Source organism: Colwellia psychrerythraea (genome assembly GCF_000764185.1).
GTDB lineage: Bacteria > Pseudomonadota > Gammaproteobacteria > Enterobacterales > Alteromonadaceae > Colwellia > Colwellia psychrerythraea_B.
This window is the reverse complement of the sequence record NZ_JQEC01000029.1, coordinates 1-115,343: the sequence shown is the minus strand read 5'-3', so window position 1 is coordinate 115,343 and position 115,343 is coordinate 1. Positions and strand designations below refer to the sequence as shown.

At 37.9% G+C, this 115,343-nt stretch carries 91 protein-coding genes and 6 tRNA genes (1 of these 97 running past the window's edge); 69 read left to right on the top strand and 28 right to left on the bottom strand.

Annotation, left to right across the window (positions count from 1 at the left end):
* Nucleotides 1-149, bottom strand: the beginning of a protein-coding gene (gene metG / locus GAB14E_RS11190; protein WP_052093687.1) for a methionine--tRNA ligase. The gene continues 1,990 nt to the left of window position 1, outside the view; the window shows 149 of its 2,139 coding nt (coding positions 1-149); it begins with the start codon at nucleotides 147-149; its stop codon lies beyond the left edge, outside the window.
* 118 nt (nucleotides 150-267) lie between these two features.
* On the opposite strand from metG, the gene apbC reads away from it, so the two are divergent.
* Complete coding sequence (apbC, locus tag GAB14E_RS11195) at nucleotides 268-1,437, top strand: iron-sulfur cluster carrier protein ApbC (protein ID WP_052093686.1); 1,170 nt, start codon at nucleotides 268-270, stop codon at nucleotides 1,435-1,437.
* A 28-nt stretch (nucleotides 1,438-1,465) separates the two neighbouring features.
* A complete protein-coding gene (dcd, locus tag GAB14E_RS11200; RefSeq protein ID WP_033082434.1) occupies nucleotides 1,466-2,056 on the top strand; it encodes a dCTP deaminase in 591 nt (196 codons plus the stop codon).
* Nucleotides 2,057-2,271: 215 nt separating this feature from the next.
* Here the strand turns inward: dcd and GAB14E_RS11205 are convergent, their stop codons facing one another.
* The 4 genes from GAB14E_RS11205 to GAB14E_RS11220 form a co-directional block, all read right to left on the bottom strand.
* A complete protein-coding gene (locus tag GAB14E_RS11205; RefSeq protein ID WP_156115731.1) occupies nucleotides 2,272-3,501 on the bottom strand; it encodes a sensor histidine kinase in 1,230 nt (409 codons plus the stop codon).
* Between the two features lie 112 nt (nucleotides 3,502-3,613).
* Nucleotides 3,614-4,291 carry a response regulator transcription factor gene (locus GAB14E_RS11210; RefSeq protein WP_033082432.1) on the bottom strand — a complete coding sequence of 226 codons (678 nt, stop codon included), beginning with the start codon at nucleotides 4,289-4,291 and terminating at the stop codon, nucleotides 3,614-3,616.
* 415 nt (nucleotides 4,292-4,706) lie between these two features.
* A complete protein-coding gene (locus tag GAB14E_RS11215; protein WP_052093685.1) occupies nucleotides 4,707-6,872 on the bottom strand; it encodes a cytochrome c peroxidase in 2,166 nt (721 codons plus the stop codon).
* A 442-nt stretch (nucleotides 6,873-7,314) separates the two neighbouring features.
* The gene (locus GAB14E_RS11220) at nucleotides 7,315-8,229 is read right to left on the bottom strand and encodes a gluconeogenesis factor YvcK family protein (protein WP_033082431.1); all 915 of its coding nucleotides are present in this window, start codon (nucleotides 8,227-8,229) and stop codon (nucleotides 7,315-7,317) included.
* Between the two features lie 425 nt (nucleotides 8,230-8,654).
* On the opposite strand from GAB14E_RS11220, the gene GAB14E_RS11225 reads away from it, so the two are divergent.
* The 16 genes from GAB14E_RS11225 to prpF all read left to right on the top strand — a co-directional run bounded on the left by GAB14E_RS11225 (nucleotide 8,655) and on the right by prpF (nucleotide 21,164).
* Nucleotides 8,655-8,730: transfer RNA gene (locus GAB14E_RS11225), tRNA-Ala, on the top strand.
* Nucleotides 8,731-8,831: 101 nt separating this feature from the next.
* Nucleotides 8,832-8,907: transfer RNA gene (locus tag GAB14E_RS11230), tRNA-Glu, on the top strand.
* A gap of 110 nt (nucleotides 8,908-9,017) precedes the next feature.
* Nucleotides 9,018-9,093, top strand: a tRNA-Glu gene (locus GAB14E_RS11235).
* A gap of 130 nt (nucleotides 9,094-9,223) precedes the next feature.
* Nucleotides 9,224-9,299 (top strand) — tRNA-Glu (locus GAB14E_RS11240).
* Nucleotides 9,300-9,429: 130 nt separating this feature from the next.
* Nucleotides 9,430-9,505 (top strand) — tRNA-Glu (locus tag GAB14E_RS11245).
* A 199-nt stretch (nucleotides 9,506-9,704) separates the two neighbouring features.
* Nucleotides 9,705-9,780: transfer RNA gene (locus tag GAB14E_RS11250), tRNA-Glu, on the top strand.
* A gap of 226 nt (nucleotides 9,781-10,006) precedes the next feature.
* Nucleotides 10,007-10,426: a GFA family protein gene (locus GAB14E_RS11255; RefSeq protein WP_033082430.1), complete on the top strand. Its 420-nt coding sequence runs from the start codon at nucleotides 10,007-10,009 to the stop codon at nucleotides 10,424-10,426.
* Between the two features lie 337 nt (nucleotides 10,427-10,763).
* Nucleotides 10,764-11,648 carry a patatin-like phospholipase family protein gene (locus GAB14E_RS11260; RefSeq protein WP_033082429.1) on the top strand — a complete coding sequence of 295 codons (885 nt, stop codon included), beginning with the start codon at nucleotides 10,764-10,766 and terminating at the stop codon, nucleotides 11,646-11,648.
* An 85-nt stretch (nucleotides 11,649-11,733) separates the two neighbouring features.
* The gene (gloA2, locus tag GAB14E_RS11265; protein WP_033082428.1) at nucleotides 11,734-12,135 is read left to right on the top strand and encodes an SMU1112c/YaeR family gloxylase I-like metalloprotein; all 402 of its coding nucleotides are present in this window, start codon (nucleotides 11,734-11,736) and stop codon (nucleotides 12,133-12,135) included.
* 94 nt (nucleotides 12,136-12,229) lie between these two features.
* On the top strand, nucleotides 12,230-12,769 hold the full coding sequence (locus GAB14E_RS11270; protein WP_033082427.1) for a DUF924 family protein: 540 nt from the start codon (nucleotides 12,230-12,232) through the stop codon (nucleotides 12,767-12,769).
* 268 nt (nucleotides 12,770-13,037) lie between these two features.
* On the top strand, nucleotides 13,038-13,676 hold the full coding sequence (locus GAB14E_RS11275; RefSeq protein WP_033082426.1) for a glutathione S-transferase family protein: 639 nt from the start codon (nucleotides 13,038-13,040) through the stop codon (nucleotides 13,674-13,676).
* A gap of 384 nt (nucleotides 13,677-14,060) precedes the next feature.
* Nucleotides 14,061-14,765 carry a GntR family transcriptional regulator gene (locus GAB14E_RS11280; RefSeq protein ID WP_033082425.1) on the top strand — a complete coding sequence of 235 codons (705 nt, stop codon included), beginning with the start codon at nucleotides 14,061-14,063 and terminating at the stop codon, nucleotides 14,763-14,765.
* A gap of 28 nt (nucleotides 14,766-14,793) precedes the next feature.
* Nucleotides 14,794-15,675 carry a methylisocitrate lyase gene (gene prpB / locus GAB14E_RS11285; RefSeq protein ID WP_197061202.1) on the top strand — a complete coding sequence of 294 codons (882 nt, stop codon included), beginning with the start codon at nucleotides 14,794-14,796 and terminating at the stop codon, nucleotides 15,673-15,675.
* Nucleotides 15,676-15,795: 120 nt separating this feature from the next.
* Nucleotides 15,796-16,947 carry a bifunctional 2-methylcitrate synthase/citrate synthase gene (gene prpC, locus GAB14E_RS11290; protein ID WP_052093684.1) on the top strand — a complete coding sequence of 384 codons (1,152 nt, stop codon included), beginning with the start codon at nucleotides 15,796-15,798 and terminating at the stop codon, nucleotides 16,945-16,947.
* Nucleotides 16,948-17,121: 174 nt separating this feature from the next.
* Complete coding sequence (acnD, locus tag GAB14E_RS11295; protein WP_033082423.1) at nucleotides 17,122-19,740, top strand: Fe/S-dependent 2-methylisocitrate dehydratase AcnD; 2,619 nt, start codon at nucleotides 17,122-17,124, stop codon at nucleotides 19,738-19,740.
* 197 nt (nucleotides 19,741-19,937) lie between these two features.
* On the top strand, nucleotides 19,938-21,164 hold the full coding sequence (prpF, locus tag GAB14E_RS11300) for a 2-methylaconitate cis-trans isomerase PrpF (protein ID WP_033082422.1): 1,227 nt from the start codon (nucleotides 19,938-19,940) through the stop codon (nucleotides 21,162-21,164).
* A gap of 115 nt (nucleotides 21,165-21,279) precedes the next feature.
* Here prpF and GAB14E_RS11305 read toward each other — a convergent pair whose 3' ends face one another.
* The 3 genes from GAB14E_RS11305 to GAB14E_RS11315 form a co-directional block, all read right to left on the bottom strand.
* Entirely contained in the window at nucleotides 21,280-24,126 is a 2,847-nt protein-coding gene (locus tag GAB14E_RS11305) for a TonB-dependent receptor plug domain-containing protein (RefSeq protein ID WP_231562043.1), read from the bottom strand.
* A 243-nt stretch (nucleotides 24,127-24,369) separates the two neighbouring features.
* On the bottom strand, nucleotides 24,370-25,482 hold the full coding sequence (locus GAB14E_RS11310; protein WP_033082421.1) for a FecR family protein: 1,113 nt from the start codon (nucleotides 25,480-25,482) through the stop codon (nucleotides 24,370-24,372).
* Complete coding sequence (locus GAB14E_RS11315) at nucleotides 25,475-26,068, bottom strand: RNA polymerase sigma factor (RefSeq protein WP_033082420.1); 594 nt, start codon at nucleotides 26,066-26,068, stop codon at nucleotides 25,475-25,477. Before GAB14E_RS11315 ends, GAB14E_RS11310 begins: the two co-directional genes overlap by 8 nt.
* A 387-nt stretch (nucleotides 26,069-26,455) precedes the next feature.
* Between GAB14E_RS11315 and GAB14E_RS11320 the strand changes: the two genes are divergently transcribed.
* From GAB14E_RS11320 to GAB14E_RS11425, 23 genes are all read left to right on the top strand, one after another.
* Complete coding sequence (locus GAB14E_RS11320; protein WP_231562040.1) at nucleotides 26,456-27,052, top strand: DUF2057 family protein; 597 nt, start codon at nucleotides 26,456-26,458, stop codon at nucleotides 27,050-27,052.
* Between the two features lie 50 nt (nucleotides 27,053-27,102).
* A complete protein-coding gene (locus tag GAB14E_RS11325; protein WP_033082418.1) occupies nucleotides 27,103-27,915 on the top strand; it encodes an SIMPL domain-containing protein in 813 nt (270 codons plus the stop codon).
* Between the two features lie 116 nt (nucleotides 27,916-28,031).
* Nucleotides 28,032-28,502 carry a GAF domain-containing protein gene (locus tag GAB14E_RS11330; protein WP_033082417.1) on the top strand — a complete coding sequence of 157 codons (471 nt, stop codon included), beginning with the start codon at nucleotides 28,032-28,034 and terminating at the stop codon, nucleotides 28,500-28,502.
* Between the two features lie 67 nt (nucleotides 28,503-28,569).
* Nucleotides 28,570-28,845 carry a hypothetical protein gene (locus tag GAB14E_RS11335; protein ID WP_231562039.1) on the top strand — a complete coding sequence of 92 codons (276 nt, stop codon included), beginning with the start codon at nucleotides 28,570-28,572 and terminating at the stop codon, nucleotides 28,843-28,845.
* A 110-nt stretch (nucleotides 28,846-28,955) separates the two neighbouring features.
* Nucleotides 28,956-29,618, top strand: a complete 663-nt coding sequence (gene proQ / locus GAB14E_RS11340; RefSeq protein WP_033082415.1) for an RNA chaperone ProQ — start codon at nucleotides 28,956-28,958, stop codon at nucleotides 29,616-29,618.
* Between the two features lie 89 nt (nucleotides 29,619-29,707).
* Nucleotides 29,708-31,759 (top strand): carboxy terminal-processing peptidase, encoded by a 2,052-nt coding sequence (gene prc, locus GAB14E_RS11345; protein ID WP_033082414.1) that lies wholly within the window; start codon nucleotides 29,708-29,710, stop codon nucleotides 31,757-31,759.
* Nucleotides 31,760-31,872: 113 nt separating this feature from the next.
* Nucleotides 31,873-33,342, top strand: coding sequence for a Na+/H+ antiporter NhaC (gene nhaC / locus GAB14E_RS11350; RefSeq protein WP_033082413.1), 1,470 nt, complete (start codon nucleotides 31,873-31,875; stop codon nucleotides 33,340-33,342).
* Nucleotides 33,343-33,374: 32 nt separating this feature from the next.
* Nucleotides 33,375-36,005, top strand: a complete 2,631-nt coding sequence (gene pepN, locus GAB14E_RS11355; RefSeq protein ID WP_033082412.1) for an aminopeptidase N — start codon at nucleotides 33,375-33,377, stop codon at nucleotides 36,003-36,005.
* Between the two features lie 96 nt (nucleotides 36,006-36,101).
* Nucleotides 36,102-36,317, top strand: a complete 216-nt coding sequence (locus tag GAB14E_RS11360; protein WP_033082411.1) for a DUF2835 domain-containing protein — start codon at nucleotides 36,102-36,104, stop codon at nucleotides 36,315-36,317.
* 377 nt (nucleotides 36,318-36,694) lie between these two features.
* A complete protein-coding gene (locus tag GAB14E_RS11365; protein WP_033082410.1) occupies nucleotides 36,695-38,794 on the top strand; it encodes a DUF1302 domain-containing protein in 2,100 nt (699 codons plus the stop codon).
* Nucleotides 38,795-38,820: 26 nt separating this feature from the next.
* Complete coding sequence (locus GAB14E_RS11370) at nucleotides 38,821-40,182, top strand: DUF1329 domain-containing protein (RefSeq protein ID WP_033082473.1); 1,362 nt, start codon at nucleotides 38,821-38,823, stop codon at nucleotides 40,180-40,182.
* 163 nt (nucleotides 40,183-40,345) lie between these two features.
* Nucleotides 40,346-41,380 carry a WD40/YVTN/BNR-like repeat-containing protein gene (locus tag GAB14E_RS11375; protein WP_033082409.1) on the top strand — a complete coding sequence of 345 codons (1,035 nt, stop codon included), beginning with the start codon at nucleotides 40,346-40,348 and terminating at the stop codon, nucleotides 41,378-41,380.
* Nucleotides 41,381-41,448: 68 nt separating this feature from the next.
* Nucleotides 41,449-43,767, top strand: coding sequence for an efflux RND transporter permease subunit (locus GAB14E_RS11380; RefSeq protein WP_033082408.1), 2,319 nt, complete (start codon nucleotides 41,449-41,451; stop codon nucleotides 43,765-43,767).
* A gap of 504 nt (nucleotides 43,768-44,271) precedes the next feature.
* Complete coding sequence (locus GAB14E_RS11385; protein ID WP_033082407.1) at nucleotides 44,272-49,137, top strand: NAD-glutamate dehydrogenase; 4,866 nt, start codon at nucleotides 44,272-44,274, stop codon at nucleotides 49,135-49,137.
* 134 nt (nucleotides 49,138-49,271) lie between these two features.
* A complete protein-coding gene (gene pyrD, locus GAB14E_RS11390) occupies nucleotides 49,272-50,282 on the top strand; it encodes a quinone-dependent dihydroorotate dehydrogenase (protein WP_033082406.1) in 1,011 nt (336 codons plus the stop codon).
* 171 nt (nucleotides 50,283-50,453) lie between these two features.
* Nucleotides 50,454-51,866 carry a sigma-54-dependent transcriptional regulator gene (locus GAB14E_RS11395; protein ID WP_033082405.1) on the top strand — a complete coding sequence of 471 codons (1,413 nt, stop codon included), beginning with the start codon at nucleotides 50,454-50,456 and terminating at the stop codon, nucleotides 51,864-51,866.
* 10 nt (nucleotides 51,867-51,876) lie between these two features.
* Complete coding sequence (locus tag GAB14E_RS0123005; RefSeq protein ID WP_052093683.1) at nucleotides 51,877-53,292, top strand: sensor histidine kinase; 1,416 nt, start codon at nucleotides 51,877-51,879, stop codon at nucleotides 53,290-53,292.
* 471 nt (nucleotides 53,293-53,763) lie between these two features.
* Complete coding sequence (locus GAB14E_RS11400; protein ID WP_033082404.1) at nucleotides 53,764-55,017, top strand: efflux RND transporter periplasmic adaptor subunit; 1,254 nt, start codon at nucleotides 53,764-53,766, stop codon at nucleotides 55,015-55,017.
* Between the two features lie 86 nt (nucleotides 55,018-55,103).
* On the top strand, nucleotides 55,104-55,823 hold the full coding sequence (locus GAB14E_RS11405; RefSeq protein ID WP_033082403.1) for an ABC transporter ATP-binding protein: 720 nt from the start codon (nucleotides 55,104-55,106) through the stop codon (nucleotides 55,821-55,823).
* 25 nt (nucleotides 55,824-55,848) lie between these two features.
* The gene (locus GAB14E_RS11410) at nucleotides 55,849-58,329 is read left to right on the top strand and encodes an ABC transporter permease (protein ID WP_033082402.1); all 2,481 of its coding nucleotides are present in this window, start codon (nucleotides 55,849-55,851) and stop codon (nucleotides 58,327-58,329) included.
* Nucleotides 58,330-58,541: 212 nt separating this feature from the next.
* Nucleotides 58,542-59,021, top strand: a complete 480-nt coding sequence (locus tag GAB14E_RS11415; RefSeq protein WP_033082401.1) for a c-type cytochrome — start codon at nucleotides 58,542-58,544, stop codon at nucleotides 59,019-59,021.
* A 257-nt stretch (nucleotides 59,022-59,278) separates the two neighbouring features.
* A complete protein-coding gene (locus GAB14E_RS11420) occupies nucleotides 59,279-59,758 on the top strand; it encodes a DUF3015 family protein (RefSeq protein ID WP_033082399.1) in 480 nt (159 codons plus the stop codon).
* 113 nt (nucleotides 59,759-59,871) lie between these two features.
* A complete protein-coding gene (locus GAB14E_RS11425; RefSeq protein WP_033082398.1) occupies nucleotides 59,872-61,734 on the top strand; it encodes an Lnb N-terminal periplasmic domain-containing protein in 1,863 nt (620 codons plus the stop codon).
* Between the two features lie 100 nt (nucleotides 61,735-61,834).
* Here the strand turns inward: GAB14E_RS11425 and GAB14E_RS11430 are convergent, their stop codons facing one another.
* Entirely contained in the window at nucleotides 61,835-62,521 is a 687-nt protein-coding gene (locus GAB14E_RS11430) for a cytochrome b/b6 domain-containing protein (protein WP_033082397.1), read from the bottom strand.
* Nucleotides 62,522-62,799: 278 nt separating this feature from the next.
* Here GAB14E_RS11430 and GAB14E_RS11435 point away from each other — a divergent pair, with 278 nt between their 5' ends.
* On the top strand, nucleotides 62,800-64,473 hold the full coding sequence (locus tag GAB14E_RS11435; RefSeq protein WP_081967813.1) for an amidohydrolase: 1,674 nt from the start codon (nucleotides 62,800-62,802) through the stop codon (nucleotides 64,471-64,473).
* Between the two features lie 126 nt (nucleotides 64,474-64,599).
* Here GAB14E_RS11435 and asnB read toward each other — a convergent pair whose 3' ends face one another.
* From asnB to GAB14E_RS11450, 4 genes are all read right to left on the bottom strand, one after another.
* Nucleotides 64,600-66,264 (bottom strand): asparagine synthase B, encoded by a 1,665-nt coding sequence (asnB, locus tag GAB14E_RS11440; RefSeq protein WP_033082396.1) that lies wholly within the window; start codon nucleotides 66,262-66,264, stop codon nucleotides 64,600-64,602.
* A 281-nt stretch (nucleotides 66,265-66,545) separates the two neighbouring features.
* Nucleotides 66,546-66,719, bottom strand: a complete 174-nt coding sequence (locus GAB14E_RS24855) for a hypothetical protein (protein ID WP_156115730.1) — start codon at nucleotides 66,717-66,719, stop codon at nucleotides 66,546-66,548.
* 202 nt (nucleotides 66,720-66,921) lie between these two features.
* A complete protein-coding gene (locus tag GAB14E_RS11445) occupies nucleotides 66,922-67,254 on the bottom strand; it encodes a 50S ribosome-binding protein YggL (protein ID WP_033082395.1) in 333 nt (110 codons plus the stop codon).
* A 229-nt stretch (nucleotides 67,255-67,483) separates the two neighbouring features.
* On the bottom strand, nucleotides 67,484-67,903 hold the full coding sequence (locus GAB14E_RS11450) for a helix-turn-helix domain-containing protein (RefSeq protein ID WP_033082470.1): 420 nt from the start codon (nucleotides 67,901-67,903) through the stop codon (nucleotides 67,484-67,486).
* A 137-nt stretch (nucleotides 67,904-68,040) separates the two neighbouring features.
* Between GAB14E_RS11450 and GAB14E_RS11455 the strand changes: the two genes are divergently transcribed.
* Complete coding sequence (locus GAB14E_RS11455) at nucleotides 68,041-68,547, top strand: DUF2938 domain-containing protein (RefSeq protein ID WP_033082394.1); 507 nt, start codon at nucleotides 68,041-68,043, stop codon at nucleotides 68,545-68,547.
* Nucleotides 68,548-68,586: 39 nt separating this feature from the next.
* Nucleotides 68,587-69,099 (top strand): cupin domain-containing protein, encoded by a 513-nt coding sequence (locus tag GAB14E_RS0122995; protein ID WP_052093682.1) that lies wholly within the window; start codon nucleotides 68,587-68,589, stop codon nucleotides 69,097-69,099.
* Nucleotides 69,100-69,224: 125 nt separating this feature from the next.
* On the opposite strand, the gene GAB14E_RS11460 is transcribed toward GAB14E_RS0122995, so the two are convergent.
* The 3 genes from GAB14E_RS11460 to nhaD all read right to left on the bottom strand — a co-directional run bounded on the left by GAB14E_RS11460 (nucleotide 69,225) and on the right by nhaD (nucleotide 72,696).
* Nucleotides 69,225-69,659 carry a hypothetical protein gene (locus GAB14E_RS11460; RefSeq protein WP_033082393.1) on the bottom strand — a complete coding sequence of 145 codons (435 nt, stop codon included), beginning with the start codon at nucleotides 69,657-69,659 and terminating at the stop codon, nucleotides 69,225-69,227.
* A gap of 796 nt (nucleotides 69,660-70,455) precedes the next feature.
* Entirely contained in the window at nucleotides 70,456-71,136 is a 681-nt protein-coding gene (locus tag GAB14E_RS11465) for a substrate-binding periplasmic protein (protein WP_052093681.1), read from the bottom strand.
* 315 nt (nucleotides 71,137-71,451) lie between these two features.
* Nucleotides 71,452-72,696, bottom strand: a complete 1,245-nt coding sequence (gene nhaD / locus GAB14E_RS11470) for a sodium:proton antiporter NhaD (RefSeq protein WP_033082392.1) — start codon at nucleotides 72,694-72,696, stop codon at nucleotides 71,452-71,454.
* Nucleotides 72,697-73,441: 745 nt separating this feature from the next.
* On the opposite strand from nhaD, the gene GAB14E_RS11475 reads away from it, so the two are divergent.
* The 3 genes from GAB14E_RS11475 to GAB14E_RS11485 are packed head-to-tail and all read left to right on the top strand — an operon-like array spanning nucleotide 73,442 to nucleotide 75,963.
* On the top strand, nucleotides 73,442-73,627 hold the full coding sequence (locus GAB14E_RS11475; protein WP_052093691.1) for a DUF4266 domain-containing protein: 186 nt from the start codon (nucleotides 73,442-73,444) through the stop codon (nucleotides 73,625-73,627).
* Nucleotides 73,627-75,003, top strand: a complete 1,377-nt coding sequence (locus GAB14E_RS11480; RefSeq protein WP_081967810.1) for a DUF3570 domain-containing protein — start codon at nucleotides 73,627-73,629, stop codon at nucleotides 75,001-75,003. Before GAB14E_RS11475 ends, GAB14E_RS11480 begins: the two co-directional genes overlap by 1 nt.
* Before the next feature lie 42 nt (nucleotides 75,004-75,045).
* A complete protein-coding gene (locus GAB14E_RS11485) occupies nucleotides 75,046-75,963 on the top strand; it encodes an FAD:protein FMN transferase (protein ID WP_033082391.1) in 918 nt (305 codons plus the stop codon).
* Between the two features lie 125 nt (nucleotides 75,964-76,088).
* On the opposite strand, the gene GAB14E_RS11490 is transcribed toward GAB14E_RS11485, so the two are convergent.
* The 3 genes from GAB14E_RS11490 to GAB14E_RS25305 form a co-directional block, all read right to left on the bottom strand.
* Nucleotides 76,089-76,301: an acetyltransferase gene (locus tag GAB14E_RS11490; protein WP_033082390.1), complete on the bottom strand. Its 213-nt coding sequence runs from the start codon at nucleotides 76,299-76,301 to the stop codon at nucleotides 76,089-76,091.
* Nucleotides 76,302-76,442: 141 nt separating this feature from the next.
* Complete coding sequence (locus GAB14E_RS25310; RefSeq protein WP_033082389.1) at nucleotides 76,443-76,745, bottom strand: DUF3083 family protein; 303 nt, start codon at nucleotides 76,743-76,745, stop codon at nucleotides 76,443-76,445.
* Nucleotides 76,738-77,007, bottom strand: a complete 270-nt coding sequence (locus GAB14E_RS25305) for a DUF3083 family protein (protein ID WP_033082388.1) — start codon at nucleotides 77,005-77,007, stop codon at nucleotides 76,738-76,740. The genes GAB14E_RS25310 and GAB14E_RS25305 overlap by 8 nt, the downstream gene beginning before the upstream one ends.
* A 247-nt stretch (nucleotides 77,008-77,254) precedes the next feature.
* Here GAB14E_RS25305 and GAB14E_RS11505 point away from each other — a divergent pair, with 247 nt between their 5' ends.
* The 6 genes from GAB14E_RS11505 (at nucleotide 77,255) to GAB14E_RS11530 (ending at nucleotide 83,803) form a co-directional block, all read left to right on the top strand.
* Nucleotides 77,255-77,515 carry a DUF5062 family protein gene (locus GAB14E_RS11505; protein ID WP_033082387.1) on the top strand — a complete coding sequence of 87 codons (261 nt, stop codon included), beginning with the start codon at nucleotides 77,255-77,257 and terminating at the stop codon, nucleotides 77,513-77,515.
* 269 nt (nucleotides 77,516-77,784) lie between these two features.
* Nucleotides 77,785-78,843, top strand: coding sequence for a 3-deoxy-7-phosphoheptulonate synthase AroG (gene aroG / locus GAB14E_RS11510; RefSeq protein ID WP_033082386.1), 1,059 nt, complete (start codon nucleotides 77,785-77,787; stop codon nucleotides 78,841-78,843).
* Nucleotides 78,844-78,909: 66 nt separating this feature from the next.
* Nucleotides 78,910-79,956 (top strand): AAA family ATPase, encoded by a 1,047-nt coding sequence (locus GAB14E_RS11515; RefSeq protein ID WP_052093680.1) that lies wholly within the window; start codon nucleotides 78,910-78,912, stop codon nucleotides 79,954-79,956.
* 23 nt (nucleotides 79,957-79,979) lie between these two features.
* A complete protein-coding gene (locus tag GAB14E_RS11520; protein ID WP_033082385.1) occupies nucleotides 79,980-81,002 on the top strand; it encodes a DUF58 domain-containing protein in 1,023 nt (340 codons plus the stop codon).
* The gene (locus GAB14E_RS11525) at nucleotides 80,999-83,236 is read left to right on the top strand and encodes a transglutaminase TgpA family protein (RefSeq protein ID WP_033082384.1); all 2,238 of its coding nucleotides are present in this window, start codon (nucleotides 80,999-81,001) and stop codon (nucleotides 83,234-83,236) included. Before GAB14E_RS11520 ends, GAB14E_RS11525 begins: the two co-directional genes overlap by 4 nt.
* A 207-nt stretch (nucleotides 83,237-83,443) precedes the next feature.
* Complete coding sequence (locus GAB14E_RS11530; protein ID WP_033082383.1) at nucleotides 83,444-83,803, top strand: DUF4870 domain-containing protein; 360 nt, start codon at nucleotides 83,444-83,446, stop codon at nucleotides 83,801-83,803.
* A 68-nt stretch (nucleotides 83,804-83,871) separates the two neighbouring features.
* Here the strand turns inward: GAB14E_RS11530 and msbA are convergent, their stop codons facing one another.
* The 4 genes from msbA to GAB14E_RS11550 are packed head-to-tail and all read right to left on the bottom strand — an operon-like array spanning nucleotide 83,872 to nucleotide 88,628.
* Nucleotides 83,872-85,659 carry a lipid A export permease/ATP-binding protein MsbA gene (msbA, locus tag GAB14E_RS11535; RefSeq protein ID WP_052093679.1) on the bottom strand — a complete coding sequence of 596 codons (1,788 nt, stop codon included), beginning with the start codon at nucleotides 85,657-85,659 and terminating at the stop codon, nucleotides 83,872-83,874.
* A gap of 5 nt (nucleotides 85,660-85,664) precedes the next feature.
* Nucleotides 85,665-86,579 carry a lysophospholipid acyltransferase family protein gene (locus GAB14E_RS11540; protein ID WP_033082382.1) on the bottom strand — a complete coding sequence of 305 codons (915 nt, stop codon included), beginning with the start codon at nucleotides 86,577-86,579 and terminating at the stop codon, nucleotides 85,665-85,667.
* A complete protein-coding gene (locus tag GAB14E_RS11545) occupies nucleotides 86,569-86,799 on the bottom strand; it encodes an acyl carrier protein (protein WP_033082381.1) in 231 nt (76 codons plus the stop codon). The genes GAB14E_RS11540 and GAB14E_RS11545 overlap by 11 nt, the downstream gene beginning before the upstream one ends.
* On the bottom strand, nucleotides 86,799-88,628 hold the full coding sequence (locus GAB14E_RS11550; RefSeq protein ID WP_033082380.1) for an AMP-binding protein: 1,830 nt from the start codon (nucleotides 88,626-88,628) through the stop codon (nucleotides 86,799-86,801). The genes GAB14E_RS11545 and GAB14E_RS11550 overlap by 1 nt, the downstream gene beginning before the upstream one ends.
* Nucleotides 88,629-88,915: 287 nt before the next feature.
* On the opposite strand from GAB14E_RS11550, the gene recC reads away from it, so the two are divergent.
* The 5 genes from recC (at nucleotide 88,916) to GAB14E_RS11575 (ending at nucleotide 99,764) form a co-directional block, all read left to right on the top strand.
* A complete protein-coding gene (gene recC / locus GAB14E_RS11555; RefSeq protein ID WP_081967808.1) occupies nucleotides 88,916-92,512 on the top strand; it encodes an exodeoxyribonuclease V subunit gamma in 3,597 nt (1,198 codons plus the stop codon).
* Nucleotides 92,512-96,471 (top strand): UvrD-helicase domain-containing protein, encoded by a 3,960-nt coding sequence (locus tag GAB14E_RS11560; protein WP_033082378.1) that lies wholly within the window; start codon nucleotides 92,512-92,514, stop codon nucleotides 96,469-96,471. Before recC ends, GAB14E_RS11560 begins: the two co-directional genes overlap by 1 nt.
* Nucleotide 96,472: 1 nt before the next feature.
* Nucleotides 96,473-98,494 carry an exodeoxyribonuclease V subunit alpha gene (gene recD / locus GAB14E_RS11565; RefSeq protein WP_033082377.1) on the top strand — a complete coding sequence of 674 codons (2,022 nt, stop codon included), beginning with the start codon at nucleotides 96,473-96,475 and terminating at the stop codon, nucleotides 98,492-98,494.
* Between the two features lie 246 nt (nucleotides 98,495-98,740).
* Complete coding sequence (locus GAB14E_RS11570; RefSeq protein WP_033082376.1) at nucleotides 98,741-99,310, top strand: DUF3087 family protein; 570 nt, start codon at nucleotides 98,741-98,743, stop codon at nucleotides 99,308-99,310.
* 67 nt (nucleotides 99,311-99,377) lie between these two features.
* A complete protein-coding gene (locus tag GAB14E_RS11575; protein ID WP_033082375.1) occupies nucleotides 99,378-99,764 on the top strand; it encodes a VOC family protein in 387 nt (128 codons plus the stop codon).
* A gap of 173 nt (nucleotides 99,765-99,937) precedes the next feature.
* Here the strand turns inward: GAB14E_RS11575 and infA are convergent, their stop codons facing one another.
* From infA to ald, 5 genes are all read right to left on the bottom strand, one after another.
* Nucleotides 99,938-100,156: a translation initiation factor IF-1 gene (infA, locus tag GAB14E_RS11580; RefSeq protein ID WP_011043571.1), complete on the bottom strand. Its 219-nt coding sequence runs from the start codon at nucleotides 100,154-100,156 to the stop codon at nucleotides 99,938-99,940.
* A gap of 131 nt (nucleotides 100,157-100,287) precedes the next feature.
* Nucleotides 100,288-101,049: an arginyltransferase gene (locus GAB14E_RS11585; RefSeq protein WP_033082374.1), complete on the bottom strand. Its 762-nt coding sequence runs from the start codon at nucleotides 101,047-101,049 to the stop codon at nucleotides 100,288-100,290.
* Nucleotides 101,050-101,134: 85 nt separating this feature from the next.
* Entirely contained in the window at nucleotides 101,135-101,860 is a 726-nt protein-coding gene (aat, locus tag GAB14E_RS11590; RefSeq protein WP_052093677.1) for a leucyl/phenylalanyl-tRNA--protein transferase, read from the bottom strand.
* Nucleotides 101,861-101,998: 138 nt separating this feature from the next.
* On the bottom strand, nucleotides 101,999-102,946 hold the full coding sequence (gene trxB / locus GAB14E_RS11595; protein ID WP_033082373.1) for a thioredoxin-disulfide reductase: 948 nt from the start codon (nucleotides 102,944-102,946) through the stop codon (nucleotides 101,999-102,001).
* Nucleotides 102,947-103,227: 281 nt separating this feature from the next.
* Nucleotides 103,228-104,346: an alanine dehydrogenase gene (gene ald, locus GAB14E_RS11600; RefSeq protein ID WP_033082372.1), complete on the bottom strand. Its 1,119-nt coding sequence runs from the start codon at nucleotides 104,344-104,346 to the stop codon at nucleotides 103,228-103,230.
* Between the two features lie 156 nt (nucleotides 104,347-104,502).
* Here ald and lrp point away from each other — a divergent pair, with 156 nt between their 5' ends.
* The 11 genes from lrp to GAB14E_RS11660 all read left to right on the top strand — a co-directional run bounded on the left by lrp (nucleotide 104,503) and on the right by GAB14E_RS11660 (nucleotide 115,309).
* On the top strand, nucleotides 104,503-104,979 hold the full coding sequence (gene lrp, locus GAB14E_RS11605; RefSeq protein ID WP_033082371.1) for a leucine-responsive transcriptional regulator Lrp: 477 nt from the start codon (nucleotides 104,503-104,505) through the stop codon (nucleotides 104,977-104,979).
* Nucleotides 104,980-105,294: 315 nt separating this feature from the next.
* Nucleotides 105,295-107,934 carry a DNA translocase FtsK gene (locus tag GAB14E_RS11610; RefSeq protein WP_081967807.1) on the top strand — a complete coding sequence of 880 codons (2,640 nt, stop codon included), beginning with the start codon at nucleotides 105,295-105,297 and terminating at the stop codon, nucleotides 107,932-107,934.
* Between the two features lie 102 nt (nucleotides 107,935-108,036).
* A complete protein-coding gene (gene lolA / locus GAB14E_RS11615; protein ID WP_052093676.1) occupies nucleotides 108,037-108,765 on the top strand; it encodes an outer membrane lipoprotein periplasmic chaperone LolA in 729 nt (242 codons plus the stop codon).
* A 100-nt stretch (nucleotides 108,766-108,865) separates the two neighbouring features.
* Complete coding sequence (locus tag GAB14E_RS11620) at nucleotides 108,866-110,251, top strand: replication-associated recombination protein A (RefSeq protein WP_033082460.1); 1,386 nt, start codon at nucleotides 108,866-108,868, stop codon at nucleotides 110,249-110,251.
* Complete coding sequence (gene crcB / locus GAB14E_RS11625) at nucleotides 110,235-110,636, top strand: fluoride efflux transporter CrcB (protein WP_033082370.1); 402 nt, start codon at nucleotides 110,235-110,237, stop codon at nucleotides 110,634-110,636. Before GAB14E_RS11620 ends, crcB begins: the two co-directional genes overlap by 17 nt.
* Nucleotides 110,637-110,732: 96 nt before the next feature.
* Complete coding sequence (serS, locus tag GAB14E_RS11630) at nucleotides 110,733-112,013, top strand: serine--tRNA ligase (protein WP_033082369.1); 1,281 nt, start codon at nucleotides 110,733-110,735, stop codon at nucleotides 112,011-112,013.
* A gap of 366 nt (nucleotides 112,014-112,379) precedes the next feature.
* Nucleotides 112,380-112,661 carry a hypothetical protein gene (locus tag GAB14E_RS11635; RefSeq protein WP_033082368.1) on the top strand — a complete coding sequence of 94 codons (282 nt, stop codon included), beginning with the start codon at nucleotides 112,380-112,382 and terminating at the stop codon, nucleotides 112,659-112,661.
* Between the two features lie 112 nt (nucleotides 112,662-112,773).
* Nucleotides 112,774-113,211, top strand: coding sequence for a T6SS immunity protein Tdi1 domain-containing protein (locus GAB14E_RS11640; RefSeq protein WP_033082367.1), 438 nt, complete (start codon nucleotides 112,774-112,776; stop codon nucleotides 113,209-113,211).
* Nucleotides 113,212-113,334: 123 nt separating this feature from the next.
* Nucleotides 113,335-113,679 carry a hypothetical protein gene (locus tag GAB14E_RS11645; RefSeq protein WP_033082366.1) on the top strand — a complete coding sequence of 115 codons (345 nt, stop codon included), beginning with the start codon at nucleotides 113,335-113,337 and terminating at the stop codon, nucleotides 113,677-113,679.
* Between the two features lie 108 nt (nucleotides 113,680-113,787).
* Nucleotides 113,788-114,045 (top strand): DUF7683 domain-containing protein, encoded by a 258-nt coding sequence (locus tag GAB14E_RS11650; RefSeq protein WP_033082365.1) that lies wholly within the window; start codon nucleotides 113,788-113,790, stop codon nucleotides 114,043-114,045.
* 83 nt (nucleotides 114,046-114,128) lie between these two features.
* Nucleotides 114,129-115,309, top strand: a protein-coding gene (locus tag GAB14E_RS11660) for an IS3 family transposase (protein WP_156115705.1) whose coding sequence is annotated in 2 segments (ribosomal slippage) — nucleotides 114,129-114,414 and nucleotides 114,414-115,309 — 1,182 coding nt in all. Because the reading frame shifts where the segments join, the coding sequence is not laid out codon by codon here.
* Nucleotides 115,310-115,343 lie beyond the last annotated feature (34 nt).

Sequence of the window (115,343 nt, the reverse complement as noted above, 5' to 3'; positions counted from 1 at the left end):
ATATCTGTTTGAATATGCTCAAGCATATGGCCTAAATGGATAGAACCATTGGCATAAGGAAGGGCACAAGTAACTAGAATTTTGCGCTTTTCTGGTAATGAATGCGATGCAACGTTTGATGTAGCTTCAGATAAAGTAGTTTCAGACATGAAAAATAGTTGTTTTTGATGGTAATAATGTTGGCAATAGTACAGAATTTAGCGATGATTTTCATTAGTTGAATGCAACTAATTTTGCTATTTTTTTTATAAAGGTCTCCAAGTCATTATGTTTGGTAAAATATTCTCGAAAAAAGCCTCAACACAAGCGGTGAAATCCTTAGGTGAAACACTCTCTACCAATGAAATTGAACCATTTATTAAAGATACCTTATCGCACTATATTTCTGAAAATTTCCCTGAAGGTATTTTAGCGGTTTGCCAGCAGTTTACCATTTCTCAACATAAAACCATCACCGTAAATCTAGTTATGCCCTTTATCTGTCAAGGTGAATTAGATTTAGTTGCGCAAACGTTAAGTGAGAATTTAGCTTGCACAGTCAGTATTAAAGTTGAGTTAGCGATAAAACCAGTACGTCAATTCTCTCTTGGTAAAGCTCAAGAGGGCAGTGGACAAGGTTATTTACCTCAAGGAAAGGTAGCAAATATAATCGCCATTGCATCAGGTAAGGGCGGGGTAGGTAAATCAACCACGACAGTTAACTTGGCTTATGCATTAATGAGCGAGGGCGCTAAAGTTGGTATTTTAGATGCTGATGTCTATGGTCCTTCAATTCCTACCATGCTAGGTCTTAAAAATGAGAAGCCGAGTTCAAGCGATGGTAAGTTGATGACCCCGTTAAATGCTAACGGGCTAAGTGCGATGTCTATTGGTTTTTTAGTTGATGAAGCCGACGCTACAGTTTGGCGTGGCCCTATGGCCAGCACTGCTTTTAATCAATTATTAAATGAAACTGATTGGCCTGAGCTCGATTATTTACTTATTGATATGCCACCGGGTACGGGGGATATTCAATTAACCTTGGCACAAAAAGTACCTGTAGCCGCCGCAGTTATCGTGACAACACCACAAGATATTGCCTTAATTGATGCTGTGAAAGCTATTGCTATGTTTGATAAAGTGAAAGTACCAGTATTAGGTATTGTTGAGAATATGAGTTACCACCTTTGCGAAAACTGTGGTCATCAAAGCCATATCTTTGGTGAAGCAGGTGGTGAGTATATGGCTCATGACCATGAAACTAAGCTATTAGGTCAGCTACCACTTGATATCGCCATTCGCCAAGATGCTGATTTGGGTGAATCAGATATAATTGAAAATAGCGCTGGTGAAATAGCTAAGCATTACCGTAAAATAGCCCGTAATATTTCGGCGCAATTATTTTTACAGTGTGATATTGCTAGCCCATTAACAGCAAAAGTAGTAACAAAAGCTTAAGTGCAAAATAAGGTAAATAAAGGCCATTATGAGATTATGTGATAAAGATATAGAACGAAGCCTTGATGACGGAAAAATAATTATCGAGCCAAAACCTGACATTTCGATGATTTCGGGTGTTAGTGTTGATATACGCTTAGGCAATGAATTTAGAGTGTTTCAAGACCATACTGCGCCATATATTGACTTGAGTGCACCTAAAGGCGAAGTTCAAGAAGCGATGAACTCTATCATGAGTGATGAAATTTATATTGCCGATGGTGATGCGTTCTTTTTACATCCTGGCGAATTGGCCTTGGCGGTAACTTATGAGTCAGTAACCCTACCGGATAATATTGTTGGTTGGCTTGATGGCCGTTCATCATTAGCACGTTTAGGGCTAATGGTGCATGTAACAGCGCATCGTATCGATCCCGGTTGGTCGGGGCAAATAGTATTAGAGTTTTATAACAGTGGTAAGTTGCCGCTAGCGCTACGTCCAAAAATGAAAATAGCCGCATTAAACTTTGAAACAATGTCTTCAAGTGCTGCCCGCCCGTATAACAAACGTGACGATGCAAAATATAAAGATCAAAAAGGTGCTGTGGCTAGCCGTATCAGTGAAGACGATACAGTTTAAAGCGTTTATTGTTGATTATTTCTATTGAATATAAACTGTCCTGAAGTCTTCCCCTTTATGGGTGTACACTTTAGGCTATTTATTGCTAATTAATTTAATCACTTACAAATACACTTAACGCTTACTTTACTTTTAGCTTATTGATCCGCAACAACGTGCCTTCAAGCATCAATCTAGCTACTGAGCAATAAGTGTCATTACGTACAAGGCATTAACTAATTAAAAGAAATTATAATTTCAAAACCATTATTTGTAATATTGTTAAGGCTAAGTTGCCAGTTTTGTTGATCTGCGATTTGCTGAACAATATCTAAACCTAGACCAAAACCTTGTCCCTGAAAAATGCCTCTTTTAGTCAGTTCTTGGCTTTCTTTGTCACTATCTACTAAATCTGAGCAGCTATTTGATACTGAGAGGCTCAACTTGTCCAATTGGATACGTACGCAGCCATCAGTCCAAGAGTGCTCGAATGCGTTTCGAATAATATTACTCAGTGCTATGCGACATAATGGTTCAAATAAGGCTATCGAAGTATTGTCAGTAAAAAGAAGTACAATTTCTACATTTTTGTCTTTAAGTAAATAGATATGCTCATCAATTATTAATTCAACAAGCTGTTTAAGACATACTTTTTTTATCGGCGTACGAAAACTAGTTTTTCGGCTTAAAAATAATAGCGCTTGAGTTATTTCAGCCATATTATTATTGGCTCTTCGAATATTAGCGTGTTGATCTGCTATATTGTTATTCCCTTTACTTGCTCGTAAATGAATAATATCTAATGCAGAAGAAACAACCGTAATTGGCGTACGTAATTCATGACTGGCATTTTGCAAAAATTCTTTTTCTCTTTGATGGTATTGATGTATTCGTCCCATAGTTTGATGCAAAGTATTCGCCACCTGACCTATTTCAGTTTTGTCATTCATCAACTCAAAGGAAAGCTCAGGGTTATTTTCATCTAAAGTATTGGCCATTTTTGTTAATTCATTTAACGGGTTTAATACTCTAATAATTAACAATCTGGCAATCCAATAGACTAAAGCAATCGATAATAACATTAACAAGATGATGGAGATGGGCACGGTCAATATTGGTCTTAATTTTTTAGGATGAATGTTAATACCTTTACCGCGATTATTTATATTGCTAGAAGTACCATCGTTAAAAACTAAATATAATTTTTTATGGCTATTTTTTAATGGTTGTATAAAAAGCAGGAATAAATTTTTGGGTCTCGACGCTAAAGAGGGGGGCTGACCCGATTGAATGATCAATCGGTAATCAGAAAATTTGTTTTGATCAAAAAGTCTTAAGATATCTTTAGGTAGGGCATTAAGTCCAACATAAGCGAGGTATCGACCCGAAACAGGTAGTTGGTATTCGCCATTATTGTCAACTTGTTGAGCATAATGATTGGCCATAGAAGCCATAGAACGGTGCATTGTAGTGTGAATTCCGATAAAAAAAATTCGGTATAATATAAAAATAAAAAACACCAATAATAAACTAATGCTGATTATTAACTGTTTTCTAAATTGATACTTCAGGCTATTTTTACGCTGCACTGTTATCACCTTTTAGGATCAGACCAACTCCACGTACCGTTTGAATAAGCGCTTGCTCAAATGGCTTGTCAACTAATTGTCTTAATTTATAAATATGTGATTTAAGGGCATCAGAGTCAGGCAATTGGTCTTGCCAAATTATTTGCTCAATATCTTGTCGGGTAATAACTTTTGGGCTGGCTTTTAACAAGGCTTCTAATATCTGCCAACTGACTTTATTTAGTTCAATAACGTGACCCGCACGTGATACTGTTCTTAAGTCAATATTCATAGATAAATCAGCAAACGTTAGCGCGACATTGACATTAGCTGTACGTTTTATTAAAACCTCAACTCGAGCAAGAAGCTCAGCTAAAGCAAACGGTTTAATTAAATAATCATCAGCGCCAGCGGTAAATCCTTGTAATTTATCTTCCAAGGTATCTCTGGCCGTTAACATTATAACGGGGGTTTTTACTCCTGCATCTCTTAGTGATTTACAGAGAGTCATACCATCTTTTCCGGGTAACATAATATCTAAGATGATGGCATTGAATGAGTGTTTTTTGGCTAATTGCAAGCCTAAATGACCATTACTGGCATAATCACATTCAAAGTTATGAGATTCTAAATATTCAATTATATTAGCAGCTAAGGTTCGATTATCTTCAATTACTAGGACAAGCATAAAAAAGTACTCTTTGATGAGCAGCAGCAAGTTAAATCAATATTTATCCTCGGTAAAAAATTAAACATTTATTTCCTTAACGTTTACCTGCTACATGATGGTGGTTGAATTAACTGATTGGTCAATATCTCTAATGTTATCAAGTTATAAAACTTTGTGTGTAATAATAAATATATGAGGTTTAACATCTTAAAATTTAAAGAAATGGGCACTCTAAATCCTATGCGCCATGTAAATAACTTGTTAAATCTCAGTAGATTACTGGGTTAGTCAAAGGATCATACTCACGCACTACCTTATTGGTTTTAAAATTTTTAAGTTTCAGCGAAAATAGAGTTAACCTCTATGTTCGTTGAAACTTACACCGACAAGTCATTTGCTGTTATCAGTCAAATGGTCATGATGACAAAATTAATTAATGGCTTGTTTTATCCAGACGAATACTCATACCGTTAGCATTTTCTCCTTCAACCGTAATATATAACCAACCCACTGGCGGGTTGGTGATAATAATAGCTTCACTATTACTATCAGAGTTAGTTGAACGACCTTCGTTGTTGTTAGCATTTGGCCAAGTTCTGCCGGTATACAAACTTAAATTACCGGTACCATGCTCTGTTCTAACGGTGACACTTGCAGTATTTTCATCGATATAAGCAGTAAAGTAGCCGATCCCTTGTCCTACACACACACTTTCACCGGGCTTAAGTTCACCAGATCTTTGCACTGGAAACATCATAGTACAAGCATCAGCAACATCTGGTCCTGGGGGAGGGGTCGGCTCTGCTTCTATACTGACAGTTAAGCCAGTTAATTGATAACCGTTTTCACTGCCGACTGAAATATAACGGTAACCTCGATTTGCTTTAACATAAACAACCTCTTCATTACCGGCTTTTATTGCCATAGCTTGAGCGTTGAAAGGGGTCGCCCAAGTATTCGCATTATAAAATATATCGGCATTACCGCTGCCACCTGTGGTACTAATAACTAAGTTTGTATCATCTTCTTTTACATGAAAATAGAACGACTTGTGATTTCCTGAAATACATTCCATTTGATCCAAAGCTAAAGCGCCACTTTCAAGGCTGACCTGATCACACTCTCTTGTCATACTCAAGGGTAAACCCTTCTTATTTATTGCATGGAGTTGTAAGCCATCAGGATCATTCTGCTGAGGGTTCGGTAACCATTTGCTCATACACACAGCATCTTGAGTACATGGATCCGTTAAGGTATGTAAAAATGCAACTAGATCGGCTTTGCCTTCAGTAGTTAAACCTAACGGTAACATGGCAGGAATGCCTAACGTTCTAAGAAATTGCATCGTGGCAACGCTGCTACTGGCAAAAGTTTCTGCTTCTGGGAACAAACTCTCACAGTTTTCTACGTCAATAAATTGTGGATGTTCACACCAATTTTTATTGGTAACAAAAGCTGGCAGGCTAACATCAAAGTCATTGTAATGGTCAACTACTTGCTCAAGGGTTTGATAAGCTCCGGCATGACCATAAGGCGCGGTTACCCCAACATTTAACAAACTGGAAATTCTGAACGCATTGTTGTCTGCTGGAATTGAACTTTCAGCGCCACGGCCAAAGTCATCGACTCCCGAAGCTCCATGACCTTTACCTGGGCCTATTTGTGGAAAACCAACATTGAAGAATGCCTGGCTAGTAAAGGTATCACCACTATGACAACCCACACAGCCTGCACCTTCTGGTGCTGGGCTATAAAACAATTTTGCTCCTCTTTTTTCTTGTTCAGTTATCGCATCAATATCGCCTTTAATATAGCTAAACCAGCGATTATTGGTTAAGTTTAATGAGCTCTCATAACTTGCGATAGCACGTTTAACATTATCAAAATTAACGACCTCTTCGCCTTCTGGTGTTTCACTACCATAAACACCTTCAAATAGTGTCCGCCATTCATTTTTATCTAGTTCATTCGCACCTATTCCCTCATTAGCCAAGCGCTGACCCAAGTGATGACGAACGGTTTCATTTGATTGACCGGTTTCAAAATTTTCAGTGCGCATCTCTTCAACTGATGTCACTGGAAAACCAGCTTGCGCGATTAATAAACTTTCTCCTGCAGCTGCATCTGCTTCACCAAAGGCACTATCTGGTGTTCTAATACCGCCGCTGGCTAGTTTTTCAACACGTGAATCCAAAAAAAGGCCTTGAGTCCATATCCATGCATTCATAATTGAAGGTGTATTACGTGGATTATTAAAAATTCCGTCTGGATGTTTTCTGCCATCCCCCATAACTAATGGATTTTCTGCGTCAACCCCTACGGCTAAAGCTAAACCATCTCCCCCAGCAAGGTAGGGATGATGACAACTTGCACAGGCGGCGTTTTGTTCACCTCCCAATGCCTGACTGAAAAATAATAATTTACCCAATTCGGCCTCTGGCTCGTCAGGTAATGGTAGATTAAACGCTTGTGCCGGATCACCGGTTAAGCTTTGCGCAGAAATAATGGTTTGTAATTTGTCATCTATCGTTTCTGCTGATAATTGACCTGATATAGCGGTTAATATCAGCATTGATACTAATTTAGTTTTTGCTCTCATAAATCACCTATTGATGCTTTTATTATTATTTAGGCTTGGCTTAACGCTAAACCTTTGAATATATTGTATACAAAGCGGGTGATGTCGATGCTATCAAAAGAAAGGTGAAATTAAGGTGAAATCGAGATGAGGTTAAATTGACATAGAGACTCTATGATAAGTCAAGAGATTGAGCACAGCGCCAAAATTGTTCATTTAGACCATTTAAAGATGATTACTTAACGACAATTTAAAGGCACATATACTAGGTTATTGATTTTGAAAAGTACGCTACATGGACTTAGCTCATGAAATAATTCAGGCGGTGCTGTAAGTACCTTATTAGATAAGGCTGGATAATATTACCCTGAGTTTATTCTCTAGGATAATATCCATTTTAATCAATGCCTTATTTTTTTTCTTTTACCTCGCTGAGTGGGGACAACTTAATTGACTTGTTATATCAACTCGCTATTTCTATTTTAATAGGCTTAGTAATTTGCTGTACACACGTTTCTAAAGCGTGAATAAGTTTTTCATTGTCATGGTGATGCGCTACTTTATTGTGAGCTAAATCTTGGCATATCACCTTCACTTTATTCGATTGAATGTCTTCATCTTGGCAAATGATACTGTCAATTGGTAGACAACCAATATTATCTTCAATCCAGTTAAGCTTTTCGTCTAAGGTTAATTTAGCCGCAGGACTTTTTTCGGCAACAATATTATCAATAAATACACAATGGCCCTTGCGTTTGTCTAGCGCTTTGGCGATATCCCTTACTAACAGCGGTGGCACAACACTGGTTAAGAAACTACCCGGGCCTAAGATAATAAGATCAGCATTGTTGATGGCGTCAATACATGGCTTCACAGACTTAACTAATGGCGCTAGCATTAAATCAGTGGGCATTATTGGCATTTCATCAACAGAGAGTTCACCGAGTCGACAACGACCTTCAGGATAAAATGCCATTAAATCTGTTGGGGTTTCAGACATTGGCAAAACCTGTGTTCTTACTCGTAATAAACGACGCACAAGTTTAATAGAGTCCATCGGGCTTGATTGTACTTTACCTAACCCGTATAGAATTAAGTTACCCAGGTTATGACCGCCGAGTTCATCCTCACCTTCAAAGCGAAAATTAAACAATTGACTACCAATTGAGTTTTCATCGACTAACTGAGTTAAACAGTTACGTAAGTCACCCCAAGCAATAGTACTACTTCTTTTTCTTAATCGGCCAGTTGAACCGCCGTTGTCTGTGGTGGTTACTATTCCTGTAAGCTGATGCCCCATAAAGGAGAGGGTAGATAATACACGACCTAAACCGTGTCCGCCGCCAATGGCGACTATGTTAAGTTTTTTGAGCTGCATACGGTTTACTACTTTCGTTATTGTATGGCTGAATGATATAAACCATACCGTTAAATTGCACAAAGATAAAGTAAGCAACCGTTCTCTATGTAATAAGCACATATCAGATGGTGGAATAGGGCGTTGTAACGAGGACTAAGTAAATTAGGTAATGTTTAACACTATTCAAAGCTTTTATATGTGGTTAATAATTAAACCATTATTACAGCGAGTTAGTTTAAATTAGACAATAAATAGACACCTTGCTCATTATGCGATCAGTTAAAGCATTTCTTAGTAAATAAATGCTTTTTTTTACAAATAAGTGTTGACAGTTTATCGGCTGCTGCTCATAATGCGCCTCGTTTTCAGCAAGTGTTAGGTCCACTGGTTGAGAGCATAGTTTAATAGCTATTAGGCCAGTTATTAAATGACTCGAATATTTCGGGGCTATAGCTCAGCTGGGAGAGCGCTTCGCTGGCAGCGAAGAGGTCTGCGGTTCGATCCCGCATAGCTCCACCATATTAGGTTTTTTGTTAAGGTTAACGCTTGCGTTATCAGAAACGAAAAATAGATAGTTTAATTGGTAGTTAATATTATTTATAATGTAAACGCTAATTTGTGTCCCTATCGTCTAGAGGCCTAGGACACCGCCCTTTCACGGCGGTAACAGGGGTTCGAATCCCCTTAGGGATGCCACTATTTCTTTTGTTCTTGCTTTATATATAAAGTTAGAGTGAAAGCATCAAGTTTGCTTGGACTTGTTAAAATTAAGCACTGTTCTAATTTAGCAATTAGCTAAATATTGTGTCCCTATCGTCTAGAGGCCTAGGACACCGCCCTTTCACGGCGGTAACAGGGGTTCGAATCCCCTTAGGGATGCCACTTTATTCATACCTTAAGGCATGATAAAAGAGAGCATTACTCTGAAAAGAGAACTAAGTTTTGCTTAAACTTATAAAATATTAAGCGCTGTTCTAATTTAGCACTATCTTTAAGATAAGCTAAATATTGTGTCCCTATCGTCTAGAGGCCTAGGACACCGCCCTTTCACGGCGGTAACAGGGGTTCGAATCCCCTTAGGGATGCCACTTTATTTATACCTTTAAGGCATGATAAAAGAGAGCATTACTCTGAAAAGAGAACTAAGTTTGCTTGAACTTATAAAAAATTAAGCGCTGTTCTAATTTAGCACTATCTTTAAGATAAGCTAAATATTGTGTCCCTATCGTCTAGAGGCCTAGGACACCGCCCTTTCACGGCGGTAACAGGGGTTCGAATCCCCTTAGGGATGCCACTTATTCATATCTTTAAGGCATGATAAAAGAGAGCATTACAGTTACCTTATTACTGAAAAATAAGGGTTTAGAGTTTTAGTTTTACCAGCTTGTCTTTTATGACAAACCTTCTATTATTGAAGGCTTGGTCTAATTAAATCAGTAGAGCAATCTACTAGATAGTTTGAACGATTTAGGTGTAATATTAAATCAATCAGTGTCCCTATCGTCTAGAGGCCTAGGACACCGCCCTTTCACGGCGGTAACAGGGGTTCGAATCCCCTTAGGGATGCCACTTTTCTTTAACTTTACTTTAATTAAGTAAATAAAGGAGCGGTGACTACATGAGAAAACCCACGCAATATGTAAATATTGCGTGGGTTTTTTTTTGCCTGGAATTTAGCTAAACTTTTACGAGGTTACTTTCTCGTTGGCAGACTTTACTTTTCACTTTATAGTGTCACCTCAAATAGTAACTTACATTTGGTTAATCCCTATTTAAAATACAATTAGGAAGTAATATGAGTGAAATTAACTATCCGATCCAAGGTGCGTGTCAGTGTGGTCAAGTGACTTATCAATTATTGGCTCCACCACTTATGATTGCAGCCTGTCATTGTCGGCAATGTCAAAAACTATCAACGAGTGCCTTTAGCATTACCGCAGTGGTTAAAGCGACAGATATTGAATTTTCTGGAGAAATGCGAGAGTGGAGTCGCTTGGCTGAGAACGGTAATACTAACGGGGCAAAATTCTGTTCTGGTTGCGGCAATCGAATCTATCATTTTAATCCTGATGACCCCGATAAAATAAAACTAAAACCGAGTACTTTAGCTGATACAAAAGTAATACAGCCAAGTATGCATATTTGGACCAGTGAAAAACAAGCATGGTTTACCTTACCAACAGATTTACCCTGTCATGAAAAGCAGCCTTTTTAATCATTTATACCAATAGGACTAATTAACTGATCACTTAGCGAGAATTAAAAGGCTTAGAGGCAAGGCATTGATTGAAGATAATGGTTATTCCCTTGTCAATATCAATAACGCAGCATATATGCCTTTTAAACTCGCCCTTTGGGAACTCGTTAGTAAATTGATAACCTCACAAAATGGATGAAATATAGAATAACTATGTTTAATCCATTTTGTTTGTTCTAAGCTCACTAGCGTTGTTCTAAGTTGGTCAGTTAGTTAATCCGTTTGGTATTAGTAACTTAATGGCTGAGTGTGACTTGGTGTTTGTTAATTAAAGTTAAAAATTTAAGGGGAATTTATGCCTGAGAATAAAAAAAACTCTATTTCACTGGTGTTAGGAAGTGGTGGCGCTAGAGGTTTAGCTCATATTGGCGTTATACATTGGTTAGAAGAGCAAGGTTATGAAATAGCCTCAATTTCAGGCTGCTCAATGGGGGCGTTGATTGGTGGGGTTTATGCCGCAGGTAAACTTGATGTTTTTGAGCAATGGGTTAGAGATATCAACAGGGTAGATATTTTAACTTTGCTTGATTTATCTTGGCAAAAAAATGGACTCGTTAAAGGTGATAAAATAATTGCCACGCTTACCGAGTTAGTCGGTGATATCGCTATTGAAGATCTGCCAATAAAATATACTGCGGTTGCTGCTGATATAGCGAACGAAAAGGAGGTTTGGTTGAGTTCCGGTAACTTATTTGATGCCATTAGGGCGTCTATTTCATTGCCCTTATTCTTCACGCCGGTTCATCACAACGGCGTAGATCTTATTGATGGTGGCGTGCTTAACCCGGTACCTATTGCGCCGACGTTTAATGATAATACTGATTTAACGATCGCGGTGAACCTAGGTGGTCGTGTTATAGCGTCGAATTCTGTTTCGGAAAGTGACAATGTTGGTCAGCCACCGAGTAAAATTAGTCGTTTTTTAGCCCGATTTAAAAACCAAGTGGTAGCGCACAATGCTAATGAGTGGGGCGCTTATGATATTGCCAATCAAGCTTTTGATGCCATGCAAAGTACCATTGCTCGACAAAAATTAGCGGCATACCCAGCAGATTATTTTGTAGAAATAGCACGTAATGCTTGCGGAACCATAGAATTTCATCGAGCAGATGAAATGATAAAGCTTGGTTATGATACTGCACAAGTCTGCTTAGCGGCACTAGCAAAAGATTCGCTTTAAGTTATAAAAGTAGTGAATCAGGTTAAACAGATGAAGTGATGATTTAATCTGCAGTTATTTATAAGACAATTTTAAGGAATAAAATGTGTTAAATGGTATTCACCATGTGGCGATTATCTGCTCTGATTATCAACAGTCAAAAGACTTCTATACTCGAATTTTGGGGTTAACGGTTCTTGCAGAAAATTATCGCGCAGTACGTGATTCTTATAAACTTGATTTAGCGTTACCTGATGGCAGTCAAATTGAGCTGTTCTCTTTTCCTAGCTCTGCTACTAGACCAAGTTATCCTGAAGCTCAAGGGTTGAGGCATTTAGCTTTTAATGTTGAGAGCGTTGAACAGGTTTGTCAGTATTTAACGAATGCTGGTATTGATGTTGAGCCTATTCGAGTGGATGAATACACAGGTAAAAAATTTACTTTTTTTAGTGATCCGAATGGCTTGCCGTTAGAGTTATATCAACAAGGCGAAGCGCAATATTTGTAAATTACGTATATAAAAAACGCTTTTAAAATTAATTTATAATATTAGTTTTTTAACATTAATCTTTTGTAAATATTTAAAAAGAAAGGATATATAAATGAATTACCAAGCCGTACTCGACTTTTGGTTTAGAGAAATAGACCCCGCTTGTTGGTGGGTTAAAGACATAAAATTTGATCAAGAGATAATGAGTAAGTTCCAAGAAGTGCACCATGCGGCTAGACATGGTGAACTTGCACATTGGCGTGAAACGCTTTCCGGCAGACTTGCTGAAATTATTGTATTAGATCAATTCTCTCGAAACATGTACCGAGATACCCCTCAAGCCTTTGCTAATGACGGTATTGCTTTAGTACTCGCGCAAGAAGCCATTGCCCTTGGCGCAGATAAAACACTTACGTCAATTGAGAATAGCTTTTTGTATATGCCATTTATGCACAGTGAGTCATTGCTCATTCATGAAAAAGCACTAGCGCTTTATCAGGCCAATGGCATCGTCAATAATGTCGAATTTGAACTAAAGCACAAAGAAATCATTGAGCGATTTGGTCGCTACCCACATCGAAATAATATCTTGAATCGACAATCTACAGCTGAAGAACTTGAGTTTTTAAACCAACCAGGTTCTTCATTTTAACTCGATTGATGTGAACAACCAGAACTGTGGATAAGCAGTACTTTCTCAATATTTCCCTTTAGCCAATTATCAGCGATAAAACGTCGATAAATAACCCATGATTGATAAGCGTTTTGCCTTGGTAATTGAATAAATTGAAACATTGATAGAGTATATCGCTATTTAATCCGGTAAATTTTTCTTAAAAAACGAAAGTTTTTGTTGTTTTTACTTAAACACCAAGCACTCATTATCCAGAGTTCAGGTTAAATAATTTAACAGGATTTTTATGTACCAATTATATTATTACCCATTGAATGCCAGCATGGCGCCTCATATGATTCTTGAAGCCCTGCAAGTTGATTACCGTTTGATAAAAGTCGATAGAAAAAACCAAGAGCAAAAGTCGAAAGAGTATTTAGCACTGAACCCTGCAGGTAGGATACCTACTTTAGTTAAAGGGGAGTTGATTCTGTGTGAAAGTGCAGCTATTTGTCTTCATCTTGGTGAAATGCATCCAGAGGTAAAATTAATCCCTGAAATAGGGGATAAAAGTAGGGCGTTACATACTCAATGGCTGATGTATCTTACTAATACCCTGCAAGCTGAGCTAATGGTCTATTTTTATCCTGAAAAACATTGTCAAAGTGAAAAGACTAGAGCTGAGATTGTTACAGCCCAACAAGAGCTTATTCACCAGTCTCTGTCATTACTAGATGAGCAATTAGTAAATAAAGATTACTTAATAGCTAATAAAATAAGCGTATGTGATTATTATTTATTTATGTTGCTCATATGGGCTGATGAACTTGAGCAGCCACCTTTAAGTTTTATTCATCTTGAGCGGTACTTAAGATGCATGGCAAAAAATTCTGCCGTTATTACAGTTTGCCAAAAAGAAAATTTAAGCCTTGTGGACTATCAGTAATCACTCTTCTTTAAGCACCCTCACTAATTAAAAATATTGAATTGTGATCAGCACCAATACCCTAAGCTAATAGCTGGGTATTGGTTGCACAACTGTCACCTAGCACAATCATCTATAAAAATTATGTAAAGCCTTATGAGACAAGGCTTCTAATTTATTGACTCATTGATTTCTTAGTTTCACTCATCATCAGTAGATCGTTCCCGATCAGAAAAGTTTACAGTTTAGCCAAGTTACCCTTATTAATTGTCGACAATTATACTTAAGTCTACTTGAGTATTTCAAGTTATAGGATATTATCAATGTATATCTTTATGTTTGTCGACAATGTATTCACATCGACAAAGTTACTTTACCTTCATATTTAGGTTTGTCCGACACATTATGCTTTTACAAAACCCAACAAAACAAGCGGCGGTTACCACTGCGGATAAAGTCTTTGAACAACTGCAACATGCCATTGTTGAGGGTGAAATGGCAGCGGGTAGCAAGATAAGCGAGCCTGAACTTGCTAAGCACTATCAAATAAGTCGCTCTACCTTACGTGAAGCATTAAATCGTTTAGAAAAATGTCACTTGATAGAGCGTAAAGCCAATATTGGCTCACGCGTAGTCGATTGCACCATTGAAGGTTTATTAGAGCTATATATAACTCGTGAAGCGCTTGAAGGTATGGCGTGTAGGCAAGCAGCCTTAAATATGACTGATGAAGAGATAGCACATATGCAAAATATGTTAGCTCATCATGCGGGTGATAAGGCTTTACAAGATGGTGTAGCTTATTACCAGGAAGAAGGAGATGTTGATTTTCACTATAAAGTTATTTTGGGTAGTCATAATCAACAGCTAATTAATCTCATTTGTGGTCAGTTATATCATTTAGTCCGCATGTACCGTTGTCAATTTGGCATGCATAGTCCAAGAGCAACGCGTGCTTTTACTGAACACTCAAATATTATCCAAGCCATCAGTGATAGAGATGGTGAACTTGCCGAATTATTAATGCGCCGCCATATTGCTGCGTCGAGAAAAAACATTGAAAACAAAATTGCTCTGCAAAAAGCAGCGCAAGAACCACAGGAGACCTAAGATGTCAGAACACGTATCAGGAAATGCTATTTCGCCGGGTAAAAAATTTAGACTTGCCCTAGAAAACAATAAACCTTTACAAGTGGTAGGTACGATAAATGCTTATTGCGCCATGATGGCTCAGCAACTTGGCCACCAAGCTATTTATTTATCTGGCGGCGGTGTTGCCAATGCTTCTTACGGCCTGCCTGATTTAGGTATGACATCGCTTAATGATGTTATTAGCGACGTACAAAGAATTACCAGCGCTTCAAGTTTACCTTTATTAGTTGATATTGATACCGGCTGGGGCGGGGCATTTAATATTGCTAAAACTATTCGTGATATGGAAAAATCTGGTGCTGCTGCAGTACATCTAGAAGATCAAGTGGCGCAGAAACGTTGTGGCCATCGCCCGAATAAAGAAATTGTCTCAACGCAAGAGATGGTTGACCGTATTAAAGCGGCTGTTGATGCACGTATCGACAGCGACTTCTTTATTATGGCCCGTACTGACTCTTTTGCACAAGAAGGTCTAGAAGCAGCCATTGAGCGAGCTAAAGCTTATGTTGCAGCAGGAGCAGATGGTATTTTCGCAGAAGCAATTAAAACTCAAGAACATTATGAAGCTTTCACTAAAGCCCTTGATGTTCCAGTGCTTGCTAATATTACAGAGTTTGGTCAAACAGAACTGTGGAATAAAGAGCAACTAGGTGAGTGGGGCTGTGCCATGGTGCTTTACCCATTGTCAGCATTTCGTGCCATGAATAAAGCGGCTGAATCTGTTTATAAAACCTTATTAGCAGATGGCGATCAAAAAGCTGAAATTGACAATATGCAAACGCGTATGGATTTATATGACTACCTTGGTTACCACGATTATGAACAGAAGCTTGATTCACTTTTTGCTCAAGAAAAAGCTCAAAAATAACTCAGAATTAACTACCCGCACTTTTACCAAACAAAAACTGACAAAACAGAGTTTATAAACACCAATAATGTCAGTTGTGTACATAACAAATTGTTAAAAATTTAAAATGAGGAAAGGATTATGACAGAGATAACAGCAGAGACAAATGTTGCGAAAAAACCTATCAGTGGTGCTGGTCTTCGTGGACAAAGCGCTGGAGAAACAGCCCTTTGTACCGTAGGCCAATCAGGCTCAGGTTTAACTTATTGTGGTTATGATATTGCTGATTTAGCCGAAAATTCTACCTTTGAAGAAGTAGCCTATTTATTATTTAATGGTGAGTTACCAAATCAAGCGCAATTAACTGCATATCAAAATGAACTTAAGACCTTACGTGATTTACCTGCAGCATTAAAAGCGGTATTAAAGCTTATTCCTAAAGATGCTCACCCAATGGATGTTATGCGCACGGGGTGTTCTTTTTTAGGTAACTTAGAGCCAGAAATTGATTTTGATCAACAATTCCAAGCATCTAATCGCTTGTTAGCCGCATTCCCTGCGATCATGTGTTTCTGGTACAAATACAGCCATGATGGCGTAGAAATTGATTGTCAGTCAGATGAAACTTCTCTTGCTGGACACTTCTTACGTTTATTAAACGGAGAAAGTCCATCACAGCAACATCAACGTGTTATGGATGTTTCACTGATTTTATATGCTGAGCATGAATTTAACGCTTCGACATTCACCGCCCGTGTGTGTGCTTCTACTTTATCGGATATGTTCTCTTGTATCACTGGCGCGATTGGTACTTTACGTGGACCACTTCATGGTGGTGCTAATGAAGCGGCAATGGATATGATTCAGAGTTTTACTTCACCTAGTGATGCTAAAGAACAAATGGCAGGAATGTTAGCGCGTAAAGAAAAAATCATGGGTTTTGGTCATGCAATTTACCGTACCAGCGACCCACGTAATGTCATCATCAAAGCTTGGTCTGAAAAACTAGCCAAACAAAATGGTGATACTTCACTCTATGATATTTCTGTCGCTTGTGAAGAGTATATGTGGGATACCAAAAAACTTTTCTGTAATGCTGATTTCTTCCATGCATCTACTTATAACTACATGGGGATACCGACAAAATTATTTACCCCTATCTTTGTCTGTTCACGTTTAACGGGTTGGGCAGCACATGTAATGGAACAGCGCTCGAATAACCGTATAATTCGACCAAGCGCAGACTACACAGGCTCTGCACCACGTATTGTTTGTCCTATTTCTGAGCGATAGGAGATACTGGGTATTTGTCACAACTTCATCGTCAGAAAGTAATCACACATACTTATGTGCTCATATTTTCTTCCTTGAATTAGTGGCAAATTCCGTCGTCTGTTTAAGAAACATCACTGCTTAAAAATTTAAGATATTTAACCATTATTTGTTAGAGAGTTCCTGGATTAACTTATGAATTACCAATACCGCAAACCGTTGCCTGGCTATAAAGAAAAGGGCGCGACTATCGACTTTTTTGATACGCGTGAAGCTATCGAAACCATTAAACCAGGTGCTTACGCTAAATTACCGTATACGTCACGTGTACTTGCTGAGCAGTTAGTGCGTAAGTGCGATCCTGCGACACTGACCGATTCGTTGAAGCAAATTATCGACGTTAAGCAAGACTTAGATTTTCCTTGGTATCCGGCACGTGTTGTTTGTCACGATATTTTAGGTCAAACAGCGTTAGTAGATTTAGCTGGTCTGCGTGACGCTATTGCTGAGCAAGGTGGTGACCCGTCAAAAGTCAACCCAGTGGTACCGACCCAATTAATTGTCGATCATTCATTAGCAGTAGAGGCTCCGGGTTTTGATCCTAAAGCGTTCGATAAAAACCGCGCCATTGAAGACCGTCGCAATGAACAGCGTTTTCACTTTATTGAATGGACAAAAACGGCATTTAAAAACGTTGATGTGATCCCTGCCGGTAACGGTATTATGCATCAAATTAACTTAGAGAAAATGTCACCGGTTATCCAAGCGCGTGACGGTGTTGCTTTCCCTGATACGTGTGTTGGTACCGACTCTCATACACCGCATATTGATTGCCTAGGAGTTATTGCTATTGGTGTAGGCGGCCTAGAAGCTGAAACGGTTATGCTTGGCCGTCCATCAATGATGCGCCTACCAGATATTATTGGTGTTAAGTTAACCGGTAAACGTCAACCCGGTATTACTGCTACCGATATGGTATTAGCAATCACAGAGTTTCTAAGAAGTCAGAAAGTGGTATCTGCTTATTTAGAATTTTTTGGTGAAGGTACTAAAAACTTAACTATCGGTGACCGAGCAACTATTTCAAATATGACACCTGAGTATGGTGCATCAGCAGGTATGTTCTACATTGATGAACAAACTATTGATTATTTGAAAATTACGGGTCGTGAACCCGAGCAAGTAAAGCTTGTTGAAACTTATGCTAAACACACAGGTCTTTGGGCTGATGATCTTGTTGAAGCACAATATCCGCGTGTTATCGAATTTGATTTATCAACAGTATGTCGTAATTTAGCGGGCCCTTCTAATCCGCATCGCCGTTTAGCGACAGCTGATTTAGTTGCAAAAGATATCGCTAGAAACTTAAATGCTTGTAAAACACAAGAAGCCAATGGTGAAATGCCTGACGGTGCAGTAATTATTGCTGCTATTACTTCATGTACTAACACCTCGAATCCACGTAACGTTGTTGCGGCAGGTCTTGTCGCTAAACGTGCTAATGAATTAGGTCTAAAACGTAAACCTTGGGTTAAATCGTCATTTGCGCCAGGTTCAAAAGTAGCCAAACTTTATTTAGAAGAAGCAGGCCTACTCTCTGAAATGGAAACATTAGGTTTTGGTATTGTCGGCTACGCATGTACTACGTGTAACGGTATGAGCGGCGCGTTAGACCCTAAAATTCAGCAAGAAATCATTGATCGAGATCTATACTCTACCGCAGTATTATCAGGTAACCGTAACTTTGATGGCCGTATTCACCCACACGCGAAACAAGCATTCTTAGCATCGCCGCCATTAGTCGTTGCTTATGCCATTGCCGGTACCATGCGTTTTGATATTGAAAGAGACATTTTAGGACAAGATCAAGATGGTAACGACATTACTTTAAAAGATATTTGGCCATCAGATGAAGAGATCGATGCAATCGTCGCTTTGTGTGTTAAACCAGAGCAATTTAAGAAAGTTTATACACCAATGTTTGATTTAGGTGCCTTTGAACCGGCCGAAAGCCCATTATATTCTTGGGATAAAAGTAGTACTTATATTCGTCGACCGCCATATTGGGAAGGGGCTTTAGCAGGTGTTCGCACTATGGAAGGTATGCGCCCGTTAGCCGTATTAGGGGACAACATTACTACTGATCATTTATCACCATCTAATGCTATTCAATTAAACAGTGCAGCGGGTGCTTACTTAGCTAAAATGGGCTTGCCTGAAGAGGACTTTAATTCATACGCGACTCACCGTGGCGATCATGAAACGACACAGCGAGCAACGTTTGCTAACCCTAAATTGTTCAATGAGATGTGTAGGGACGAAAACGGCGAAGTAAAACAAGGTTCTTTAGCTCGTATAGAGCCAGAAGGTACTGAATCACGCATGTGGGAAGCCATTGAAACTTACATGGAACGCAAACAGCCTTTAATCATTATTGCCGGCGCTGACTATGGTCAAGGCTCTTCACGTGATTGGGCGGCAAAAGGTGTTCGTTTAGCTGGTGTTGAAGTCATCGTTTCGCAAGGCTTTGAACGTATTCATCGTACAAACTTAGTGGGTATGGGTGTATTACCATTAGAGTTTACCAATGGAGAAACACGCCACACTTACAATATTGACGGTAGTGAAACTTATGATGTTGTTGGCAAGACATCACCGGGCGCAGCTATGACGGTGGTGATGACACGAAAAGATGGTGAAGTGGTTGAAATTCCAGTGAAATGTCGTTTAGATACCGCGGAAGAAGTTTCGGTATACGACGGTGGCGGTGTATTGCAAAAATTCGCTAGCGATTTTTTAAAGTCTAATGCCTAAACGTTTATTTTTGATAAGAGCTTCGTTGCCTGTACTCACGTATAAATATACGCTCCGTGCAGGCGCCTTACACTTCATAAAAATAATTCGTTTAACCATCAAACTTTGATTGTTCATTTATTAGCAGCAATTTAATTGCTGCTTTTTTATAGGTCGAACTTTAGTTCGATAAATGATAAAAAATTAGGAGAGAGCAAATGGCTTTCGACCCTCAAGTACATTTACCCCAAATAAAAATACCTGCAACCTACATGCGCGGTGGCACCAGTAAAGGTGTGTTTTTTAATTTAACCGACTTGCCTGAAAGTTGTCAGCAACCAGGTAAAACACGTGATGAGTTGTTGTTACGGGTGATTGGTAGCCCAGATCCCTATGGTAAACAAACCGACGGTATGGGCGGGGCAACATCATCAACCAGTAAAACTGTTATCTTAGCTAAAAGTGAAATTTCTGATCACGATGTTGATTATTTATTTGGTCAAGTTGCCATTGATAAAGCCTTTGTTGATTGGTCGGGTAATTGCGGTAACTTAACCGCTGCTGTTGGCTCATTTGCCATTATGTCAGGTTTAGTTAATCCACAACGTATCCCTGAAAATGGTGTATGTACGGTGCGTATCTGGCAGAAAAATATTGCCAAAACTATTATTGCGCAAGTACCAATCAGTAACGGTCAAGTACAAGAAACAGGTGACTTTGAATTAGACGGTGTTACATTTCCAGCAGCGGAAGTGCCAGTAGAGTTTATCGCACCTGTTGACCCATCTGAGGCAATGTTTCCTACTGGTAACGTTGTTGATGAATTGGAAGTGCCTAGCATAGGTACTTTTAAAGCGTGTACGCTTAAAGTAACCATGATCACCGCTGGTATTCCAACCATTTTCTTAAATGCGCAAGATATTGGTTATACCGGTAAAGAGCTTCAAGATGCCATTAATAACGATGATGCAGCGTTGGCTCGTTTTGAAATGATTCGTGCCTATGGCGCAATAAAAATGGGTTTGATTAGTGATCTTTCAGAAGCTGTTGCGCGTCAGCATACACCTAAAATTGCTTTTGTTGCACCAGCGCAAGATTACAGCACCTCTAGTGGCAAGAATGTTGCTGCGGGAGAAATCGATTTACATGTGCGCGCGTTATCTATGGGAAAATTACATCATGCTATGATGGGCACTGCCGCGGTTGCTATCGGTACTGCGGCGGCAATCCCGGGCACGCTTGTTAATTTAGCTGCTAGTGGTGACTCTTCATTAGAGAGTAAAGGGCATAACTCTGTTACGTTTGGTCATCCATCAGGTACCCTTAAAGTGGGCGCTGAAGCGGTTGAAGTTGATGGTAGATGGACTGTGAAAAAAGCCATTATGAGCCGAAGTGCCCGAGTATTGATGGAGGGGTGGGTGAGGATACCTGCGTTAACTGAATAGATTAAGAGTCTGAATAGGCAAACGTTTTTGTATGTCAGTACAGGTTACGGTTAAATAAAAAGCGCAGTTTTCACTGCGCTTTTTTGCATCTACACTTTTATATTAGCTTTTATTGTTAGAACTTAAATTCAGCGCCAGCATAATAGAACGCGCCATTAAAACCAAAAGGTGCTGAACGGCGAGAATAAGTAAATACTCCCGGGCTACTAACAATAATATTACCATCAGCATCTTCGATTGTGCCTGAACGCGAATTACCTATAGTATTTTCATCAGGGTAGACATCAAAAATATTATTACCGCCAACATTGAACGATAAACTCTCTGTTACTTGATAGTTAATACGTAAATCCGTTAGTACTTCCGCGCCGTAAGTTTGTTTACCACCATCGGTAACCGTATATTCACCATAACGATTAAAGGCTAGATTAATACTCAAATCACCAATAGTATATAAACCATTTAAACTAATACGGTCTTGTGGTTGCCACTCTTCAATAATAGAAATGGCTTGGTCAGAAAAAACTTCACTTGGGTCAATTCCGCCAAGGGCACTGTTTGCAGGTGTATAAATATTAACGACATCAGTTTCGGTAAAATTAGCTGCCGCAGTTAGGTTAAAGTCACCACCTAATAGTTCAGTATTCCAAGTTGCAATGATATCTATACCTGTAGTTTTAGTATCGGCTCCGTTTAAGAAAAACTGACCAGCGCCAGCACCAGAGGCAATCAATGCAGCATCTAAAGCTGGGGACAAGCCTTGCCCTAATGAATTACTTAATACGATACGATCATCAATATCAATTGAATACCAATCGATGGTTAGGTTGATTTCATCGGTAATGTTAATCACAGTTCCTAAACTGAAGTTTGTCGCTTCTTCCTCTTTTAATTCCGGAATGCCGATGGCCTTGGCTAGGTTTGAGTCATTACGAAAAGTTCCTACTTGTACGGCAATTTGATCGCTGCCGGGATTATTTGGATCGGTTTGAAACTGGGTACTAATATTGTCCGTGTAAAGTTGCTGCATTGATGGCGCGCGGAAACCGGTACTCATAGCACCACGAATGGCGATACTATCTGTAATTGACCAGTTAGCCGCTAGTTTGAAGTTCGTACTGTCACCAAAACCTTGGTAATCATCATAACGTACTGCACCGCTAACAATGACATCTTCCACAATTTCAGTTTCAGCATCGGCATAAAATGAAATGACGTCACGAGTTTCATCTACTTCTTGCATAGGGGCGGTACCGCCGAAACCTTGCGTACCAGCAGAGCGGTCATCGGCGTATTTGCTGGTGCCATCTGCATTGGTATCATAGTCCCGGTAGGAATATTCATCACCCGCGGTTACTTTAAACTCATCGGTTCTAATTTCTGCGCCCATAGCTAATGAAAATAAATCAAAGTCTTGGGTATAATCAATGTTTAGGGTTTGCAGCGATAGCTCTAACCCATAGGCAGAAGCTTGACGTGGAATAGCTGCGCGGATTTCATCGGCTGTTAATGTTGATTCATAGCGTAGAGAATTAGCATAAGACGAGTTAATGGTATTACTAGTGACATAATCAATATTGTTTTTACCGTAGGTATAAGATAAGTCTAGATTCGAGCCATCAGCAAATTCAGTCTGGTAACCAAAATTATAAGACATATCTTTGATATCAGTATTAATTTTTGGTAAAAATCCAGCAGGAATAGTTGCATCACCATCTTGTAGCGGCGCATTACCGCCATTATTATTATTGTGGCGGAAGAATGCGGCGGACTCGTTATCACGCTTTGAGTAGGTCAGAAAGCCGTACAATTCACCATCTGCTATTTCATAACCGGTATTAATGGTTACGCCAACTTGGCTTGAGTCAGCATCACCTATTCTAAAGGTTGAACGAGAAGCTGTTGCTTCGCGTGGATCACCTAGTAATGAGTTGCCATTAGCTAAGTCAGTACACCCTGAGAATTGACATGAGCCATGTAAACCAGAGCGGTCTGTAAAACCACGATCTCTAAAATTCAGTGTGGTATTTAAATAACCATTATCTCCTAAGGCAAAACCTTTGGAAATATCGACATTGGTTGTTTCCCCATCACCTTCGGAATATTCACCGTAAGATACTGCAACTTTACCGCCTTCGCTGGCATCATTAAGTACTATATTAATAACACCGGCGATAGCGTCAGAGCCATACTGTGCGGCTGCACCATCACGTAATACTTCAATACGTTTGATGGATGCAGCAGGAATGGCATTCATATCGGTACCAGCGGTACCTCGACCAACAGAAGTGTTGATATGAATTAAGCTGGCTTGATGACGACGACGTCCATTAATGAGTACTAAAGTTTGATCCGGTCCTAAGCCACGTAATGTTGCAGGACGCAAGGCATCGGTACCATCACTAATCGATGAGCTAGAAAAATTAAATGATGGCGCAATGGCTTGTAACATACGGCCGACTTCTGTTTGGCCTGTATTGGCTAATGCCTCAGCCGATAAAATATCAACGGGTACAGGTAAGTCATCAGCAGAGCGACCAGCAACTCGGCTACCTATAATGGCTATTTTCTCTACGTCTTCCTCTTGTACTTGCACTGTTTCTTGGGCTAATGCTGCTTGACTGGCTGCACCAAGTAAAATTGGTACTAGCGCGGCATGGATGCTTTTATGTTTCATTGTTGTATCTCTCTTATTATGTGAATCAACTTGAATGCTCAGTTGACCAGAGGTATTAACAACAGCGATTAGACCCGAGCCATGTAATAAATTTTTTAGGCCAGAGTTAACAGGGTAATAACCTTTTAATGAATTTGCTTGGTATTGCTTGGCCAAGTCAAAAGAAAATATAATCGTTTGATTGGCCTTTTGCGCAAATACAATTAAGGCTTTATCAGCTCGTTGTTTATCAATATCAAAGCGAATAAAGTCCTCGGCATTGGCATAGCTTGTTATCAATAACATCACTAGGGTGATATTCACGAACAAGACATGTCTAGCCAAGGCTTGATTCAGGCGAAATTGCTTTCGCCAACTGTGCAATAGTAATAAACAGCTAAGCAGGGGGAATCCTCTAATTTATTTTTATTATTTTTAAAAAGAATTTTATTTTGTTGCATGCTTGGCTAAATAGCCAGCAATAAATAGTGGCTATTTGTGGAATAAATAAGAGTATGAGCAAGGGGGATAATGGGCTCGATAGTATATTTAGTTAGCAGCGGAGAGTAAAATAGTACCATCTGCTTTTTTTCTAAAATTAATACCGAAGTTACTTTCCAATGAAATAAGCAGGCCATCAATATCACCCGCTTTAAAGTAACCGGCGACATTTATATTGGCTAATTCATTATCAACAATTTCAAAGTTACTGGTGGTATAACGACTAATTTCAGTTAGGGCAACAGATAAAGGTTCACCTTCAAAAATTAGCATGCCTTGTTGCCACGCGAGATCGCGATGAATTTGATCTAAAGAGACTTTCTCTACCGGTGTGGTATGCACGGAAGGCGAATCTTTGGCTATTATCGCTTTTTCACCAGAAACCACTAAAGTTGCCGCTAAAATGTCAGGCATATCGCTAACTCTGGCTTGGGTTAAGGTTTCTTGAATATCAGTTATCGAAGTTGATGCTTCGGTGATCAATACTTTACCTTCAGTTACTACTAATTCCATTATCTGATTGTTATTTTTTTGGACGTTAAAAATGGTACCCAGTGCAGTAAATGATTTTTTGCCAACCGTCACTGTGAAAGGTCGATTTTTGTCTTTAGCGACATCAAAACGCGCTTCACCTCGTACCAAGGTAAGTAAACGATGTTTGGGGCTATATTTAACTTCGACCTGGCTGTTGGTATTTAATTGTATTTGCGAGCCATCTTTTAGGGTAAAACTTGTTTGCTCACCCACCTGTGTTTGTAATATTTGAGTTTGAGTCAATGTTTGTTCGTTGAAGGAGGGTAGAAAGGGCAGGAAAGATTCATCGATTAAAGTATTAACACTTATAAGAGAGACAATAGTAATACTTGCTGCTAAAGCGATAGAGGTAAATTTATTACGTTTACTTTGTTCTTTTACCTGCTCCAAAGGAAATAAGGCGCTCAATTCATTTAATAGACTTAAATCATCCCAATAAGAAGCCATCTCAAGCAAAGAGCTATGATGCTGAGTATTTTGATTACACCAAATCACAAGCTGTTGCTGTTCTAAGGTAGTTAAACCACGATCCATGCGACTAATCCAAAGACAAGCGAGTTCCTGGATATTATTTTCATCTTTTTGCTGGTTACTATTATTACTAAATAGTTGGCTGACATTACCCATTCATTTTTCTCGATTTACTTAGTGATGCTTTTACATTTACACTTTGTTTTTGTCTATCTGCTTTGCCATTTTGACCATGTTCATCATTCATTTGTTTAATATAACGTGAACTTTTTAGTAAACCCTGCGCTATGTGCTTCTCTACAGTGCTTTCACTTAACTTTAGATAGCTGGCAATTTCTTTTTGGCTTAAGCCATAGACTTTTTTCAGTATAAAACATTTACGCACAGAACCGGAGAGTTGATCGGTAGCTCGACAAAAAAATAAGAATTGTTCTTTGCTTTCATAATCGTCTTCAACGTTAGTACTCATTAATTGAACAGGTGGCTCAGTAAATTCCTCTAAAGAGTCTTTATATTTATTATCCCACTTAGCTACATGATTTAAAGCAAGGTTTTTTGCAGTCTTCAGCATATAGCTACGGACATATTTTATTTCTTGTTTTAAATCTGCTTCATAAGTTTTCACAAAGGTTTCTTGAACAATATCATCAATATCGTCAGGCTTGACGATATGACTGATCAAGTAACCGATGTTTCTTTTGGTGCTAATAAATAACTTTGCTAATGTCGAGTTTCTTGCCATCAAGGTTTGCTCGTTACCTTTGAACTTGAGTTGATAATAAGCATGACTTTGAGCAAATGTCTAGCAACGTTACTTATATTTAGAGCAATTGTTAGCAGCGAAAAGCAAGTAAATAGGCCTGTTCAGTTCTAACTTTAAATACAACTAAGCTGTTATATATTCACAAACATGTGAATATATAATTGTAAAAAACATTCGCTAACATTTGATAATTCTTACCTTAATCACATCTTTTTACTTTAATTTATGTGCTAGGCAGTTTATAAAGAGCCATTACATTATTTATCTCTGACGGAATTAAGTTTGCCTAATAAAAACAATAGACAATTTTTTTTAAATCGGAGCTTATTGGCTTATCTTTGTGTAAGCGCCTTATTAGGTTGTTTTTTGACTTTTAAGGTGAGTGCCATCGAGTTGATAATTACGGATGATTTGGTCGTGCGAGACCTTGATGATAAAGCAGTGGAACATGGTTTTTTGTCTCAAAAGCAAACCATTCAATTAACGACAGGCGAACATACCTTAGTTATTAAATACAAAGATGTCTTTGAAGATTTAGATTTTGCCGAAGAAAGGTTAATAACATCAGATTACTTTGTTGTTAAATTTAATCTTGCTGACCAGAAAAAATTAATTTTATCAACAATAAATATTAACGATTTAGCCGCGGCAGAGCGTTTTTCTAAAGATCCGGAATTAACCTTGTTAGATGAACATCAGCAAAGTGTTGTATTGACCTTAGAGAAGTTAAGCGACTATGAGTTGACAAAACAAGTCACTAAAGTGGTAAACGATTTATCAATACCCGTTGTTGCTCAAACTAAAGGCGAGACTCGTACTAAAGATGAGCTAACTTTCAATAAGCAAGTTATTGAAAAAATTGATGTTGTCCCAATGCTCAAATATTGGTGGGACAAAGCTAGTCAAGATGACAAAGAAAGTTTTTTACTCATTATTAATGAAAATATGGAAATTAAAAAGTGATGGTAAACAACATACTATCAGTTGTTTAACGTAAACTTGGGGTAATTATTATGAATATTTCATTTATGGCTCATTCACTAAAAAAACTGAAAACTAATTGTTTAACCTTAACTTGTTTGCTGATACTGCCAATGCAAGCATTTGCTTTTGATAGTGGGGAAATTGAGGTTACGGGTCAAGGCAGTGTCGTTATTACCCCTGATCAGTTCTCATTAACGTTAACGATTACTGAGCGAGGTCGAGTGCCAAGTAAGTTAAAAGCTTTAGTGGATAAAAAAAGTAATTCAGTTATTAGTGCGGCTAAAAATCTAGGCATAAGAGGCACAAATATAACCTCTGCGCGTGTTAATTTACGTATTGTAGAAGAGAGACCTTCAATTCAAGTACAAGGCATTGAGCTTAACAGAGCGAGGCAAGGTAGTGTTTTTATTGACGGTCAAAGTATTAATCAGCAATCGTCTAACGTGAATGACCACAAGAAACCATTGTTTGAATTAAGTCGTCAAATAATGGTAGGTTTTAATAAAATAGATGATTATGATAGTTTTTTAGAGCAAATTATTAAACTCAATGTCAGTCATATTTCCTCATTGTCGATGACTGTTGAAGCAAGAGGTGAGTATTATCAACAAGCTTTATTGCAAGCTATTAGCCATGCTAAACAAAAAGCGCAGCGTATGAGTAAACAAGCAGGTCGAAACTTAGGAGAGATCGTTTTTATCAAAGAAATGTCGAGCAACCATTATAGTCCTATGTACGCTGAAGCTATGATGAGTGATACAAGTCCTAAAGTTCATACTTCACAGGTTGGTAGTCAAACAATTACTGCGCGTGTATCCGCAAAATTTCGCCTTAAAGACTGAATTTGAGGTACTAACTGGCAATAGTTAGGTAATTGTTCGATAAAAGCTTTAAGTATTGCGTTTTTTTAGGTATGTTAGCGCTTTTTTATTGTAGCTTTCTTCAATGGTAAGTTTTAATGACTAGTCAAACTGAGTTATATCATGAATTATTAGGGCAAACTAAAGCCCTAATTGGTGATGAATCTGATATTATTGCTAATATGGCAAATGTTAGTGCGTTACTTTTTGAACGTTTAACAGACGTTAATTGGGTTGGTTTTTACCGACTTATTGACAATGAATTAGTGCTTGGCCCTTTTCAAGGGAAAGTTGCTTGTATTAGAATACCCGTTGGGCGAGGTGTTTGTGGTACATGTGTTACTACAGGTACAATTCAACGAATAGCAGACGTTCATCAATTTGATGGCCATATTGCTTGTGATGCAACGACTAATGCTGAATTAGTTGTACCTGTAAAGGTGGCTGGTAAAGTTATTGGCGTCTTAGATATTGATAGCACTGCTTTTAAACGCTTTAATGAACAAGATGAGCAAGGTATTAGTGCTATTGTTGAAGCATTTGAGCAGAATGTAATTGCTCATAGTTAATGTTAAAAATAGTATAAAAAGATAAACACGTGTACAACAGGAAAGTGAAGAGAAAATGAAAGAATTTGTGGTCATTCATGACTATCTAGTTACCCAAGAAATTGTTGGGGATTGGGATGGCCAGGAAGAAGAAGTTGCTGAGCGTATGAATGAAATTTATCATACTATGTACGACTTGGCTGGAGAAGATATAGAAACGGAAGTTTTAGAACAGTTATTGGCGCTTATTTGGGATACTTGGATAGGTCAAGAAGCAATTGCTGATATTGAAACTGAAGATATATATGATTGGTGTAAGCATGTGCTTGATAATCCAGAGCAACATCTACAATCAGAAGAATAAAGAAAGATAAACATTGCCGCTATTTTCTTGCTAGAGTAACTCTTCCAAGAGTTATTCTTGTTCAAAAGTAAAGCTAGCTTAATTAATTTAATCTGTAAAAAAGTGTAGTTATGGAAACTGAAATTAAACGTACAAGTACAAAAGATATCATTGCTTATTTAGCTGAGAAATTTCCTGAATGTTTTTCAATTAAGGGGCCAGTTAAACCGCTTAAAATTGGAATATTCCAAGACCTAGCAGAGAAGCTTACTGAAGATGAAACTGTTAGTAAAACTCGCTTACGTCAAGCGTTAAGACATTACACCAGTAGTTGGCGCTACCTCAAGGTTATTAAAGTTGGCGCAGATCGTGTTGATTTTGATGGCAAAGAAGTAGCAAAAATTGATGAAGAGCAAGCTGCTTACGCCAGTAAAACGCTAAAAGAAAGCCAAGAAAAATTTGGTAACAAAAAAGCGACAGACAGCGATAGCAAAAAACCTTATAAAGGTAAACAAAGCTCAACAGCTGCAGGTAATAATAAACCAGCAGATAAAAAACGTGACTCAGCTAAATACAAATCTGTTAAGTCTTCAAACAAAACAGTTGTTAAAAAAGAAGCTGCGCCACTTAAACCTGTTGAGTCAGCTACAATCAAAGTAGGTAGTAAAGTGAGAGTACAATTAGGTAATTCACCAATGAATGCCACCATCACTGAAATATCAGGTAAAGATATCAGCGTTCAACTTGATTCAGGTATGGTTATAAAGACTCAGCTAAAAAATATCTACTCATAAAAGCATAAATAGCCGACTCTTTTCGAAGATTGTCGGCAAGATTTAACATAACAGTTAAGTCAAATAGAAATTGAATAGGAAATTAATGCATGCAAAAATTTTGTCGTATCGCACTAGCCGTATCTTTATCGTTAGGTTTGTCAGTAAGCGCAATCGCGTTTGAAAAACAACATACTCCTGAAGAACTCCCTGTACTCATGCCTGAATCTCAGCATGCCACAGCAAGCAAGCGTATTACGGCACGATTTACTCGTGCACATTATAAGAAAGTTACTATAAATGACGCCTTGTCAGGTGAAGTATTTGATCGTTTCATTAAACAACTCGATTATGCTCGTAATGTTTTCTTATCTACCGATATTGATAGTTTCCAACAATATCGCCTTGAGTTCGACACTGTTTTGACTCGTGGAAAACTCGATGTCGCTTATGATATCTTCAATTTAAATTTACAAAGACGTTTAGAGCGTTATGAGTTTGCGCTTAGTTTATTGGATATTAAAGGTGATAAAAATCCTTTTGACTTTACCAAAGATGAAATTTATTCTTTTGATCGTGAAGAGGCACCTTGGCCGACAAGCGAAGCTGAACTTGATGAATTATGGCGTTTAAAAGTTAAATCAGATGTATTAAATCTGACACTGACTAAGAAAGAATGGCCAAAAATTAAAGAAGTATTAACTAAACGTTACAACTATGCGATTAAACGATTAAAACAGAGTGAAAGTGAAGATGCTTTTCAACTGGTAATGAATAGTTTCGCTCGTGTGGTTGAACCGCATACTTCTTATTTATCGCCACGTAATGCCGAACGTTTTCAAGTCGATATGAATTTATCACTGGAAGGCATTGGTGCTGAACTTCGCTCAATTGAAGATTATACCGTTATTCACCGTATTGTTACTGGTGGACCCGCGGATAAATCGAAGCAATTAAAAGCAAAAGATAAAATTGTGGGTGTTGCCCAAGGTGAAAAAGACTTTGAAGATGTTATTGGCTGGCGTTTAGATGATGTTGTCGAACTGATCAAAGGCTCTAAAGGTACTACGGTTAGGTTACAAATATTATCGGGTGATAGTGATGATGAAGCAAATATCAAAGTTGTTTCTATTGTTCGCGATATTATTAAATTAGAAGACAGAGCAGCAAAGTCTGAAGTATATTTAGAAAACCCAGAAGTAGCCGATAGTAAGAAATTGGGCGTTATTACCATCCCAAGTTTTTATAACAATTTATCTAAGGATGTTAAGAAAGAGATAGCCAAATTAAAACAGCAAGACGTTCAAGGTATTATTGTTGATTTACGTGGTAATGGTGGTGGCTCATTAAGTGAAGCGACGTTATTAACCGGTTTATTTATCGACAAAGGTCCTGTTGTTCAAATTAGAGATGGCGCGAATCGCATTCAAGTAAATAGTGATCGTGATGGTATTAGTTTCTTCGACGGTCCCTTAACAGTAATGGTTGATCGTTATAGTGCCTCTGCCTCTGAAATATTCTCAGCAGCCATTCAAGATTATGGCCGTGGCGTCATTATTGGCGAACATACCTTTGGTAAAGGTACTGTTCAGCAACACCGTGGTTTAGGGCGTGTTTATGATTTATATGAAAAACCGTTAGGTAGCATTCAATATACCATTGCAAAATTCTATCGCATAAATGGTGGTAGTACTCAGCACCGTGGCGTTTTGCCTGATATATCTTTTCCTACAGCAATAGACCCAGAAGACTGGGGTGAAAGCAAAGAGGAAAATGCATTACCTTGGGATCATATTCAACAAGCTAAATACACACCGTTGAACGAGTTAAATAAAGATATTGAGTATTTAAGCTCTCTTTATCAGCAACGTATTAAAGATAACCCAGAATTTAATTACTTACTTGAAGATATTGCTATTTATCAAGCAGAAAAAGATGATAAAACTATTTCATTAAATCTTGCTACTCGTCAATCTGAACGTACATTACGTAAAAGTAAACGCTTAGTTCGAGTAAATGAGCAACTTGCCCTTTTAGGTAAAAAGAAAATTGCCGATTTAGATGATTTAGATGATGAGCTTGATGAATTAGACCCATTTTTAGATGAAGCAGCTCGTATCACTTTTGATTTTATCTCTTTAGGTAAAATTGCTAAAAAATAGCCCATAAAATTCTAGCAAAGCCGCCCTCTGAGGCGGCTTTGCTTTTTTACGTACAATCCACAGTAAAATTAGTTTAGCGTTATATAACTACAATAAGAAAAGGTTTACATTTCATGTCCGCATTAAGTCAAACTAAAAAGCCAACGATGTTAGATGCTTTTATCCCCGTTATCACCCTAATTGTTTTACTTACCATGGGGGTAAGTTATTTTGGCGATAACTCATCATACGGACCGAATCAGATTGCTTTGCTTATAGCGATGGGTGTTGCCATAGTCATAGGTATTAAAAATGGTCATAAATGGCACGATCTTGAAAAAGCTATTACTCATGGTATTTCTTTGTCCTTAGGTGCTGTATTGATCCTTTTCGCGGTTGGTTCACTTATTGGTACCTGGTTATTATCTGGTACTGTTCCAACGATGATTTATTATGGGCTAATGATATTAGACCCTGCTTGGTTTTACGCTGCTGCTTGTGTGATGTGTGCTGTTGTTTCGATGAGTATAGGTAGTTCTTGGACAACCGCAGCCACTATTGGTGTGGCATTGATTGGAATAGCACAAGGGCTAGGCTTATCTCCAGCTATCACTGCTGGTGCGGTAATTTCGGGTGCGTATTTTGGTGATAAAATATCGCCTTTATCTGAGACTACCAACTTAGCACCTGCTATTGCTGGTAGTGAGTTATTCGCTCATATCCGTTATATGTTCTGGACAACTATGCCATCTATTGCAACCGCGCTTATACTTTTTCTCTTTTTAGGCTTTACCGAAACCTCAGTTAGTGATGTTCAAGCCATTGATTTATTGAGTAAGCAACTTAGCGAACAGTTTAATCTTTCTTTATTTAACTTAGTGCCATTATTCGTTTTGCTTGTTTTAGCTATTAAAAAAGTTCCAGCTTTTCCTGCGGTTGCTATCGGCGCGTTAACGGGGGGCTTATGGGCGATTGTTTTCCAACAAGAGCTTATTATTCGTTTAGGAAGCGGTGAGTCTGATGCACTAACCGCTAATATAATTGTGGTCTGGACTGCTTTTTTTGACGGCGTGAGCATTAAAACAGGTAACAGTGGTTTAGATGACTTACTCAGTGGTGGTGGCATGTCAAGTATGCTAAACACTGTTTGGTTAATTATGTGTGCACTTAGTTTTGGCGCCGTATTAGAGCACTTAGGCATGTTGAAAAAGTTTGTTGATGCAATTTTGGCGTCAGCTAAAACAACAGGTAGCCTTATAGCAAGTACTGTTGCTACTTGTATTGGCACAAATTTATTAACGGCTGATCAATATATAGCCATTGTAATGCCAGGTCGCATGTATAAAGAAGAATATCAACGTAGAGGTTTAGACCCATTAGTTTTAAGTCGTACACTCGAAGATGCAGGTACAATTACTTCACCGCTTATTCCATGGAATACCTGTGCAGTTTATATGTCTGGCGTATTATTAGTTAACCCACTTGATTATATGTTCTATTGTTTCTTTAACTGGATTAATCCGATTCTTGCGGTTATTTATGGCTTTATTGGTTTTAATATCAAAAAACTAACTAAAGTAACTACAGATAAAGCAACGGCTTAATTTTCATCCCATTTCCAAAATAAGGCTCTACAATGTCATCTACTTTAACAGACACAGCACCACGATTTTTAGCGGACTACCGCCCAGCTGATTTTACTATTAATACCGTAGACTTAACGATTAATTTAGATGACACTTGTAGCCAAGTTATTAGTGAACTAACTATAAAGCGGCAAGGTGATAACCAACAGGCTTTACAGCTTAACGGTGAACAGCTAACTTTAGTGTCATTAGCACTTGATAACCATGCATTGAGTAACGATCAATATCAGCTCAATGATACAATATTAACCATTCCAGCCAGTAGTTTACCTGACAATGAGAATTTTACTCTCAGCATTACTACTGAGATAAACCCACAAGAAAATACGGCCTTAGAAGGATTATTTAAGTCAGGTGATGCATTTTGCACGCAATGTGAGGCCGAAGGTTTCCGCAGAATTAGCTATTACCTTGATAGACCCGATGTAATGGCGACGTTCACCACTAAAGTAATAGCAGATAAAAGCTTATACCCGTATTTATTATCTAATGGCAACAAAGTTGACTCTGGTGATCTCACTGACAATAAACATTTTGTTACTTGGCACGACCCATACCCTAAGCCGTGTTATTTGTTTGCTTTAGTTGCTGGCGATTTTGACTTACTTGAAAACTCTTTCACTACAGCTTCAGGGCGTGAAGTAGCACTTGAGATATTTGTCGATAAAGGTAATTTAGCCAAGGCTAAACATGCCATGGTGTCATTGCAAAAATCAATGAAGTGGGATGAAGAGACATTCGGTCTTGAATATGATTTAGATATATACATGATTGTAGCGGTAGATTTTTTCAATATGGGGGCGATGGAAAACAAGGGTTTAAACGTCTTTAATTCCAAATATGTACTGGCAGACAGCCAATGTGCGACAGACAGTGATTATTTTAATATTGAAGCTGTGATCGCCCATGAATATTTTCATAATTGGACAGGAAACAGAGTTACTTGTCGGGATTGGTTTCAGTTGAGTTTGAAAGAAGGCTTAACAGTTTTTCGAGATCAACAATTTAGTGCGCAAATGCACTCAAGTGCCGTTACTCGCATTCAAAACGTACGTTTATTACGTTCTCAGCAATTTGCTGAAGACGCTGGACCAATGGCGCACCCAATACGCCCTGAAAAAGTACTTGAAATGAATAACTTCTACACCTTAACTGTTTATGAGAAGGGCTCAGAAGTTATTCGTATGTTGCACACGTTAATTGGCGTCGAGAAATTCAGAAAGGGTATGGATTTATATTTTGCCCGTTTTGATGGCATGGCAGTAACCTGTGATGACTTTATTAACGCAATGAGTGATGCTAGTGGTAAAGACCTATCGCAATTTAAACTATGGTACAGCCAGTCAGGTACTCCTGTGATCAAAGTGCAGGAATCATTTGAGCAGCAAACAAATATCTATACTTTAACACTGTCACAACACTCACCAGTGACTAAAAAACAACAAGATCCGCAAGCGTTACATATTCCGATTAAAATTGAATTAATCAGTGGTAATAATGACAAGGCAAACCAAAGTGAATTACTCGAATTGAACCAAGCAGAGCAAAGTTGGCAGTTCAGTGGTTTTATCGGCAAACCTACCTTAGCAATGCTGTGTGATTTTAGTGCCCCGGTAAAACTTGTCTTTGAGCAAAATGATGTTGATTTATTAACTATTATGAAGAAAGCTAACAATAGTTTTTGTCGTTGGGATGCAGGACAAAAATTATTGATGTCCTATGTACAACAATTAGCTTTTGACACCGAGCATCCATTGCCAAAAGAGCTGCTTATGGCAATAAATGAGATGTTAACGAGTGCTGGTGATCGCGCTTTTATTGCCGAACAATTATCCTTGCCTAGTTTTGATGAAGCGGCAAGTTTGATGGTAGATGTTGAGCCAATTGCGCTGAGCAATGCTCTGAGCAAGTTATCATCATTCATTGCACAAGGTTGTCAACAAGAGTTACTTGCGAGCTATGAAGCGTGTCAGCAAGAAAGATCAACGAATGATACGCCACATAGTGGGGTTGCCAATAGGGCTTTAAAAAATGTTTGTTTAGCTTATCTAAGTATTTTACCTAAATATCAAGCTTTAGTAACAGAGCAATATCAACATGCGACTGACAACGAAGATATTGAGCAAGAAAATATGACCGATAGTTTAGCTGCATTAACTTGCTCTGCCAAACACAATTTAGCGGACTTGAACCAGCAGTTGCAGCATTTTGAGAAAAAATGGCATCAAACAACTTTAGTGATGGATAAATGGTTTGCCTTGAATGCTGGTGTGGTAAGTGATGACATTTTCTCTAGACTGGATACTTTATTAGCTCACCAACAATTTAGTTTAAATAATCCGAATCGAGCAAGGTCATTAATTGGGGCATTTGCGATGAATAACCCCAAATATTTCCATTGTCAAACAGGGCGAGGTTATCAATTCTTATCAAAACAAATTGCTAAGTTAAATGAAATTAACCCACAAGTTGCCTCAAGATTGATTACACCATTAATACAATATAAAAGTTTTGCTCCAGCACATCAAAAATTAATGAAAGCAGAGTTAGTTAATTTACAAGCTCTAGCTAATTTATCGAATGACTTAAAAGAAAAGCTTGATGCTGCATTAAGTGATTAAGCTGACTTCATAATAGGATATTACTTTTTAGTAACGTGGTTTGTTTGAAACAAGCACGTTACTAGAATCTATCCCACACTACTACTATACCAGTCTATGAAATATTACTTCTCACTCAATATTACTACCAATGAATTTCTCCCTTATTACCAAGGCAAAGTTCAAAATGTTGTGGTAACCACTACCCAAGGTATAAAAGTTCAATTTCCTGCTATGCATTTACGAAAGTACCTTGCAGCAAGTGGCATTCAAGGCTACTTTTGTTTACAAACAAAGCAAAATAAATTTTTATCCCTAGCTAAAATAAAATAATTTATCTTATTTTTGATGAAATAGAGTAAACACTTGAAACAGTGGTCTGACCATTTTATCAATGTACCTATTACATTGCTTGAGACAAAGTAACGTTATTTCATGAACTTATAAAACAATGATTGATTTGTATTGTTTTGTTTTTAAACGCTAGTTTTAAACGGTGTATTTAAACGCGGGCATTTTAGGGGAAAAGTCATTAAAATATAGCGCTTTAACTCCTACCTTTATTCTTGCTACATAAGTCAAATGATGTAATTATTATTGCCGTTAGATAAATAATAAGACAAAAACTAACTTTTGATTACATTTATGAAGATGAACTTTCACAGATTTTTTATCTTTTAGTATCATGTTTTGCACAGGGGAGAGAATAGATGAAAAACAAGCCTCAACATGGCTTTGCCAAAAAACCTTTAGCCGTAGGTATTGCTGCTGCACTTTCACTGTCAGTATTAACTTCAATGGTTAATACTGCTCAAGCAGCAAGATGGGAGCTAGGTGATGTAGAGATCAGTTTTGACTCTACTTTTAGCATTGGCTCAAGCTGGCGTACAGAAGATAGAAACTGGAATGACAATGTAGGTAAGTCAAATAACGCTAATAATGGCCTAGATTTTAGTAACTATAATATTTTCTCTCCAGCAATACCGAAAGAAGATGTTTGGGCTCAAGGTAAAGGTGGTTATTCTACCAACGGTGATAACGGCAACTTAAACTACAATGCCGGTGAAAGTTTTTCTAAAATATTTAAAGGCGTGCATGAATTAGATATCAAATATCAAAACGTCGGTGTTTTTGTTCGTGGTATGTATTTTTATGATTACGCTATGATGGATGAAGATAGAGACTGGTCAAATCCTATCACAGGTAATGTTTTCGATCCTTGTCGAGACGGCGAAGCGAAAGAGCAAGTCTGTCAAGATGTACGTTTACTTGATGCGTATATTTACGGTGATTTTGAATTGGGTAATATGCCTTTTTCAGTACGTTTAGGTGATCAAGTCATTAGCTGGGGCGAAAGTACGTTAATTTCTCACGGTATTAGTGAGATTAATCCGGTAGATGTTGCGCGTTTGCGTGCACCAGGTGCAGAAGTAAAAGAAGCCTTTATTCCCTTTGGCGCTTTATGGGCATCTCTTGGTGTTACTGATAATTTTAACGTAGAAATGTTTTATCAATACAGCTGGGAAAAAACAATTTTACCACCACCAGGTAGCTACTTTTCTACCAATGACTTTGCTGGTGACGGTGGCCAATACAATAACGTTCAGTTAGGTTTTGGTGGTAATCCGGATATGAATTTAGATTATTTAATCTCAGGCTTAAATGATATTGGTAATATGGTTCGAGCAGCTGCAGCAACTGGAGATCCGGTAGCGCTTGCTGCTGCTCAAGCACAAGCTGGTTCAATGTACTCTGCTTATGCTGGTAATGTTACGTTAAGAGCACCAGGCGCTAAAGCAGAAAATGATCCTAAAGATGGTGGTCAATATGGTTTGCGTTTATCTTGGTTTGTCCCAGAGTTAAATGATACTGAATTTAGCTTGTACCATGTAAATTATCATAGCCGCCGTCCAATTTTTTCAGGAGTCACTGCGAATTTTGGTGCAGAAACTATCGGGGGAGATGTAGCATATTTAGCTGGTAATGAAATCACTGAAGATAATTATAATGAATTGCAAAGTTTCTCACGTGTAGAGCTTGATTATCCTGAAGATATTAAAATGTATGCGTTAAGTTTTAATACCACTTTAGGTACGACTGCTTTTGCCGGCGAAGTAAGCTATCGTCAAGATGAACCACTACAAATTGATGATGTTGAGTTGCTTTTTGCTGCAGTACCACAGCAGCTTGCTAATACAGGTAGCCCAGCATACGCTGCATTAGACGGTGTTTCACAAATGGTGCAAGCTGACGGTACGTCGTACCAGCCAGGCCAAACAGCACAAGGCTATATTTTATCTGATACCGTACAAGCGCAAATGACACTTACACATTTATTTGGTCCAACCTTTGGTGCTAGCCAATTAGTCGGCCTTGTTGAAGTAGGTGGTATCAATATTAATGATATGCCAGAGCAAAGTGAGTTACGTTTAAATGGTCCAGGTACCGCGCGAAGTGGTAGTACTAGTGGCCTTATGCAGGTCTTGCAAGGTGGTACTGAAACTAACCCATTCCCAACAGAATTTGCGTGGGGTTATCGCGCTGTTGCTAAGTTGGATTATACCAACGTTGTTGCTGGTATTAATATGTCGCCACGTATTGTCTTTTCACACGATGTCAGCGGTATTACGCCAGATCCATTATTTCTGTTTATTGAAGACAGGAAAGCTGTGTCTTTAGGCATCAATTTTGATTATCAAAGTCGCTGGTCAGCTGATTTAAACTATAACAGTTTCTTCGGCGGTGTTGGCACAACTAATAAAATGGAAGATCGAGATTATGTATCTTTCAGCGTAAGTTATTCAATCTAATTAAGGCAGAAATCATGAGAAATAACATGAATAAAGTCACTTTATTATCATTGACCATCTCTATGGTCTTATCGACAGGTGCTTTGGCTAAAATACCTGCCGATGAAGCAGCAAAATTATCATCAGAACTAACACCAATGGGTGCTACTCGTGCAGCCAATAAAGATGGCTCAATTCCTGAGTGGACAGGGGGTATTACTAAACTACCTGCAGGGTATACTGTTGGCGAACACCATGTTGACCCTTACCCTAATGATAAAATTAAATTTACCATTACAGCTAAAAACGTCGCCGATTACAAAGCGTTGTTAACCCCAGGACAAGTTAAGTTGTTTGAAACTTATCCTGATACGTACAAAATGAATATTTACCAAACACGCCGTAGTGCCTCTTATCCTGAGCATGTTTATCAGGCAGTTAAAGGTAATGCCACACGTTCAGAGCTAGTTGAAGGTGGCAATGGTATTAAGCAGGCCGCGGTTGGTATTCCTTTCCCTGTGCCGGCAACTGGCTTAGAGGCCATTTGGAATCACACGCTACGTTATCGTGGTGAAAGTGTTAGTCGTTCAGGCGGGCAAGCAGCACCTACTGCATCAGGTAATTATACTTATGTAGGTTTAACTGAAACATTATTATTACCTTATAATGTTAAAGGTGCCTCTGCAGATGAACTAGAAAAAACAAATATTTTGTTTAAGTTTAAACAAAAAGTTACTGAACCTGCACGTTTAGCGGGTACTGCGCTATTAGTACATGAAACGATGGATCAAGTTAAAACACCTCGTCAAGCATGGACCTACAACACAGGTCAACGTCGTGTTCGTCGTGCACCTAATGTTGCTTATGATGCACCAGGAACAGCGGCAGATGGGTTAAGAACAACAGATGATTTTGATATGTATAATGGTGCACCAAACCGTTATAACTGGACATTAAAAGGCAAGCAAGAATTACTGATCCCTTATAATGACTACCGTCTGCATAGCGATAAAGTTTCTTATGATGAGATTTTACAACCAGGCCATATCAACCCAGATCTTGTACGTTATGAAAAACATCGTGTTTGGGTAGTTGAAGCTAACCTTAAAGAAAATACCCGTCATATTTATAAAAAACGTGTTTTTTATATTGATGAAGATAGCTGGCAAATCTCGGTAACTGATATTTACGATAATCGTGATGAGTTATATCGTGTTGCTGTTGCCCATGCTATTAATTATTATGAAGTACCGACACTTTGGTCAACGCTTGATGTGTATCATGATATTCAATCACGTCGCTACTTAGCCATCGGCTTAGATAACGAAACGAAAATGTATGATTTTTCGAAGAAGCTAAACGAGCGAGATTTCACTCCCGCAGCGCTTAGACGAGAAGGTCGTAGATAATCAGTAATAAGGAACGGCTGACATATGTTAGCCGTTTTTTTTAGTACTAAACTTAGTGTTAATGGTGTTTGGTTAATTGTGTTTTTTTAAGTTAAATTAAGTTATACATTTGTTCTATATTACTATTTTGATTTTTTAGAAAACTTTAAGATAATGAGGTTTTATGCGTTTATTCGTTGTTTTTGTAGTTATATTTTTTATTTCCCTTCCCCCCGCTCATGCAGACAATGAAACTGCTTCAAGAGCAAACATAGTGCCAGCAACTGAATCCGCTTTAGCAAGCAAATCATTGTTATTGGATATATCTCCCGTTGGACCAAATAAAGTCGTAGCAGTAGGGCAGCACGGCCATATTTTACTTTCATCAGATGGTGATAATTGGCAACAAGCCAATGTACCAGTCCGTTCTACTTTAACCAGCGTTTATTTTTTAAATGATCAATTAGGTTGGGCCGTTGGTCATGATGCTACAATATTGCACAGTAGCGATGGTGGCTTAAACTGGAAAATACAACAATATTTACCCGCATTAGAAAAACCACTACTCGATATTTATTTTAAGGATGCTCAGCAGGGCGTTGCTGTTGGCTCTTATGGTCAAGTATTTCGCAGTGAAGATGGCGGCGCAACTTGGCACAGTGAGTTTCATCAAGAGCTTTTACCGCAGGACGACCTTGAGTACATTAATGAGCTCAAAACTGAAGATGAGGAAGCTTATCTCGATGAAATCGCTTTCATCTTGCCGCATTTTAATAGCCTAGTACCAGATGGCAACACCTTGTACTTGTTAGGTGAGATGGGCTTGCTCGCTAAAAGTATTGATTTTGGACTCACTTGGCAACAATTTGATAGCTTTTATCAAGGCTCTTTTTTTTCTATGGGTAAAACACAAAAGGGTAATTTATTAGCTGCGGGTCTCCGCGGTCATATTTTTCTAAGTTTGAATAATGGTCTCAACTGGCAGGAAGTTGCTACTAACACAACAGCCTTACTCAATGATATTGTCTTTACTAATGATGAACGTATCTTTGTTTTAGGCAATAACGGCATGTTACTTATCAGCACAGATGAAGGTGAAAGCTTTATGCAAAGACCTCAACAGGACGGTAAAGCTCTAATCGCAGGGATATGGTTTAAAAGCAAGTTATTAGCAGTGTCTGATGTGGGTATAAAGGTACTGAGTTTACCTAAAGGCTAAAAACTAAGACCAATCGTATAAAAACAATTGAATCAATAAAAGATAACAAAGTTCGGAATGATATAACTATGAAAATTTCCCTGGCTAGTCGTGTTGAAGTAGGCCTATTTCGTCATAAACTCTTGGTGTTAATGCTTTTTGTATTCACTAGTGCATTTTTTCTATTTCAAGCGACACAAATTAGACTTGATGCTTCTTTCACTAAAAATATTCCACTAAATCATAGTTACATGAAGACCTATTTGAAACATAGGGCTAACTTTGGTGGTGCAAATAATATCCTTATTTCCGTATGTGATAGTAGTGGAGATATTTTTAACCCAGAATTTTTTAACGCCTTAAAGGGGGTACACGATAAATTATTCTTCATCCCTGGTGTAGATAGAATTCAAGTCAAATCGTTATTTTCACCAAGTACCCGTTTTGTTGAGGTGGTTGAAGATGGTTTTGCTGGCGGGCCAGTTATTCCTGCTGATTTTCAGCCAACATCACAAGGGCTTGCGGTAGTTAAAAGTAATATTGAAAAAGCGGGTATTGTCGGCAGTATTGTTGCCGATGATTACAGTTGCGCTATGGTAAAGGCCGCTTTATTAGATATAAACCCACAAACTGGCAAAAAGTTAGATACGCTAGATATTGCAGAAAAGCTTGAAAATGAAGTCCGTCAAGAGTTTGAACAGGCGAATATCAGTGTTCATATTATTGGCTTTGCTAAGATGGTGGGGGATGTTGCCGAAGGCGCAAAAGGCGTAGTGCTATTTTTTGCTCTTGCTATCGCTATTACCGCTGTAATGGTTTACATCTTCAGCCATTCAATCCGCTTAACCGTACTACCAATTCTATGCTCATTAGTTGCCGTTGTGTGGCAAATGGGCATGCTGTCTAGCCTTGGTTTTGGCCTTGACCCTATGTCTATATTGATCCCGTTTTTAGTGTTTGCTATAGGTGTTAGCCATGGCGTACAAATGATAAACTCGGTGGTTAAAAAGGTTGCTGTAGGTCTCACACCTGCAGCTGCAGCACAAGCCAGTTTCCGTGCTTTATTGATACCAGGTGGTGTCGCGCTAGTCTCAGATACGGTTGGCTTTTTAACCTTATTATCTATTGATATCGGGATTATAAAAGAGTTAGCAATAACAGCATCAATTGGTGTGGCAATGATCATTCTAACCAACCTTATCTTACTGCCAATATTACTTTCTTATACAAAAATTAAAGTGAATGCGAAAGTGGGGCAATTAAGTCAAGAAAGTGTGGTCTGGACATTCATGGCAAGCTTCGCTACTAAGGGCCCTGCTAGAGTTATTTTGGTTTTTACTGCAGCTTTATTTGTTATAGGCTTTTATCAAGGCCAAGGTTTGAAAATAGGGGAGTTACATGCCGGTGCACCAGCTCTTCATGAATCCTCTCGCTATAACCAAGACACTTTTTTAATCACTGACAGGTATGCAATAAGTGTTGATTATATGTCAGTCATTATTGAAACAAAAGCTGATGCATGTACCTATTATGATGTTATGGAAACAATTGACAGGTTTCAGTGGCAAATGGAAAATGTAGCAGGTGTTCAATCTGCGGTAAGTTTAGCGTCAATATCTAAATTGGTTAATGCTGGTTATAACGAGGGTAATCCTAAATGGCGAGTTATTCCTCGCAACCAACAAACTTTGGTGCAATCAATCGCTCGAGTTCCTTCTTCTAGTGGTCTTTTAAATAACAATTGTAGTGTTATGCCAGTGATTCTATTTTTACAAGATCATAAAGCGCATACTATTGATACCGTGATAAATGCAGTAAAAGCTGCTGCGAAAGAGTTAGGCAATGACGAAATACAATTTAAACTTGCTTCTGGCCCTGTTGGCGTTATGGCGGCAACCAATGAAGCAGTAGCAGAAGCGCAACTACCAATGATGCTTTATGTTTATGGTGCTGTTATCGCATTGTGTCTTATCAGCTTTCGAAGCATAAGAGCAACCATGGTTGTGGTAATACCGCTTTATGTCGTTTCTACGTTAGCACAGTGGCTGATGACAGCGCTTGATATCGGGTTAACCGTATCTACTTTGCCTGTTATTGCTTTAGGGGTAGGTATTGGAGTTGATTATGGTATTTACATACTTTCGACCATGAGCACTAAGTTAAAAGAGGGCATGAACGTACATGATGCTTATCTTGCGGCTCTAAAAGAGAGAGGTAGTGCTGTACTCATCACTGGCTTAACGTTAGCGATAGGTGTTTCAACATGGTTTTTCTCTGATTTGAAATTCCAAGTCGATATGGGCATATTATTAACCTTTATGTTCCTGGTTAATATGTTAGCTGCGATCATAATCTTGCCTGCACTTTCAGCTTTTTTATGGTCAGACAAAAAAGATAGTAAAAAATAAGTGCAGTATTTTCCTATGGAAATATACTGCAGTAGCATTAAGTAGCAAAGTTGTAAAATAATTGTCTTTTAATTTTACACCTTTGCTAAGATCAACTTTAAAAACTAATTTTTATACCAAGCTGTATAAATGTTAGTTTTTTTTTAGTTTTTTTAGGGATAAATTAAAGAATTATCACCAAAAAAAATTGCATAAATAAACAATAAATAAGCTGATTAATCACTATCTATTTAGCATAACTGCATAAACATAGTTTACTGTAAAATAAAGTACTGCAATAGTGATCTACCTGTTGAAAATTAACTAACCAAAATACAAAAAAACACTCGCAATAGCCTAAGTTTATTCATAAAATCCTCCTAATAGTCTATTCTGATAGACAAAATATAAAAAAATAAAATATAAAGTGCGCTCTTCTGATCGATTAAATCAAAAGTGATAAACTTTATCAAAACCAAAAATCAATTATTCAAGCTTTCTTTTTAAAAGGAAAAGGAATCATACATGGCGTTAGTAAACGGTTCACCCTCGGTTATTCTAAGTAATGTTGCAAAACTTATTCAACAAAAAGTTGATGGTAAAACAGCTCCATTAGTAGAGCAGTTTGCCCAGCTACTTTATGGCAATATGTCATCATTAGACCTCGCACACCGCAATGATAGTGATATGTATGGTGCTGCGTTAAGCTTGTGGAGTTCACTTAATGAGCATAAAGATGATGCACCTGTTATCCATGTCTTTAATCCATCGGTAAGCAAGAATGGTTGGAAGTCTAACCATACTATTATTGAAGTGATTATTCAGGATATGCCATTTTTAGTGGATTCTATTCGTATCGCTTTAAATCGCTTAGGCTTATCACCACATTTGATGCTAAATGCTCCACTAAAAATAATTCGCGATAAAAATTTAGAAGTGACCGAGTTAGCATCTATTGTCGATGAGCAAGTCAAAGCGAGTTCAGAAGAAACCATATTTTTAATTGAAATTGATCGTCAATCTAGTGAAGCAGAGTTAAATACAATTAAAGGTACGTTACTTTCAGTGGTAGAAGATATTCGCTTAACCGTAAGTGATTGGCAGCCGATGTTATCTTGTTTAAAAACGGTGATTAGCGATGTTAAGAAAGCTAAATACCCTGGCACCAAGGCACATAAAGAAGACACGTTAAGCTTTTTAAATTGGTTAGCCGCTAATAACTTTACCTTAATGGGTTATCGCTCATATGACGTAAAAGCAGTTAAGGGTGATATTTCCTTAGAAGCGAATGTTGATTCAAGTCTTGGTCTGATGAAAAACTCCCCAGGCAACAAGTCACGCTTAGTTTCAAGTCTTAGCGAAACAGGCCGTGAAGTAGCTTTAGGTCAAAATCATCTTATTTTAACTAAAACTAACTCAAGTTCACGGGTTCATCGTCCAGCTCAACTTGATTACATTGGTGTTAAGCGTTTTGATGACAAAGGTACTGTTGTTGGTGAAGAGCGCTTTATTGGACTGTTCGGCTCTGCTTATTACACTAATAGCGCGTTAGACTTACCACTAATCAATTCTAAGGTTATGGCTGTATGTAAAGCCTCTCCTTTTGCAAAGGGCACTCATAATTACAAAACACTCATTAATATTTTAGAAACTTATCCAAGAGATGAAATCTTACAATCTTCGATAGATGAGCTATTACATAATGTTACGGGTATCTTGCAGATGCAGGAACGTGATTACACCGGTTTATTTGTTCGTCGTGATGCTTTTGATCGTTTCTATTCTTGTATGGTGTATGTACCAAGAGAGCGTTATAACACTAAACTACGTATGGAAACGCAAAAACTACTTCAAGAAGTATTTGAAAGTAGTGAAGAAGTTGAATTCACAACTTTCTTCTCAGAATCGGTTCATGCTAGGACCCATTACATTGTGCGAGTCAACTCAACTAAAGCAGATATAGACGTGAAAGAAATTGAAAAGAATTTAAATGAAGCGGCTCGTAACTGGGACGATAAATTAGAGAGCGCTTTAGGTGCTAACCGTGGTGAAGCAGCAGCGAAAGCACTCAGCCGTAAATATGTTAAATTCCCGCAAGCATATAAAGATGAAGTTTTACCTGGTTCGGCCATTGTAGATATCGAAAAGTTAGAGAATCTCAGTGCTGAAAATGATCTTGAAATGCTTTTTTATCAACCACTTGAAGAAAAGCCAAACAGCCGTTTTGTAAGATTAAAATTATTCCATACGGGCGAGCCTATTCACTTAAGTGATGTGTTGCCAATGCTTGAGAATTTTGGTCTACGTGTTATTGGTGAAAGCCCCTATGCAATTAAAACCTCAGACGGTGAAACAAGTTGGATACTAGACTTTTCTATGTACCTTACCGGAGAAGGCAAGTTTGATGTTTACAAAGTTAGAACACTTTTCCAAGATGCTTTTGCTAAAGTATGGCATGGCGATCTAGAAGATGATGGCTTTAACCGCCTTATTTTAGGAGCAGGTATTGAAGGACGTGCAGTTTCTATTTTACGTGCTTTTGCTAAGTATGAGCGCCAAATCGGTGGCCGTTTTAGTCAAAGTTATATCGAAAATACATTTTCACGTTACCCTGAAATTGCTGAATTACTGATTAAATTATTTACCTTACGCTTTGACCCTAAGAGTAAATCAACGCCTAGCGCGAAAGAGAAAGCAACCAATAAACTTTTAGCTGAAATCGAAAGTTCATTGGATAATGTTGCCAATTTAGATGATGACCGCATTATTAGACGTTTTGTCGAAATGATTAATGCGACTATCCGTACTAACTATTTCCAAGCAGATCCTGTTAAAGGTGATAAATCATATATTTCATTTAAAATACTTCCTGAGTTAATAAGTGAAATGCCTCAGCCAGTACCAAAATTTGAAATTTTTGTTTATTCTCCACAAATTGAAGGTGTACATTTACGTGGTGGTAAAGTTGCCCGTGGTGGCTTGCGCTGGTCAGACCGAAGCGAAGATTTCCGCACCGAAGTACTCGGCTTAGTAAAAGCACAACAAGTTAAAAATACAGTTATTGTACCTGTAGGTGCAAAAGGTGGCTTTGTTTGTAAACAGCTACCTAATGGTTCACGTCAGGAAATATTTGAAGCAGGTAAAGAGTGTTACCGTACCTTTATCCGCGCTTTATTAGATATCACAGATAACATTGTTGGTGGTGAAATTGTACCACCAAAAGATGTAGTACGTTTAGATGAAGATGATGCCTATTTAGTTGTTGCGGCTGATAAAGGTACCGCGACATTCTCAGATGTTGCCAATGCAATATCTGATGAATATAACTTCTGGTTAGGTGATGCATTCGCCTCAGGTGGTAGTGTTGGTTATGACCATAAAGCGATGGGTATTACTGCAAAAGGAGCTTGGGAGTCAGTAAAACGTCACTTCAGAGAAATGGATATCGATTGTCAAAGTACCGACTTCACCTGTATTGCCATTGGTGATATGGCCGGTGACGTATTTGGTAACGGTATGTTGTTATCGAAACATATACGTTTACAAGCTGCATTTAACCATATGCATATCTTCATTGACCCAAGTCCAGAAGCGGCAAGCTCTTACGTTGAACGCGAGCGTTTGTTTAACCTACCTGGTTGTACATGGGAAGATTACAATAAAGAGCTTATCTCAAAAGGTGGCGGTATTTTCAGTCGTCATGTTAAATCAATCAAATTGACAGCAGAAATCAAAAAAATGATTGGTACACAAAAGCAGAGCATGGCACCTACTGATTTGATGCAAGCTTTGTTAACCATGAAAGTCGATTTACTTTGGAATGGCGGTATCGGTACTTATGTTAAAGGCTCAAAAGAAACACACCTAGAAGTAGGTGACAGAGCTAACGATACCTTACGTATTAACGGTGCGGATTTACAAGCTAAAGTCGTTGGCGAAGGTGGTAACTTAGGTTTAACTCAATTAGGCCGTATTGAATATGCTGCCAATGGCGGCCGTATTAATACTGATGCTGTTGATAATGCTGGCGGTGTTGATTGTTCAGATAATGAAGTAAATATTAAAATATTACTTAATACTTTGGTGCAAAATGGTGATTTAACCGTCAAGCAACGTAATAAACTACTTCATGATATGACAGACGAAGTTGGCGATATTGTTATTGAAGATTGTTATCGTCAAACCCATTCATTATCTATAACTGCCATGCGCGGTGTTAACCAGCTTAAAGAGCAAGTACGTTTTATTCATGAGCTTGAGCGAGCAGGAAAATTAGACCGTGGTTTAGAATTTATCCCTGATGATGAAGAAATTGCTGACAGGCTAGCACAAGGTAAAGGTTTGACCCGTCCTGAGCTTTCAGTCTTGCTAGCTTATTGCAAGATGGTACTTAAAGATGATTTAGTGCATGTTGAAATAACTGACAATCCATACCATAACAGTTTATTGATTGAAGCTTTCCCTAGACAGTTACGCGAGAGATATCAAAGCGAAATGCAATTGCATCCACTGCGTGCCGAAATTATAGCAACCAAACTTGCTAACAAAATTGGTAATGATATGGGCTTTAACTTTGTTAATCGTATGCAAGAAGAAACGGGTGCCAGTATTGCTGAAATAGCTAACTGTTATACTATTGCTAGTGCTGTCTTTGAGCTAGGTGAATTTTGGCAACAAATTGAAGTGTTAGATAATCAGATATCTACCGCTATTCAAACTGAAATGTTGTTCCAATACCGTAGAACTGTACGTCGTGTAACTCGTTGGTTCTTACGTCATCGTAATAAGTCTCTGTCAATCGCTGAATCTATTGCTTTATATCAGCCTACATTTGCAATTATGTCTGAAAAGCTGTTTAGCTTTATGATCAGTGATGAAATTGAAGCCTTAGAGCGTGTTGCTACTGACCTAGTTGAATCAGGTGTCCCTAAAGTGATTGCGACTCGTCTTGCGCAGTTGAGCACTTTGTTCTCGACCATGGATATTGCTGAAGTTGCTCAGGAAAATAACTGTACGGTTGAACAAGCAGCAAGTTTATACTTTAAGCTGGGCGCTCGTTTAGAACTACATTGGTTCTTAGACCAAATTACTCGCCAACCAGTAGCAAACCATTGGCAAGCACTTGCTCGTGCATCATTTAGAGAAGAGTTAGATTGGCAACAACGTTCATTAACATCAGTGGTATTACGTTGTCAATGTGATGCTCAATTTGCTGATTTAGAACAGTTACTGACAGAGTGGATTGATACTAACGAACAACCACTTGAGCGCTGGAAGCATATCTTAGCTGACTTTAAAGTTGGCCAGTCTCATGACTTCGCCAAATTCTCAGTCGCATTACGTGAATTGATGTTATTAAGTTTAAACTGTCAACCTGTTTCAGCTAAATAGATGTCATTCTATCGGGTCAAATAAGTTTATTTTGATCAAACAGAGCTAGCATATTGTAATACTAGCCTTAACTGATAAAATCCTCGCCTAGCGGGGATTTTTTATTTTATTACTTTCAATCAAGTCGAGGCACTATGTTTTATCCAGCCATTCGTAAAATACTTTTTCAGTTTGACGCTGAAACCATCCATGAGTTGACTATCAAGGGCTTAAAAAGCACAGGAAAAACACCACTTAATGCTTTTTATAAGCAACAAGTACAGGACAAGCCTTTAACCGTTATGGGCATTACTTTTCCAAATCCCATTGGCTTAGCTGCTGGCCTTGATAAAAATGGTGAGTGTATTAATGCTTTTGCTGCTATGGGCTTTGGTTTTGTTGAAGTCGGCACAGTAACGCCACGCCCACAACCGGGTAATGATAAGCCACGTATCTTTAGATTGCCTGAAGCGAATGCGATTATCAATCGAATGGGTTTTAACAATAAGGGTGTTGATTACTTAGTCTCGCAAGTACAAGCGGCTAACTTTAAAGGTGTTTTAGGCATCAATATAGGTAAAAATAAAGACACACCAGAAGAAAGCGCTAAAGATGATTACCTGTACTGCATGCGTAAAGTTTATGATTTAGCGACTTATATTACCGTGAATATCTCATCACCCAATACCCCAGGTTTACGCTCATTGCAATATGGCGAAGCGTTAGATGAATTATTATCAGCTTTAAAAGCAGAGCAAAAAATATTAACGAATAAATACGGAAAGTATATACCGCTTGCCGTTAAAATTGCGCCAGATTTAAATGAGGATGAAGTTAAATCTATCGCTAAGTCTCTAATTGATAATGGTATTGATGGCGTTATTGCCACCAATACAACTTTATCTCGTGAAGGTGTTGAAGGACTTGAATTCGGCAGCGAACAGGGTGGTTTAAGCGGTCAACCGGTTAAAGAAAAAAGCACTCAGGTGATCAAGCTATTAAGCGAAGCACTTGATAATAAATTACCTATTATTGGTGTCGGTGGTATTGCATCAAGTGACGATGCTAATGAAAAATTAGCAGCAGGTGCAAGTCTAGTACAAGTGTATACTGGTTTTATTTATCAAGGACCGCCGTTAGTTAAAGAAATAGTAAACGGTTTATAACTATCCTTTGCGTTGTTGTATGGTTCAACTCATAGGTTAAAAGTACTCGTTGATAATTATTAATACGGTGCTTTTTTCTTTCTTTTGAACCATACAATCTAGAATGGAAAGTTATTTTTTACTGATTATGAAATAACTTTCCATGAGCATCAATAGCGATGAGTCAAACCAATGAGCAGTAAAAAAAATAGTATTCTAGTGATTGATGACCGAATTGATATTCGTCTTAGTTTAGTCTTGTTACTTGAAGATCATGGTTATACAGTCTTTGAAGCAGAAAACCCACAAGTCGCGCAGATGATGCTAAAAAATCATATTATTGATTTAGCATTGTTAGATATGAACTTCACTTTAGATACAACTTCAGGTGAAGAAGGACTCAATTTTCTTACTTGGTTTCAGACAAGTAATATGAATTTACCTATTATTGCTATGACTGCCTGGTCTAATGTTGATTTAGTGGTTAAAGCAATGAAACTTGGTGTTAGCGATTTCATTGAGAAGCCATGGAAAAATAGACAACTACTACACATTGTTGAACAGCAACTTTCACTGACAAGTTTACAGCAGCAAAATGCTAAACTAAAACAACAGCTAATAAATAAACCCAATAAAGCAATAAGTTATCAATGGCGATCGCCATGTATGATTAATTTACTCCAACAGATTAAAACGGTAGCAAATACAGATGTTAATATTTTGCTTACCGGTGATAATGGTACCGGTAAAAGTGACTTAGCGTTTTATATTCATCAACACTCAATGCGCAAAAGTGACAGCCTGATCAGTGTTAATATGGGGGCTATTGCTGAAAACTTATTTGAAAGTGAAATGTTTGGTCATACCAAAGGGGCTTTCACTGATGCAAAAGAATCACGTATTGGTCGTTTCGAGTTAGCAGATAATGGCAGTTTATTTCTTGATGAAATAGCAAACATACCTCTATCTCAACAAGCAAAATTATTAAGAGTGTTAGAAACGGGTGAATTTGAGGTACTCGGCTCAAGTAAAACTATTCAAAGTAATATCCGCCTGATTTCTGCCACCAATGGCAAGATTTCCTCACTTATTCATGATGATAAATTTAGGGAAGACCTTTATTACCGGTTAAATACTTTAGAATTTAATTTGCCTTCTTTAGCACAGCGAATTGATGATATTGTGCCGTTAGCACAATTTTTTATTGATAAATTTGTCACTAAATATAATTTAGAGAACTGTCTGCTTGTTGATGAAGCACAAAGTGCCTTATTGGCTTATCACTGGCCGGGCAATATTCGCGAATTAAGTCACTTAATTGAGCGCGCTGTGTTGTTATGTAAGCATCGAAAAATCACTGTGGATGATTTACCGCTTCGTACTAGCATTAAGCAACCTAGTGTTAAGAATCAATTAAACCCTGCAAATCAAGAAATTGTTGAGGATGATAAATTTCCTTTTATGACGCTAGAAAAAGCTGAACTGAATCTAATTAAGCAAGCCTTACTAAAGACAAATGATAATATCCCACAAGCCGCTATTTTATTAGGATTGACGAAATCTTCGATGTACAGACGATTAGAAAAGCATGACCTTAGTGTCTAACGTGTAACTGATGGCAAAATTATACGGTATTAAAGCTGGCTCATTAGAGCAGTATTTAAATCAGCACTTAATTTTGTTGATGCTACCACTGCTATTTTTGGTTTTTTTAGTAACTTGGCAGTTATCATGGCCGTGGTGGGGCATAGCTTTTAGCGAAGTACTGATACTTATTTACGTTTATCGTTTAACTAGTGCCATAAAAGCTAAAACATTAGAAAGCTTTCAGCGTGCTAGTTTACAACTCGATGCTATAGCCCAAGAAGATTATAAACTCTACGCCAGGGCATCGTTCAGCCAAGGGCAGGTGGCAAGCTTTCATCAACAATTAAATGAACTCAGTGCCGAGTTACAAGTTAAAAAATCTCGCTACGACCAGCATGTTTTTCTTGTCTATCAACTGATAGCTCAACTTGATGCACCTATTCTTGTCTTTAATGCCAAACAGCAGCTGACGTTTGCTAATGAGGCTTTCTATCAATTAAAAAAGCAGCCTTGGCAGTTGTTTCGTCATGCTTCTCCGCAGCTGATAGGTTTAACTAAGCAAGAAGGCCAATGGTGTTTTAAAGTAAGTGATGCGGAAACAAATAATGAATCTGAATGTTGGCAAATAAAGCAAAGTGAGTTTATTGATTCAGGTGAGCAGCATTTACTTTTGTTTTTTGTGGATATCCAGTCAGCGCTACGGGCCAGTCAACTCAATGCATGGCAACAAATTATTCGTGTGTTAGGGCATGAAATTCGAAATTCTTTAACCCCGGTTTCATCAATGGCAGAAAGTCTTGCGGATAAGGCCAGTAATGAACGTGATAAATTGGCACTAACCGTGATCACAGAGCGGTGTATGCATTTGCAAAGTTTTGTAGAACGTTATGCGTCAATATCAAAACAGTCCACCTTATATTATCAAACAATTTCGGTTAATGATTTTTTTGCCCCGCTTATGGCTTTATATAATACCGATTATAAACATGCATTCACTGTTCAGCTAGATAGCCGAGTAGAAACAATGATTGGCGATAACAGTTTTTTATCACAAGTATTTATTAATTTATTAAAAAATGCGAAAGAAGCGGCGGCTAGTCAAGCTTCTATCCAAATAAGCATTCAAACAGGCCTTCAAAAAAATAACCAACAAGTTAGTCGACAACATAATTTTACTGAAATGCTATTAATTGAGGTGATTGATGATGGTCATGGTTTTAGCAACTTAGCGAATCTTTTTGTACCCTTATACAGTACCAAAGAGCAGGGACAGGGTATCGGTTTAAGCTTTTGCCGAAATATTATTGAACAGCACCAGGGCAGTATAAGTATTGTTAACAATGTATCAAGTAAAGCCTCAACGAATACTTTAACTAGCGACTCAACAAAAAAAGTTAAGCAGGGCATTACTGTCGCTATTTATTTGCCTGTTAAGGCTGTGTAGCTTGGCTATTCAGTCGAGATTTAAACAGTTTTAGGTCGATAACAGGTGGATCTTTATTATTTATCGATATTTTAACGCTGATAATTGGATAAAGGAGAATATTGAGTAAATGCTGCTTATCCATAGTTCAGGTTAACTAAGCTATTAAAGTTATTCTCACTAAAACCTTATCTCAGCCGCTCGACCATAAATTCGATTCTTTTAACTTAACGTTATTATCTTAGTTATTTTTCCTTCTATGGTAGGAAACAAGCTGAATCTTGACTCATTTTCATTAACTTTTATATTTTTATTTAAACTTAAGTGTATTACCCGTTATTTCGAAAGCGAACTCTACCGTCCGATATTGAACTTTATTTACAGTTATATTTTCGCGTACCCCCTATCTTACTGATATTGTTTGTAATTATTTTTGGCATGAATCTGGCTATCTGTAGTGAAGAATAATTTTTTAAGCAATATATTACCGTTATGGACAAAATTAAAAGCGATACTTCGAAAAAAGCCATTTACCACAATAAATGGTTCATCACTTCACTTATTGTATCCGTTAGTCTTTTTTGGCTATCAGTGAATAAGAGTTTTGGACAAATCACTATTGCTCGAGAAAGCTTGTTAATAGCAACAGTACAGCAAGGTGATTTAGATGTTGTTGTTGATGGTTATGGCAAATTGATATCCAATAAACAATTACTCATCAGTGCGTTAACTAATGCTCGTGTAAAAGAAATAATATTAAAACCTGGCGCTTTAGTTGAAAAAGGTAGTGTTATTGTACGTCTAGAGAACCCCGTTTTACCACAGCAGGTTGATGATGAACAACAGCAAGTTGCCCAAAGGAAGGCTAATTTACGGCAATTGAAATTAACACAAAAAAGAGAGTTATTGTCGGATGAGGCTGATTTAGCAAGGATCAAAGCAAGCTTGCAAAGTGCAGAGTTGAAACGTAAAGCAGAGCAGCAGCTTTTGGCTAAAGGCATAATCTCTACATTGAGCTTTGAACAAACGAGGCTACATGAAGTGCAGCTGCGTCAACAGATTGAATTTTTAAAATTGCGCACCGAGCAACTTAAAGAAGTACACAGCGAAGCAATAAATATCATGAAGCAGGCAATAAAACAACAAGAAGGTCGCTTAGTGATCGCTCAATCACGATTAACAAGTCTTGATGTGCTAGCTGAGTTTTCTGGTGTTTTACAAAAGTTATCTGTTGAACTTGGACAAAATCTAATCGCAGGGCAGACCATAGGTTTAATAGGTAGTGTTAGTGATTTAGTGGCCATTATAAAAGTACCACAAAGCCAAGCACAGCAAATTAGCTTTGGGCAACAGGCGGTTATTGATACCCGTACAGACAAAATAATCGGGAAAGTTACTCGTATTGACCCTCTTGTCAGTAATAATACCGTTAGCATTGAAATATCGTTATCGAAAAAACTACCGGCCAGTGCCAGACCTGAACTTAATGTTGATGCTCAGATCACTATTACTAAACTAAAAAATATATTGTATCTGAAAAGACCTGCCAATATTAAAACGGATAGACACTCATCACTTTATAAGGTTGATAAAACAAACCAACAAGCCAGACAGCAGTCTATTCAATTCGGTCAACAAGCGGGACGATATATTGAAGTCTTGAGTGGTGTAAAATTGAATGAGCAATTTATTATCTCAGATCTAGCCAACATTAAAGAAACGGTCAGTACGTTAACCATTGATTAAGCCGATTGGGTGAATCTGATAGGAATAACTCAGTAGCGAATTTAAAAGAAAAATAAAGAAAAATAAAGATTAATAAGGAAATAACAATGAATCAGAATAAAAACAATAATATCGCGATAAAGATGAGCAATATTTCTAAGATATTTGAAACACAAGCGTTAGAAACACACGCGTTAACTGATATTAACTTGACCATCAATAAAGGTGATTATATTTCAATTTCAGGCCCATCAGGTTGTGGCAAGTCTACGCTTTTATCATTGCTTGGATTGTTAGATATGCCGACATCAGGAACATATTTCATTGAAGGTGAAGATGTTAGTCAATTATCCTTAGATCAAGCGGCGGAAACAAGAAATAGTAAAATAGGCTTTATATTTCAGTCGTTTAATCTTATCGATGAATTATCAGTATTTGATAATGTTGCTTTACCTTTACGTTATCATCGTAATAAACCCAATGTAGAAACAATTAAAAACCGAGTAAATGAGTGTTTAGCGCAAGTATCAATGACACACAGAACAAGTCATAAACCTAATCAACTATCAGGTGGTCAACAGCAACGCATTGCCATTGCCCGTGCGTTAGTTACAAACCCTGCAATTTTATTAGTTGATGAACCAACAGGTAACCTAGACTCAAAAAGTGGCGACCAGGTCATGGATGTTCTCGCACAGCTCAATGAAAACGGCACGACTATTTGCATGGTAACCCATGATCCCCGTTACGCTGATATGGCTAAAATCCAGTTAAAATTACTTGATGGCGCTATTTTAACAGTACCTTCATTGCAAATTGCCAACTAATTTTGAGTCTACAAGGAAGCGCGTAATGAATTTATTTTTTTCTTCACTCTCATACTCAGTAAAACAAGCCTATAAAAGCTTGCAGCAAACACCGAGTTTTGTTTTTAGTGTTATCACTACTATGTCAATAACACTGGGGGCATTGTTATGTGTATTAACATTAGCTTATGTGATGTTATTCAAGCCATTACCGTATCCCGATGCTGAGCACTTGGTTAAAGTGGATCATATAATGACCAAAAAAGACGGTAGTCGTACTGACCCGCTGTTTAGTTATCCTAGTATGATGTATTTAGTTAACAATCAAACTTTGTTTAGTGACATTGCCTTAAGTTCTTATGATAAACAAATATTAACATCACACACTTCGCAGCCCACTATGTTAACGACTTATGTAACACCAGCATGGTTTGAATTGTTTCAAGTACCGATGGAATTAGGTCGAGCTTTCGCCAAAGATGTCGACATAAAAAATGATGTACCAGAGGCCGTGTTAAGTTTTGATACTTGGCAACAAGCCTTTAATAACGATGAGAATATTATAGGTAAAACAGTACGTTTTCGTGATGTCAGTTTTAAAGTAATTGGGGTGAGTGCCCAATCATTTATTGAACCTCAATTAATTAAAGCCGGCTATAAAAGCCAAGTTTGGTTAACCTGGGATTTTAATAGGACAAGTGCACGCGCTAGAAAAGATTGGGGTAGCATTAATGAGAACTTAATTTTTGTTGCTAAGCTGGATAAAAATAATTCAACAGCACAAGCTGAGCAGCAACTGTCGCCTTCAGTTAATGCTAAGTGGCAAGAGGGCGTTGCAAGTGATGCATTTTATGATGGTTGGCGTGTTGATATACAGGTAAGCCAGTTAAAGTCAGCCATTTTGTCTAATCATCAGCAGAGTGTTTTATTGTTGCTTGCTGGGGTATTTGGTTTGGTGCTTATAGCTTGTAGTAATATTGCTAACTTATTTATAGCCCGTATGGCTCAATTACAAAAAACACTCGCTATTTCTGCGGCAGTAGGGGCAAAAAAATCACAACTATTCAAATTACTGTTAGCTGAATCGTCGTTATTAATGTTTGCATCTTTGATGATTGCCCTCATTTTCGCTAGCGTTGGGTTTGTAGTATTACAACAAAATTTAGCGCAGGTATTTCCTCGAGTTGATGAAGTGGTCTTGAGTACTTTTACTTTATCAAGTGCCATTTTGTTTGCGACTATGTTTACGCTATTTTTTGCTTTATTAGGCAATAAAATGATTAACTACCGAGCCATTAGCCAACATTTACATGGCAGCGGTAAGGGCGTTGATATGCAAATATCTAAAAAAGTTCGTTATTCGCTGATTGTTAGTCAAGTAGCAATTGCGAGTGTTTTAGTCTTTGGTAATCTGAGTTTATTTACCGAAGCGCTTAAAGTCATTAATGAGCCGGTAGGTGTTAATACCGCTAACTTTGTTGATATTGATTTTTCGACAAAGCGAAGGCCAACACAAGAAGAAATAGATGGTCCAGTACTTGGCACAGCGATAAAAAATAGTCTATTAGCACTGCCGCAAGTTGCAGCGGTCAGTAATTCACAATCACCATTGAGTGGTTTTTATGAGATGGCGTTAACCAATGTTGCTACCAACGAACACATGCTTCCAGGTGTAAAATGGATAGATGAATCATACTTTCAATTGATTGAGCAGCCATTACTCGCAGGTGACTATTTTACGGTAAGTGATATTCGTGAAGGTTTTACTGGGCCAGAAGGTAAAATAGATAATATGGTGATGATAATCAATGACACCTTAGCAAAAAAAGTAGTACCTCAAGGCGCTAGTTTAGACTATGCGTTAGGAAAGAAATTTAAAATGGATGAACGTGGAGTTTTCACTGTCATCGGCATCGTTAAAGGGATGAAAATGCCAGGTGTTAGCAATATTCCTGTGCGTGCTTATGTACCTAGCTCTGTGCATTCAATCAGCATGACGGTGAAGCTTAAACCCAATCAAACATTAAGCCGAGAGCAAGTGATAACAGCAGTAAATGAAGTCACTAGTTTATTTGCTTTATTTTCGATGAAAGATGTGGCTGAAATTCATCAACAATTACTTTTTAGTGAGCGAGCAACGGCAATTACTACAGGAACATTAGCCTTATTAACTATTTTGTTAGCGGCTTTAGGCTTATACGGAATTTTAAGTTACAGCACACAAATGCGTCGTTATGAAATAGGTACCCGTTTAGCACTTGGTGCGAAACGTCGTGACATTGTAAATCTGATTGTGTTTGATAATCTAATAGCCGTTATTATTGGCATAATTATTAGTATCGTTATTTTAATCGGGTTAATGATGGCCTTTAATGAACAATTAGAAAGCATTATTAATGTGAGTTTATTACCCTTATTTTTATTGACCTTGCTATTGATTAGCGGCATTGCTTTTAATGCCTGTTATTTACCATTACGGACATACATTAACAAACCTGCTTTATATAGTTTGCGAGGTTCAGAATAATTGATTAATTTCAATACCCGTTAATACAAGCTTATTTATCAAAAGCTGTCATTAATCAAAGGCAGAGTGAATAGTTTATAAGTTATTTAAAAACCTAAGTATCAACTTGTTACTGATTTACTTTTGTTACAAGTTGTTGCTTTTTGTGGCGTGATTTTACGCTACACTAGCCGAGTAAAAGTCATCAAATAATAATTAAGAGAGAAGTATCGATGAATGTCCTGAAAAAAAGTATTTTAGCTATTACCGTTGCAACCAGTCTAGTTGCTGCCACTGCCGTTGTGGCCCAACCAGCAAGTTCTGAAAAACACGCTGTTTATGCTACGGAGTTACGCCAATCTATCTTTAAGCTATTAGGCAGTAACATGGGGCCATTGGGCGCTATGGCTAAAGGAAAGGTGCCAGTTGATGCAAAAACTGTTGAAAAACATGCCACACGTATCAATCAACTATCTTTAATGATCGCAGATTATACACGTACTGATACCTCTAAGTTTGATGTTAAAACAGAAGCTTTAGGCAAAATTTGGCAAGATCCTGAGCACTTTAGCAAAGACATTGATAAATTAACTTTAGCTTCAGCTAATTTAATGACAGCGGCTAAATCAAACGATGAAAGTGCCATTAAAAAAGCCATTGGTGGTGTTGGTAAAACGTGTGGCGGTTGTCACGATCACTTTAAGAAAGACTAATTAATAGCAGCATCAAAAAATTAGTTAATGCTATAAAAAGCCCTTGTTAAAAACAAGGGCTTTTTTGTTGAATTGATGAATAAAGGAGTAATTTTTTTAACAGTTAAAATATCAGATACTGGTTTTGATCTAATAGACAAAATTACTTCAATAATTAAGGAGTTAACCGCTAGAATAATAAAAACATATGTATTAGACTGGTTTGGCTTAATTTTAACAATAAGTAACATTCTACAAAAATTATATAGGGATTTATCATGAAAAAACTTTTAATCGCATCAACTTTATTAGTATCAACTTCTGTTTTAGCCGACGCACCTGGTAGCCAGACTTGTGGTTGGGGTAATATGCTTTTCGCTGGTCAAACAGGCACTCCTAGCCATGTTTTAGCTGCAACAACGAATAACTCAACAGGTAACAATACTTTTGGTATGTCATTCGGTACTAACGGCTGTTCAACTAAAGGTACATTGACTTACGGCGGTAAGGAAATGATTGATGTTAGTATGATTATGGATGAGTTCAGTGAAGATGTTGCTCGTGGTGATGGTGAAGCATTAACTGCTGTAGCAGTTTCTTTAGGTGTAGCAGAAGCTGATCGTGCTTTATTCAAGTCGACTCTTCATAACAACTTCAATACATTATTCCCTTCAGAAGAAGCAACCACTGAACACGTAGTTAGCTCTATGTTTTCTTTAATGAAAAATGACAAAACTTTAGTTAAATATACAGTATAGTATTTATCTTTTTTCTATGAAAAAAGGCTGCTTCAGGTAGCCTTTTTTAATTACAGCATTGATATTTATTCAATCTTTATTCTCCGATATTACATTTCCAGCAAGTAAACTCTATGAACTTAAAAGCATCGCTATTATCTTTTTCCCTCATTTTTTTAATGGCTATACAAGCTAATGCACAGCAGCCAGAAAATTTTACTCAATTGGCACAAACAGAGCAGTGGCGTGCGTTATTACATATTAATACGCAAAAGCAAGGCAGTGAAATTGAAAGTTATGTTGATGATGCAAGCTTCTTTTTAGCACCAGATGGCGCAGTAAATCCTGAAAGTGAATTGTTGGCGACCATTTCAGCGTTAAAAGAGCAAGCTGATACTCAATGTAAGTTTCCAGCGAGAACACTGTTTTTATTAGAAAACATAACAACACTTAGCAAAGACGTTAAGCCTTTTTATTGTCAGGAATATCGAGATTGGCGCAATAAACTTAATACTAGTAGAGTCGTTTTGGTATTTGCATCAGCACAATTAAATAGTCCTTCATCAATGTATGGTCATACTTTCTTACGGTTTGATCCCGAAAGTGTTGAGCAAGATTCCACTTACCTCTCTTATGCCTTGAACTTTGGCGCTACCGTACCAGACGGAGATGCCGGTTTTCTATATGCGGCTAGAGGATTAACCGGTGGTTATCCTGGTAATTTTGCCGCTAATCCTTATTTTGAAAAAATTAAAGAGTATAACCGGCTAGAAAATCGTGACTTATGGGAATATAAATTAAATTTAAAACAAGATGAAATTGATGCCATGTTGGCGCATATTTGGGAGTTACAAGGGATTGATTTTGAGTATTATTTCTTTGATGAGAACTGTTCATTTAGATTACTTGAGTTGCTTGATGTTGCTAGACCTGGATTGTATCTCGCTAATAACTTTCCAGTGACCGCTATGCCACTAGATACTGTCAGGGTCGTTCAAGACGCTGAGTTGATAGCGGATACTCATTATAGGCCATCTATTTTAACTGAGTTAAAAGTGCAATTAGCCATGTTAACTGATGATGAAAATATATTGGCATTGGCCTTATCTAAAGATATCAAGGTATTAAAAAAGCCAGAATTTATTAGTCTGCCGATTAAACAGCAACAAATTATTGTTGATAGTGCCTATCGCTATTTGCGCTATCAAAATACTTTTAATGGGCGTCCTAAAGAGACCACACGCCGAAGTTACTTATTATTGAGGCGACTCAGTGAAAACCCGTCCAAACTAAGCATACCTATAGAGCAACCACAGCGACCTGATCTTGGCCATAAAACGGCGATGCTAGGGTTTAGTTTGGGGCAAAACCTAGATAAATCTTTTGTAGAGGTGAAATACCGTGGCAGCTATCATGACTTGCTTGACCCTATTGCAGGTTATTACCAAGGCATGTCATTAAACATGGTTAATGTCATGTTGAGAGCTTATGAAGGCGGAGATATTAAACTAGAAAAAGCTGAGTTACTCGATATTGTTTCTTTATCAACAAGAGACAGCTACTTTTCTCCTTGGTCATGGAAAGCCAACATTAGTTTAGAGCAGCAGTGGACCTTGGATAAAGAAGTTTTGGTCACCCAAGGCTCAGGAGGTGGAGGCGTTAGTTACGAATTATTAGATAATACGCATATTTTTGCCTTTGCTACCGGTAGATTAGAGTTTAATCGTAAGCTTGATAGTTTTGCCGCCGTTGCGCCAGGAGCACAGGTAGGTTTGTTACATTACTGGCCTAAAAGCACGTTATTAGTGGAAGCGGAGCACTATCAATTCTTGTTTGACCAAACACAGCGCAGCAGGGTGAGTTTTCAGCAAAGTATACCGCTTGGCGACAATGATAGCTTACGTCTATCTGCTGATTTTCATCGGGTTGAAGGTAAAGAGCAGCAGCCAGTCAATAGCTTCCAAGAATTTAAACTCGAATATCGCCATTATTTTTAGTGACTTTATTTCGTACGGATCAATAAAGACAAAAAAGGTTAGCCAAGTGGCTAACCTTTTTTGATTCAAACAGCATTAAGCTGAGAGTAATAATAAAGCTTTAATAATAAAACTCTTCAATCACAGGCGCATTGATAACTACCAGCCAATAAATTAAACCGACACAACATACAGCGACTAAACAACCTAGAATAACCTTCGAATGGGGAATGGCATCTATCGCTTTAACCTGCTCGGCTGATTTTTTGCCAGTGATCATCGGTAAAACTAAATTTTGCTTTTTAATATGCCAATAATAGGCGACGGCTCCAAGGTGTAAGGCAATGGCAGCAATCATAAAGTCAAAGGTGTTGTGATGGATAAAAGCCATAATTTTTTCTAAATCATTACTTAAACTACCGTAGTAGGGTCCAGAAGAAAATATATCATCATTAATAAACAGACCACTAACCGCCTGTAGTGTGATTAAAACAATCATTAGCACCACCATCAAGGCACCTAATGGATTGTGACCCGCAGTAACTTTACTCTCTTTAGCTGGATGCAAATAGCTAATAAGTGTTTTCGGGGAGGGAATGAAATTGACAAACCTTGCATGCTTTGGCCCTATAACACCCCAAAGAATTCGAAATATAATTAAACCAAGGGCAACAAAGCCCAATTGCATATGCAGGTCAATCATTTCCCCTTCTTGCTCAGCGGTATACCAAGAAGCTAATATTGTGCCGGCAAAACTCCAATGAAAAATGCGTAAGGGTAAATCCCAAATAAGATGTTTTTCTGTCACGTGATAACCTTTATTCGCTAATGCTAATTGTAAACGATAGCGTTATTTTACCCTAAATCTCTATGTGAAGTTAAGTTGCTAAATGTTACCAGAGTTTATTAATAGTCATAATAAATTAAATAGCTTCTTTTTTAGCTTCGCTCATCATTGGCAAGTCTAAGACAGTTCTAGCTTAAAGCAGATATTCTTTGTCATTTAGTTATTAGATGTTGATAACGTTATGTTAAAGTGATTTGCGGCTAACTTCCTACAATAAAGACGATAACAATAAAAATGTCATGAAAAAACTTCAATTAATTACAGCCATATCAGCGCTATTAATCAGTACTGAGCTTATGGCGCAAACCACGCTAATAAAAAATGTCAATGGCTACACTGTCAGTGGCGAGTCATTACAGCAGTTTTCTGCCATTTTATTCTCAAATGACACCATCATTAAAGTCTATCAGACTGATGCTACTGCTGATGTAACACCTGATATGCTGATTATTGATGGCGAAGGCAAAACAATGTTGCCCGGTTTAATTGATGCTCATGGTCATGTGCTTGGCTATGGACACAGCTTATTACAGGTCGACTTGGCCGGTACTACATCTGAAGCTGATGCTGTTGAGCGCACCATAACGTATACCAAAAATAACAAGGCATTGAGTTGGGTCCTTGGAAGAGGTTGGAATCAGGTGCAATGGGCTAATAATACTTACCCAAGTGCTAAAAGTTTAGATGAGGCTTTTCCAGATAAACCCGTGTGGCTTAGACGAGTTGATGGCCATGCTGGTTGGGCTAACTCTAAAGCGATGGCTTTAGCGGGAATAACTTCAGCGAGTAAATCTCCTGCTGGTGGGGAAATAATAAAAGATAAAAATGGTCAGCTTACCGGTATTTTCATTGATAATGCCATGGATCTAATAACTACGAGTATTGCTCAGCCATCAGCTGAAGAAGATAAAATAGCCTTAACAAGGGCGATGCAATCTTTGGCTAGTATGGGCTTAACCAGTGTGCATGACGCCGGTATAAATCAAAATAATATGAATTTATATAAAGAGCTCGCTAGCGAAAATAATATGACTATTCGTATTAATGGCATGTTGTATTTACCCAGCCCAAATTGGCAGCAACAATTAGCACAAGGCCCTTATAAAACATCTGATGAAATGTTCATTTTTAACAGTGTTAAAATTCAAGCAGATGGTGCATTAGGCAGTAGGGGAGCCTCATTAATCAGTGATTATAGCGACCATGCTGGCCATAAGGGCTTGTTATTACATGATAATGATACCTTACAACACTATATTAATTTTGCTATGAATGCTGGCTTTCAAGTAAACACCCATGCAATTGGTGATAATGCTAATAAACTGATATTAGATCTTTACCAGCAAGGCATTACTAAAAGTAAAACTAAGTTATTACGGCATAGAATAGAACATGCACAAGTACTGCGCTTAGCCGATATCCCCCGTTTTTCAGCGCTTAATGTTATCGCCTCAATGCAGACGACACATGCCACTAGTGATAAAAACATGGCTGTTACTCGCCTTGGCGAGCAGCGGATTATAGGTGCGTATGCTTGGCGTAAGTTACTTGATAGCAATGTCATTATTGCTGCAGGGTCAGATTTCCCTGTTGAATCGCCAAATCCATTTTATGGGTTACATGCGGCTATTACCAGGCAAGACCATAACAACTCACCCGATGGCGGCTGGTATGCTGATCAGAAAATGACACCTATTGAAGCATTGAGAAGCTTTACCATAGATGCCGCTTATTCAGGTCATCAAGATAAGATAATAGGCAGCTTAGAGGCAGGTAAAAAGGCCGATTTCATTCTGCTAAGCGATGATCTATTTACCATGCCAGCAAGTAATATCTGGCAAAGTCAGGTATTACAAACATGGGTAGCGGGTAAAAAAGTATATTCACTATCAGATGAATCAAAAGTTAATTAAATATATTTTGAGATTTGTTAAGCAATAGCACTACAATTTTACTGATTGGCCTAATAAATAAAAAAGCCGATATTATTAAATATCGGCTTTTTTTGTCTCGTTAATCGAATTCGTTACCAGAAGTTATTAATAGCTCTCGTTATGAACACTCAACACAGCACGACCCGATGGGTCAGCATTATTTTGAAAACTTTCATCCCAAGCTAAGGCTTCTTCCGTACTACAAGCGACAGACTTACCGCCAATAACACAATCAGCAGCAGACGGTAAAGGGAACCTTTCTTCAAAGACACAACGATAATAATATGCTTCTTTAGAATCAGGAGTATTTACTGGGAACCTAAAGCTAGCACTTTCCAGTTGTTGATCGGTAACTTGTTCTTCTACATGGGCTTTTAAACCATCAATCCAAGAATAACCAACACCGTCTGAGAATTGCTCTTTTTGACGCCATAAAATTTCTTTAGGTAAGTAACCTTCAAAAGATTCACGTAGAATGGCTTTTTCCATTTTGCCATTGCCACACAATTTATCTTCTGGGTTGATGCGCATGGCAACATCCATAAAGTTTTTATCTAAAAAGGGTACACGAGCTTCGATGCCCCAAGCCGACATAGATTTGTTAGCACGTAAGCAATCAAATTTATGCAGTCTGTCGAGCTTACGGTTTAGCTCTTCGTGAAACTCTTGCGCGTTTGGCGCTTTGTGGAAGTACAAATATCCACCAAAAATTTCATCAGCGCCTTCACCTGAAAGTACCATTTTAATACCCATGGCTTTAATTTTACGTGCCATCAAATACATAGGGGTAGAAGCGCGGATAGTCGTTACATCATAAGTTTCTAGATGATAAATAACTTCTTTAAGGGCGTCGATGCCTTCTTGCTCGGTAAAAACAATACTATGGTGGATAGTACCAATACTATCGGCAACAGTCTGTGCCGCTATTAAATCGGGTGATCCTTCAAGACCACAAGCAAATGAATGTACTTTTGGCCACCACGCCTCAGCTAAGTCATTGTCTTCAATTCTACGGGCAGCAAATTTCTGGGTAATGGCAGAAATTAATGATGAATCTAAACCACCTGATAATAATACACCGTAAGGCACATCAGTCATCAGATGACTTTTTACTGACTCTTCTAATGCTTCACGAATTTTAGTGGTGCTGGTGGTATTATCTTTAATCGCGCCATATTCTTGCCAGTTACGTTTATAATATTTTTTTAACTCTCCAACACGGCTATCTAAGATATGACCTGGTGGGAATTCCGTTACGGTTTTACAAATGGGCATTAACGCTTTCATTTCTGAAGCAACATAAAAGTTACCATCACTATCATAACCAGTATAAAGCGGGATAATACCGATATGGTCACGAGCAATTAAGTAGCTATTGTCAGTTTCATTGTATAAACAAAAGGCAAACATACCTTGTAGTTTATCAACAAAATCAACACCGAATTCTTCATAAAGTGGTAAAATAACTTCACAGTCGGATGCCGTTTGAAAAGCGTAATCTACGTTTAAATTAGCGGCTAATGTTTTGTGGTTATAAATTTCACCATTGACAGCTAAGACATTCGTTTTATTACTATTGTATAAAGGTTGAGCGCCATGCTCTGTATCAACAATAGATAAACGTTCATGGACTAAAATTGCTTTGTCGCTGTGATAAATGCCTGACCAATCAGGACCGCGGTGACGTAAAAGACGAGAATATTCTAAAGCTTTTGGACGAAGTGCATCTGCACCTGTTTTTATATCTAATATACCAAAGATTGAACACATTGAAGCGCTACTCCTTTAATTATTGTTTGAACCGAATTGTGGACTGAATAAGTTAGTTACTGATAGTTAGTAATGTTGAATAAACATTCAGTGAGTACACAGTGACAGGTTTACAAATTAAATCAATACCAAAAAGTGAAGTTTTTACACTAAAGATTATAACTAACGCAATTAAGGCGCAGCATCGATATATGAGAAACGTCATAAATTATGAGAAATGCATTACTGAATGAATAAGCTAAACAGATTAGTTACGTTTATTGTCCTTGTTTAATTTATTACTATAGGTTTTCACAACTGCTTTTTTCTAACTTGCCAATAGCTTTTAAATTGATGGTAGTAACTTCAATTTGGCTAAGTACAACATATACATTTGCTAAAATAGCGGGGCCAGCACATACGTCAACAGTTAACATCACCTTTTGTACTTCTTGTTTTTTAAGTATATTTAGCAAAGATTCGGCATCAAATTCTTTATCATTACCCGCTAAGGCATAACTTGATTCATTGACAAAAATTGTGGTCTGTTCAGCTTTAGTTGTTACTGAAAAAAAAATATAATTAGATAAAATACTTCAGCATACAAAACCCCGACTATTGAAACGTATAACGCCGCCATAAGCGGCTGTTAATTGTTAGCAGTAAGTTCTTAAGCGTCTATGTGCCATAGTTAACATCAACAAGTTCACCAATATTAAACGTTGAAATGATATTTTTGTCTTTCAACCAATTAGATATGTTTGATATGTCCGAGTCAGTGACTGAACCATAACGTTCATGAGAAGAAATAAAACCAGCAAAGGCAGTCAGATCCCCACCACCGCCAATACATAAGTTTAGAGAGTCAATAAAAACAAAAAAATCATCCATTATTGTTGCTAATTCAGACTCATCCTTACAAGTTAAATTACAATCTAATTCAACCCCCATTACAGCAAATTCATCTAAATAAAGCTTTTTTCTTAATCTACGAGTTTTTCGAGAGTGCATAATTTTTCCTTGGCATAAAACGCCCATTTAAGGGGCTAGAAATAGTTGGTTAAAATAAGCTACTTAGGAGTATAAACCAACTGTTTATCGTCCTATTAAACGATTTATAGTACCAAGTTCAAATGCGACTATATTATATCGCTATTAATATTCACATCTATAAGTTAATTGGAGATCTATCAGATATAAATTGATCTTATATCAACTCCATTATTCTATTAAAGATACGCTACTTATTATTAGCTCGCCTTACTTGTCGGTTTGCAGCAAGTATCATTTTATTAAATTTAGGGCATTCTAAATGACTTGGCTCTGGGCAAATTGCAACATGACGAAGACCATCACGTACTGCGGTCATTTGAAGTATTGTTTGCTCTACCTCTTCGGCTTTTATTAGCAGTTGCTGCCTGTCTACTTGTAACATATCTCCTTTCGAAAACATCCCGCGAATTTCTTCTAACGAAAAACCCGCCAGTCGACCTAACGAAATCAAAGACAGTTGTTTTAATACTCGAACATCGAATAAGCGACGTAAACCATGACGACCAACGGATTGTATTAAGCCTTTTTCTTCGTAATACCGTAGGGTTGAGGGAGGCAACCCGGACTGTTTTGCTACTTTCCCAATATCTAATGTTTTTTCTTTCATCTTTGCTCTTGACTTAAAGTCAACTTGAAGTGGCATCATAACCAAAGTGATACAACAACACCAACCCATAGCTAGTTGTTTTATGGTAATTGTGCATATGTGCACATTAATTAAATGTAAAATCAGGATAATATTATATGAAAAACGAGCTATTGGATCTTATTTTAAACAGTGTTTTTTTAGGCGTTGGCGCAACAATCTCAATGGATTTTTGGGCATTAATGTTGCAACGGTTTATCGGCATTGCACCACTTAATTATGCATTGGTAGGTCGATGGTTAATCCATATGAGCAAAGGGACATTTTGTCATGTCAATATAGCAACGGCTAAACCTGTTACAGCAGAGTTAGTCGTTGGCTGGGCGGCACACTACTTAACAGGTGTCGTATTTGCGGCTGTGCTGATTATGCTTGTAGGCAATGAATGGATAAATACACCTAGGCTAATTCCAGCGATAACTTTTGGTATTTTAACCGTGGGAATTCCTTTTTTTATCATGCAGCCTTGCATGGGCTTCGGCATAGCAGCATCAAAAGCGCCTAAGCCAAACCTAGCAAGATTCCGTAGCTTAGTAACACACTTTATTTTCGGTTTAGGTCTATTTTTATCAGCCACACTAAATTCATTTTTTTTGGTGCACTAAGTAGTAAACAACACAAATTTAATAAAGCAGGAGAAAACTATGGATAACAATTACACAAATATTGTGGTACGAAAGCCAGAAGACGGGATTCACATTGAGTCTATGGGTAATATTTATCGTTTTATTATGACCGGTGAAGAAACTGAGGGCCGTTTTTCATTAATGGAAGCACTTGTTAACCCCGGTGATGGTGGACCATTTCATCTGCACCATCGAGAAGATGAATCTTTCTTGATCACCAAAGGTGAAATGGTCTTTTATGATGGAAAAAATAGAATTGTGGCAACAACAGGCACTTTTGTGATGTGTCACCCTAGAAGCAAGCGTGCATTTCGTAATGAATCGAATACTCAAGTCAGAATGATTATTTTTTATACGCCACCAGGTATTGAAAAAATGATCGAGATGGAAGGTAAGGTTATAGACCCTAAATCCGAAATTATTCATTTAGTTAACCCTCAAAAAGTTGCATGTCCACAACTTTCTAAAGAATTTGGAATTGATGACTTTGATTCACCTTTACCAAACATAAGCATGATGGATCAATATTAGGGAACAGATAGGTCTGGATATGTAATAACATCAAAAAATAGGAGGAGTTAGAGATTTTTCCGCTTCAAGTGGTTTAAAGGTAAACCCTGCTAACAACCCGTTGTTTTTAGTCCTTCTTTAATGACTTATAAGCCCAGCCTACCTCTGTTTTTTACCAACTTTTTAGCTTTACCGTCTGCTGATAACCATAAAAGCTCAAATATATATATTGGACTAGTCAAAAACATACCAAAGACAAAGCTTTTATCAAGAATGGCAGGAAAATCAGGCTCAGTGAGCAGATTCATATAAAAAGCAATAACTCCCCAAAAGAGAATGAAATATGTATGAGCCCTGACAACCTGCATAGTCACCGCAGAATTATTAACCCTCATTATACGAAACTCTTTAAGCCTATTTAATCGTTTATTTCTAAAGTAACCTTTAAGAGGCTTAAGTACTGTATTTAATAGAAAGCCAAAAATTCGCTTAAGATACTTGTCGATATAAGGGCTAAGTTTAGGGATAACATAAGCTAATAAAGCTCCACCAATTAATCCATTTATTGTATTTTGATCCATTTACTCTCCATGATAATAATGGGCTTATAACAATTAAGCATTTATCTCTTGTCGAAGCATGAGAGATAAATGTCCTGTAGCCAATATGTTTTTTGTTTATTGAGTTATTTCAGTAGTAGGAAGGTGATTATCCATAAATTGCATTTTCAATAGCTTCCTTACTCTATTTTGCTCAACGTTATCAATCCAGTTTACCTTATCAGGGGCTTTATTCAAGACAAACGAATCCTCCAATATCGCTTTTTTCAGCGCATAATTAACACTTTAACCACTCAACTAGAACGTTCGAAACCGCACTAACTGCTTGTTGGGTAATATAATTCATATCAATACTATCTCAGCATTATGGCAACTAGGACATTCAGGTCCTATTTCATCTCTGTGTTCTAATTGAAAAGTGTCGCACTTGCATACAGTCAAGTAACTGTTGTCTGAGTGTTGTTATAACTTGCCTCCAAAAAGGATTGATGTAGCAAGTAAAGTTTGGCTGGAATGCAGAGATAATTCAGGGGCTGGCATTCCCCACGAAGCGCTTTAGTTCAACAGCTTATTAGACGACAAAATGTCATGTTTAAACATGACATTTTGTATTATTTCACGCAAACAGCTGTAAATACCGTTACCTGTATAAAAAGTCATTGTTACAATGAGTTAGTATTAGAGTAATTTGAACCATTAAATGAAATTTTTCACTTCAAAGATTATATAATGCACTAATGTACTATCTAACAAAATAGAAAGGGCGTTTCTTGGTGTCTCTTACTTACGTAATAAGGGAGTTAAAATAAAAATGAACTTACTGTGAGGGGATCATATTTCCTAAGTATCTATGTATTACTGCTTTGTCTTTTGCTTGGCTTTGGTACAGCAGGAATTGCTTATTAAATTCATTTCGTAGCTTCTTATCATGAAAGCCAACGTGTGCTTTAACTTCAGGGAACAACTGAAAGCTGTCAATCATGTCGACGTTAAAATCTGGTGTATTGTTTCGTTTTAGATACTCTTGTAAATAGTAATAAAAGATGTAGTAATCCAACACTACAACATCACACCTTGCTTTTATTAACATTTCTGGAAATTTTGACATGTCATGTAGCTCAGCATAGTTTTTGAATTTTGAAACTTTCACGAATTCGTCGCCAAAATAACCGGCAGCACCTTGGAAAGTCACTAACCTCAAACCGAGTAAATCTGAAATCGCTTTAAACATTAAGTGATCTTTTTTTAAACTAAATACAGTTGGGCGGTAAGATATGATAGGTACAGAGAAAAATAACTCATCGGTATCATGTTGAAAAAATGTCGGTAAAAACAAATCGGCTTGTTTATTCTCAACTTGTCGTTTGGTACGGTCTAATGGTGCAAAACCAAGCTTAACCGTATGACCCATTCGTTGTAATACCTCACGGGCTATATCTACATCAATACCGCTATTCGAGGCGGCAATCATATGTGGCGGTCCATCGTCAGTTAACATCAATAGTTCTTTAGCGACTAATGATGTGGGTACTATTGAGAATATCAATAAATAAATGAATTTATTAAACTTTAGGGTGTTTTTAAACATTCAGTTTTAATCTAAAAAGACTATAATTATGTCCATGATTTGCTGATAATTATAACACAAGCGGAAATATTAGATTCATTCTGTTGATTGTGCTTCGGATATTTCAACTTATGAGCCGTCATTTTATAAGATGAAGTCGATGTCAGTTTTTCAAATAAATGATCAAAGTCTAAGGTAGATAGCAGATTTATCCTGCTATCTACTATTCTATATCGGCCGATATTTTTAGCCAATTAGCCAATTAGCGGCGAAATACACCCCGATATAACCCACGGTATAAGCAATAATCAAATATAAAGCATTGCGTAAATAACTAATGAAATTCAATTCGTTAATTTTGCTCATGGCAATTATACCAGCGGCTGAGCCGATTACTAAAATGGAGCCACCGACCCCCGTGGCATAAGTTAGCATTAACCACTCGGTGACTTTCATATCAACACCAGATTTTAATAAGGCGGCGGTTAATGGTACGTTGTCAATTACCGATGACATAAAACCAACTAAATAGTTAACTACCATGGCTGGTAGGTATTGATAAAGATCAGTAAAGCCATTTAACACACCAATTTGTTTCAAAATACCCACAAGAAGTAGCACACCTAAAAAGAACAGTAACGCATCAAATTCTACTTCTCTAATATAGTGTAAAACATCTTGATTGTTTTTTTTCGGTAGATAGCTTGCCACTAAAAACATCACCGATAAGCCAAACAAAAAACTTAATACCGGTGGGATCTTAAACAATACATTGGCGAGTAAGGTACCTGAAATAGTTAATAAAAAAATAAGCGCAATAATAGTATCGGCTTTTTCAATTTTAATACGTATTTGCGCTAACTTAACCTCGCCACTGAGGTTTATTGATAATAAGCTTGCTAACGTTAATACGCCGATAAAAGAAGGTAAAATTAAGATAAGTAAGTTAGCAATAGTGACTTTATCTTCTAGAAATATCATTAGGGTAGTGACATCACCGGTAATAAGTGAAACACCGCCACTGTTAACGGCAAATATTATTAAAGTGGCGAACTTTAAGCGTTTTTTTACCTCTAATTGTAAGTTCATTACCACAGCGATAGAAACAAGCGTTGCCGTGACGTTATCGGCAAAAGAAGAGAAAACAAAGGCAAAAATGGCAATAACAAACATTAAACCACGTTCAGAAATAGCTGCAGGTAACACTCGTTGTACTAGAGCCGAGATAAAACCTTTGCTATTCAAATAAGCAACAAAAGTCATGGCTGACATAAGAAATAACCATAGAGTGGCAATTTCCAATAAATTTTCATTAAGCTGATGGCTTGTTTCACTGGGAATGTTTTGGTTAATTGGAAAAACAAATGCGAGGATCCAACAAAGAGTACCAAAAAAAAGTGTTGTTTTGGCTTTGTTAATATGGATGAAATCTTCGGTGATTATCATTAAAAAGCTGATGATAACTAGGGTGAGAATAACGGTATTAATCATAATAATTGACTGCTAAGAAATAAGAGCGTGTTATCACCATTTATATAATTAGTGATAACAGCGCTATAAATAAGAGGAAATACTAGCCTTTTAGCAATGTTTATTGCCGGCTTATGGTATTAGTTGCTGTGGTTAATAGAGTTAGCGTGCCTGGGCGGGCCACGATTACAGCAAGGTAAAATCTGAAGTTGAGGATTTTCTGCAGGGGAGTAGACAATGATTTTACTTGGGTTTCCAAGCTTAGCTAGATAAATGAAATTGCTTAAAGTAATGCTCGGTTCGTGGTTGTCTTCCGCCTCAACTTGGCAGTAAGAGCCTGTTGATATGTTAGTTTCTGATAAGCAAGTTTGAGCATAACTTGTACTTAAAAAGCAAAAGCATAATAAGAAATACAATAAAGCATGTGGCTTATTGATAGTCACTGTTAAGTAATTTATTTATTAATATCATCGCGGTGAAGTATATAGATAAGTCTTTCTTTAAGGAATAAATAACTTTGCGAATGCTCTTGAAGGTGATCAAGATGATAATCTCATATTAAAGTATCGCCATCGGGGCTTATTTGCAGGTAAAATGAATGAAGATGAAATTAAACAGTTAGTTAAGTACCCATTAAAAATTCATATGAATAAAAGCAACCGAGGTCATGATGAAAACGCGCCACTTCCCCTTAAATAAATTATTCTTGAAAAAGACTGTTCAATTCCACCAACCAAAATTTAAACTTACCTTACTAGCGGTTGTTATGACTAGCCTTAGTGGCTGTAGTAGTTTAGGTGTAGAGCCTTGGGAACGTGATTTATTAGCAAAAAAGGCAATGGCGTTAACATCTAGTCCCATTGATTCGGCTTTAGATGACCATATTTACTTTTCTAAAGAAGCATCCAGTGGCGGAAAAAGTTTTGGTGGTGGCGGTTGTGGGTGTAACTAATGAACAATAATAATGCCAAGGCGAAAAGTACTAAGTTGAATAATCCTAGGTTGAAAAATACAGAGGGAAATAGTACTAAAAAAATAAATATCAAAGCAGCATTATCTTTAGCAACAAGTGCCTTACTGGGCACGAGTGTTGTTGCCTCATGCGCAACGCAGGCACAAGACGTTGACGAGTGGCAATTTGATAGCGCTTTTCTGCTTTACTCAGAAGTTGACAGAGTTAGTGCCAGTGAAGCTATCATTGCGGGCACAAAAACTTTTGCTAATGATGAAGTTCTAACTTTAAAACTAACTATTGATGCCTTAACTGGCGCATCAGCCAACGGTGCTGTTGCTCAGCCTAATGCGCAAACATTTACTCGTCCTTCAGGCAATGGTCAGTATGTTACAGCCGCAGGTGAAACACCCCTTGATGATACCTTTAAGGATACCCGTGTTCAGCTTAATGGCCAGTGGACACAACCATTGACGGAGAATATCACCGGTAGTGCTGGCGGGCATTTATCAAAAGAGTATGATTATTTATCTTTAGGCATTAATGGTAATTTAGCTTATGACTTTAATCGAAAAAATTCGACTATTTCGATGGGTTTAAGTTTTTTTCAAGATACCTTTACCCCTGAAGGAGGCATTCCAAAGCCACTTTCATCCATGTTAGTTGGCGATTCTAGTGCGTCAGATTGGGATACTGAATTTGCGAAAACAAGGGTAGGGGACAGCGAAAATAAAAGTACGGCTGATGTGCTGGTTGGTTTTAGCCAAGTGATAAACAGGCGCATGATCACTGCATTTAATTATTCTTATTCAATGGTTGATGGCTATTTAACTGACCCATTTAAGGTTGTCAGTGTTTTAAATAACGATGGCATGGCACAGGATTATATTTATGAAAATCGTCCTGATTCACGGATAAAGCAGAGTACTTTTATGCAAGCTAAATATCATTTTGATGATAGCTTGCTTAACACTATTGCCGATGTCTCGTATCGTTATATGTGGGACGACTGGGGCATTAGCTCTCATACTATTGATACTCGCTTTGCTATCCCTGTTGGCCGAACAAGTTATATTGAACCACATATTAGATTTTACCAGCAAAGTGCTGCGAATTTTTACCAGCCTTATATTATTGTACAGCAAGAAAAAACAGTTTTTGTTAGTGCAGACTATCGAATTGGTGAGATGACTTCGGTTACTGTTGGGGCAAAATATGGTATGACACTTAATGGTGGTAATGAACTATCATTCAGGCTTGAATATTACCGACAAATGCCAACAAGTTCCGGCTTTACAGAGCCAGAGGCATTACAAACACAAAATATCTATCCTGTTGTTGAGGCGATTATTGCCCAAGTGAGTTATTCATTTTAGCCGATAATTATCTACTGACCTTGAGTTGTTTTTGACATCAATATGCATAAAACACGTTCGGTTCAAATAGAGCATAAAAAGCATGGCCATAACATTAATTTTAATGCTATGGCCAGTCCATGCGAAGTGATAATTCAAACACAAAACAAAAGTTTAGCTAAAAAAGTTGCTCAATGTGTTAGTAATGAAGTTTGGCGGATTGAAGACAAGTACAGTCGTTATGACAGCTTAAGTATTTGTGGCCAAATAAATAGCAGTGAAGGCCAGAAAAATGCAATCGATGAAGAAACTTATTTATTGCTTAATTTTGCAGAACAATGTTATCAATTAAGTGATGGACTGTTTGACATTACCTCAGGTGTACTAAGAAAAGTGTGGGCTTTTGATAGCCTAAGCGGTGAGTGTAAAAACTTCCCTAGTGCAACAGAAGTTAAAAAACAGGCTAAGTTAGTGGATTGGACAAAAGTTATTTATGATCAACAAAGTATAACCTTACCACAATACATGGAATTAGATTTTGGTGGCATAGGTAAAGAATATGCCGTTGACCGCTGCATATTATTAGCAAAACTGTTAACTGATGAGCCTATTTTGGTCAATTTAGGTGGAGATATAGCAGTCACCGGGCCAAGACATAATAAGCAAGCATGGCAGGTAGCGATTGAAAACCCTGAAAGTGATGTACTTGACCAACCGCAAGATATGGTTGTTGCCCTTAAACAAGGGGCATTGGCCACCAGCGGGGATTCTAGGCGATACCTAATGAAAGACGGGGTTCGTTATGGTCATGTATTAAATGCGAAAACAGGTTGGCCAATAATAGATGCGCCACGGTCCATTACCGCGGTAGCGCCACAATGTATTCAAGCAGGGATTTTAGCAACCCTAGCACTTTTACAAGGAGAATATGCCGAACAGTTTTTGACTGAACAAGAGGTGATTTATTGGGCGAGAAGGTGATATTTCAATAAAAGCGATGGCATGTCAAATAATGAGACCAGAAAAGGTAGGGCTACCTTTTCCTTGGACTATCAATAACTCGACCTATAAAACGCTCAATAACATCATCAATTAATAGCACTAGCTTATTTTCGGACTCGGTAATTTGGATCAGTCCAACAGCGGGGTAGGTCTTCGCCGGATAAAAAAGTTAATTCTGCTTTTGCAAACTCTTGAGGGTCTTGCACCTCTTCGCCCACTTGATAGCAACCTAGCACTTTATCATGATACAAATTAGTTAAATCTTGAATAGTATCAACATCAACCATATCACCATTTTTTCTATTTTTTAAAAACATACTAACCTCAGAAAGCGTAAGCCATGTGCTTATTAGTATAACCCTTAATATCATTGATGACGGGAAAAACACTTGGAAATATAAGAAATTGCAGGATAGATTGTTACAAAAAAGCAGTTAACATTTAATGGAGATTAAATATTAACTGCTAATAAGTAAGTACAGGGTATTACTCAAAGTGTTACTAAGCCCAGCATAAGCAAGTTGAAAACCCACATGTTGATGTAATCTAACCATCATTTCTTCTTGCTTAGCGACTACATCAAATTTTTTAGAAAATGCACGTAACGCTAGTTCTATTTCATTAACAAACTTACCGTAACCATGACTGCTTTTATCTAACTCACTGGCAACAAAAATAAGCTGCACACTGTCTACTAATTTAGCCAAATTCCACTTACAGGTATAACCACAGCTTGTATGTTGTGGATTATAACTAAGCATTAATAGCACCATTAAAAAAAGTGTTACGGCTAGTGTGGTATTTCGGGTTATATAAAAATAGTACTTGTTGTTTCGTTTGGGCAGTAAATTTATCAGGACTAAAGCGTACACGAGAAAATTTATCATTGGCAATAAATTGTGCGCTTTCAAGTGAAAATTTATCGTTAATGGCAAAAAACTTATCAACAAGATACTGATAGAGCTTTTCAAATGGGGTTTCACTGTTTTGTTCAATAAGGCTCTGATATTGGCATAGTTCCACCTGATATTAGTCAATGAATAAACAAGTTTATGACGGTAATTATGCGAGGCTTTTAAAAGGCCTTTATGATGTAAATCAATAGAATTGTCAGCAAAGAGATGAAAGTTGTAATTCTTTGTTTGTTAATAGTTTATTGGTTGATTATTGTTCAGGCCAAAGGCAACCGGTAGCCATATTTTAAGCTTGTGTTCCAAGGTCTTTTAACGCATGGTAATAGCTATTAACAAAGCAAATAGGTCAATACTTGATGAAAAAATTAAAAAATGAAGCTGAATTACTAAAAAAAGCATTAACGATTGGTGAAAAATATGCAGTTAATCGTGGTTACAGTGCTTTTGCGGCTACTAATTCAGCCAAGGATAAAATAGAAAGCCTTTATCGATTATTGGTCAGCGATAAGCTTATTCAACCATTAGCGGTTGATAATGAAGATCAGCCGAACATGAAACATAAACTGGCACTTTGGATAGCAAAACAACTTCCTGAAGGCCATGCCTTGCTTAAGTAATCGCTATGCATTAGCTGATTTGTGAGGTATTAGAATAAACATTCTAATAAATGCAGTTTATCGTCAACTTTTCGTGGCATTAGCCCAGTAACACTGCTAGATTGTCGATGGGATTCTAATTAGGAATTAATAATAAGGTACAAAAGTTAATTTACTTAGTTCAAAACAAAGACTAAAAGTAAAACGAATATAACTTTGTACCGTTAACATTCATGTAAGTAATAAATACTCATGAATAAGCAACGAAATAGCAGTGAAGAGAGCCAACTATGTACCAAACTGACGATGTACGCATCAATAAAATAAAAGACTTATTACCACCAATCGCCTTATTGGAGCGATTTCCTGCGTCAGAGCAAGCAACCAAATCAGTGGTTTCCGGCAGAACTGCTATTCACAATATCTTAAAGGGTAAAGATGACCGCTTACTTGTGGTTATTGGTCCTTGTTCTATCCATGACCCTGAAGCAGCACTTGAGTATGGTCAGCGTTTAGTTAAATTACGTGAACAGTACAAAAATAGTTTAGAAATTGTTATGCGAGTGTATTTCGAGAAACCGCGTACCACTGTTGGTTGGAAAGGTTTGATCAACGACCCTTATATGGATAACAGCTTTAAACTAAATGATGGTTTACGTTTAGGTCGTAAGTTATTAGTAGAGTTAAATGATCTAGGTTTACCAACTGCGGGTGAATTCTTAGATATGATCACCCCACAATACATGGCTGATCTTATGTGCTGGGGAGCAATCGGTGCTCGCACTACTGAGTCACAAGTTCACCGTGAATTAGCGTCAGGCCTTTCATGTCCGGTAGGCTTTAAAAATGGTACTGATGGCACTATCAAGATTGCCATCGATGCCATAGGCTCTGCGGCGGCATCACATCACTTTTTATCGGTAACAAAATTTGGTCATGCTGCAATTGTTGAAACCACAGGTAATAGTGATTGCCATATCATCTTACGTGGCGGTAAAACGACAAATTTCGATGCAAAAAGTGTTAATGCTGTGACTGAGCAATTAACGAGCTCTGAGTTGAACACCAAGGTGATGATTGATTTTAGTCATGCCAATTCAAACAAAAAATTTGAAAATCAAATGTTGGTTTCTACAGATGTAAGCGGACAAGTCAGTCAAGGTAACCATAATATCTTTGGTGTTATGGTTGAAAGCCACTTAGTTGAAGGTAATCAAAGCTTGGTCAATGGTAAAGCTGAAGTTTATGGACAAAGTATTACTGATGCCTGTATTGGCTGGCCAGATACTGAACAATTATTAAGTCAATTAAATGAAGCTGTTGTTAACCGCCGAAATATTAAAGGCTAGCAATTCCCTTTAGTGTCAATTCATGATAAAACGTCTAATTAACTCTTTAAAATTAGACGTTTTTTTATGCCGCAAACGCCGCCAGTTATCGATAAAATTCAAGCCAGTCAACAGTCCATCACTGCCATTTTAAATAAAATTGAATCCGTAGTATTAGGTAAACCCAAAGAGTGTCGATTAGCACTTGCCTGTTTACTTGCCCAAGGCCACTTATTAATAGAAGATTTACCTGGTATGGGTAAAACTACCTTGGCCCATGTGTTAGCAACTACACTGGGTTTAAGTTATCAGCGTACTCAGTTTACCAATGATTTATTACCGGCTGATGTGGTCGGTTTTTCAATTTTTGATAATGCAAAAAATGCTTTTGAACTTCACAAAGGCCCTATTTTTAATCAAGTAGTGCTTGCTGATGAAATTAACCGAGCAAGTCCTAAAACACAAAGTGCACTGTTGGAAGCTATGGCTGAGCAGCAAGTGAGTATTGATGGGGTTACCCATGAGTTACCGATGCCATTTTTTGTCATTGCTACGCAGAATCCTCTATTTCACGCAGGGACCTATCCACTACCAGAATCACAACTGGATCGTTTTATGATGCGTTTATCTCTAGGTTTTCCTGACTTAAAAGCAGAGAAACAGATTTTATTATCTACAACTCAGCGAGCATCCCAGAACAAAGGGAAGAGCAAGACGGATAATGAACCAGTTATTACTGAAGAACAGCTTATTGCCATGCAAGAAGCTGTTATCGGAGTGAATGTATCCAATGACGTCATAGAATATATTATCGCTTTAAGTCACGTAAGTAGACGCGCTTATAGCAACAACTTTGGCCAAAGACATAATAATGGAGCGGATGAGGTTGAAATCAGTTGTAAGCCGCTATCACCCAGAGCAACAAAAGCATTATTACAAGCAGCAAAAGCCATGGCTTTTATTAATAATCGTGATTATGTTTTACCTGATGATGTACAAGCTGTATTTTATGTGGTCTGCCAGCATAGGCTTGAAATGCAACCTAGCCAACAACTCGATGCCAATCAAAGTGCTTCTTCTGTTGCCCAGCAGATACTAAATTGTGTTGATGTACTAAATCCCCTTGGTTATTAAGCCGATTGGCAACGGATAAAATTATGGCGACAACTTCAGGACTTTCATTGGCTAAATGGATTAGAAAATTTTTTCAAAAAAACTTTGAACGTTGGCTTGCTCGACGGATCCCAAGCCAATCTGAACATCAACTAAACAGTCGTAATATCATGATTTACCCAACTCGATTTGGCTTGGCGTACCTAGGTTTTGTGATATTGGTTTTTTTATTAGGTACTAACTATCAAAATAATATTATTTTATTGCTTAGCTACTTACTGGCCAGTTTGTTTATTAGTGTCATGCTGCATAGCTTTTATAATTTTTCACAATTACGTTTTTATAGTCGAGCTAAACAACAAGGTTATGCTGAAGAGCCCTTAAATTTTTCTATTAAAATAATGGCTAAAAAAAATCATTATGATATTAATGTCCACTTTAGCGATCGCACGTTAAACAGCCAAATAGTCACTTTACTGCATTGCAAACAGGGTGAGCAAGAATTAACACTCGCCTATAAATCATCAAAGCGTGGACGGCACAATTTAGGAAGGATAACCATTTATAGTGAGTACTGCCTCGGAATTTTTAAAAGTAAAACAGTGTTAAATTTTGGCCACTACGCCATCATCTATCCTAAAGCGAAGAGTTTAATTGCTGGTCAATATCAATTGTCTTCAAGCCACGATGAAGCCAGTATGGAAAGCTTTCAAAGTAGCAATATTGTAGGTACCGACGATTTTTCTGAATTAAAGAGCTTTGTTAGAGGTGAATCGAGAGCAAGAACCGCATGGAAACAATTAGCAAAAGGGCAAGGGCACTTCTCAAAACATTATCAAGCAAGCACAAGTCAATTGCAGTGGTTAAAATTAAGCGAGATGCCCAGTAACAACTTAGAAATACAGTTGGCTTATTTAAGTTTTCTTATTGGTGAACTATCAACTACAAATCAAAATTTTGGTTTGGATCTTTCTGCTGAAACAGCTAATAAAGCAATGAATATCCAGCCTAACTCTGGCTTTAAGCACCAACAAGAGTGTTTAACTGCCTTGGCTTTATATTCATGAGTTTTTTTAACAATAAAACTAAACAGCTAGCGTCAGCTACTCTTTTAAAAGAGAAAGGCAAAGGTAAGCGTAAAATTAAAAGCAGAGGCAATAATGTCAGTAAATTTTCTTTAAGTAGAAAAAATGCATGGCTGTTATGGTTATGCCAATGTTTAAATATTGCTGTTATTGCATTAGAGCTAAGTACCTGGATGTTAGCTATTATTTCTTTATCACTGGTATGGCAGGCACTTTTACTTCATCAAAGCAGGAACAGTGTAAGGCCCATCAATCAACAAAATATTGAGAACTTGCAAAGTAATTCTCAAGGTAGGCGGCATAAAGAGCAACAAGTAACTAATATATCGCCAATGATATTGGGATTTATAGCGTTACTGGGCTGCTTAGCCATTATTTTAACAGCCAAGGAAGTTGGTATACTTGTGAGTATGCTGCATTTATTATGTTTATCTTATGTGCTTAAAGCCTTCGAATTAAGAAAGCGTAGTGATTTTTATCAACTCCTGCTACTGGGTCTATTTGTCTTAGCGGCATCACTCATTTTTCGACAAGATTTATTCTTTACTCTAATAATTGTTGCCTTACTGGTGCTAAATTTAGCGGTATTAATGCAGTATTTTTCATTCGAAAAAACTTTTGCGACGGATATTAAAGTGGTTGTTACCTTGCTTAGTCAAAGTACTATTTTGGCGGTAGTACTTTTTTTAATTTTTCCTCGGTTATCACCTTTTTGGCAAGTGCCTTTAGCAAAGTCGGCAGAAACTGGTTTATCGGACACAGTCAAACCTGGCGATATAGCCAACTTAACTCGTTCAACTAAATTAGCTTTTAGAGCCGACTTTGGTCAACAAAAAATACCTGCTTATTCACAGCTATATTGGCGTGCAATGGTGTTAGAAGACTACGATGGCAGGCAATGGACAAGGCAAAATAACGCGACAAACAATAAAAATCAGGGGCAGCAAACTAATATCGTTGGTTTTGATGCCAGTGAAACTGAAGTTTTACCGTTGAATTATCAAGTCACTGTAGCGCCTAGTTTCCAAAAGTATTTATTTGCCTTAGCGCCAGCAGTAATTGCAGGCGATAAAAGTGCTGTTAAAGCTCAGGCAGGATTCACATTCAATAGCTCAACAATTATCACTCAGACTAAGTCTTATCAATTAACCAGTTATTTAACGGCGCCGTTATCACTGAAATTATCGAAGCATAGTAGACAAATTAATTTAAATTACCCCCAGGGCAGTAATCCAAGGCTTGAGCAATTAGCACTGCAATTACAACATAATTATGTTGATATAGAAGCGAGAGCAAAAGCAGTATTAACGCTGATAAACAAAGAAAATTATGCTTATACGTTACAGCCACCATTACTTGATAATAACAGTCTTGATCAGTTCTTTTTTGATACCCAAGCGGGATTTTGTGTACATTATGCCAGTGCTTTTACCTTCTTAATGCGTGCTTCGGGCATTCCATCGCGTATGGTTACGGGGTATTTAGGCGGCGAATTTAATGGTGTTAACAATAATGGTAATTTAGTTAACAAAGGGCATTTAAGTATTTATCAATATGATGCCCATGCTTGGTCTGAAATATGGGTGGCCAATAAAGGTTGGTTACGTATTGATCCTACCAGTGCTGTTGACCCCCAACGGGTAGAATCTGGCTGGTCATCACAGCTACTGCAACAGCAATCGACACTTAATAATGACTTTTTTAGCTTATATCGGATGAAAAATACAGCTTGGCTAAATACTTTGCGCTTACAATTAGATGCCCTTGATTATCAATGGACACGCTGGGTGATAGGTTTTAGCACCAAGCAGCAATATAACTTATTTAAAAACTTGTTTGGCGAGATGCTTTCGTGGAAATTAGCGTTAATAATGGCTAGTGCATTAGTCTTGAGCATGAGCATTTTAATGTTATTTTTGCACTTGTTAAATAGTACTAAGCGAAAACAGCTACCATTAGCTAAATGGCAACAAATCTATCACAAAGCCATTACTAAGTTAGCAAAGCAGGGCATAAATAAGCCTGTCGCCATGACTGTAAATGATTTTTCTAAGCAGGTAAGGCAACAATGTCCAGAGTTAGCCATTGTATTTACTCGTTTAAGCGCTAGTTATAATCAATTATGCTACCAAACGTTATCGTTAAGTGAACAAGAAAAACTTACCTTAACAATGAAGCAACAATATCAACATTTTATCCATCTATTGAAAAATTAGAGATAAAATATTTATCTCTCCTTTATTCATAAAATTGAAACAATTAGCGGTTACTTTACTAAGTAGTGAATTAAAGCCACTTGTTCAATGGCAATATTTTTCCTAAATTTAACTTAAGGCCAAGGAAATATTTAAGTGAGTATTTATGCTAAAAACTTGGCAGTTTGTTTCATCAATTAGCTTGCTATTAGCTATGGAGTGTCTGTTATGCCTAATATTCCCCGTGATTATGACAATGTTTTTGAAAAGAAAATGAGCCTAGCTGAACGATATAAAATGGCAACTCTGGTGGCGGTTATCAGCTATTTCACCTTAATTGGTTGGGTGGTGGCAATGGTTATCTACGATAAACATCAATCATCATTGGCTAGCTTTCACCTGCGTCAATCGTTGGGCCTCATTATCACCGGTGCTATTCTGTCATTAATTCCTTTAGTGGGCTGGATTCTGAATATAGGGGTACTTTTCGCTTGGGCAACAGGACTTTATTGCGCCATAAAAGGCTATGAATATAAGGTACCTTTATTAGGTGATTTTTATCAACAGCATTTAGACTTTATTAAATAACCTTAACGTTTGCCAACAGGAATGTTCCTTAAAATAATAGCCTGTTGGCATTTGAATTAATAGTTAACTTAACTTAAATCTCTAGTGTGCATTGTTCGGTAATAACCTGCTTTAGCAAGCAGTTCTGTATGCGTACCTTGTTCGACCAACTCTCCTTGATTGATCACCACTATTTTATCAACATTTTTGATGCTTGATAACTTATGAGCAATAACCAGTAAGGTTTTGTTTTTACATAAACGAGTAAAGGCTTCTTGAATATGCTGTTCACTATGGTTGTCTAGAGCGGAAGTTGCTTCATCTAATATGATAATGCTAGCATCACGTAAAATTGCACGCGCAATGGCAATTCGCTGTCGTTGCCCTCCCGATAAACTTCGACCATTTTCTCCTACCTGTGTATTCAAACCTAAGGCAAGCTCATTTGCAAAAACTGTCACGTTGGCATCAAATGCTGCTTGCTCAACTTCTTCATTTGATACCTGGCGATTACAGCCAAAACGAATATTATTTGCTAGGGTATCGTCTATTAAAACAATATCTTGTGATACATAAGCAAACTGTGCCCTAAGTGAGGCTAAGTTATATTTTTCAATGGCAATATCATTGATGAAAATACTTTGCGCAGGCGATTGATATAAACGTAATAATAAGCGGGCTAGGGTACTTTTACCGCTGCCAGATTCACCGACAAACGCAACACTTGTACCACCTTTTACCTGAAGCGAAAACTGCTTTAATGCCGGTTGGCTCTTACCTGTATAGGTAAAAGATAAATTCTTAAAGGTGATTGTTGAACATTGTGACAATAATTGCTTTGTGCCACTATCATGTTCTTCTTTTTCATCTAAAAAGCTGAACATACTGTCCGCTGCGGTTAAACCTTTTTGTAAATATTGATTAATATTACTGAGTTGCTTTAAGGGCTTAAGCAATGAACCCATGGCAATTAACACAAGGGTGAATGTGCCAGGACTTAATTGCTGAAGCACTTGTTCATTACTGGCAAGTAGTAGTACCGCAGCAATAGCAAACGAAGCTATAAGTTGAATGACTGGATTACTTATCGCACTTGTCGCTTGCAGTTTCATATTTTGTTGTCGGTTATGGTTATTGATGTCCTCAAATTTATTACTTATTTCACCGCTAGTATTGAGTAATATTATTTCTTGTTGATTTAGAATCGCTTGCTCTGTAGCTTGACTGACATCTGCCATACTGGTTTGTAACTTGCGGCTAATGATTTTAAAGCGCTTCGATACCTTATTAATGATTAACGCAATTATCGGCGCTATCACCAAGAAAATGAGTGTTAATTGCCAACTGTTGTAAAACATCATAGTTAATAAGACTAAGATGATGACAGATTCTCTGATGACCACCACTACAGCACTTGCAAAGGACTGCGATAGTTGCTCGCTATCATAGATTAATTTGGCAATAAGACTGCCACGGCTATTGTTATCAAAAAATGCTCTGGGTAAATATAATAATTTATTAAAAGCTTGTTGCCTTATTTGATAAGTCACCTTGCTACTGACGTAGGCAATTGCGTAATTAGAGGTAAAACTTGTTAAACCCCGTAATAAAAATATACCAATAATTAATAAAGCGCCTAGTTGTAATGTGCTGCTATCTGCTTTACCTAAACCTTGATCAATCAAGGGTTTGACAAAATAAATCATTCCGGCATCAACCAAGCTAAATGAACTTAGTGCTAGTAAGGCAATGCAAATAAGTTTTTTGTGTAGCAGATAATAAGTGATAAGTCGGCGATAAGATATTGTGGTTATATTTGAAGAATTGTTTAAAGAATCGCTTGGTAATTTTTCTAGACTATTTTTATTGTTTATCATGATGATTAGTTTTTCCAACGGTTATATGACCAATACCATTGGCTTGGATATTGTCTGATTATTTTCTCAAAGCGTTGGTAAATTTTTGCCATGACTTGCTCAACAGATTGCTCATTTTTTGGCTCTGACATTTGTTCATCGGATCTTTCATCTTTTAACGTTTCAAAAAACACTTGTACTTGGCCATCGTCTTGATAAACCGCGTAGGCAAGTAATAACGGATTTTTAGTCATCTTGGCGAGTAAAGCTACTCCTGCTGGGGCTTTAGTTTTTTGTCCAAAGAAGCTGACTTCAGTTTGATTGGCGTAAAGATCACAATGCAAAGAAATATAAGCATTGTTGCCCGCCCTTGTTAATAACTCACTAAAGGCATTAGCAGAGTTTTTATTTATGGCGGTAATATTAACGTCGGAATAAAAGTCAATCGCGTCTTCTAAAAAGTCCGGTATGTTAGTTAGGGTTACTGATGGTTTGGCAAATTTAGCCACCGCAAGCGGTACCGCCTCGTAGCAGCCAATATGCATAGTGGCAATACAAGCACCGGTTCCTGATTGCAAAATTTGTAAAGTTTCTTCATCACAAAAAATATCAGGCTCAACTTGTGATAACCAAAATGATTCAGCTAAACCAAATGCACAATTACCATAAGCGTCAAAGGCTAATTGAGTTGCCTCTTTAATACTGAGCTCTGGCATGGCTTTGCTAATATTATTTATGGCACGATTTCTGGTTTTTTTAGCAAAACGTAATATTGTTTTTCCTATCTTAGTTATTATTTTTTTGCGTCGCTCTCTCGTTAGTGTCATTAATGCTCGTACCAATAACTTGATTAAAACACTCGATGTTTTTTGTTTTATTAACGTTAGTTTTGAATGGGTAATAGTTTTGGTTTTCAACTTGCCAGCGTTATCAACTTTCATGGTGCAGCTCAACCCAAGATATAAACTCACCTATTTGTCGTAGGTTAGTAGCAAGTGCCTGCTCAAAGGGTAGTTTCAAGTTGAATTTTTCTTCAAGTTCGAGCATGAGCAACATGAAATCGAATGACTTTAATGTGCCAAGTAAGTTGTCAGTTAAATCTATTAACGGGCAATGAGTCTTTTCTTCAATGAAATGAATGATACTTTGTTGTATTAACATTATATTATCTCCTTATTAGTGCGGCTTATATTTTTTTCGGTCTTTTTTTCGGTATTATTGTAGGTAACAATACCGGTATTGTTACCTGAGTTACTGTCAGCATTGTTGCCACTATGGTTGTCGCTAAGCAGTGCTTTGATATCTACTTTGCCACTGATATTCCGCGGTAAAAGTGGCTGCAGGTTAAACTCATCAGGTACCATATACGCCGCTAAATGTTGTAAGCAATGTTTCCTGAGTTCAGTAATAACTTTTTGGTGAGTCGCTAAGTTTGAATCGGCACTAGCACATGATGTTGAGTGTTTATTGTATTCAATAAAAGCTATGATCTTAGTCTTACCGCTGTCTTCTACCTGTGTAGAAACAACACACCAAGATACATCGGTTGAAAAGCTAACAATGGCAGTCTCAATCTCAGCAGCTTCGACGCGGTAACCAGAGACCTTAAATTGGTGATCATTTCTGCCATGAAAAACAATGTTTTTTTGCTCGTCATAATAAACAATGTCGCCGGTACGGTAGAAACGTGTTGGTGTTTTAACGAACGGACTTTTTAGGATGATAAAAGCTTGTGCTGTTTTCTCTTGGTCTTGGTAATAACCGTCAACAAGTTGATCCCCTGCAAGATATAATTCAGCTAAGGTATTGCGGGTAGTGATCTTCTTATTATCATTTATCAATATGGCCGTTAGCCCTGGTAAAGCTTGACCAATAGGCACGGATGCTGAGGTTATTTGTTGCTTGTTACTTAATTCAAAATAGCTAGCGGTAATTGTGCATTCCGTTGGCCCGTAGAGGTTTATTACTCGACTATTATGGGCACATTTTTGCCACTTTAGCGCTTGGTTGGTGAGAAGCTTTTCACCGCCAAAACAACTCAGTCTTAAGCTAGGTAATTGCTGTGGTTTTAGTAAGCGCATTTTATCCATAAAAGATAAAGCTGAAGCAACGGCTGAAAAAACAGTTAATTGGTGTTTTTGAATAAAGGCCATGGGACAGATAAGTTGTTCACTGGGAATAACATATAGGGCGGCGCCTTTGTGCCAGCAGCTGAACATATCATGTACGGATAAATCAAAAGTTAATTCAAAAAACTGACTGACTTTATCCTTAGCTGTTAATTGTAAGAGTTTATCGAGTCTTTGCAGGTGATTGACAATGTTTTTATGGCTAACGGCAATGCCTTTTGGTGTGCCGGTACTGCCAGAAGTGAATAAGATGTATGCATAAGGGTTTTCAGTTTGTAATTTATCTTTGGATTCAGTTGCTACACATTCAATCTGACTTATATCAGTGCTGCTGACGGCCGTGGGTGTAGGTGAGTTGACTAAGCTTGCACTGGCATGGTCAATTTTGACACACTGATGGTGTTTGTTATGCAATGTCCAACTCGGCGTATTTACACCTAAATAAAGCACAACTAATGGCTGTTTTATCTGCTGCAATAACTCGGTTGGATCTTCATTCTCCGCAACCAGTAGCAGCTTGCTGTTTATTTCAGATAATACCTTGCTATTACGTTTGGCTGGTTGTTTGATATTAAGTGGTACATAAGTATTATTACTCGCAAGAATGGCTAATATACCCGCGTACATTTGCCACTGTCGGCCACCATAAATAGCTACAGGGCACTGTCCATCATTATAATAACGGATGCTTTTAGCCCAATATTGACTTAGTTCATACAAAGCTTGGTAAGTAAACGTTTTAACTTGTGATTTATTGCCTTTTACACTGTCATTGTTTGTGGTGTTAGGTTCAGTATAAAGTGCAATATTATTAGGGAACTTTTGCGCTGATCTTGCAAAGCTTGTTTGATATAAATTCATTTTTTCTTATTTGGCAGCAATGTGATGAAGTTAATATAACCAGTTGCACTATTTTATTCGGTGTTTGTTTTGTCGACAAAATGTCAAAACAATGTGTAGCTTTGTTAAAAAGTGTAATTGACGAAGGGAGGGAAGCCAAAATTCACTTAGATAAACAACTAATTTAACTCGTATTCTTTAACGCCTTATGGTTAAATTTAAAGTAATTTCATTGCCTTTATTCTCACATCATCATGAGCAATTTTTAGCTACTGGCAATCATAGTCATTTATAATTAAGGCACTATCTTGATCCATCTTTATCCTGCCAACAAAATGGAAAATTTGTTGCTCTTGCTCAACAAAATTTCTCAACTTTCTCCCCTAGGTGTATTTAATCAAGAAGTCATCGTGGTACAAAATGCCGGTATGCAGCATTGGCTTAACTTAGCAATAGCTAAAGAACGTGGTATTAGCATGAATATGCGTTACGCGTTACCGGCTCAATTCCTATGGAAGTTAATTAGAACACTAGCTAGCGAAGATAAGGTGCCTGAACAATCACCTTATTCAAGAGAAGTGCTTTGTTGGCGGATTCATGCACTTTTAGCCTTAGATTCAGTTGTTGATGATGATGATTTTAGTCAAGCAACTCACTATTGGCGCGGTGAAGTAGCAAGCGGTGAAAGTGATGAAATAGGTGCACGATCGACTAATACTGAAGATAAACAAGCACAGTTAAAACGTTATCAACTAGCAACACAATTAGCCGATTTATATGAGCAGTATTTAATATTTAGACCACAGTGGTTAGACAATTGGCAACAAGGAAAATTTGAATTGCCGGGTTTGGAGAGTGTCGCCACCAGTGAACATAAATGGCAAGGCAAATTATGGCAGTTGTTAATTGAGCAGTTACCTTATAATCCGGTGGAATTACTCAATGATGCCATAACGAATATTGCTGACAAAAAAGCACTTATTCCGCCACGCATTAGTTTCTTTGGTTTAAATACCATGGCGCCGATGTGGTTAGATTTTATTAATGCCTTGAGTGAACATGTTGAAGTGCACTTCTTTCATCTTAATCCGTGTTTCTCTTATTGGGGAGACATTATTACCGACAAACAAGAAGTGAAAGAAAAACATGCCCTTTATAAACTATCACAATGGTCTAATGGCGTTTCACCCGAGGAATGTGAAGGACAAAGTTTTGTCGGTAATCCGTTATTAGCCAACCTAGGCCAGCAGGGCCGTGAATTTCTGTCAATGTTACAAGAGTACAGTACCATTGATGTTGAATTGTTTGAGCAAGCTAAATCTGCACAGCCTAATGACGACGATCCGGTGGTAAGTGTTTTACATCATCTGCAAAATGATATTCTTGAATTGTCTGATGCAAGACCTCAGAGTGAAGGTGAGGTCGCTAACCCTAAAAAAGCACAGCATGATGATTCAATCGTTATCACCAGTTGTCATAGTGCCCTGCGCGAAGTGCAAGCATTGCATGATTACTTATTACATCAATTTAACGACGATAAAAGTCTAACACCAAAAGATATTTTGGTGATGTGCCCGCAGATAGAAGAATACGCGCCTTATGTAAATGCTGTATTTACGCGAGGTTGGCAAGATATTGCTGGTGAAGTACCACCATTGCCATGCTCAATTGCCGATCGTAGTGCAAAAGATAGCGATCCCCTAGTCGCTGCATTCACTGAATTATTAACATTACCCGATAGTCGATTTGGCGTGTCACAATTATTGGCGTTTCTACGCTTACCAGCCATGGCGAGTAAGTTTGCCATTAACTCAGAAGACTTAGTTAAAATTTCTGCTTGGCTTGAACAAGCAACAGTGCACTGGGGATTAGATTTAACCCATAAACAAACCTTGTTAGGACAACAAGCAAACGCTGCTTTTACTTGGCAACAAGGTTTGTCACGTTTACTGCGTGGTTTTGCTTATGGTGACAGTGAACAAATATATCAAGCGCAATTATTGTTGAGTAATGTTGAAGGTAGTGATGGCGAACTTCTAGGTCAGCTGATGCTCTTCATCGAGCAACTGCAATACTTTAGCGAAAATTTACAACGAGCTCGCAGCGCAAGCCAATGGCAAAGTTTTTTACTTGAACAACTCGAAAACCTATTTAGCCGAATAGATGCTGAGAATGTCAGTAATGAAAACAGTCTCATGGTTATTGAAAAAGCAATTTCGGGCTTAGTAGAACATTGCCACAATGCCAATTTTGACGATGATATCTCACTACTTATTGTTGTTGACTATTTAAGCCAACACTTTAGCCAAGGTGATGCCAGTAAACAATTTATGGTTGGTCAGGTAACTTTCTGCTCTATGTTACCGATGCGCAGTATTCCTTTTAAAGTCATTGCGGTATTGGGGTTAAATGATGGCGAATTCCCTAGGCAACGCCAGCCATTAGGTTTTGATCTTATGTCACTGTCAAAGGCTAAAATAGGAGATAGATCACGCCGTGGTGATGACAGGTACTTATTTCTTGAAGCGATTATTTCTGCACGGCATTCACTGTATCTAAGCTACCAAGGCCGTAATATTAAGAACAATAATGAAAAGCAGCCGTCACTCGTGCTTAAAGAATTGATGGAATATTTAGCGCATGGTTATGGCTGGAGCTTTGTTGTTGATGAAAGTGATAACGAAGACAATAGTGAAAGCCAGCAATCAGCTATATACCAATTAGCCATGCAAGCTTTTAGTGTTAACAATTATCAAGGTAAGTGGCCTAGTTTTGATGGCCACTGGCTAGCACTCGGGCAAAACAGTATTTTGACTGAAGAGGGAGTCGATGCAGCAACACTGACAAATAAATCACCGTTAACAATAGACCACTCTGCAACATCAAATGAGAAAATAGATGAAGTATCCTTAACTTGTCAGCAATTAATACGTTTTTACCAGCACCCATCAAAGGCCTTTGCTCAACAGCAGCTAAATTTATATTTTGAGAATAACAACACCTTATTGGAAGATGTTGAGCCATTTAGTGTTAATCAGTTACAAAGTTACTTATTGAGACAAGACTTACTTAGTGCTGAATTAAATAGTGAGCAGATTGATCCAGTAATAATCCGTGCACATTTGTCAGGAAAATTTCCAGACTTACCAACAACAGCAACTCTGTTTAAGGACTACCAGCAAGATGTTAAGCAATTTAGTGAGGAAATATGCAAACTTAATTGTGATAATCCTGAAATTATAAATTGCAGCCTAGAACTTCAGATAGAAGGCATCAAGGTATCACTGGATACCCAGCTTAGTGTTAAAGGTAATTTATTGGTGCACTATCGTAGCTCAAGCGCTAAAGCAAAAGACAAGTTTACTATGTACTTACAACAACTTGTTGTTCAGGTGTGGCAGCAGCAAGTTATTGCCAATGAAATAAATACCTCTTATACAACAAACAAAGATGAAGACACTATTAAACTGGAACAACTACAGCAGGTGATTGAAACACTTGGTTTATATTTTAATACTAAAACACAAAAAGTAGAGCAGTTTAGCGTGGCAAACATTTTGGATGCTAAATCGAAACTTATTAACCTGCTTAAGTTCTTTTTTAAAGGCCAACAGCAACCTTTACTGTTAAACGGCGAATTAGCAGAGCATGTTTTTACTAAAAAGCGTGGCCAAGTGGTTGAAATGAGCCAAGCACGTTTTGAAAGTTTATGGTCAGGTGATATGAGTACCCGAGGTTTGGCTGATGATGATTACCTAAGTTACTTTTGGCCAGAGTGTCCGCAATATCAGGAACATCAAGCTGATATCGATTTTATTTATCAGGACTTATATCAAGTTGTCGTTAAACAAGCGACTAAAAGATCAACAAAACCCGCAGCGAAAGCAACACAGGAGAAAAAATAATGTCTAAAATTAATACTCCTGAGTTAAATAAAGCACCTAGCGAAATATTAACCCTGAAAAACCTTGATGCGGCTACTATCAAATTAACGGGCAAACACCTGATTGAAGCCAGTGCTGGAACGGGTAAAACCTATAATATCACCCGTATTTATTTACGCTTATTGCTCGAACGTGAGTTAACCGTTGAACAAATATTGTTAATGACCTTTACCAAAGATGCTACCCAAGAGCTTCGAGGGCGTATTGATGTTTTTATTCGCTTAGCGCTGAGTGATTGGCATATCTTGTGTGTAGATGATCCTTTTTTTGCCAAACTTGATGAACGTATTGAAAAAACAAAACGAGAGTTTCTATTAAAGCGCGCATTATTATTTTTAGATGAGGCGGCAATATTTACTATTCATGGCTTTTGTCAGCGGGTATTGAGTCAATATGCTTTTACCAGTGGTTTACCTTTTAATGCCAATATGGCAGCAAACTCTTCTGAGATAACGTTACAAGTGTGCCAAGACTGGTATCGCAGTTTGGCCAAAACTGATGATGATAGTTTTATGTTACTTGCCAGTTTTTGGGCGACGCCTGATAGTTTCTTAAGTAGCTTTAGTAAAGCCATAGGTCATACCAGCAGTTTATCTGTGATTGATGTGGAACATATTGAAGCAGAATTTGTTGCACTGGTACGACTCGCCCTTGAAAACTTAACTAGCAACAGTGATCTCTTTGAAAATGCCTTAATACTAGTGAAAAAGGGCGCTGATCAAGATAAAAGGCGTAGCGAGTTGGCACAACTACAGTCTTGGCTTGAAAACATCATCAGTAAAGAAATATCACTGATGGAAGTTGGTCAGGGTACAGTCAAAATGCCTGATGGTTTTTTTGATGGTAAACGCTATGCACGTTCGACCTATAAAGCTGAATTACTTGCAGCGTTTACGCCAGTAAAAGAAGTGAAAGAGCAAGTTAAGAAAATAGCTAACAAGCTTAATAAAGCTAAAGCTTACGCCATCGTGAAGTCGGGTATCTACCAAATCAGGCAACAAGTGATTGAACAAAAACAAGCGCTTAACTTATTAGATTTTGACGACTTGATAAACACCTTAGCTATTTGTCTTCGCGGTGATAGTCTTCGCGCCGATAGTCCGAGAGAAAGAAGTTCAAAGGACGGCGGTTCAAGTAATGATAGTTTGAGCCAAGATAGTTCAAGTGATGTTAAATCCAAGCTATTAGCACTACAGTTACTTGGTCAATACCCTGTGGCATTAATTGATGAATTTCAAGATACCGATCCTAAGCAATTTGGTATCTTACAATCAATTTATTATGGCGATAACGCTAAACAAGCTAATGCGGGTTTGTTTCTTATTGGCGATCCTAAACAAGCTATTTATGGTTTTCGTGGTGGCGATATCTTTGCCTACTTAAATGCCCGTAACGGTTGTGATTACCACTGGTTAATGGATACTAATTGGCGCTCAACGCCAGAGGTGATTGCCGGTTATAATCAGTTTTTTACTTATAAACGTAATGAGTCAGCTCAGGATAATGATGCTTTGAGCGAAGAGCCTTTGCTTGAAGAACTATTGCCTGACAAAACAAGGAGCCAACAAGGTGAGAGTGTCTTTGGTTTTGGTATTCCTTATTCTCCTGTTTTAGCAGGCAAAAAATCTAAAGAAGCACTATCGGCACAACCTGCTGGCGAGCAGGTTGTTCAAGACAGTGATAAAGCACTGCAATTTATTCATTTTACTCATAAAGAAAATGATGATGACACTAAACCTCAAGGTGACAAAGTCAGCCAAGGTAGTCGTCCTATACTGGCTAACTGGTGTGCCAATGAAATTGTAACCTTGTTGTCCTCAAAAGTGCATACTGGAGAAACATCAAGCATTGGTAAGGTTAAACCAAAAGATATTGCCATTTTGGTACGAGATGGCGCTGAAGCACGCGATATAAAACATGCCTTGCAAAAAGCCGGTCTTGATAGTGTGTTTTTATCGGATAGAGCTAATTTATTTCATTCCGAGCAAGCTAAGCAATTATTGTGTTTACTCAAAGGCGTTTTACTCCCTGAAAATGAACGATTATTTGTTGCGGCCTTATCATGTGGCCTTTTAGGTTTTAATGCTCAAAAACTACACCTTCTACAGCAAGATGAAATAGCTTATCAAACATTGAAGTTCGCTTTTGTAGATTATCGAAGCCAATGGCAACGACAAGGTTTTATCACCATGGCGATTAATTTGATGCATAATTTGCTTGATGTGCCACAAAATAATAAAGACCGTTGTTTAACTAATATTCTGCATTTATTTGAAATATTACAAGCGGCAAGCGTACGATTAAGCCAGGGTCAAGAGCTATTGTATTGGTTTGAACAACAATGCCAGCTAGAAACTAATGATGTTGAAGCTGAGCTACGTTTAGAGAGTGATGGTGACCTTATCCGTTTGATTACGCAGCATGGCTCAAAAGGCATGGAATACCCTTATGTATTTATTCCTTTTGCCACGCGTCATAAAGACCCACTCAAATTTGGTAATAAATCTGTTAGTTATCTTGAATATCACGATAAAAAGGGTGATTTGTGTTTAAGCCTTGATGGCTCAAAAGAAGCTAAAAAAGCGATGAGCAATGAAGCATATGCCGAAAGTATTCGCTTGCTTTATGTGGCGATAACCAGAGCTGAACGTCGATGTTATGTGTTGTGCTGTGCGTTTGATGCTTATCATTTATCGCCATTAGGTAAAACACTGAAAATTCAAGATCAAGAAAGTATTATTAAACCGTTACAAGCACTTAAAGCAAGTGCTGAGCATGCTATAGGGATTCGTGAAGTGGCACTTGATTGCCCCATTGAAAGTGAAGCAGGACCGCTTTTAACCTCACAGCGTAGTAAACAACACATACCACAGTTTGCTGTCAGTAAATTCGTTGGTAAAATAGAACGAGATTGGTGGTTAAGCTCTTTCACCGCGTTAAGTCGTAATATTCGCCATGCCGGCGTGTCTAACCCTGACAGGGATACAGATACTGTCTCTATCGAAAGTAACACCATCGAAGCCAATGCTATTGAAATAGAGGCTTTACAGTCGAGTGAGAAAATCTGCTTTAAATTGGCAAAAGGTGCGCACACAGGTAATTTATTACACGATATTTTAGAGCACACTGATTTTTCTGCACCTGATTGGCAAGAGAGTTTTGAAAAACCAATGTTAGCCTACGGTGATCTCAATGCCACTATTGATACTTCATTCACCGAAGCGGATTTAATTGGCTGGTTAGAAGATGTGCTCCATGCACCATTCATTAGTAAGCACATCACTGATGATACTTCTGATGATGAACCAGCGGCATGTTTGGCCGATCTCGCTAGCAATCAAACTTTACGAGAAAGTGAGTTTTATTTTCCTATGCAAGGTGAGGGCACTAACGCCTTGGCAAATTTGCTAACCGATCACCGAAATAGTGCCAAGCGTAGTAAAACTAACATAGCAAATGGTATGTCAGGCGGCACTTTAACCAGTACTTTAAAATACCCAGTGATGTTACCTAGTTATAAGAAACTGTCCGGTATGATGCATGGTTTTATCGATTTGATTTTTGAGTACCAAGGTAAATATTACCTGTGTGATTACAAATCAAGCCATTTAGGCGATAGCTTTCAAGATTACCAATTTGATGCATTACTCGATAATGTTGAGAAAAATTATTATGACTTACAATATCTTATTTATTCATTAGCATTGCACCGCTATTTAAAACAAACGTTAGTTAATTACGATGTTAAGCAACACTTTGGCGGTGTGTACTATTTATATCTTCGTGGCATGACGACAGAGCCCAACCATAAAGGTGCAGGTGTTTATTATCGTCACATTAGTGAGCAAGAAATTAATAATTTAGATGCTTTGTTTTCCAGTGAGACTATTGCCCAACCACAAATAAATGAAGGGGCTTAACATGGCTGATATGATAGTTTATAAGCACTTTAATCAAGTGAAACAAGTTATCCAAGGTGTTGAAGCTATTGATTATTTCTTTGCTAAAGAAATGAATGCCGCGTTAACGAGTGGCAAAGGTCTCAATGAAGTTGAGCAGTTAAATTTGTATCATTTGTTTTTAGCGTTAAGCGCAAGTTTACGCGCAGGGCATAGTTGTTTGCCATTGAGTGAAATAGCTGAGCAACATTGGGGCAAAGGTTATGTCATAAGTAAAAAAATGCTAAGTGAACAATTTGCAGAAGATGAAGATCAACAACAGCAGTCACTTAGTCATGTTGGCTTTGTATTCGCGCCACTTATACAATTGCAAGCCCTTTTGGCTGAGCTATCTATCCAAGCCGCAGATAAACAACTTCTGGTACTAAGCAGAGATAAGTTATATTTACGTCGCTATTTTCTGTTTGAAAATGAGCTAGAGCATGCCATTACTAAACGTTTAGTACAGCAATGTCACTATAACAATGATCAAATTCAACAATGTATTTCAACACTATTTCCTATTGATCTCTCTCTAGATAAAGAGTCAGCAGAAATTGATTGGCAAAAAGTAGCGGTAGCCAATGCCATTAATAAAAATTTTAGTGTTATTGCTGGCGGACCTGGTACAGGTAAAACTTATACGGTAACAAAGTTGCTAGCGGCACTTCTTATGTTAGAGAAAAATTCAGCAATAAATATTGCCTTGGTTGCCCCTACAGGTAAAGCAGCACAACGTTTATCAGAATCAATTATTAATGCCGTTTCAGGTTTTAAAGACCTAATTGACGAGCGTATACTGGCTGAAATTCCCTCCAATGCACAAACTATTCATCGTTTATTAGGAGTATTGCCAAACTCGCCTAATTTCAGACACCATGAAGACAATCGATTAGCTTATGACGTGGTGCTTATTGATGAAGTTTCTATGGTAGATTTGCCATTAATGTCAAGAATATTCAGAGCTTTAAAAGATAATGCTAAAGTGATCTTATTAGGCGATGCCGATCAATTACCTTCGGTCGCGGCTGGTAGCGTACTCGCTGATATAGCTCCACGTCCTCACGGCGGTTACAGTGAGATTAATGAAAAATACCTAAGCCAAGTCTGCCAGCTTAACAATAATCAGCTTAGTGAGGCTTTTTCAGCTCAGGCACAAGATAGCAATACCGATGCTAATATCGAGAATAAAGTAAATTATTTATCTTTTTTAGTTAAATCTAGGCGTTTTGACGGTAAAGGTGGTATTGGTTTAATAGCTAATAGTGTTATTCAAGGCGATGTTAAATCGAGTTGGCAACTGCTTAGCAATTCACAACACCAAGAGGAGATTAGCCAGTTAACCCTGGCTCAAGGTAGCCTTGCTAATTGGCTAGCACCGCTGGTTAAAAAGTATTACCAACCGATTGAATATTGTTCAACTGTCAGTGACGCCTTTGACTTGTTAAGTCAATTTAGAGTGCTGTGTGCAACTCGGCAAGGTGATCATGGTGTTGAGTCTATTAATGAAGTGATTAAAACTTATTTAGGCAAAAATAACTCACCATTTCAGCAAAATCAGCAAGTGCTTTATCATGGTCAGCCGATCATGATTAATGAAAATGATTACCGACTTGGTTTGTACAACGGCGATATTGGCATAATTTGGCGGGTGTTAGATCAAGCAGGCAAGCCACATCTTATGGCGTGTTTTGAAGACAGCTCAGAAGATTCGTTGCAAAACACTAGGAAGATACTGCCATCACGCTTACCAAAATTTGAAAGTGTCTACGCTATGACCATTCACAAAACCCAAGGCAGTGAGTTCTCTCATGTGGCTATGGTTATTTCTGCAACAGTTGGTGAACCACACCAAGCACAAAGAGGCAGTAAGCTATTATCGCGAGAGTTACTTTATACTGGTATTACTCGGGCGAAAAAGCAGTTGACCATCTCTGCTAATAAAAGTGTTTGGCAACAAGGGGTTAGCGCGCGAGTTAAACGCCATTCGGGCTTAGATTTATAAGGGAATATTGAAAAATGTTAATACCATTTTCATTAAATTATTGACCTCTTGTGCTGGTTAAAATACGCCAAAGCGGTGAAGGCCTTAACCCCAATAGCCAGCTATTGGTCAATCGAGCGTCTTGTTTTGATTTGTTTTTCCTGCGCACAACAAGATCACAAACTTAATGAAACTGGTATAATATAGCCACTTTTACTTTTTAATTATTACTTTACTTAAAAGAATACCCAAGGATCTACTTAGCTCATGCAATTGATTGATATAGACAAAGCACGTTATAGAAAACACTTAAACATAGTGATTGTCGGATTTATTAGCTCATTATTAGTGATGTCACTATTATTTGGCACCATACTTATTAGTTGGTTTTCAAATGTTAGCGAGGTAAATGCGCTAGTAGAAGCCGCAACTGACGTCATTACTGATGGAGTAAAGGCAGAGCCAGAGACAAACTTTAAATATAATTTATTAGGGGTTATCTTGGCGCTACTTGGTAATGCCGCTATTTTGCATAGCATTAAAAACAGTGAGTTTTTTAAGGAAGTTTATTACGTTTGGCAAGTTAAGCAGTTACAAAACTTAGTTTATCGTAAGCTTAAAAAAATTAAACTAGCGGCTAAAGAAGGCGAAGAGAATGCCTTAATCATTTTGTCTTTTTATTATCAAAGCCAAATTCAAATTTATAATCTTGATGACAATACGATTACCTTATCGAGTATTGAGCAACATCTGCAAAAAGTGAATGACATGATTGCGACAAGTCATTTAACAATTGATGCAGCCCAATTTGAAAAAAGTTTGCTAGCGTCGTATTAGTGACATATATAGGACTATACTATTGACCGAGTAAAATAAATCAATAATCTCAATTTAAGAAATAAATATGATTGGTTATATCACCTTAGGTACAAATGATTTTGAAAAAGCTGTCAGTTTTTATGATGAACTTTTTGGCAGTATTGGCGCAGGTCGATTTTTAGAAAGTGAGCAATTTGTTGCTTGGTCAACAGGCATGGAACACGCTGGTTTTTCAATCACTAAACCTTTTAACGGTGAGCCAGCAACCGTTGGTAATGGCACGATGATCGCTATTATGTTGGACTCAAATGAGCAAGTGAAAACCTTTTATAACAAAGCGCTGAGCCTAGGTGCTACTTGCGAAGGAGGTCCAGGGCCACGTAATGAGATGGCTGGCTTTTATGCGGCATACTTCCGCGATTTAGACGGCAATAAACTCAATGCCTTCCATTTGGAAATGCCAGAGAGTTAACGTTTAAAGCAAGGAGCTCTAAGCGATACTGAGCTAAAAGCTAAAAACTTAGACAATAAAAAACCAGCATTCAAAAAAGAGTGCTGGTTTTTTTAATTGGTTCGATTTAAACATTTATTTTAGTTTGTAACTAAACATCAAAAATAAAAGTTAAATCTAAGTAATTTGTTGGCTTATCTAGCGCGGAAAATAATGCGACCTTTTGATAAGTCGTATGGCGTTAGTTCAACCGTTACTTTATCGCCCGTTAAAATACGAATGTAGTTTTTACGCATTTTGCCAGAGATATGTGCAGTTACAACGTGACCATTCTCAAGTTCAACTCGGAACATAGTGTTAGGTAAAGTATCTAAAACCGTACCTTGCATTTCAATATTTTCTTCTTTCGCCATGGGGCGCTAAACCTCTAATGTTGTGCAAATTAGTCTAGAAATTATTCTGTAATAGTAATATTTTCTGACCGATAAAAAAAGCTGCGCGAATGATGCCTAATTGCTTGGCTAATGTAAAGGATTGCCGCTATTTATTTAGCAATTGTATGGTTATTAGTACTCGCTTTACTATTTAATAACCATTCACCAGCAATAAAGCGTTCAAAGGGGAAATATCGGTCTTTATAATTCATCTTTTGACAATCATCTATTTGATAACCCAAATATAAATAGGGCAAAGACATTTGTTGACAAAAACTCAGCTGGGTGAGAATTGAAAACACACCCAAACCATGATTTTTATATTCTGGATGGTAAAAAGTATATACGGCTGATAATCCGTTACTTAATACATCGGTTACGGCAACACAAACAAGCGTCTCTTCACACAGGCCATTTTCTTGCGTTACAGGTGCCCAAGTTTCAATGAATAGCTGTTTGGTTATGTTACAGCTTAGAAAGCTTTTAAACTGCTCAAAAGAAGCAGGATACATACTGCCGTCTTGATGCAGCGTGTTAATATAGTTTTCAAAAAGCGGGTAATAGCTGTCTTTTAATTGTGCTGATTGTTTGATAATAAAGTGACTGTTGCGTTTCTTTGAGCGTTTTTGGCTTTTCGATGGTAGAAAGTCATTCGTTATTACCCGTATGGACTGACAAGCATTACATTGAGGGCAATGTGGTCTATAGCTTTGTTCGCCGCTGCGACGAAAGCCTTGAGTCATCAGCCAGCCATAACTTTCGCTATTGGCTAATCGATCATCAATAGCTATCAGTAAGCGCTCTTCTTGTTCAGGTAAATAATTACAAGGAAATATTTTGCTAACGCCCAGTTTATAAGAAATATCATTCATAAATAATTTGCCAATTGTTGATAACTCTCACTATCAATTATAACTAAGTTCACCAAATTTATTCCCGATAGGTCAAAACCTGCAATTAAAGCAGAGTTAATGCCCGTGGTTGCCAAAAATTATTGGGTACCGGTTTTATTTTGGCCGTTTGCTGTTTTTTAAGGAAATCATACCGGCTAATTTCCTTAGCACCCATATCTTCGAGAAAGGGATTAAGTAATTGGCAATCAATAAAACTGATACCAATACTCTGCAATAATTGGCTAAGCGCGATAAGTGCAAATTTAGAGGCATTACTTTTTTTGTAGAACATTGACTCTCCAGAAAAAAAGCCATTAATAGCGACGCCATATAAACCACCAACAAGTTCTTTATCGTTATTGTCGTTGCCAAGCCATACTTCAATGGAATGCGCGTGGCCCTGTTCATGTAGGTTAATGTAAGCGGCCTGCATATCATCTAGTATCCAGGTTTCATCAAAGCGAAAGGGCGCATCAGCACAAAGCTGTATAATCTGAATAAAGTCTTGATTAAGAGTTATGGTATAAGGCGCTTTACGAATTGACTTGGCTAAGGTGCGATTTATGCGCAATTGATCAATATCAATAATAGCCCTAGGATCGGGTGACCACCACATCAGCGGATCGTCTTCACTAAACCAAGGGAAAATACCTTGGGAGTAGGCACTGAGTAATCTAGCACTGGATAAGTCACCGCCCAGCGCCAGTAAACCGTTTGGCTCAGTAAGTGCGCAGTCGACGGGCGGAAAATTTACACTGGCATCATCAAGTTGATACAGTATTTCACTCATATTACCTTACCAACATAATTGATTTATAAGTTTATAAAGCAGAATTAAAGAAACCACTTAAACTATAACGCTCAAGTGGTTTCTTAGTATACAAATAAGTCGAAGAGACTATTTATAATATTCAGTTTTTGGCATTTATTATTGAGCGTCTAAGTAACGCTCAGAGTCTAGTGCGGCCATACAACCTGCGCCAGCAGAGGTAATTGCTTGACGGTAAATATGGTCAGCAACATCACCAGCAGCGAAAATACCTTCAACACTGGTTTGTGTTGCATTACCTTGTGTACCACTTTGAATGGTTAAATAACCATCTTTCATAGCAAGTTGATCTTTAAATATATCGGTATTTGGCTTGTGACCAATGGCAATAAATACACCCGCTACTTTTAGCTCTTCGGTAACTTCTGAGTTCGTTTCTTTTAAACGTAGACCAGTAACACCCATGTTATCACCTAATACTTCATCTAAAGTACGGTCGGTATGTAAAACGATATTACCGTTAGCAACTTTTTCATATAAACGATCAGTTAAAATCTTTTCACTGCGGAAAGTATCACGACGGTGAACTAAATGAACTTCACTAGCAATGTTTGATAAATAAAGCGCTTCTTCAACAGCAGTATTACCACCACCAACAACCGCAACTTTTTGATTTTTGTAGAAGAAACCGTCACAAGTAGCACAAGCTGATACACCACGACCCATAAAGGCTTCTTCAGAAGGTAAACCTAAGTATTGCGCAGATGCACCGGTACAAATAATTAACGCATCACAGGTGTATTCACTGCTACCGGTTAATTTATAGGGCTTAGAAGAAAAATCCACTGACTCGATATGATCGAAGATAATTTCAGTATCAAATTTCTCAGCGTGCTTTTGCATACGCTCCATTAATGCAGGACCGGTTAAGTCATCAGCATCACCTGGCCAGTTTTCAACATCAGTTGTTGTGGTTAATTGACCACCTTGTTGCATGCCTGTGATCATTACCGGCTTTAAGTTAGCTCGGGCTGCATAAACTGCGGCAGTATAACCAGCAGGGCCTGAGCCTAAAATTAGTAGGGGACAGTGTCTTACGTCGCTCATGATTTCTCCAAAATGATAATTTACCAAGTTGTAGCACGTTAATGCCTGACAACTTAAATACTTGAAATTAATTTTATAGTTTAATTAATTGGGATGATAAGGAAATAAAACAAGGGGGTAAATAGCTAGTTCGTTATAAGATAAATAAAACGATAAATAAAAAAAACGCACTTTAGCTTATTTGTAAGCAAAAGTGCGCTATTTACGGTAAATGCCTTAATTAAGGATTAAGCGTTTACCGTGCTATTTCAATGTTTTGATATTTCAGTTTAAGCTTGGGCTTATGCGTTTAGGGCAACAGCTGGCTCAACATACTCATAACCTAAATCATCAGCAACTGGCTTGTAAGTGATTTTACCCGCCGCTACGTTTAAACCAGCCATTAAATGTTCATCATCTAATAAAGCTTGTTTAGCGCCTTTGTTAGCGATAGTCACTGCAAATGGCATAGTTGCATTGGTTAATGCCATTGTTGATGTACGTGCAACACCACCTGGCATGTTAGCAACACAGTAATGAACTACATCGTCAACTACATAAGTTGGTTCTTGGTGAGTCGTTGCTTTTGAGGTTTCAAAACAACCGCCTTGATCGATTGCAACATCAACGACTACGGCACCTTTTTTCATCATTTTGATGTGTGCTTTGGTAACTAACTTAGGTGCAGCAGCACCTGGAATTAATACTGCGCCAATCACTAAGTCAGCTTCAACAATTAAAGTATCCATGGCATCAGCAGTTGAATAAACAGTTTTTAAACGGCCATCAAATTCAGTGTCTAACTGACGTAAACGTGGTAAAGAACGGTCTAAAATAGTAACGTCTGCGCCCATACCTACTGCCATACGTGCAGCTTGAGTACCAACAACACCGCCACCAATAACAAGTACTTTAGCTGGAGCAACACCTGGAACACCACCTAATAAAGCACCTAAACCGCCTTGTGCTTTTTCAAGCGCATGAGCACCGGCTTGAATAGACATACGGCCAGCAACTTCTGACATAGGAGCCAATAGTGGTAAACCACCAGCAGCTGCAGTAACAGTCTCATAAGCTATACAGGTTGCGCCAGAAGCAACTAATAATTCAGTTTGCTTAGGATCTGGTGCTAAATGTAAGTAAGTGAATAAGATTTGACCTGGACGAAGCATGTTACATTCAATCGGCTGTGGCTCCTTAACTTTGATTATCATGTCTGCAGTGGCAAATATTTCTGCTGCACTGTCAATGATTTTAGCGCCAGCAGCAATGTACTGTTCGTTGTCGAAGCCTATTGATGCACCACCATTATTTTCAACAATCACTTCGTGACCATTAACGATCAATTCTTTAACGCCAGCAGGTGTTAAGCCGATACGGTACTCGTGGTTTTTAATTTCTTTAGGTACGCCAATAATCATATTTTTCTCTCTTAAGCAAAGCTTGATGGAATGCACATTGATTGTGCTTGTAATATATGCGACTAGTATAGTAATAACTTAGTAGAATAACCTGTCGTTATTTGGGGAAAGGCGATATATAATACTAGAAATAGACAATAAAATAGAGTTATGTAAATGAGCTTGAGCAAAAGTATTGATCGAATTGATAAAAACATCCTCTTTGAATTACAAAAAAATGGGCGTTTATCAAACGTAGAGCTATCTAAACGGGTAGGGTTAAGTCCAACCCCTTGTTTAGAAAGGGTTAAACGTTTGGAGAAAGAGCAATATATTACTGGCTATAAAGCTATATTGAATCCACATAAACTTGAAGCGGCCTTATTAGTGTTTGTTGAAATTACCTTAACTAAAACCAGTCCAGATGTATTTGATGATTTTGCCAGTGCTGTTGACGATCTCGATGTTATACAGGAATGCCACCTTGTTTCAGGGGATTTTGATTTTTTACTTAAAACGCGAGTTAAAGACATGCTGGCTTATAGAGAGCTACTGGGTGATACATTACTTAGACTACCAGCGGTAAGTGAAAGTAGAACCTATGTAGTCATGGATGAAATCAAATCGACCAACTTACTTGCTATTAAACGTTAGTGGGGGGTGCTGATTTTTTATGGTTGAAATGTAGAAAGCGGTATCGTACCTTCATGAAGCAAGTGACACTTTAGACTCTCTGCTTTGCCTATATATCAAACTAACAGTTGTAAAGTAATCTCTAAAGGTCAGTAGCTTCTAGTAAGCTGTTTATTTATCCAGTACACTATGGCTGTCTTCATAATATAGCCAGATACATTAAACAATGAAACGTGATGCGGTAATGTGAATTTATTGCTGCCAATCAAGCGTTAATTTGATACTTTAGCTATATATATGTAATTTTTTCCTAATTATTGTCCATGGTACTTATAATTGTCTTCTGATCTTATAGAAAATTCTGATGTTTCTCTAAATACTTCAGCCAATAATCAACTCACCGGCGTACAACGTTTGCTTGAAGCTGGCTTATTGTTTTTCACTGTCTTCGCCATGTTTATGATGCTGGCCTTATTTAGTTTTGATCCCGCGGATCCCGGTTGGGCTCAAACGGGTTATCAAACTGAAATTCGTAATTTAGGTGGTGCTGTTGGTGCTTACCTGTCAGACCTTTTTTTAAACCTTTTCGGACTTATTGCTTATAGTTTACCTTTTGTTATCGCCATTGTTGGTTGGTTATTGTTTCAACGTTTTCATGAGTTGATGAAACTAGATTACTTAACTTTGGGTTTAAAGCTCATAGGTTTTTTCATGTTTTACCTTGGGGTAACCTCACTGGCTAGCATGAATTTTGATGATGTTTTTTATTTCTCAGCGGGCGGGATTTTGGGTGACGCGTTGAGTAAAACATTACTGCCGTATTTTTCTTTTGTCGGCTCTACCTTATTATTTCTATTGTTTACTTGTGCGGGTTTTGTACTTTTAACCGGCTTTTCTTGGCTTAAATTTATTGATAATGTTGGCCAGTACGCCATTGTTGGCGTACTTTGGCTGGTAAGCTCTCCGAAGTTAATTCAAGCGCACTTTGGTACCCGTGATACAAGCAGTGATGAAGAAGAATTGGGTAATGTAAAAAGTCGTTTGGTTAAAAGCCGCATGCTTAAAAATAAAGATGAGCTTAAAGAAAGCGCTGAAGAAGACTCCTCTTCAAAGTCAAAGTCAAAGGCAAAATCAAAACCTGCTGAGTCTTTACCTTCGGGTATATATGCCCAAACAACTACCATTGAATTACCAGAATCTTTGACGGTAGAAGAGCAGGTAACAACCAGCTCAGGGTATGTACCGAAAAATGAACCTTTCATTGATATAGCAGATTTGATGACAGAGCCGGCCGTCGGTAATATCCAAGACCATGTTAGTGAGAAAGAAATTACCGCCGCGTTTGCTGATGTTGAAAAGCCGAATGTTGCGGATGACTATCAATTTCCTGAACCATCAACCTTTACGGCGGTTGAGCAAAATGTAACGGCTAATAATGGCCAAGTTAATTTGGTTGCCGTGGAAGAAGACAAGTTTGCTGGTATGCCATCTATCGATTTACTCGACCGACCGGATAAAGCCAAAAACCCCATTAATCAAGATGAGTTAGATCAGGTAAGTCGCTTAGTTGAAGCAAAATTACTCGACTTTGGCGTACAAGCACAAGTTGTTTCTGTCTATCCAGGACCCGTTATTACTCGTTTTGAATTAGATTTAGCGCCTGGTGTTAAGGTAAATAAAATCACCAGTCTATCGAAAGATTTAGCGCGCGCTCTATCTGCCATTAGTGTGCGTGTGGTTGAAGTAATTCCGGGGAAATCGGTTATTGGCCTAGAGCTACCTAATAAACATCGTGAAATAGTCTACTTAAGTGAAGTTATCGGATGTCCAGCTTTTGAAGAGTCGAAATCTCCACTGGCAATGGTTTTGGGTAAAGATATTGCTGGTGACCCTGTGGTTGTCGATTTAGGTAAAATGCCGCATTTACTGGTTGCAGGTACTACGGGCTCAGGTAAATCTGTTGGTGTTAATACCATGATTGTCAGCTTGCTATATAAATCAACGCCTGAAGATGTGCGTATGATCATGATTGACCCCAAAATGCTTGAACTGTCGGTTTATGAAGGTATACCGCATTTATTAGCGGAGGTTGTTACCGATATGAAAGATGCGGCTAATGCGCTGCGTTGGTGTGTTGGTGAAATGGAGCGTCGTTATAAAGTTATGTCTGCTGTTGGTGTACGTAACTTAAAAGGTTACAACAAAAAAGTTCTTGATGCTATCGCCGCGGGTGAGCCACTAATTGACCCCACTTGGCAACCAAATGATGGCATGGATCAAACGCCGCCAATGTTAGAAAAACTACCTAGTATTGTTGTTATCGTGGATGAATTTGCCGATATGATGATGATTGTCGGTAAAAAAGTTGAAGAGCTTATTGCCCGTATTGCGCAAAAAGCTCGCGCTGCAGGTATTCACTTAGTATTAGCTACGCAGCGTCCATCAGTCGATGTTATTACTGGTTTGATCAAAGCGAATATTCCCACACGTATGGCGTTTCAGGTATCTTCAGGTTTGAACTCTCGCACCATATTAGATCAACAAGGGGCAGAGCAGTTACTGGGCATGGGTGATATGCTTTATTTACCACCGGGAACTGGTGTACCAACACGTGTTCATGGCGCGTTTGTTGATGATCACGAAGTACATGCGGTAGTGAAAGATTGGAAATCACGAGGTGAGCCTAACTATGTAGAAGAGATTCTATCAGGTGAAAATGAGCAAGATATTTTATTACCAGGTGAGCAAGCAGAGGGCAGTGAAGCTGAAGAAGTTGACGCGCTTTACGACGAAGCCGTGAATTTTGTTACTGAAAAACGCCGTGTTTCAATTTCGAGTGTGCAAAGGCAATTTAGAATCGGTTATAACCGCTCTGCACGAATTGTTGAACAAATGGAATTACAAGGTGTCGTATCTACACCTGGTAATAATGGCGCACGTGAAGTATTGGCGCCACCGCCAGTGCGCGATTTTTAACTTATTCAACGTGGTATAAATTTTTATTGATATGTTACCACTTATTATTTATCACGATGTCAGCTAAGCGCTGACATCGGTCATTTTATTAGAAGTAAAGCTATGCCAATCAATTTTATCAATCAGTCACTTTTTCGTACACTCGCTTTTAGCAGTATATTCCTGCCAGTATTGAGCTTTGCTCAACCTATGGCTGATGCTACACAATCTACCATTAACACTGACGTGACAACAGTATCGTCACCGTCAAGTGAAGCAAAAAATCACCTTATCACTAAGCTGGCCAAGTTGGCTTTTTTTAGCGCTAACTTCGAGCAAAAAATTCTTAATTCACAAGGTGATTTATTGCTCGAAGGCACAGGCACGCTCGCTATTAATAAACCTAACCTAATGAACTGGAAAACCATCACACCCGATGAAACCTTGCTTGTGAGTGATGGCAATACCTTGTGGTCTTATGATCCCTTTATTGAACAGGCTAGTGCCTATAGCTTGGCTAACTCTATTCATAATACGCCGATTTTATTGTTAACCAGTGATGAACCATCACTATGGCAACAATATAATGTAATTGAACACAAGGGCGTTGTTAAAAGTGGCTCACGTTTTGTTGTTATGCCAAAAAGTGATAATAGCCAAATTAAAAAGCTTACTCTTAGTTTCAGCGAAATTAAAAGTAACGAAGTTGAGTTAACTGAGTTGTCGTTTCAAGATGCAACGGGACAAATTAGCCAAATTAGCTTGAGTAACTTTAATAGTAAAGATAAGCCAGCAGCAGCGTTATTTAAATTTACCTTACCTCAGGGTGTTAGACTTGAAGACCAGCGATAATTCACCGCAAAACTCACTGTTTGATCTTACCTCAGAAGATGAAAGTATAACGTCTACAGGAAGCACTTCAGCAGATGAACATACTGCAGCAACTAGCTTTATGCCACTTGCTGCAAAAATGCGGCCAAAAACTTTAGCTGATTATGTTGGTCAACAGCACATTCTTGGTGGCGACTCACCCTTAGCGCAATCGATTGAACAAGGGCATTGTCATTCGCTTATTTTTTGGGGCCCGCCAGGTAGTGGTAAAACAACACTGGCTGAAATTATTGCCCAACATGCTAATGCTGAAATAGAACGTGTATCAGCAGTTACTTCAGGTATAAAAGAAATTCGTAGTGCTATTGATAAAGCCAAGCTGCGCGCACAAGGTCAGGGCACCAATAAACGTAGAACAGTACTCTTTGTAGACGAAGTGCATCGCTTTAATAAGTCACAGCAAGATGCTTTTTTACCTCACATTGAAGATGGCACCATCATCTTTATTGGTGCGACTACTGAAAATCCTGCGTTTGAGTTAAACCAAGCATTATTATCACGTGCCCGTTTGTATACCTTAAAAAAATTAACTCGAGATGATTTAGCCCAAGTATTACAACGCGCAATAACACTATGTGAAAGAGAAGGTGGGAGTGAACCAGAGAACTCGCTACAGATAGAACTGAGTGATGATGCCAAGCAAAGTCTGCTTAATCGTAGTGATGGCGATGCCAGACGTTTACTGAATTTACTTGAAAATTGTCTTGATAGTGTTATGCCTTTGTCCATCTCTGTAAAAGCTAATGAGCTGGGTGAACATGGTATTCAACAGGAAGTTAAAACGATTACCGTTGACTTAATCTCCCAAGTCGCCGGTAGCAAGATTGCCCTTTATGACAAAGGTGGTGATGCTTTTTATGATTTAATCAGTGCTTTTCATAAATCGGTGCGTGGCTCTAGCCCTGATGCGGCACTTTATTGGTATGCAAGAATTTTAACTGCGGGGGGCGATGCGCTTTATGTGGCGAGACGTTTACTTGCCATTGCCAGTGAAGATATAGGTAATGCAGACCCTCGCGCTATGCAACTAGCTATTAATGCTTGGGATACATTTCATCGTGTTGGACCAGGAGAAGGTGAACGTGCGATTGCCCAAGCTACGGTTTATATGGCACTCGCTCCAAAAAGTAATGCTGTATATATGGCATTTAACAAGGCAAAAGTATTGGCGCAACAAACCTGTGATTTAGATGTACCTTTGCACTTAAAAAATGCTACTAGTAGCATTACTAAAGAGTTAGGCCATGGAAGTGAGTACCGCTATGCGCATGACGAAGTAAATGCTTTTGCCGCCGGAGAAAACTATTTTCCTGAGGCACTGGCCACTGCCGATAGCTCACATACCTGTTTATATCAGCCGACAGAACGTGGCTTAGAGAAAAAACTCAAAGAAAAACTCGAGTACTTAAACCAGCTTAATAGGAATAGCCATGAGCAGCGCTATTAGTAACGTTACTTTATATGCATTTGTCGCCCTAGGCGGAGCCTGTGGGGCAAGCTTACGCTTTTATATTTCGCAATTAGTGCTTAATTGGCTCGGAAAAGGTTTCCCTTTTGCTACGTTGATGGTTAATATCATCGGCTCATTTGTTATGGGTTCGTTATATCAGCTTATTGAAAATGAAGTTCTAGACATTAATATTCATAGAACTTTGTTAGGGATAGGTTTTTTAGGTGCATTTACTACCTTTTCCACATTTTCATTAGACTCCTTGTTATTATTGCAACAAGGCGAAGTGCTAAAAGCCGCGATAAATATATTGCTGAATGTGTCACTATGCATTGGCGCAGCAGCACTGGGAATGTTTATGGTAACCGCTTTAGCAAAATAACCGCTATTTTTTTCATGGCGCGAGTAAAATAAACCTAGCTTAGATAGAACAACAAATACCACTTTAATAACTTTATAAACAAAAATGTGAATAATTATGCTTGATGCAAAACTACTTAGAACTGATTTAGATAATATCGCTCAACAACTTGCCAAACGTGGTTATGAATTAGATACCGCTACGTTAAGTGCCTTAGAAGAGCAACGTAAAGCTATCCAAGTGAAAACCCAAGAGTTTCAAAGTGAACGTAACTCTCGTTCCAAGTCAATTGGTCAAGCGAAAGCGCGTGGCGAAGACATAGCACCATTACTTGCCCATGTAAGCCAATTAGGTGCTTCACTTGATGCGGCTAAAACAGAGCAAGATGAAGTTTTAGCAAAAATTGATGCTATCGCTAGTGCTATTCCAAATTTACTTGATGACTCTGTGCCGTACGGTAAAGATGAAGATGACAATGTTGAGTTAAAGCGTTGGGGCACACCACGTGAATTTGATTTTGAGGTAAAAGATCACGTCGATTTAGGTTTTGGTGTTGATAAAGGTTTAGATTTTGAGAGCGGTGCTAAGCTTGCCGGTACTCGATTTGCTGTAATGCGTGGAAAAATTGCCCGATTACACCGTGCCATAGCCCAGTTCATGCTTGATACGCATACTGAAGAACATGCTTATCAAGAGATGTACGTACCTTATTTAGTCAATGCAGATTCACTATATGGCACTGGTCAATTACCAAAGTTTGGTGAAGACTTATTTCATACAGATTTATCAAACAAGAAATTTTCATTAATTCCAACATCGGAAGTACCGCTTACAAACTTAGTACGTGACGAGATAGTTGACGAAAATGAATTGCCTATTAAAATGACTGCGCACACACCGTGTTTCAGAAGTGAAGCTGGCTCAGGTGGCCGTGATATTCGTGGTCTTATTCGTCAACATCAATTCGATAAAGTTGAAATGGTACAGATAGTTAAACCTGAAAACTCAATGACAGCGCTTGATGAATTAACCCGTCACGCTGAAATTATTCTAGAGAAACTTGAGCTACCATACCGTACGGTACAATTATGTAGCGGTGATGTTGGATTTAGCGCGATGAAGACATTTGATTTAGAAGTATGGTTACCAGCACAAGATACTTACCGTGAAATTTCTTCGTGTTCAAACATGGGGGCGTTCCAAGCTCGCCGTATGCAAGCACGCTTTAGAAATAGTGAAACAAACAAACCAGAATTGTTACATACACTTAACGGCTCAGGTTTAGCAGTAGGGCGGACTTTAGTTGCCATTTTAGAAAACTATCAACAAGCAGATGGTAGTATTAATATACCAACGGTATTACAACCGTATATGGCTGGTGTTACTAACATAGGTTAAGACCTTCGTTAAGCCATATGGCTACGATCAAAAACGCGACTTAGTAACTGAGTCGCGTTTTTCGTTATTGGGGTGACTCACTAGCCTAGTTATTAAGGAGTTTCTTTTAATAGCAAAATATTCTATTCGTTCATTAATGAATTACTGTGGTTATGTACAGTTCAGTGTAATTCCTTCTTTCTACAACAAAGCGAGCAAATTGCCTTCTTTCACACATCAACCACTACGAGCTTTATTTTTAACTTATTGATTAAAATAGAACAATAAAGTAACCTTTAGATATTATAAAATCATGGAAGATAAATATCCTCTTGTAGAAAGAAGGAATTTTTCCTCTTAATAAACTGTTATAAGGTAAGGAAGCCTATGTCATTATTCAACAAACCTGCAGAATGGATGAACCATGTAGCTGGTGATAAATCAAAAATACTTGCTACTATTTTTTTTCACGCTATTTATACAACCTTCAGTTTATGGATGTTATTCAATTTCATCAAAACTGCTGGTAATACCTATACAATTAGTTTTACTGATATCCTATTATTTGGGAGTTCATTTTTCATAATTGCTGTCATTGTTCCAGCCTTGTATTTATATGGAGCATACAGGTTGCTAAAAGAAAGAAAACAAAAGAGTGGTGAGGTGTAATTTACCTTATAACAAGCAATTTAACAGGACTAAAAACAGTGGGCTATCGCTTCGCTCAGTTTAGCCCACAATTTTTAGCCCGTTAATTGGGCGTTATACGTAAAGGGATGTCATGAGCATAATTCAAAGTATTACTGATTCATGGAGCTGGGTTGGAATTGAGCCTGATGAAATAGTTGGTGAAAATGAATTTGGAAACCTAATAGTTAAAGATACTTCCCAAAAGTATTGGCGATTATGCCCTGAAGATGTTTATTGCGAGGTTGTTGCCCAAAATCGAGCTGAACTGGATGAGCTATCAAAGAATCAAGATTTCTTAGAAGATTGGTATATGGAAAGTCTTGTGCAACAAGCAAAAGAAAAGCTTGGAAAACTGTCAGAAAATCACAAATATTGTTTAGTTATTCCAGGTGTACTCGGAGGAGCATATGATATTTCAAATATTAAAACTGCCCCTCTAAAGGAAATGATTATGTTTTCTGGCAATGTAGCTAAGCAAATTCAAGACTTACCTGACGGTGCACAAATAAACTTGAATATTGTGGCGTAATTTACGTATAACAAGCTGTTAAACAAGGACAAAAAACAGTTGGTTTTGCTCCTTCGTCGCTAATTTTAACCAACTATTTTTTGCCTGTTAACAGGGCGTTAGCTGTTTCACATGGATAGGTGCATGAATCAAAAATTGAATATAATAATATCTGGTGTTGTTTTTGCCTTTTTCAGCGGAATAATTATTGGGCTATTTACCTCTCCGATAATCCCTCTTATATCAGCCTTTGTTGGATTGGTACTAATTTTAATGTGGGTGATTATTGATGCACGAGAGCATAACTTTAAACGCAGTGCTTTATTTAATATTTTAGTCGTAGCTATTACTGTTTTAAGTGTTCCATATTATTTATTTAAATCACGAGGTTTCGCTAAAGGATTACTTGCGGTTATAGGTTTTCTTTCCTTTATGGTTCTATGGTCTGTTGTTCAAGTTATGGGAACAGCAGTGGTTACTACAGTGTAATAAACAGCTAACAAGGCGTTCAAACGGACAAATAACAGCTGGCTGTTGTTCGTGCCTCACACATTTTAGCCAGCTATTATTTGCCGCTTAACGTGGCGTTATGTGTCTATGGAATATCGATTAATCAGAACGTTAAGCTGTTACTCAAATAAAAATGAACAATTAGTTTTTGATGTTCAATTTCAGAATTTTGATTTGGATAAGTTTCAAGTTGAATTTAGTGTGGATAAGGGAAATCCAATGTATGATTGTTTCCCTATATCAGCTAAGAATATCCCATTTTTAAAAAGTTTCTTACCTTTAACTATTGGTATTAACTGGGATTTTAATAATTACAGCTATATGGTTGAGGCTGTTGAGAATTAGCCACATAACAAGCTGTTCAAGCGGGACAATGATCTTCCCCCGATAAAACGGACACCAAAATCTAACTAAAGATGAGGTGTCTTATGCCTAAGTACAACAATCCAAGACGAACTTGGAAGTATTCAAATGACTTCAAAGTCAACGCTATTCAATTAAGTTATGTTGTTGGCGTCACAATAAAATCAGTCGCTGAAAAACTCGACATACACCCGTTTATGCTGTCACGATGGCGAAAAGAATATCGTGAAGGGATCATTGTGGCTGATAAACGAAAAAAAGTGGCTGGCCAATCAAAAGCCAAAAAAGTACTTACCAAAGAACAACAACTAGAACGTGAAAATAAACAGCTCAAGGAGGAGCTGTATATCCTAAAAAAGTGGCAACGGTTTCTTGCCGAGGAACATCAAGCCGATATCGATTCATCGAAAAACTCAGAGCCGACATAAAGGTAACGAGATTACTGAAGTTTTTTGATGTTTCTAAAAGTGGCTATTACGATTGGTGTGAACGTCAACCAAGTGCTAGAGCGATAGAGGATGTTGAACTTAAAAAGAAAATTCAGCAAATATTCACTGAGAATAAAGGACGCTATGGTAGTCCCCGCATATTTAAAGCCTTGCAAAAGCAAGGATACAGCATAGGTAAAAAACGTGTTGAACGCTTGTATCGTGCACTTGGCTTGGTCGCTCGAGTGATGCGCGTGACGACACGCTCTGCGTTTTATAAGCGCTTCCTTACGACAGGTAAAAACTTACGACCTGATGGTGAAGTGCCATTGGTTAAAAATAAAGTATGGGTAGCAGATGTCACGTATTTGAAAGTGAAAGGTATATGGCGTTATTTATCGGTAATAATGGATTTATATTCACGGCGTATTATTAGCTGGAGTTTAGATAAAAAGAGAACGATGGAAGTCACCAAACGAACACTAAAAAATGCAATAAAGAACCGAAGACCTCAAGGTGGTTTAATGCTGCATACAGACCGAGGTGTGGAATATCGAGGTAATGTTTTTCAAACGGCTTTAAAACGAGCAGGTATTACACATAGCTTAAGCCGAGCGGGTAAATGTACTGATAATGCGCATATGGAGTCATTTTTCCATTCAATGAAGACCGAAGTTATTCGCGGTAATGTATTTAATAGTGATAAAGAACTGCGCGGAACACTTGGAAGTTACATTAACAAATACTACAATGTTTCGAGGCTGCATTCAGGGATAAATTATTGTTCGCCAATAGAATATGAAGCCCTGGCAGCGTGAAAAAAAATGTGTCCGTTTTATCGGGGGAAGATCA

Bases quoted from the DNA above. Each gene is read 5' to 3' on its own strand.
- apbC (WP_052093686.1), top strand. From the start codon at position 268: ATGTTTGGTAAAATATTCTCGAAAAAAGCCTCAACACAAGCGGTGAAA.
- dcd (WP_033082434.1), top strand. From the start codon at position 1,466: ATGAGATTATGTGATAAAGATATAGAACGAAGCCTTGATGACGGAAAA.
- GAB14E_RS11205 (WP_156115731.1), bottom strand. From the start codon at position 3,501: ATGCACCGTTCTATGGCTTCTATGGCCAATCATTATGCTCAACAAGTT.
- GAB14E_RS11210 (WP_033082432.1), bottom strand. From the start codon at position 4,291: ATGCTTGTCCTAGTAATTGAAGATAATCGAACCTTAGCTGCTAATATA.
- GAB14E_RS11215 (WP_052093685.1), bottom strand. From the start codon at position 6,872: ATGAGAGCAAAAACTAAATTAGTATCAATGCTGATATTAACCGCTATA.
- GAB14E_RS11220 (WP_033082431.1), bottom strand. From the start codon at position 8,229: ATGCAGCTCAAAAAACTTAACATAGTCGCCATTGGCGGCGGACACGGT.
- GAB14E_RS11255 (WP_033082430.1), top strand. From the start codon at position 10,007: ATGAGTGAAATTAACTATCCGATCCAAGGTGCGTGTCAGTGTGGTCAA.
- GAB14E_RS11260 (WP_033082429.1), top strand. From the start codon at position 10,764: ATGCCTGAGAATAAAAAAAACTCTATTTCACTGGTGTTAGGAAGTGGT.
- GAB14E_RS11270 (WP_033082427.1), top strand. From the start codon at position 12,230: ATGAATTACCAAGCCGTACTCGACTTTTGGTTTAGAGAAATAGACCCC.
- GAB14E_RS11275 (WP_033082426.1), top strand. From the start codon at position 13,038: ATGTACCAATTATATTATTACCCATTGAATGCCAGCATGGCGCCTCAT.
- GAB14E_RS11280 (WP_033082425.1), top strand. From the start codon at position 14,061: ATGCTTTTACAAAACCCAACAAAACAAGCGGCGGTTACCACTGCGGAT.
- prpC (WP_052093684.1), top strand. From the start codon at position 15,796: ATGACAGAGATAACAGCAGAGACAAATGTTGCGAAAAAACCTATCAGT.
- acnD (WP_033082423.1), top strand. From the start codon at position 17,122: ATGAATTACCAATACCGCAAACCGTTGCCTGGCTATAAAGAAAAGGGC.
- prpF (WP_033082422.1), top strand. From the start codon at position 19,938: ATGGCTTTCGACCCTCAAGTACATTTACCCCAAATAAAAATACCTGCA.
- GAB14E_RS11305 (WP_231562043.1), bottom strand. From the start codon at position 24,126: ATGTTATTGATAACAAGCTATGCCAATGCCGAGGACTTTATTCGCTTT.
- GAB14E_RS11310 (WP_033082421.1), bottom strand. From the start codon at position 25,482: ATGGGTAATGTCAGCCAACTATTTAGTAATAATAGTAACCAGCAAAAA.
- GAB14E_RS11315 (WP_033082420.1), bottom strand. From the start codon at position 26,068: ATGGCAAGAAACTCGACATTAGCAAAGTTATTTATTAGCACCAAAAGA.
- GAB14E_RS11325 (WP_033082418.1), top strand. From the start codon at position 27,103: ATGAATATTTCATTTATGGCTCATTCACTAAAAAAACTGAAAACTAAT.
- GAB14E_RS11330 (WP_033082417.1), top strand. From the start codon at position 28,032: ATGACTAGTCAAACTGAGTTATATCATGAATTATTAGGGCAAACTAAA.
- proQ (WP_033082415.1), top strand. From the start codon at position 28,956: ATGGAAACTGAAATTAAACGTACAAGTACAAAAGATATCATTGCTTAT.
- prc (WP_033082414.1), top strand. From the start codon at position 29,708: ATGCAAAAATTTTGTCGTATCGCACTAGCCGTATCTTTATCGTTAGGT.
- nhaC (WP_033082413.1), top strand. From the start codon at position 31,873: ATGTCCGCATTAAGTCAAACTAAAAAGCCAACGATGTTAGATGCTTTT.
- pepN (WP_033082412.1), top strand. From the start codon at position 33,375: ATGTCATCTACTTTAACAGACACAGCACCACGATTTTTAGCGGACTAC.
- GAB14E_RS11360 (WP_033082411.1), top strand. From the start codon at position 36,102: ATGAAATATTACTTCTCACTCAATATTACTACCAATGAATTTCTCCCT.
- GAB14E_RS11365 (WP_033082410.1), top strand. From the start codon at position 36,695: ATGAAAAACAAGCCTCAACATGGCTTTGCCAAAAAACCTTTAGCCGTA.
- GAB14E_RS11370 (WP_033082473.1), top strand. From the start codon at position 38,821: ATGAATAAAGTCACTTTATTATCATTGACCATCTCTATGGTCTTATCG.
- GAB14E_RS11375 (WP_033082409.1), top strand. From the start codon at position 40,346: ATGCGTTTATTCGTTGTTTTTGTAGTTATATTTTTTATTTCCCTTCCC.
- GAB14E_RS11380 (WP_033082408.1), top strand. From the start codon at position 41,449: ATGAAAATTTCCCTGGCTAGTCGTGTTGAAGTAGGCCTATTTCGTCAT.
- GAB14E_RS11385 (WP_033082407.1), top strand. From the start codon at position 44,272: ATGGCGTTAGTAAACGGTTCACCCTCGGTTATTCTAAGTAATGTTGCA.
- pyrD (WP_033082406.1), top strand. From the start codon at position 49,272: ATGTTTTATCCAGCCATTCGTAAAATACTTTTTCAGTTTGACGCTGAA.
- GAB14E_RS11395 (WP_033082405.1), top strand. From the start codon at position 50,454: ATGAGCAGTAAAAAAAATAGTATTCTAGTGATTGATGACCGAATTGAT.
- GAB14E_RS0123005 (WP_052093683.1), top strand. From the start codon at position 51,877: ATGGCAAAATTATACGGTATTAAAGCTGGCTCATTAGAGCAGTATTTA.
- GAB14E_RS11400 (WP_033082404.1), top strand. From the start codon at position 53,764: ATGGACAAAATTAAAAGCGATACTTCGAAAAAAGCCATTTACCACAAT.
- GAB14E_RS11405 (WP_033082403.1), top strand. From the start codon at position 55,104: ATGAATCAGAATAAAAACAATAATATCGCGATAAAGATGAGCAATATT.
- GAB14E_RS11410 (WP_033082402.1), top strand. From the start codon at position 55,849: ATGAATTTATTTTTTTCTTCACTCTCATACTCAGTAAAACAAGCCTAT.
- GAB14E_RS11415 (WP_033082401.1), top strand. From the start codon at position 58,542: ATGAATGTCCTGAAAAAAAGTATTTTAGCTATTACCGTTGCAACCAGT.
- GAB14E_RS11420 (WP_033082399.1), top strand. From the start codon at position 59,279: ATGAAAAAACTTTTAATCGCATCAACTTTATTAGTATCAACTTCTGTT.
- GAB14E_RS11425 (WP_033082398.1), top strand. From the start codon at position 59,872: ATGAACTTAAAAGCATCGCTATTATCTTTTTCCCTCATTTTTTTAATG.
- GAB14E_RS11435 (WP_081967813.1), top strand. From the start codon at position 62,800: ATGAAAAAACTTCAATTAATTACAGCCATATCAGCGCTATTAATCAGT.
- asnB (WP_033082396.1), bottom strand. From the start codon at position 66,264: ATGTGTTCAATCTTTGGTATATTAGATATAAAAACAGGTGCAGATGCA.
- GAB14E_RS11445 (WP_033082395.1), bottom strand. From the start codon at position 67,254: ATGCACTCTCGAAAAACTCGTAGATTAAGAAAAAAGCTTTATTTAGAT.
- GAB14E_RS11450 (WP_033082470.1), bottom strand. From the start codon at position 67,903: ATGAAAGAAAAAACATTAGATATTGGGAAAGTAGCAAAACAGTCCGGG.
- GAB14E_RS11455 (WP_033082394.1), top strand. From the start codon at position 68,041: ATGAAAAACGAGCTATTGGATCTTATTTTAAACAGTGTTTTTTTAGGC.
- GAB14E_RS0122995 (WP_052093682.1), top strand. From the start codon at position 68,587: ATGGATAACAATTACACAAATATTGTGGTACGAAAGCCAGAAGACGGG.
- GAB14E_RS11460 (WP_033082393.1), bottom strand. From the start codon at position 69,659: ATGGATCAAAATACAATAAATGGATTAATTGGTGGAGCTTTATTAGCT.
- GAB14E_RS11465 (WP_052093681.1), bottom strand. From the start codon at position 71,136: ATGTTAACTGACGATGGACCGCCACATATGATTGCCGCCTCGAATAGC.
- nhaD (WP_033082392.1), bottom strand. From the start codon at position 72,696: ATGATTAATACCGTTATTCTCACCCTAGTTATCATCAGCTTTTTAATG.
- GAB14E_RS11475 (WP_052093691.1), top strand. From the start codon at position 73,442: ATGACTAGCCTTAGTGGCTGTAGTAGTTTAGGTGTAGAGCCTTGGGAA.
- GAB14E_RS11480 (WP_081967810.1), top strand. From the start codon at position 73,627: ATGAACAATAATAATGCCAAGGCGAAAAGTACTAAGTTGAATAATCCT.
- GAB14E_RS11485 (WP_033082391.1), top strand. From the start codon at position 75,046: ATGCATAAAACACGTTCGGTTCAAATAGAGCATAAAAAGCATGGCCAT.
- GAB14E_RS11490 (WP_033082390.1), bottom strand. From the start codon at position 76,301: ATGTTTTTAAAAAATAGAAAAAATGGTGATATGGTTGATGTTGATACT.
- GAB14E_RS25310 (WP_033082389.1), bottom strand. From the start codon at position 76,745: ATGCTTAGTTATAATCCACAACATACAAGCTGTGGTTATACCTGTAAG.
- GAB14E_RS11505 (WP_033082387.1), top strand. From the start codon at position 77,255: ATGAAAAAATTAAAAAATGAAGCTGAATTACTAAAAAAAGCATTAACG.
- aroG (WP_033082386.1), top strand. From the start codon at position 77,785: ATGTACCAAACTGACGATGTACGCATCAATAAAATAAAAGACTTATTA.
- GAB14E_RS11515 (WP_052093680.1), top strand. From the start codon at position 78,910: ATGCCGCAAACGCCGCCAGTTATCGATAAAATTCAAGCCAGTCAACAG.
- GAB14E_RS11520 (WP_033082385.1), top strand. From the start codon at position 79,980: ATGGCGACAACTTCAGGACTTTCATTGGCTAAATGGATTAGAAAATTT.
- GAB14E_RS11525 (WP_033082384.1), top strand. From the start codon at position 80,999: ATGAGTTTTTTTAACAATAAAACTAAACAGCTAGCGTCAGCTACTCTT.
- GAB14E_RS11530 (WP_033082383.1), top strand. From the start codon at position 83,444: ATGCCTAATATTCCCCGTGATTATGACAATGTTTTTGAAAAGAAAATG.
- msbA (WP_052093679.1), bottom strand. From the start codon at position 85,659: ATGATAAACAATAAAAATAGTCTAGAAAAATTACCAAGCGATTCTTTA.
- GAB14E_RS11540 (WP_033082382.1), bottom strand. From the start codon at position 86,579: ATGAAAGTTGATAACGCTGGCAAGTTGAAAACCAAAACTATTACCCAT.
- GAB14E_RS11545 (WP_033082381.1), bottom strand. From the start codon at position 86,799: ATGTTAATACAACAAAGTATCATTCATTTCATTGAAGAAAAGACTCAT.
- GAB14E_RS11550 (WP_033082380.1), bottom strand. From the start codon at position 88,628: ATGAATTTATATCAAACAAGCTTTGCAAGATCAGCGCAAAAGTTCCCT.
- GAB14E_RS11560 (WP_033082378.1), top strand. From the start codon at position 92,512: ATGTCTAAAATTAATACTCCTGAGTTAAATAAAGCACCTAGCGAAATA.
- recD (WP_033082377.1), top strand. From the start codon at position 96,473: ATGGCTGATATGATAGTTTATAAGCACTTTAATCAAGTGAAACAAGTT.
- GAB14E_RS11570 (WP_033082376.1), top strand. From the start codon at position 98,741: ATGCAATTGATTGATATAGACAAAGCACGTTATAGAAAACACTTAAAC.
- GAB14E_RS11575 (WP_033082375.1), top strand. From the start codon at position 99,378: ATGATTGGTTATATCACCTTAGGTACAAATGATTTTGAAAAAGCTGTC.
- infA (WP_011043571.1), bottom strand. From the start codon at position 100,156: ATGGCGAAAGAAGAAAATATTGAAATGCAAGGTACGGTTTTAGATACT.
- GAB14E_RS11585 (WP_033082374.1), bottom strand. From the start codon at position 101,049: ATGAATGATATTTCTTATAAACTGGGCGTTAGCAAAATATTTCCTTGT.
- aat (WP_052093677.1), bottom strand. From the start codon at position 101,860: ATGAGTGAAATACTGTATCAACTTGATGATGCCAGTGTAAATTTTCCG.
- trxB (WP_033082373.1), bottom strand. From the start codon at position 102,946: ATGAGCGACGTAAGACACTGTCCCCTACTAATTTTAGGCTCAGGCCCT.
- ald (WP_033082372.1), bottom strand. From the start codon at position 104,346: ATGATTATTGGCGTACCTAAAGAAATTAAAAACCACGAGTACCGTATC.
- lrp (WP_033082371.1), top strand. From the start codon at position 104,503: ATGAGCTTGAGCAAAAGTATTGATCGAATTGATAAAAACATCCTCTTT.
- lolA (WP_052093676.1), top strand. From the start codon at position 108,037: ATGCCAATCAATTTTATCAATCAGTCACTTTTTCGTACACTCGCTTTT.
- GAB14E_RS11620 (WP_033082460.1), top strand. From the start codon at position 108,866: ATGCCACTTGCTGCAAAAATGCGGCCAAAAACTTTAGCTGATTATGTT.
- crcB (WP_033082370.1), top strand. From the start codon at position 110,235: ATGAGCAGCGCTATTAGTAACGTTACTTTATATGCATTTGTCGCCCTA.
- serS (WP_033082369.1), top strand. From the start codon at position 110,733: ATGCTTGATGCAAAACTACTTAGAACTGATTTAGATAATATCGCTCAA.
- GAB14E_RS11635 (WP_033082368.1), top strand. From the start codon at position 112,380: ATGTCATTATTCAACAAACCTGCAGAATGGATGAACCATGTAGCTGGT.
- GAB14E_RS11640 (WP_033082367.1), top strand. From the start codon at position 112,774: ATGAGCATAATTCAAAGTATTACTGATTCATGGAGCTGGGTTGGAATT.
- GAB14E_RS11645 (WP_033082366.1), top strand. From the start codon at position 113,335: ATGAATCAAAAATTGAATATAATAATATCTGGTGTTGTTTTTGCCTTT.
- GAB14E_RS11650 (WP_033082365.1), top strand. From the start codon at position 113,788: ATGGAATATCGATTAATCAGAACGTTAAGCTGTTACTCAAATAAAAAT.